This window comes from Pseudomonas sp. Irchel s3b6, from assembly GCF_900187415.1.
GTDB lineage: Bacteria > Pseudomonadota > Gammaproteobacteria > Pseudomonadales > Pseudomonadaceae > Aquipseudomonas.
The window spans coordinates 1-107,760 of sequence record NZ_FYDM01000005.1; the positions used below are offsets into that span (position 1 = coordinate 1).

The window sequence follows — 107,760 nt, forward strand, 5'->3', positions numbered from 1 at the left end:
CCCTTGCCTCTGGCTAACACTTCCCCTTGCCGGGTGTGTAGAGGACTTGCACCTCCAAGTCACCAGCGTGGCCACCATAGCCAAACTGGTTGCGCTTACGCGCAACGCGCCATGCCTGGCGCACGCAATAAAAAACCCGCTGACGAATCAGCGGGTTTCTCATTTCAGCGGCCAGGACGATCAGAAATCCTCCAACCGCCACACCTCATACGCCGGTGTCTCGTAGGGATGGCTCTGTTTCAAAGCCATCACCACCGAGCGAATCAACTCATCGGCCACGACAAGCTCGACCTTCCATTCCTCAACCTGCTCGACCTGTCCGGCCTCGCCAATGAACGGCTGACTGCCATCCAACGGACGAAACTGACCCAAGCCGAGCACCTGCCACGCACAGTGGTCATAGTCACCGATTCGGCCGCCACCGGCGGCGAATACGGCACTTTTGACCTGCTCCACATGACTGGCCGGAACAAAAAAGGAAAGCTTGTACACAGCGCTTAGTTAACCCACACGCGAGCATTACGGAACATACGCATCCACGGTGCATCTTCGTTCCACTCTTCCGAGCGCCACGAGTTCTGCACGGCGCGGAACACTCGCTCCGGGTGCGGCATCATGATGGTCACGCGACCGTCACGGCTGGTGAGGCCGGTGATCCCGCGCGGCGAGCCGTTCGGGTTGGCCGGGTAGCTTTCGGTGACCTTGCCGTGGTTGTCGACGAAACGCATCGCCACGCAACCCGACAGATCGGCTTGCAGCAGTGCTTCTTCGCTTTCGAACTCGGCATGGCCTTCACCGTGGGCAATGGCGATTGGCATGCGCGAACCGGCCATGCCTTGCAGGAAGATCGAGTTCGACTCCTGCACCTGAACCATGGCCACGCGGGCTTCGAACTGCTCGGAACGGTTACGCACGAAGTGCGGCCAGAACTCGCTGCCCGGGATCAGTTCGTGCAGGTTGGACATCATCTGGCAACCGTTGCACACGCCGAGGGTGAAGCTGTCGTTACGCTCGAAGAAACCCTGGAACGCATCACGGGCACGGCTGTTGAACAGCGCCGACTTGGCCCAGCCTTCACCGGCACCGAGAACGTCGCCGTAGGAGAAACCACCACACGCCACCAGGCCCTTGAACTCGTTCAGATCGACACGGCCGGCCAGAATGTCGCTCATGTGCACGTCGATCGCGTTGAAACCGGCGCGGTCGAACGCGGCCGCCATTTCCACCTGACCATTGACGCCCTGCTCACGCAGCACGGCAACCTGTGGGCGAATGCCTTTCTTGATGTAAGGCGCGGCGATGTCCTGGTTGACGTCGTAGCTCAGCTTGACGCTCAGGCCCGGGTTTTCTTCTTCCAGCAGGACGTCGAACTCTTGATCGGCGCAGTCGGCGTTATCACGCAGGCGCTGGATCTGGTAGCTGGTCTCAGCCCATTGGCGCTGCAGCAGGCGACGCTGGCCTTCGAACACGGTGTCGCCGTTGAAGGTGATGCTGATCTCGCCGTTGTTCATCGGCTGACCGATCACCGACACGCAGTCGCCCAGGCCCGCAGCGCTGAATTGCGCGAGGATGTCCGGAGTGGAGTCCTGGCGAACCTGGATCACTGCACCCAGTTCTTCGTTGAACAGGATCGAAGCGATGTCGGCCGATGTTTCCGCCAGACCGTCGAGGTTCAGGCTCAGGCCGCAGTGGCCGGCGAAGGCCATCTCCACGGCGCTGGTCAACAGACCGCCGTCGGAACGGTCGTGGTAAGCCAGTAGGTGGCCGTCGGCGTTGAGGCCCTGGATCACCGCGAAGAAGGCTTTCAGGTCTTCGGCGTCATCGACGTCCGGAGCCTGGCTACCGAGCTTGCCGTGAACCTGTGCCAGGATCGAAGCACCCATGCGGTTCTGGCCACGACCCAGGTCGATCAGGATCAGGTCGGTGGTGCCCTTGTCCATGCGCAGTTGCGGGGTCAGGGTCTGGCGAATGTCCGTCACTGGCGCGAAACCGGTCACGATCAGCGACATCGGCGACGTCACGGTCTTGTCCACGCCTTCGTCGTTCCAGCGAGTGGCCATGGACATCGAGTCCTTGCCCACCGGAATGGTGATGCCCAGCTCAGGGCACAGTTCCATGCCGACCGCTTTGACGGTGTCGTACAGACGCGCGTCTTCGCCCGGGTGGCCGGCAGCCGACATCCAGTTCGCCGACAGCTTGATGTCGGAGAGCTTGCCGATGCGCGAGGCTGCAATGTTGGTCAGGGTTTCACCGATGGCCATGCGACCCGACGCCGGAGCGTCCAGCAGCGCCAGCGGAGTACGCTCGCCCATGGCCATGGCTTCACCGGTGTAGACGTCGAAGCTGGTGGCGGTGACGGCAACGTCGGCCACCGGAACCTGCCACGGGCCGACCATCTGGTCACGGGCCACGAGGCCGGTGATGGTGCGGTCGCCAATGGTGATCAGGAAGCTCTTGCTGGCCACGGCCGGGTGATGCAGCACGCGCTCGACACAGTCGGCGATGTTCAGGGTCGACGGATCGAAGTCGTCGCCCAGTTCGTTTTCACGAACCACCGAACGGTGCATGCGCGGGGCTTTGCCCAGCAGCACTTCGAGCGGCATGTCCACCGGGCTGTTGCCGAAGTGGCTGTCGGTGACCGTCAGTTGCGGCTCGGCAGTGGCTTCGCCGACCACGGCGAATGGGCAACGCTCACGCTCGCAGATCGCCTTGAAGCGCTCGAAGTCGGCAGGGCCGACCGCCAGAACGTAGCGTTCCTGGGATTCGTTACTCCAGATCTCGTGCGGGGCCATGCCCGGCTCGTCGTTTGGAATGTTGCGCAGTTCGAAACGGCCACCACGGTCGCCGTCGTTAACCAGTTCCGGGAAGGCGTTGGACAGGCCGCCGGCACCCACGTCGTGAATGAAACTGATCGGGTTGTGTTCACCCAACTGCCAGCAACGGTCGATGACTTCCTGGCAACGGCGTTCCATTTCCGGGTTCTCACGCTGTACCGAAGCGAAGTCCAGGTCAGCCGAGCTGGTGCCGGTGGCCATGGAGGAAGCTGCGCCGCCACCCAGGCCGATGAGCATCGCCGGGCCGCCCAGCACGATCAGCTTGGAACCAACGAGAATTTCGCCTTTCTTGACGTGCCCTTCACGGATGTTGCCCATACCGCCGGCCAGCATGATCGGCTTGTGGTAACCGCGAACTTCATCACCGTGCGGAGTGGTGATGGATTGTTCGAAGGTACGGAAGTAGCCGGTCAACGCCGGACGGCCGAATTCGTTGTTGAATGCAGCGCCGCCCAATGGGCCTTCGATCATGATGTCCAGCGCGGTGACGATGCGCTCGGGCTTGCCGTACGGCACTTCCCACGGCTGTTCGAAGCCCGGGATCTGCAGGTTGGACACGGTGAAACCGGTCAGGCCAGCCTTCGGCTTGGCACCGCGACCGGTGGCGCCTTCGTCGCGAATCTCGCCACCGGAACCGGTGGACGCGCCGGGGAACGGAGCAATCGCGGTCGGGTGGTTGTGGGTTTCGACTTTCATCAGGATGTGCACCGGTTCCTGCACCGCGCCGTACTGGCGGGTTTCAGGATCCGGGAAGAAACGCCCGGCAACGCTGCCGACGATGACCGAAGCATTGTCCTTATAAGCCGACAGAACGCCTTCGCTGTGCATCACGTAGGTGTTCTTGATCATGCCGAACAGGCTTTTTTCCTGGCTCTCGCCGTCGATGTCCCAACTGGCGTTGAAGATCTTGTGACGGCAATGCTCGGAGTTCGCCTGGGCAAACATCATCAGTTCGATGTCGTGCGGGTTGCGCTTCAAGCCGATGAAAGCGTTGACCAGATAGTCAATCTCGTCTTCAGCCAGGGCCAGGCCCAGTTCGACGTTGGCGGTTTCCAGCGCGGCGCGACCGCCACCCAGTACGTCGATCGCCGTCAACGGCTTGGGTTCGGCGTGACTGAACAGGCCGGCAGCCTGCTCCAGGTTTTCCAGGACAATCTGGGTCATGCGGTCGTGCAGTGCATCAGCAACAAGCTGGGCCTGTACGTCGGTGAACTCACCGGTGACGTAGAAAGCGATGCCGCGCTCCAGGCGCTGGATTTTCCCCAGGCCACAGTTGCGGGCAATGTCGCTGGCCTTGCTCGACCATGGCGAGATGGTGCCGAAACGTGGCAACACCAGGAACAGGCGACCGGTCGGCTCTTGTACTGGAACGCTGGGGCCGTACTTCAGAAGGCGCGCAAGCACCTGCTGTTCGTCGCCGGTCAGGACGCCGGTAACTTCGGCGAAGTGAGCGAATTCAGCATACAGGCCACTGACAGCCGGGACCTTCTGGCTCAGTTGCTCAAGGAGTTTGCTGTGGCGAAAGGCAGAAAGGGCAGGAGCGCCGCGCAGGATCAACATCTTCGGGACAGCCTCGGGAAGGGGTGTGCTTTGAGGCCGTGCATTCTAGCCTAAACCGTCCGCGACAGCACCCGAAACGCTACGCCCGATATCGTCCGAACGTCGGCCAGGGGTTTGAGGCCTATAACCAATGCTCATCAGCTCAAGTTCAAAGGGTTATTTCAGCCCCCCTGATAAGCCCTCAATGCCCGTTCTTGAGGGCTTTGCTCGAGTTTCCGGGCCTCTAGCAGACAAGCCCTGTGCTGTCGAGATATGGCGGCCGTGGTCCTTTGCGTATACTGCGCAGATGTTTTCCCCAATGGTCTTACGTCCGCGATACGCCAAATGGCTCATCGCAACCGGACTCTTCCTGATGCTCGGCGGCTGTGTTGATAAACCCAACACCCTGGAGCGCGTAAAGGAGGATGGTGTGCTGCGCGTGGTGACGCGTAACAGCCCGGCCACCTACTTCCAGGATCGCAACGGTGAAACCGGCTTCGAATACGAGCTGGTGAAGCGCTTCGCCGACGATCTGGGGGTTGAGCTGAAGATCGAAACCGCCGACAACCTTGACGATCTGTTTGATCAGGTGGGCAAGCCTAACGGCCCGGTACTCGCTGCTGCCGGTCTGGTCAGCAGCGAGAAACGCAAGGCACAGGTCAGGTTTTCCCACTCGTATCTGGAAGTCACCCCACAGATCATCTACCGCAACGGCCAGTCACGCCCTACTAATCCGGCGGATCTGGTGGGCAAGAAGATCATGGCGCTCAAGGGCAGCACCCACGCCGAGCAATTGGCAGCGCTGAAACAGAAAAACCCCAGAATTGAATACGAAGAGTCTGACGCCGTTGAGGTCGTAGACCTACTGCGCATGGTGGACGACGGTCAGATCGATCTGACACTGGTCGATTCCAACGAAGTGGCCATGAACCAGGTGTACTTCCCTAACGTCCGGGTGGCGTTCGACCTGGGCGACGCCAGCAACCAGAGCTGGGCCGTGGCCGCCGGCGACGACAACAGCCTGCTCAACGAGATCAACACCTACCTCGACAAGGTGCAGAAAAACGGCACCCTGCAACGCCTCAAGGATCGCTATTACGGGCATGTCGACGTACTCGGCTATATGGGTGCCACCACCTTCGCCCAGCACCTGCAACAACGGCTGCCCAAGTACGAACAGCACTTCAAGATGTACGCCAAGAAAGAGAAAGTCGACTGGCGCCTGCTGGCGGCGATCGGTTATCAGGAATCGCTGTGGCAACCGACCGTCACCTCCAAGACCGGGGTGCGCGGCCTGATGATGCTGACCCAGAACACCGCGCAGGCCATGGGCGTGTCCAATCGCCTGGACGCCAGGCAAAGCATCATGGGCGGCGCCAAGTACCTAGCCTATATGAAAGATCAACTGGACGACTCGATCAAGGAGCCGGACCGCACCTGGTTTGCCCTGGCCGCGTACAACGTGGGCAGCGGCCACCTGGATGACGCACGCAAGCTGGCGGCCAAGGAAGGGTTGAACCCCAACAAGTGGCTGGACGTGAAAAAGATCCTGCCGCGCCTGTCGCAGAAGCAGTGGTACAGCAAGACGCGGTATGGCTACGCCCGTGGCGGCGAGCCGGTGCATTTCGTGGCGAACATCCGCCGCTACTACGACATCCTGACGTGGGTCACACAGCCGCAGCTAGAGGGTGACCAGATTGCCGAAGGCAACCTGCATGTACCGGGCATCGACAAGACCAAGCCGCCGCAAGACAACTCGCCGCTTTGACACTGATCGATCCCACGCTCCCGCGTCACTAGTGTCCGGTAAACATGTGTCATAGCTGAAGGCTGCCTTGGGCAGCCTTCAGCTTTTCTCGCTCCTGCCTTCGTCGGTCTTTGAATTCTTGGGTAGCAGGCCGTTCATGCAGGACATGAGCGATGCGAACCGTCAGTTCAAATAACGAGCCGGGAAACCCTGAGCGGCGCTGGAAAAGGTGCAACAGCAGGTAGCTGATCAAGGCACTGTAGATCTGTAGGCGCACGGCGTTTTCGGAGAAGGCATAGAAGCGTTTGAGTTTCAGATGTTGCTTGATCCACTTGAAAAACAGCTCGATTTTCCAACGATCTTTGTACAAATCAGCGATTTCTTCAGCGGTTCTCGCGAAGTCGTTGGTCACCAGGATCAGCGGCGTTGCATGCCCCTCGCGTGCAACCACGACACGCCTTACCGGCTCTTCCCAGTAGTCATTCAGACGTTTGCCGCCTAGGTGCTTTTTGCCGAACCGTATGACTTCATCGGTCATGACCACGCTGTGCTCAGCCACATTTGAGTGCTCGTGCAGCACCTTGATATTGGCGTTTTTCTTCAACCGGGTAACGAACAGAGCCCCCTTGGTTTGCAACTGGTGCCACCAGTTGTAATCGCAGTAGCCCTTGTCAAAGACGTAGGTCATGCCGGCCTGAATCGGCATGTCCAACGCGTCACTCAGGTCGTTGACGTTGGCGTGAGTAATGTTCACGTAGACCGGGGCCAACTGCGCCAGATCCAGCCCTACATGCACTTTAAGGCCTTGTGTAATGCGGGTTTTCGTTGCGGCAGTCCAGCCATCGAAGTGAGGCCCGCGCAAGGTAATGGACGTGGAGTCAATTAGGCTGACCATGGCGCCGACTGCCTTGCGCTGCTGGCGACTGACGCCGCGTAACAGGAGTTCGCAGAGGTCCTGGAACGGCCGGTAGTCACGCTTGTTCAAGGCATCCGACAGTGTCGAACGGGCAATGGGACCGGCCTGCAGATGGTAGCTATGCGCAGCCAGAGTCTCGGAGAAAGTTGCCAGAGACCGCAGGCTCAAGGCTTGAGTCAGATGACCGCTGATCAATGTCACCAACAATTGCCAGGACGTACAGCGTTTGACGTAACGATCAGCCTGATGCGTTTCGGTGGATTGCTGGAAGAACAGGCGCGGGATCGCACTGAGTAGTTGGGCTAAACGGGTGCTGGAAAACATGAGTCAAAATCGAGTCTGAAAGATCCGATTATGACCGAAGGCCGCCAAGAGCAAGGGGGAGCAAGCTCCCCCTTCGGTTTTTACCGGACACTAGTGACGCTCCCGCGTGGGAACGATCTACCTCAGGCTTTTGCCGCGGCTGCCAGAATCAACGCTTTCATTTCCGATACCGCCGACTTGAACCCGACGAACAGGGCATGCGCCACCAGCGCGTGGCCGATGTTCAGCTCATTGATGCCCTTGATGGCGGCGACCGCTTCAACGTTGTGATAATGCAAGCCGTGGCCAGCATTGACGATCAGGCCCTGAGCCAGGCCGCAGGCCACACCGTCGGCGACGCGCTGCAACTCTTCAGCAACTTCGGTGGGCGTCTGCGCATCGGCGTAGCGACCGGTATGCAACTCGATGGCCGGGGCGCCGACGCGTTTCGACGCCTCGATCTGGCGCTCATCGGCGTCAATGAACAGCGACACTTCACAGCCGATTTTCGCCAGGCGGTCCACCGCCGCCTTGATCCGGGCTTCCTGCCCTGCGACATCCAGGCCGCCTTCGGTGGTCAGCTCCTGACGGGTTTCCGGGACCAGACAAATGTGCGCCGGACGAATGTGCTCGGCGAACGCCATCATTTCCTCGGTGACGCCCATTTCGAAGTTCATGCGGGTTTGCAGCACGTCCTTGAGCAGCAGCACGTCGCGCTCCTGGATGTGCCGGCGATCTTCGCGCAAATGCACGGTGATGCCGTCAGCCCCCGCCTCTTCCGCATCCAGCGCCGCCTTCACGGGATCAGGGTAGCGGGTGCCCCGGGCCTGACGCAGGGTGGCAACGTGGTCGATGTTCACGCCAAGAAGAATGCGGGTGCTGGTGGTCACGGAAGCGCTCCAGAAGAAGAGAAAGTTCGGTGCACAGCATACACGGGGATACTGGGTCTGTTGACGCCAGGTGAAGGCCAGCCGGCAACAACCGCCCCTACGGCTTGCGAAACAGCTCGCGACTGACCAGCGGCCGACCGCCCAGATGGACGGCCAGTGCCTGGCGCATCAGGCGCTTGGCGGCAGGCAATGCGCCCGGCGCACTCCAGTCAGCCTCAGCCATAGCCAACAATTCGGCGCCGTTGAACAGACCGGGCTGCAGCAGGTAGACCCGCTCAAGCCCGGCATCCACCTTCAGACGGTACATACCATCGGCTTCGATGGGAGCCTGGTGAATATCCCTGTTCAGCACAAAGCCGTACCCTAGGTCATCCAGCAACCGCCATTCGAATGAACGCAGCAAGGGCTCCAGCGGACGCCCTTCGGCGAGGGCCAGCAAGGTCGCCGCGTAGTGATCGAATACCGCGGGATGGGGATCTTCGGAGGGTAGCAGGCGGATCAGCAGCTCGTTGAGGTACAGGCCACTGAACAGTGCCTCGCCATTGAGCCAGGTGGAAACGCCTGCGCTTTCCATGCGGCCAACGTTCTTCAGCTCGCCCCGCCCCCGGAATTCGACCTCCAGGGGCACGAACGGTCGCGCCAGGGTCCCCGCCTTGCCCCGCGCACTGCGCAACACCGCCCGCAGCCGGCCTTGCGGCGTGAGGAAGTCCACCAGCGCGCTGCTTTCACGATAGGCTCGAGAGTGCAGGACGTAGGCGGTTTGGCTAGGGGGTGGGGTTGAGGACATGGGTGTCTCGCTGAACTGTAGGAGCGAGCTTGCTCGCGATGGTGGATAACGATAACGCGGGCCTTCTGAATGAACGCGGCGCTCTCAAGTCCATCACAAGCAATCGAGCGTCGACCGGACGCTCCTACAGGGGGTCTTGCGATGTTTTACAGGTCGCCATAACCCAGCGAACGCAGGGCGCGCTCATCGTCGGACCAGCCGCCCTTCACCTTGACCCACAGGTTGAGCATGATCTTGGAGTCAAACAGCAGCTCCATGTCCTTGCGCGCTTCGGTGCCGATGCGCTTGATGCGCTCGCCCTTGTCGCCAATGATGATTTTCTTCTGGCCGTCACGCTCAACGAGGATCAAGGCATGGATATGCAGGGTTTTGCCCTGCTGCTTGAACTCTTCGATTTCCACGGTGATCTGGTACGGCAGCTCGGCGCCCATCTGGCGCATGATTTTCTCGCGCACCAGTTCGGCGGCAAGGAAACGACTGCTGCGGTCGGTGATCTGGTCTTCCGGGAAGAAGTGATCGTTTTCCGGCAAGTGCCCGGAAATGACCCGCTCCAGCGCATCGAGGTTATGCCCGTGCTGGGCCGAAATCGGGATGATCTGTGCATTCGGCAGCTGTTCCTGCAACCAGCTCAGGTGCGGCATCAACTCGGCTTTGTCTTCGATGCGGTCGGTCTTGTTCAGCGCCACGATCAAGGGACCGGTCACGTACTGGACACGCTCGAGGACCATCTGGTCTTCTTCGGTCCACTTGGTGCGATCCACCACGAAGATCACCACGTCGACGTCTTTCAACGCCGCCGAAGCGGTCTTGTTCATGTAGCGGTTCAGGGCCTTTTCGCCGCCTTTGTGCATACCGGGGGTGTCGACGTAGATCGCCTGGACGGCGCCTTCGGTCTTGATCCCGAGCATGTTGTGGCGGGTGGTTTGCGGCTTGCGCGAGGTGATGGCCAGCTTCTGGCCCAGAATGTGGTTCAGCAGCGTGGACTTGCCCACGTTCGGGCGGCCGACGATGGCGACATAGCCACAGCGAGTTGCAGTTGAATCAGTCATGGCCATTCTCCACGCCCAGGGCTATCAGTGCTGCGGCGGCCGCTACCTGTTCGGCAATACGACGACTCACACCCTGACCTCGGCTTTTTTCATTCAGTAAGGTGATTTCACATTCGACGAAGAACGTCCGGCAATGCGGCTCACCCTGGATATCCACCACTTCGTAACGCGGCAGCTCACAGGCACGCGACTGCAAGAACTCTTGCAGGCGGGTCTTTGGATCTTTGTTGGTGTCGACCAGTGTCAGGCTCTCGAACTCGGACGTCAGCCAGGCCAGCACGCGTTCGCGCGCCATATCCATGCCGGCGTCCAGGTAGATCGCACCGATCAGCGCCTCAAGGGCATCGGCGAGGATCGATTCGCGGCGGAAACCACCGCTCTTCAACTCGCCGGAACCCAGGCGCAGGTACTCGCCCAGGTCGAAACCGCGCGCCAGCACCGCCAGCGTCTCACCCTTCACCAGGCGCGCGCGCAAACGCGACAACTGGCCTTCACGGGCCAACGGGAAGCGGTCGAACAGCGCCTCACCGGCGACGAAATTGAGGATGGCGTCGCCGAGAAATTCCAGGCGTTCGTTGTTACGCCCGGCAAAGCTGCGGTGAGTGAGGGCCAGGATCATCAGTTCCTGATCCTTGAAGGTATAACCGAGCTGACGCTCGAGACGACTTAAAGAGACGCTCACGGTTTACCCACGCTGAGTTCGTGGTCGACTTCCTTCAAAGCGTAGCTGCGAAGGCCTGGGACAATTAACGCTGTGTTCAAAAATTACATCCTGAGTATCGTTGTCAGCACGCTGGCGGCGACGTTCTGTCGGTGCCAGAAATGCATTCGGCGCTGTGTTCAACAGCGCCGTGTGTGATTACTTGATCAGGCCAACCCGCGAAAAATTCGGCAGATGACCGAGTTTGGGTTCCGGCCAGCTCATCCAGACCGCGAAAGCCTTGCCGACGATGTTCTGGTCGGGAACCATGCCCAGCAGGTTCTTGGGAATGCTCGGATCATCCCAGTAGCGACTGTCGTTGGAGTTGTCGCGGTTGTCGCCCATCATGAAGTAGTGCCCGGCAGGCACGGTCCAGGAACGATCAGGCGTTGCACGGTAGCGGCTCATTTCCTTGCGGATCATGTGCTCGGCGACGCCCAGTTTTTCCTTGTAGAGCTCGGCACTGCCCAGCGTACCTGGCTCGGAGCCGACCAGTTGCTCGGCGATCGACTGGCCATTGACGAACAGGCGCTTGTCGGCGGTGTAGCGAATCTGGTCGCCCGGAAGGCCCACTACACGCTTGATGTAGTTGACGTTAGGGTCGCTTGGATAGCGAAACACCATCACATCCCCGCGCTGTGGCTCGCCGACTTCGATGACTTTCTTGTCGAGTACCGGCAAGCGGATCCCGTAAGAAAACTTGTTCACCAGAATGAAGTCACCCACATCCAGGGTCGGTTTCATCGAACCGGACGGAATCTGGAACGGCTCGACCAGAAACGAACGCAGCACCAGCACGATGAACAGCACCGGGAAGAACGATTTGCCGTATTCAACCAGCAAAGGTTCTTTGTTCAGCTTCTCGACCACCACCATGTCGGGTTGGCTGACACTGCCCTGATAAGAGGCAATGGCAGAACGCCGACGCGGTGCCAGAAACACCAGATCGAGCAACGCCAACAGACCGCAGACGAAGACAGCGATGACCAGCAACAGCGGGAAATTTAGTGACATAGGACCTAACTATCCAACCTGAGCACAGCAAGGAAGGCTTCTTGTGGAATTTCCACGTTACCGACCTGCTTCATGCGTTTTTTACCGGCCTTTTGCTTTTCCAACAGCTTGCGCTTACGGCTGACGTCGCCGCCGTAGCATTTGGCCAATACGTTCTTTCTGAGTGCCTTGACGGTTGTCCGCGCCACAATCTGCCCGCCAATGGCGGCCTGGATGGCAACGTCGAACATCTGCCGCGGAATCAGCTCTTTCATCTTCTCGGTCAACGCACGACCTTTGTAGTGCGCATTGTCGCGGTGCACGATCAACGCCAGGGCGTCGACTTTCTCACCGTTGATCAGTACATCCAGCTTCACCAGATTAGCTGATTGGTAACGATCGAAGTGATAGTCCAGCGAAGCATAGCCACGGCTGGTGGATTTCAGGCGATCGAAGAAGTCCAGGACCACTTCGTTCATCGGCAAATCGTAGGTCACCTGGACCTGGGAGCCGAGGAACAGCATGTCGTGCTGGACGCCACGCTTCTCGATGCACAGGGTAATGACGTTGCCCAGGTGCTCTTGCGGTACAAGAATGTTGGCCCGAACGATCGGTTCGCGCATGTCTTCGATGGCCGACAGGTCAGGCAACTTGGACGGGTTATCGACGTAGATCGTCTCACCGCTCTTGAGCAGCAGTTCGAAGATTACTGTCGGCGCGGTGGTGATCAGGTCCAGGTCGTACTCGCGCTCCAGGCGCTCCTGGATGATTTCCATGTGCAGCATGCCGAGGAACCCGCAACGGAAGCCGAAGCCCAGCGCGTCGGAGCTTTCCGGGGTGTATTGCAGCGATGAGTCGTTCAGGGTGAGCTTTTGCAGCGCTTCGCGGAAATCTTCGAAGTCGTCGGAGCTGACCGGGAACAGGCCGGCGTAAACCTGCGGCTGAATGCGCTTGAAGCCTGGCAGCACGTCGACGTCTGGCGTCGAGCTCAAGGTCAGGGTGTCACCCACCGGCGCACCGTGAATGTCCTTGATGCCGGCGATGATGAAGCCTACTTCACCGGCCTTCAGGTCAACGGTGGCGGTGTGTTTCGGGTTGAATACGCCGACGCTGTCCACCAGGTGGATCTTGCCGGTGGACTTCACCAGGATCTTGTCGCCCTTTTTCACGCGGCCGTGGCGCACGCGAACCAGAGACACGACGCCCAGGTAGTTGTCGAACCAGGAGTCGATGATCAACGCCTGCAGCGGATCTTCGATGTTGCCGGTCGGCGCAGGAATAGTCGTTACCAGGCGTTCCAGCACTTCATCGACGCCCAGACCGGTCTTGGCACTGCAAGTCACCGCGTCAGTGGCATCGATGCCGATGATTTTCTCGATTTCTTCCTTCACGCGGTCTGGATCGGCCTGTGGCAGGTCGATCTTGTTCAGTACCGGCATCACTTCCAGGCCCTGCTCGATGGCGGTGTAGCAGTTGGCTACGGACTGGGCCTCGACACCTTGACCGGCGTCGACCACCAGCAGCGCACCCTCACAGGCCGCCAGGGAGCGGCTGACTTCATAGGTGAAGTCGACGTGGCCCGGGGTATCAATGAAGTTCAACTGGTAGGTAACGCCGTCACGCGCCGTGTAATACAGGGTGACGCTGTGGGCCTTGATGGTGATCCCGCGTTCACGCTCAAGGTCCATGGAGTCCAGTACCTGGGCTTCCATTTCGCGCTCGGCCAGGCCGCCGCACATCTGGATGAAGCGATCGGCCAGCGTCGACTTGCCATGGTCAATGTGGGCGATGATGGAGAAATTGCGGATATGACTCAAATCACTCACGGATCAACACTCAAAAAGGCTGCAGGCATAGCCCGCCGAAAAATAGCCGGGAATTGTACCTGATACACGACGCAAGCGTCACGCTTGCAGGTCAATGGCGTCGAATGCAAAAACGCCCCGCTCTTGCGAGCGGGGCGTCTAATAGGCTCAGCAAAGACTGAAAATACTGCGTTCAACCCGCTCGGCGCAGCAGCCAGAAGCCTGCCAGCGCGCAGACTCCGGCCGGCAACAGCACCGCAAACAGCGGCGGAAAACCGAACACCAGGCTCGAGGGTCCCAGCAAATCCTGGACGATACGGAAGGTAAAGCCCACCAGCACCCCGGTGAACACCCGCTGCCCCAGAGTCACCGAACGCAGTGGACCGAAGATGAAGGAAATCGCCATCAACACCAGTGCCGCGGTGACCAGCGGTTGCAACACCTTGACCCAAAATGCCAGCCAGTAACGACCGTTGTTCAGCCCCTGCTCCGCCAGGTAGTGGATGTAACCCCACAAACCGGTGATCGACAGAGAGTCCGGCGCCATCACTACAGTACTGAGCAATTGCGGGCTCAGGGTCACATTCCAGCGCTCCGACGGCGTATTCACCACTTCACTGCGCTTGTCGTGGAACAACGTGGTGGTGACTTCGCTCAGCATCCAGTGATCGGTGTCGAACTCGGCACGCCTGGCGAAGCTCGACGACAGCAGATGCCGTTCGTTGTCGAAACGATAGCGGGTCACCCCATATAACAGGCCGTTAGGCTGCACGGCGTTGACATGAATGAACTCGTCGCCCTGACGGTGCCACAAGCCGTGCTTGGCACTTTGCGAATTGCCACTGCCCTGAGCCAGCGAACGATTGGCCTGAGCAATGGTTTCCGTCGCCGGCGCCACGTACTCACCAATCAGCAGGCCGGCCACCATCAGGACCAGCATCGGCTTCATCACGGCCCAGACGATCCGCCCGATCGACACGCCCGCCGCACGCATGATGGTCAGTTCACTGTTGCTGGCCAGACCTCCAAGCCCGATCAGGCAACCGATCAGCGCCGCCATCGGCAACATGTCGTACAGGCGACGTGGCGCCGTCAGCAGCACATAGCTCAGGACATCCATCACGGTGTAGGTGTCGCTGGCATCACCCATTTCATCGATGAACGCGAACAGCGTCGCCAGCCCGAGAATAATCCCCAGTACCGCCAGGATCGCCAGGAACACACTGCTACCAATGTAGCGATCGAGCTTAACCACGAGCCACCTCCAACGTGCTGCGGCGACTCGCCATTTTCAAGCGCAACGGTTCCCAGTACAGCAAGCCCAGGCCAATGGCCAGGAAGATCCCGTGAACCCACCACAGGCCCAACGCGGGCGGCAGGTTGCCTTTTTCCAGGGCGCCGCGCGCGGCAATCAGGATAGTCAGGTAGGCCATGTAGAGAAGAATCGCCGGCAGCAGCTTGAGGAAACGGCCCTGGCGCGGATTGACCCGCGACAACGGCACCGCCATCAGGGTCACGATGAAGACCAGCAACGGCAACGACAGGCGCCATTGCAATTCGGCATAGGAGCGCACGTCATCGTTGCCCATCAGCGTGCGGGTGCTGATTGCATCACGATCGGTCACTTCGTCACTGACATCAGGCTTTGGCAGCAGCATGCCATGGGTGTCGTACTTGATGACCCGGTAATCGGCCTGCCCCGGGCTACCGTCGTAGCGATAACCGTTTTCCAGGATCAGATAGCGATTGCCGTCCGGCATGATTTCCTGACGACCGCTTTCAGCTACCAGGACCGAGATACCGCGGTCCTTTTTGTCGGAGGAGAGATTCTTTTGCGACATGAATACCCCCGACAGATTGATACGGTCGTCCGACAGCTTCTCGGTGTAGGTCACCCGAGTACCATCGCGCAGGGCCTGGAAACGGCCTGGCTCCAACGTATCGAATTCGGTCAGCGCGTCCTGGGAGTTCAGCAGCAATTGAAACTGATTGGCACCTTGCGGGGCCAGGCTCAGGCTCAGCCACGCCACCAGCAAGGCAACCAGCGTGGCCGGAAACAAGGTATAGGCAAACAGCCGCTGCTGGCTCATGCCAGTGGCCGAGAGCACGGTCATCTCGCTTTCCAGGTAGAGACGGCCGTAGGCCAGCAGAATCCCCAGGAACAGCCCCAGCGGCAGGATCAGCTGCAGGAACCCCGGCAGGCGAAAGCCCATGATCAGGAACAGCGAACCCGGATCCAGAAGCCCCGCGGCAGCCTGGGCAAGGTATTTGATGAAGCGTCCGCTCATGATGATGACCAACAGCACGGCGCTGACAGCGCTCAGGGTCACCAGGACTTCGCGGGACAGATAACGGAAGACGATCAAACCAGACACTCCAGGGTTGTCAGGCTAAGGCGGCCAAACAAGCAAACAGCGGCCAGCAAGGCTGAGCCACTCGAAAAGATGCCGCATTATCCTGTGATTGGTCGCGCCTGTCACTTCGCACGCTCAAGCAGGCATGCAATGCATTAAAGATCAGCTTGGCGAGGGTTGTCTGGCTCGGGCGCGAGGTTCAAACTGCGGCCTTTGTCGCAGGCTGTACCAGCGTCTTTCCAAATAGAAAGGCAAACGTGTGCGCACGCCGTGCGACACGCTGCCATTTGACCATTTATTCAGGGACCCGGACATGGAACTGGTTGTAAAAAGCGTTAGCCCAGAAACGTTGAAAACCGCCACTCTGGTGGTCGCCGTCGGCGAAGACCGCAAACTCGGCAACGTTGCCAAGCAGATCGACGACCTCACTGGCGGCGCCATCAGCGCCATTCTCAAGCGTGGCGACCTGGCCGGCAAAGTAGGCCAGAGCCTGTTGCTGCACAGCCTGCCGAATCTCAAGGCCGAACGCGTGCTGCTGGTGGGCGTGGGCAAGGATGCCGAACTGGGTGACCGACCGTTCCGCAAAATCATCGCCGGCGTGCTGAACACCCTCAAGGGCCTGGGCGGCAGCGAAGCCGCACTGGCACTGGACGAAGTGGTCGTCAAAGGTCGTGACAGCTACGGCAAGACCCGTTTGCTGGCCGAAACCCTGGTAGACGGCGAGTACAGCTTCGAGCAGTTCAAGAGCCAGAAGACCGACCCCCGCCCCCTGAAAAAAATCACCCTGCTGACCATCAAGGCCGCCCAGGCCGAAGTGGAACGCGCCGTGACCCACGCCACCGCGATTGCCCATGGCATGTCCTTCACCCGCGACCTGGGTAACCTGCCACCGAACATCTGCCACCCGAGCTTCCTCGCCGAACAGGCCAAGGGCCTGGGCAAGGCATTCAAAGGCCTGAAAGTCGAGATTCTTGACGAGAAGAAAATCAAGGAACTGGGCATGGGCTCGTTCTACGCCGTTGGCCAGGGCAGCGCCCAGCCACCGCGCCTGATCGTCATGCAGTACAACGGCGGCAAGAAATCCGAGAAGCCGTACGCACTGGTCGGCAAGGGTATCACCTTCGACACCGGCGGCATCAGCCTCAAGCCCGGTGCCGGCATGGACGAAATGAAATACGACATGGGCGGTGCAGCCAGCGTGTTCGGCACCCTGCGCGCCGTGCTTGAACTGAAACTGCCGATCAACCTGGTGTGCATCCTGGCCTGCGCCGAGAACATGCCGAGCGGCAACGCCTCGCGCCCAGGCGATATCGTCACGACCATGAGCGGCCAGACCGTGGAAATCCTCAACACCGACGCCGAAGGCCGCCTGGTGCTGTGCGACGCCCTGACCTACGCCGAGCGCTTCAAGCCACAGGCCGTGATCGACATCGCCACCCTGACGGGCGCGTGCGTCGTTGCCCTGGGCTCCCACACCTCGGGCCTGCTGGGCAACAATGACGAACTGATCGGCCAACTGCTGAGCGCCGGCCAGGCCGCCGACGACCGCGCCTGGCAATTGCCGCTGTTCGACGAGTATCAGGAACAGCTGGACAGCCCGTTCGCCGACATCGCCAACATTGGTGGCCCGAAAGCCGGCACCATCACGGCCGCGTGCTTCCTCTCGCGCTTCACCAAGAACCTGAACTGGGCGCACCTGGACATCGCGGGCACTGCCTGGACCAGCGGCGGCAAGGACAAGGGCGCCACCGGCCGCCCGGTTCCGTTGCTGACCCAGTACCTGCTGGACCGCGCCAAAGCCTGAAACCGATGACCTTGCGCGGCGTCGCTCATGGGTGACGCCGCTCAAGGCTCAGGAACCTCAATGACCAAAGTCGACTTCTATATCCTGCCCAGTGCCGATCCGTCTGCACGACTGGATTTTGCCTGCAAACTCACCGACAAGGCCTGGCGCATGGGCCACCGCATCTACCTGCACTGCAGCGATGCCGCTCAGCGCGACGATCTCGATGCACGGCTGTGGGCCTTCAAAGGCGAAAGCTTCGTACCCCACGGCCACGCCGAAAGCGAACCGGACGGTTTGATTGTGCTGGGCGTGGGAGACGATCCAGGGCAGCACCAGGACCTGCTGGTCAACCTTGACCTCAAGGTCCCCTCCTTTGCCCAGCGCTTTGCCCGTGTGGCGGAAGTGGTGGTAGAAGACCCGACTATTCGTCAGGCCGCGCGGGAGAGTTTCCGCTTCTACCGCGAACAGGGCTATCCTCTGCAAGATCACCGTCTACAGCGACTCTGAGTACACGATGGACACTCCAAATCCACTGCAAAAGTCTGCGCACCTGCTGGATGACCTCGAGTCGATCCGCCAGCTGCTCGGCGATGACAACCTGCAACCGCCCCTGCTGACCGAAACCGTCACACCGGAAGGTGATGAAGGCCAGATTCCCTTGCTGTTCGATCAGATCAGCGGCAAACAGCCTGCTGCCGCGATCGAGCAACCTGCCCCTGCCCCTGCGCCGGTGGCCGCCCCCGCTCCAGCGACGACAGCCCGGCAAGCGGCCGACATCATGCTGCACCTGGACAGCGAACTGCGCGCCGCCGCGCAATTGATCATGCAAGACGTCATTGATGACTTTGCCCCGCACATCGAGACAGAAATCAAACGTCGCCTCGATGCGCGAATGGAACGGCTGTTGAGCCAGTACGAATAATCTCTATCTCCTGTGCGAGCGAGCAGGCTCGCTCACACAGGAGATCAGCGCTGTCATTGATCAAGCCCCCTGTCCTTGCCTGCTCGCCCTTCGCCCCATGCCCCGCTATACTTGCCGGCTTTTCCTGAATAAATGCCAATAGGGTCCCGCCGCGCATGGATAAGACCTACCAGCCGCACGCCATTGAAACTTCCTGGTACAACACCTGGGAGTCCGAGAACTACTTCGCCCCGCAAGGCGCGGGCGACTCCTACACCATCATGATCCCGCCACCGAACGTCACTGGCAGCCTGCATATGGGCCATGGCTTCAACAACGCGATCATGGACGCCCTGATCCGTTTCCGCCGCATGCAGGGTCGCAACACCCTGTGGCAGCCGGGCACCGACCACGCCGGTATCGCCACGCAAATGCTGGTGGAACGCCAGCTCGAAGCCAAGGGCCAGAACCGCCACGACCTGGGCCGTGAGAAATTCCTCGAGAAAGTCTGGGAATGGAAAGACGAGTCCGGCGGCAACATCAGCCGTCAGATCCGCCGCCTCGGCTCGTCCGTGGACTGGAGCCGCGAGCGCTTCACCATGGACGACGGCCTGTCGGAAGCGGTTAAAGAAGCGTTCGTGCGCCTGCACGAAGACGGCCTGATCTACCGCGGCAAGCGCCTGGTCAACTGGGACACCAAGCTGCACACGGCGATTTCCGACCTCGAAGTGGAAAACCACGACGAGAAAGGCTCCCTGTGGAACCTGAAGTACCCGCTGGCCGACGGCGCCAGGACTGCTGAAGGCAACGACTTCCTGATCGTCGCGACCACCCGTCCGGAAACCATGCTCGGCGACTCCGCCGTGGCCGTTAACCCGAACGATGAGCGCTACAAAGCCCTGATCGGCAAGTTTGTCGAGCTGCCATTGGTTGGCCGCCGCATCCCGATCATCGCCGACGATTACTGCGATCCTGAATTCGGCACCGGCTGCGTAAAAATCACCCCGGCCCACGATTTCAACGACTACGAAGTCGGCAAGCGCCACAACCTGCCGCTGCTGAACATCTTCGACAAGAACGCCGCCGTGCTGTCGGCCTGCCAGGTGTTCAACCTCGACGGGACCCTGAACGACACCATCGACGGCAAGATCCCGGCTGAATACGCTGGTCTCGACCGCTTCGAAGCGCGCAAGCAAATCGTCGCTGCGTTCGAAGGCGCTGGCCTGCTGGTCAGTGTCGACGATCACGCCCTGAAGGTACCGAAAGGCGACCGTTCCGGCACCATCATCGAACCGTGGTTGACCGACCAATGGTACGTGTCCACCAAGCCATTGGCGGAGCCTGCCATTGCTGCCGTTGAAGACGGCCGCATTCAGTTCGTACCGAAACAGTACGAGAACATGTACTTCTCGTGGATGCGTGACATCCAGGACTGGTGCATCAGCCGTCAGCTGTGGTGGGGCCACCGGATTCCGGCCTGGTACGACGAGTCGGGCAAGGTCTATGTCGGCCGCGACGAAGCCGAAGTGCGTGCCAAGCACAACCTGGGCGCCGACGTTGCGCTGCAGCAGGACAACGACGTACTCGACACCTGGTTCAGCTCGGGCCTGTGGACCTTCTCCACCCTCGGCTGGCCGCAGCAGACTGAGTTCCTGAAGAAGTTCCACTCCACCGACGTCCTGGTGACCGGCTTCGACATCATTTTCTTCTGGGTTGCCCGGATGATCATGCTCACCATGCACCTGGTGAAAAACGAAGACGGCACGCCGCAGGTTCCGTTCAAGACCGTGTATGTGCATGGCCTGGTGCGGGATGGCCTGGGCCAGAAAATGTCCAAGTCCAAGGGCAACGTCCTTGACCCGCTGGACATCATCGACGGTATCGAACTGGAAGCCCTGGTGCAGAAACGCACCTCCGGCATGATGCAGCCGAAACTGGCGAAGAAGATCGAGAAGCAGACCCGCGACGAGTTCGCCGATGGCATCGCCAGCTACGGCACCGACGCCTTGCGCTTCACGTTCTGCTCGCTGGCGTCCACCGGTCGCGACATCAAGTTCGACATGGGCCGCGTCGAAGGCTATCGCAACTTCTGCAACAAGATCTGGAACGCCGCGCGTTACGTGCTGGACAAGGGCGAAGACTGCGGCCAGAACGGCGAAGCCTACGAGCTGTCGCTGGCCGATCGCTGGATCATTTCCCAGCTGCAGCGCACCGAAGCCGAAGTGACCCGCCAACTCGACCAGTTCCGTTTCGACCTGGCCGCACAAGCCTTGTACGAGTTCATCTGGAACCAGTATTGCGACTGGTACCTGGAGCTGTCCAAGCCTGTGCTGTGGGACGAAAACGCACCGATCGAACGTCAGCGCGGCACCCGTCGCACCCTGGTTCGCGTACTGGAAGTGGCCCTGCGCCTGGCTCACCCGTTCATGCCGTTCATCACCGAAGAGATCTGGCAGCGCCTGGCGCCGCTGGCCGGCATCGAAGGCAAGACCATCATGCTGCAGCCTTGGCCGGTGGCCGTTGAAGCACGCATCGATCAAGCCGCCGAAGACGACATCGAATGGCTCAAGGGCCTGATGCTCGGCACGCGCAACATCCGTGGCGAGATGAACATTGGCCCGGGCAAGCCACTGCCACTGTTCCTGAAGAACGTATCCGCCGAAGACCAGCGTCGCCTCACCGAGAACGAAGCCTTGCTCAAGAAGCTGGCCCGCCTCGAGTCGATCACCGTCCTGGCGGCCGGCGAAGAAGCACCGCTGTCCGCCACCGCCCTGGTCGGCGAGATGGAAGTGCTGGTGCCAATGGCTGGCCTGATCGACAAGGGTGCGGAACTTGCGCGCCTGGACAAGGAAATCCAGCGCCTGCAAGGTGAAGTGCAGCGCGTTGGCGGCAAGCTGTCCAATGCCGGCTTCGTGGACAAGGCCCCGGCCGAAGTCATCGAGAAGGAACGCGCCAAACTGGCCGAAGCCGAACAGGCTCTGGGCAAGCTGGCCGAGCAGCATGCGCGGATTGCCAGTCTGTAACGGCAACACGCAATAAAAAAGGGAGGCCTGCGAAGGCCTCCCTTTTTCATGCCCGGTACACTCTCCCCAGCACTACAAGTCCCCTGTGGGAGCGGGCTTGCCCGCGAAACGATTTCACATTCAACATTGATGCTGCCTGGCACTTCGCCTTCGTCGGAACGCCGCCCGGACCAAGCCCGCTGCCACCGTCGAGCATCGTGTTCTTTGCAATTGGGTTCACAACGGCTGAATGTGGGACAATGCCCGCCACTTTTAGCCATACCCGAATCGATCACACCAATGAACGCCCCCCGCTCCCCCAAACCTGCGCGCAAGAAGCCTGAGTCCGCGACCCCGGCCAAAGCCGTGGCGCCCCGCGAAAAGGCCAGCCTGCATCCGCGCAACCGCCACCAGGGCCGTTACGATTTCCCGGCGCTGATCAAGAGCACGCCGGAACTGGCGAAGTGCGTGATCATCAACCCCTACGGCAAAGAGAGCATCGATTTCGCCAGCCCTGATGCCGTACGGGTGTTCAACCGGGCGCTGCTCAAGTCGTTCTATGGCATTGCCCACTGGGACATTCCGGCGGACTACCTGTGCCCGCCGGTACCAGGACGCGCCGACTACGTGCACTTCCTGGCCGACCTGCTGGCCAGCGGCAATGACGGCGTGATCCCTCGCGGTGCGGCGGTACGGGTACTGGACATCGGCATGGGCGCCAACTGCGTCTATCCACTGATCGGCTACAGCGATTACCGCTGGCAGTTTCTGGGCTCGGAAATCGATTCGACCGCCATCGCAGCCGCCAAGGCCATTGTGCAGTCCAACGGCCTGAACAAATCGATCCAGTTGCGCCAGCAGACCAACCCCAAGCAGATCCTCCTGGGCCTGCTTGAGAGCGCCGAGCGCTTTGACCTGACCATGTGCAACCCTCCGTTCCATGCCTCCCTGGACGAAGCGACACGGGGCAGCACCCGGAAATGGCGAGCATTGGGCAAGGCCGACCCAAAACGCAAACTGCCGGTACTGAACTTCGGTGGCCAGGCAGCAGAGCTGTGGTGTGAGGGTGGCGAAGCACGCTTCGTGACACAACTGATCAGCGAAAGCGCTCAAGTTGCCCAGCAGGTACTGTGGTTCAGCACACTGGTGTCCAAAGCCTCGAACCTGCCAGCCATTCAAACCGCACTGAAAAAAGCCGGCGCGCTGCAAAGCCAGGTCGTGGAGATGTCCCAAGGGCAGAAGCAAAGCCGCTTCGTTGCCTGGACATTCCAGAGCAAGGTGCAGCAACAGGCCTGGCGTCAGGCGCGGTGGGTCAAGGCCTCAGCGGAGTAAATAGACGTGTTGCGGCGATTTACCTTGCGTAAATCGTTGTAATGGACACAAAAAAGCCGTGCCAGGATCGCTCCGCAGCACGGCTTTCTTTTATGCGTCTTACTTGTTAACAGCGTCGGTCAGGCCTTTAGCCACAACCAGCTTGATAACTTTCTTGGCAGCGATTTCGATGGCAGCGCCGGTCGAAGGGTTGCGGCCGGTACGGGCAGGACGCTCGGTCACTTTCAGCTTACCGATACCTGGCAGGGTGATTTCGCCGCCGTTTTCCAGTTGATCAGCAACGATTTGGCCCAGTTGGTCCAGTGCGTTACGCGCGGTGGTTTTTGGCGCGTCGATAGCTTCAGCGATATCGGCGATCAGTTGGTCTTTAGTAAGAGCCATGTAGTGTTCCTTCCCTATCAAATTCATATGGATTGCAGAGTGCAGTGTCAGCCATCGAGCCCGATCTTCTGGATCTGGCACCCTCGGCTACAACACCGACGGTTCGGGGTTATAGATGCCGAAATAAGGGTTTGGTTCGACCTGACAAATGCTGAATGCACGCTTAACGCAGTGACTTCGCGTAAGACGGGGCAAAACTAGCACAGAGACGGGGAAATATCCGCCTCTACCTACCCATTTGGTCAGCTTTATTGCTCTAAATCGGGAAAAAACCGCATAAGCCCGGCCCGACTGGCCTCAACGGCCGTTCAAGCACCGCCAAAACCGGCAGGTGCGGTACACTGGGCACTTTTTCGGGGGAGCACGCCCTCCTCCATTCATTGAGCCGAGAAGCCCATGCCGATCCGTCATTGCATCGTCCACCTGATCGACAAAAAACCCGACGGCACCCCTGCAGTTCTCCACGCCCGCGACTCGGAACTGGCAGAGTCCACCGCCATCGAGAACATGCTCGCCGACCTCAACGAGAGCTACAACGCCAAACAGGGCAAGGCCTGGGGATTTTTCCACGCCGAATCCGGTGCGCACCCGTTCAGCGGCTGGCTGAAGGAATACCTCGAGGGCGGCAAGGACTTCACCGCGTTCAGCCGCATTGCAGTGGAACACCTGCAGAAGCTGATGGAAGAGTCCAACCTGTCGACCGGCGGCCACGTGCTGTTCGCCCACTACCAGCAAGGCATGACCGACTACCTGGCTATCGCCCTGCTGCACCACAGCGAAGGCGTGGCCGTGACCGACCAGCTCGACGTGACCCCGTCCCGTCACCTGGACCTGGGCCAGTTGCACCTGGCGGCGCGAATCAATGTCTCCGAGTGGCAGAACAACAAGCAGTCCAGGCAGTACATCTCGTTCATCAAGGGCAAGAACGGGAAAAAGGTGTCGGAGTATTTCCGCGACTTCATCGGCTGCCAGGAAGGCGTCGACGGCCCGGGCGAGACCCGTACCCTGCTCAAGGCCTTCAGTGACTTCGTCGAAAGCGAAGACCTGCCCGAAGACGACGCCCGCGAGAAGACCAAGACCCTGGTCGACTACGCCAGCAGCCAGGCCAAGCTCGGCGAGCCGATGGGCCTGGAGGAACTGTCCGGACTGATCGACGAAGAACGTCCGAAAGCCTTCTACGATCACATCCGCAACAAGGACTACGGCCTGTCGCCCGAGATTCCGGCAGACAAGCGTACCCTGAACCAGTTCCGCCGCTTCACCGGCCGCGCCGAAGGCCTGTCCATCAGTTTCGAAGCGCACCTGCTGGGCTCGAAGATCGAATACGACGAAGAGGCCGGCACCCTGATCATCAAGGGCCTGCCGACCTCCCTGACCGACCAGCTCAAGCGTCGCAACTGATGCTCGCAGGCGTCCTGAAGAAGTTCCTGCTGATCTTGCTGGTGGTAGTGACCTACCAGAACTGGGGCAAGATCGAGCGGGTATTCAACCCCTCGCAAGGGGTGTCCGCGCAGATCCAGGCCAATGCCAGGGTCACGCTCTATGCCACCGAGTGGTGCGGCTACTGCAAGCTGATCCGGCGCTTTCTCGACCAGAAAGGTATCCCCTACAAGGAATTCGATATCGAGAAAGACGCTGATGCGCGCAAGGCCTATGAAGCATTGGGCGGCCGGGGCATTCCGATCATCGATGTGAACGGGACGCTGATTCGCGGGTATGACCCGAATGCGATTCTGGCAGCACTGAAGTAACTGTGGGAGACTCTATATTTGAGGGGAAGCTCCAATAACTGAGTTTGGGTGGTATTCGCTCTGGCTTTTCATCAGGGCGAACTTCAGGCCACCCTTAGGTACTTAGCACTACCCTCTTTAACACCTTTTGCTCCTCACCAACGGAAAGGGCGAAGCCATGACAGCTCCACCCTCTTATCCATCTTAATCATGACACCTGCCGCACGGCCTTAACCGCCCCAATCAGGCGCCACCCAAGTGTAACTGTCAAACATATCAAAAAATGATATTCCCCGCCGTATCAACTGACGAAAACATTACACAGACAATATGAAAGACCCCTTTATGTGCAAACTGCTCGATGCTCTGTGCGCCATAAAATCAAACTGAATAATCGCCCTTCTTTCCGAAGTGCGGAAAAACCCGGTAACACTGCCTGTCTGGCCTTCCCAATTACTGCCAAGCATTCGATAACTGGCTGTGACATTGTCGCCAAGAGGAACATCCACGCCCCAAAAATCTGGCGTATTTTGAAACGAAACATAGACACCCGTTTCGTTGTTAATCGTACTCGTGTTACGCCCTATAAAAACTGCATAAGCGCCACCCTCCGAATCAAAATGAGCATACTTATAAGCAGGGACGACAACGGCACCTCCATCAACGGTATATTCAAATTTCCCAGTAGCATTTAGCAAACTTTTTTCTACATTCTGAATATCTAACATACTATCGCTCTCCACGTTTTGTTATCGGACGGTAAGCGCCCGTCACTTGAAAGTAAGAGATGTAATATTCAGCGTCAACTGCCAACACTGATAGTTGACATATCAAAATCTTTCCAAAACCAATAAGCTCTACGAATAAAATCCGTAGGGCTTATTAAATGCCAGAACAAAAAATCTCCATTCGTGATGGACGCCCTGCTTCAGAGGTCCTTAGGAATGGTCTGAAGTAGCCCGATATTTCCGACCATTTCTCCAGCTGCGATTTCAAAAACGGCGGTAGCTCAAAATGCGATCAACATCGTTGCTGAGTACGCACTTTTCGCCGCTGCGAGCACCTCGCAGCGGCCACTCCCTGCATTACAGACATACCTTAGGTGATAGATGTTGGTGGCTTCGATGGCGATGGCGCTGTTTGCCGGTAACGTGTGCAGCCATTGCTTGAGGGCTGGTTTATCGATTGACAGTTGATCGGTATCGGCTTGATAGACCACCACTTCGGCCTTGGCGACATCCACACCTACGACACAATGCGAGACACTCATTGCCATAAAGAAGGCTCCGGGTTAGGGTTTAAAGGCTTGTCGGGGCTTCACCGTTGCGCTGGCTTGCTTCTATCGTCGGTCATGGCCGATGCATTCCTTATCGGCGCTTTGGTAAAGGGGTGGAGCGAAGTCTCCCACAGTCTGTACTGGCTAGAGTCAGATGCTGGCTTTTAGTCCCACCACCCCTACAAGTCTAAACATACAAGCGGACTTGGTCCGGGCGGCGTTCCGACGAAAGCGGTCTGTCAGCCACCATCAAAGTTGAATGTTTTTCCCCCTTCGCGAGCAAGCGGAGCGCCGCCCGGCCCGCTCCCACATGTGTCCCTCAGCAGGCTTCGATGCGGAAACCCAAGCGCGGGAAGTGCACGTGCACCAAGCCAGCCCGCTCGTCTTTGCGGCGTAGAATCAACTCCTCGCTGCCGGCAAACAGCAACTGGCCTTCAACCGGATCAACCCCATAGTCCGTGGCGGCAATCACCACCTGCTGACCCGCCTTGAAGCCGTTTGGCTCAACGAACAGTTCATCCGGCAAGGCCGCCGGTTGTGAATCCCGTGCCACCTGCAGCGCCTCTTCGGCCGTCATCTCGCTGAACGCGCCATGTCCGAAGCCCTGCACCCGACCCAGCCAGGCCGACACCGCCGGATAGCCATCGACCAGCGGCGATGTCACTGGCGTGCCCTTGAGGAACCACAGCGGGTGAGCCATGGCGAAGTCGGCAATCGAAGGCTCGCCAAACAGGTAATCCCCCTCCTCGCGCTGCAACTGCTGCTCAAGACGCGCCATGATCGTCGGCCACTGATGCTTGGCCTGCTCGGCCGACAAGCGAGTGGCACTGCCGCCGCTGAACAACCCGGCACGGTCGGCAACAAACGCCTTGACCGCGTGCGGTGGCAACTTGCCGAAGCGCACCGCGATCGATTCCGGCTGGAGCACCAGGCTCACCGCATGCTGGAACACCACCGAGTCAGCCCAGGCCGCGAAGCTGGCGGTGATCATTTCCCGGCCTTCCGGGAAGAACGCCGGCAGGGCCTTTTCCTGCTCAAGACGCCGCGCAATCAGGGCCGTATCGCAATAGATATCCGCGCCGACCTGCAATACCGGGGTCCTGCGATAACCGCCAGTCAGCGCGGTGAGGTCAGGTTTTGGCATCACTGGCGAAATGTTGACCGAGCGCCAGGACAGGCCCTTGAAGCCCAGCAACAGGCGTACCTTTTCCGCGAATGGGGAAGCCGGGTAATGATGAAGAATCAACTCGGACATGCTGGTTCCGCCGCTTGTGTGAGGAATTGGCAGCTTAACGCGCAATCGGATAGCAGCCTACCCATCCGCCTGATGGACGCTTATCAGTCAGATTGATAAGCCGGCAGCGGCGCTCGCCACCAGGCATTCCTTGGCGCTTTTCCTGAGTTTCTTGATCAGGCGTTCCTGACGCAGCGCTTCGCTTTTGTCGCGGCAGACTTCGGTATAGACCAACTCCACCGCCGGGCTTGAGAGAAAAAACCGTGCGCCCTTGCCGCTCTGGTGCTTGGCGAAACGCTTGACCGGATCATCGCTGATGCCGCAGTACAACGAACCATTGGCCGCGCGAACAAGGTAGACGAACCAGGGTTTGCCGAGCGTAATTGCAGGCTCTTCAGAAAGGGGGGAGGTATCGCTCAGGGTGCTCACGTGACGCTCAAGACTTAAAAAGAAGACAAGGCTGCGATCTTATCAGCGACCGACCTGGAACGCCTTCAAACCCTTCAAGGCCTGGGCCCGAACGGCGTTGCGCACCAGTGGCGTCCAGCCCAGCACCAGCCCTTTGAAGCCCAGCGCCTGACGCGACCAGCGCCACAGGTCGAACTGGTCGTGATGCTCGCAGATCTTGCCGTCACGGAACACAAAACGCGCCTGGATATCGTTGACCACCGTGTTGCCGGTCTGGCTGAACAGGTACGTGGCCACCCAGTGAGCATTGCCCGTGCGTTCGTCGGCACGCACGCTGTCGAAGGTCAGGGAGAAGTCCTTGGCGCGGTTGGTGAGCATCCGCCACATGTCGCCGGCATCGCGCCCGCGCAACTCGCCAAAGGCCGGATCACTGAACACCACATCCTCGGTGTAGCAGGCGCTCATGGCCTCGGCATCCAGCCGCTGGAAGGCTTGATAGAACGCCGTGATCAAGGCGCGGTTGGCGTCACTCATGGACAGACTCCGGACAATCGAAAGGTACCTGGACGATAGTCTGCAAACGTCGGGAAAACTACCGGTATTCGCCAGGCAAATACCGGTAGTGTGTCGATCTCATAGCCTTTCGCTTTCAACCTGCACGTACAGCGAGCGACCTGCACCTAGCCCGGCGATGATCGCGCCGAGGCCTATGACCCCGAAAATCCAGCCCACCGCGGTCCAGCCACCCGTCCAGTCATGCACGATACCGACCGCAAACGGCCCCATGGAGGCCAGGGTGTAACCGAAACCCTGGGCCATGCTCGACAGGTTGGCCGCCACATGGGCATCACGCGAACGCAGCACAATCAAGGTCAGGGCCAGGGCGAACGTAGCGCCCTGCCCCAGTCCCAACAGAATCGCCCAGCCCCACAAGCCTTCGATCGGTGCATACAGACAACCAAACAAGCCGCCCAGGGTCATCAACATCACCACCACAATCGCCAGGCGCTGATCCTTGCCACGCGTGGCCAGCCAGGGAGCTGCCAGTGAACTGGCCAACTGCACGATCACCGAACCGGACAGCACCAGCCCGGCCTGGGTGGGCGTCAGGCCACGGCCGATCAGGATCGACGGCAACCAGCCGAACACGATGTAGGCCAGCGACGATTGCAGACCCATGTACAGGGTCACTTGCCAGGCCAGTGGATCGCGCAGCAAGCCGCGCACTCGATACGCCACGTTGTGTGCGCCCTGTCGGCTGCCGACTTGCGGCAGCCAGAAGACCACCGCGACCAGCGCCGGGATCATCCAGAAGCCAAGACCCAGCGCCCAGCGGTCGCCGAAATGCTCGCTCAAGGGCACCGTCGCACCGGCGGCCATGGCGGCGCCCAGGCACAGGGCCATGGTGTACACGCCAGTCATGGTGCCGGCGTGCCTGGCGAAATCGCGCTTGACGATGCCCGGCAACAACACGCCGATCACGCCAATGCTGGCACCCGCCAGAATGCTGCCGGCAAACAGGCCGATCTCACCGAAGGAACTGCGCAGGATAATCCCCCCCGCCAGGGTCAGCAGAATCCCCAGGACCACCCGTTCGGCACCAAAACGCCGTGCCAGCACCGGCGCCAGCGGGGCAAACAGGCCCAGGCACAGGACCGGTAAGGTGGTGAGCAAACCGGCCTGGGCCGCCGACAACCCGAGGTTCTTCGACACATCGCTGAGCAATGGCGCCATGCTCGACAGCGCCGGACGCAGGTTCAGCGCCACCAGCACCAGCCCCAGCAACAACAGCCACGGGCGACGCAACACCGGATGGCTTTGCTGGACCTGTTCGTCATCGGCCTCGGCATCGATCAGCAGCTCTTCGAGCTCCGTCGAACGTTTGGCCTGGGCCGTGCTGTTGGGGGTCGCCTGCTGGCTGGACATAGGGCTCTCGGTCTCACGGTTCATTGATCAACTGCCGGCAAATGGCTTTGGCCCGCTGCGGGTCGCGCTGCTCGACGGCATCGAGCAAATCGATATGCAGATCGAACACGGCTTGACGCCTGGGGGTGATGCTCAGGGTCTCGCGCAGTTGCGCGCCGACGATGCTGGAGAAATAGCGATACAGCTCGCTGAGGGTCGGGTTGTGTGCGGCGTCCACCAGAAGGCGGTGGAACACCATGTCGCACGCGATGTAGCTGTCCAGATCACCATGGTAGTGACCGCCACTGGTACCCAGCGCTGCACGCAGTGCAATCAGGTCCTCATCGGTACGGCGCAACGCCGCCAGGCCTATGGCCTCGACTTCCAGAATGTGCCGGGTCTCCCGCGCCTGCTCATGGGAGCAGCGGGACAAGGCTTTCATCGTATCGAGTGGGTCGACCACCGCCCGCAGGTAACTGCCGTCGCCCTGGCGGATTTCGATCAGCCCGGAAAACGCCAACACGCGCATGGCTTCACGCACGGTGTTACGGCTGATGCCCAACTCACTCGCCAGCTCCGGCTCCGTGGGCAGGCGCTGGCCGACGGTCCAGGTGCCGGTGTTGATACGCAGGCGCAGCTGTTCAAGGGCCTGATCGACCAGGGAGCGCTTAATCAGTGGGGAGGTGTCTGTCATGAAATTCGCCCTTTCATCCAATCATAGGATGAATTTTCTGACATGTTAGTCAGGTTAATCCACCAGAGCAACGGGTTACCGGGAGATGATCAAAAATCGAGGACAAAAATAAACCCGGAACACTGTCCGGGTTTATTTCATTACCAAGCCTGGATCAATGCAGGATCTGGCTCAGGAACAGCTTGGTGCGCTCGTTCTGCGGATTGTCGAAGAAGTCGTTCGGCGCAGCCTGCTCGACGATTTCGCCCTTGTCCATGAAGATCACGCGGTTGGCCACGGTGCGGGCAAAGCCCATCTCGTGGGTCACGCAGAGCATGGTCATGCCGTCTTCAGCCAGGCCGATCATGGTATCGAGCACTTCCTTCACCATCTCGGGGTCGAGTGCCGAAGTCGGTTCGTCGAACAGCATGATTTTCGGCTTCATGCACAGGGCACGGGCAATCGCCACACGCTGTTGCTGACCGCCGGACAGTTGCCCCGGGTACTTGTGCGCCTGCTCTGGAATGCGTACGCGCTCCAGGTAATGCATGGCAATTTCCTCGGCCTTGCGCTTGGGCAATTTGCGCACCCACATCGGCGCCAGGGTGCAGTTCTGCAAAATGGTCAGGTGCGGGAACAGGTTGAAGTGCTGGAACACCATGCCGACTTCACGGCGAATCGCTTCGATCTGCTTGAGGTCGTTGGTCAGTTCCACGCCATCCACCACGATGCGGCCCTGCTGGTGTTCTTCCAGGCGATTGAGGCAACGGATGGTCGTGGACTTGCCGGAACCCGACGGCCCGCACAGCACGATACGCTCGCCCTGCTTGACGTTGAGGTTGATGTCTTTCAACACGTGGAACTGGCCGTACCACTTGTTGACGCCCTGCATCTGAATAATGCCTTCAGGGCTCACAGGCTGTTTGATCGCTTCACTCATAAACTACGCTCCTAACGCTTGTGGCCTGTGTCCAGCTTGCGTTCCAAATGCATGGAATAGCGGGACATACCAAAACAGAAAATCCAGAACACCAGGGCCGCGAACACGTAGCCTTCAGTGGCCATGCCCAGCCATTTCGGGTCGGCGGCGGCTTGTTTGACGCTGTTGAGCAAGTCGAACAGGCCGATGATGATCACCAGGCTCGTGTCCTTGAACAGCGCAATGAAGGTATTGACGATGCCGGGAATCACCAGCTTCAGGGCTTGCGGCAGAATCACCAGGCCCATGCTGCGCCAGTAACCCAGGCCCATCGCCGCGGCAGCTTCGTACTGCCCCTTGGGGATCGCTTGCAGGCCGCCCCGCACCACCTCGGCGACGTAGGCCGACTGGAACAGGATGACCCCGATCAAGGCCCGCAGCAGCTTGTCGAAGTTCATGCCTTCGGGCAGGAACAACGGCAGCATCACCGACGACATGAACAGCACCGTGATCAATGGCACGCCGCGCCAGAACTCGATGAAGGTCACGCAGACCACACGAATCGCCGGCATGTTCGAGCGCCGCCCCAACGCCAGCACAATCCCCAGCGGCAAGGCGCCGGCAATCCCGACCGTGGCGATCACCAGGGTCAGCATCAGGCCACCCCATTGGCTAGTCGCCACGGTGGTGATGCCGAAGATGCCGCCATGCAGCAGGAAGTAGGCCATGATCGGGTACAGCACCAGGAAGCCCAGGCCGTACACCGCCTTGTGGTGAAAGCGCGAGATAAACAGCGGCGCCACGCCGAGTACCGCCAGCCACACGGTCAGGTCAACGCGCCAGCGCAGATCCGTCGGGTAGTAGCCGTACATGAACTGACCAAAGCGCTGCTGGATGAACACCCAGCAGGCGCCCTCCTTTGTGCAGTCGGCCTGGCTGGTGCCAACCCAGTTGGCGTCCAGGACCGCCCACTGCAGGATCGGCGGGACCACCAGGTAAATCAGGTAGAACGCCAGCAGGGTCAGCAGGGTGTTGAGCCAACTGGAGAACATGTGCTCGCGCATCCACGCCACCACACCGATACTGCGGTTAGGGGCTGGCATGTCAGGTTTGAAAATATGAATGCTCATGCGCGTTTCCTCACCGCTCGATCAGCGCAATGCGCTTGTTGTACCAGTTCATCAGCAGGGAAATGCTGATACTGATCGCCAGGTACACGCTCATGGTGATGGCAATGACTTCGATCGCCTGCCCGGTCTGGTTCAGCACCGTGCCAGCAAACAACGAAACCATTTCCGGATAACCGATACCGGCGGCCAGCGAGGAGTTCTTCGCCAGGTTCAGGTATTGGCTGGTCAGCGGTGGAATGATCACTCGCAGGGCTTGCGGGATGATCACCTTGCGCAGGGTCGGACCGTTGCGCAGCCCCAGCGAGCGGGCCGCTTCGGTCTGCCCGTGACTGACCGACTTGATCCCGGAGCGCACGATCTCGGCGATGAACGCCGCGGTGTACACCGTCAGGGCCAGCGTCAGCGCCAGCAGTTCAGGAATCAGTACCCAGCCACCGACAAAGTTGAAACCCTTGAGCTCAGGCATTTCCCAATGCAGCGGTGCGCCGAAGATCAGCACGCACAGTGCAGGGATCACCAGGAACATCGCCAGCCCCACCCAGAATTTGTGGAACGGGACGCCGGTGGCTTCGAAACGCTTGTTGGCCCAGCGGCACATCAGCACGATGGCGACAATGGCCACGACGATGCTCGCCATGAATGCCCAGAAGCCGTCCGCTGCCAGCGCTGCCGGCATGTTAAGGCCGCGGCTGCTGACAAAGAAGGTGTCACCGAAGTTGTGGCTGTTGCGTGGCCCTGGCATGGTCAGGAACACCGCGAAGTACCAGAACAGGATCTGCAGCAGCGGCGGAATGTTACGGAAGACTTCCACGTAAACAGTAGCCAGCTTGGCGATGATCCAGTTCGACGACAACCGTGCCACACCGACGATGAATCCGAGGATCGTCGCCAGAATCACGCCGATAAAGGTCACCAACAGGGTGTTGAGCAGGCCGATGACAAACACCCGGGCATAGCTGTCCGATTCGGTGTAGTCGATCAGGTGTTGAGCGATGCCGAATCCGGCACTGCGCTCCAGAAAGCTGAAACCGGAGGTAATACCCCGATGTTCCAGGTTGGTTTGAGTGTTATCGAACAGAAACCAGCCCAGCGAGACCACCGCGGCAATCGTGATGATCTGAAATACCCAGGCACGCACTCGTGGATCGCTGAGGCTGAGCCTCTGCTTTGGTGCGCCGATTGAATTTTGCATGAAGTGCCCCGCAAATAATGGAACAGAACATCACCCGGCGGTTGGCCCACCGGGTGATAGATCCATTAGCGCACTGGTGGTGCGTATTGAATGCCGCCGTTGTTCCACAGAGCGTTCAGCCCGCGGTCGATTTCCAGCGGAGTGCTCTTGCCGAGGTTCCTCTCGAACACTTCGCCATAGTTGCCGACTTGCTTGACGATCTGGACGACCCAGTCTTTTTTCACTTTCAGGTCTTTGCCGTATTCACCGTCGGTACCCAGCAGACGGGCAACGTCCGGGTTCTTGGTGGCCTTGGCTTCGGCTTCGACGTTCTTCGACGTGATGCCTGCTTCTTCAGCGTTGAGCATGGCGTAGCCAGTCCAGCGCACGATGGCCAGCCACTCGTCGTCGCCGTTACGCACGACCGGGCCCAGCGGCTCCTTGGAAATGGTTTCCGGCAGAACCACGTAGTCCGCAGGCTTTGCCAGCTTGCTGCGCTGGGCGAACAGCTGGGACTTGTCGGAGGTCAGTACGTCGCAACGGCCGGACTCCAGCGACTTGGCGCTTTCATCGGAGGTGTCGAAAGTGATCGGGGTGTATTTCAGACCGTTGCCGCGGAAGTAGTCGGAAACGTTCAGCTCGGTGGTGGTACCGGCCTGGATGCAGATGGTCGCGCCGTCCAGCTCTTTGGCGCTCTTGACGCCCAGCTTGTTGTTTACCAGGAAGCCGATGCCGTCGTAGTAAGTGATGAAGCCAGGAAACTTGAGGCCCATGCCCGAGTCACGGGAGCTGGTCATGGTGGTGTTGCGCGACAGGATGTCAATTTCGCCCGACTGCAGCGCGGTGAAGCGCTCTTTGGCGTTCAACTGACTGAACTTGACCTTGGTCGCATCGCCGAAGACGGCAGCGGCCACAGCACGGCAGTAGTCGGCATCGATACCGACGATCTTGCCGGTGGAGTCCGGAACCGAGAAGCCCGGCAGACCGTCACTCACACCGCACTGTACGAAACCTTTTTTCTGGACCGCATCCAGGGTTGCGCCCGCCTGGGCAAACCCACTGACGCCGAGTACTGCGGCCGCAGTCACGACTGCCAGGGTGGATTTCAACATCTTCATTCAAACCTCCAGTTTTGCTCTTGTTGTGTCGGAGCTTGAGTCCTGCCGCACCCTTTTGAGGCGCTGTTGACCCGTGTTGGCTTTTTATAGGGTCAAGCGGCGTCAGACCTTAGCTATGAGTCTAGTAGGAGAAAATCCACATAATGGAAAACTCACTTCTCACCAATCGGCCGAACGGGCTGTAGCCCTTTCTTGTCTGCCAAGCCCGTAGCGGCCTATGGCGAACGTCCATCACCGGACTTTTGCACTCCCGCAGCTGACAGTAGCCTGATAGTGTTACCGCCAGGCGCAGGATTGCTTGCACGGGCTCTTTCATAGCAAGCGCCGTACCACACCGGCCGCTTAAGCGGTTCAGTGACAGGTCAAGAGCAAAACTTGCAACCTTGCGACATCTTCTTAACTGATCGACATGCCGTGCACTTTGAGCTCGCACTCAAAGGGAGCGAGCGCACAACAATGGAGCAACCATGACCGAGCCCTTGATTCTTCACCCCGCCAAGCCCGAAGACGCTTGTGTCATCTGGCTTCACGGCCTGGGCGCCGACCGCTATGACTTCCTGCCAGTGGCCGAAGCGTTACAGGAAATACTGCAGACAACCCGCTTCGTGCTGCCCCAGGCGCCGACCCGCGCCGTGACCATCAACGGTGGTTACGAGATGCCGAGCTGGTACGACATATTGGCCATGAGTCCGGCGCGGGCAATCAACCGTGAACAACTGGATGAATCGGCACAGCGGGTCATCGATTTGATCGAAGAGCAGCGCGCCAGCGGAATAGACGCCTCGCGGATTTTCCTGGCCGGCTTTTCCCAGGGTGGCGCGGTGGTCTTGCACAGCACGTTCCTCAAATGGCAGGGACCGCTCGGTGGCGTACTTGCCCTCTCCACCTATGCGCCAACCTTCAGCGACGAGCTGGAACTTTCCGCCAGCCAACAGCGGATTCCGGTGCTGTGCCTGCATGGCCAGTACGACGATGTCGTGCAGAACGCCATGGGCCGCACGGCCTACGAGCACCTGAAGGCCCGTGGTGTCACCGTGGCATGGCAGGAATACCCAATGGGTCACGAAGTGTTACCCGAAGAAATTCGCGATATTGGCGTCTGGCTCAGCGAACGTTTGCGCTAGCACACAAACTTCGTGTAGCAGTATGACCAACACACTACGCCGCGCCCGATTCTTGCATTACACTGGCCGGCGTACATTCCTTAACCAATTGATGAGATGACCGTGCTCAAAGCACTCAAGAAAATGTTCGGTAAAAGCGAGGCTGAGCAGCTCGCGCCCAGCTCCAGCGCACCTTCCCCGACCACCAGCAGCCGTACCGACGGTCATCAGCCTGGCCGTGCCGCTGCCGTTGCGGCTCCCAAACACGAGCAGGTGACCCCGCCTGCCAGCGAAGCGGTCGCGCAAAAACCGCTCAGCGAGCTGGTAAAACCTGCCAAGCCACGTCGCGAACGTGCCGCCAAGCCGCCGGTCGTCGCCTGGAAACTCGAGGACTTCGTCGTCGAGCCCCAGGAAGGCAAAACCCGCTTCCACGATTTCAAACTGGCCCCGGAACTGATGCACGCCATCCAGGACCTGGGGTTCCCGTACTGCACGCCGATCCAGGCACAAGTACTGGGCTTTACCCTGGCCGGCAAGGACGCGATCGGTCGCGCCCAGACCGGTACTGGCAAAACCGCCGCGTTCCTGATTTCGATCATCACCCAACTGCTGCAGACCCCGCCGCCGAAAGAGCGCTACATGGGCGAGCCGCGGGCGCTGATCATCGCCCCCACCCGTGAGCTGGTGGTGCAGATCGCCAAGGACGCGGAAAACCTGACCAAGTACACCGGCCTCAACGTGATGACCTTCGTCGGCGGCATGGACTTCGACAAGCAGCTCAAGCACCTCGAAGCCCGCCACTGTGACATCCTCGTGGCCACGCCAGGCCGCCTGCTGGACTTCAACCAGCGCGGCGACGTGCACCTGGACATGGTGGAAGTGATGGTGCTGGACGAAGCCGACCGGATGCTCGACATGGGTTTCATCCCGCAAGTGCGTCAGATCATTCGCCAGACCCCACCGAAAAGCGAACGCCAGACCCTGCTGTTCTCCGCGACCTTCACCGAAGACGTGATGAACCTGGCCAAGCAATGGACCACTGATCCGTCCATCGTCGAAATCGAATCCGAGAACGTGGCCAGCGAAAACGTCGAGCAGCACATCTACGCCGTGGCCGGTGCCGACAAGTACAAGCTGCTCTACAACCTGGTCAACGACAACGGTTGGGAGCGGGTCATGGTCTTCGCCAACCGCAAGGATGAAGTTCGACGCATCGAAGAACGCCTGGTGCGCGACGGTGTCAACGCCGCCCAACTGTCGGGCGACGTTCCGCAGCACAAGCGCATCAAGACCCTAGAAGGCTTCCGCGAAGGCAAGATCCGCGTACTGGTGGCCACCGATGTCGCCGGTCGCGGGATTCACATCGACGGCATCAGCCACGTGATCAACTTCACCCTGCCCGAAGTGCCGGACGATTATGTGCACCGCATCGGCCGTACCGGTCGTGCAGGCGCCGATGGTGTGTCCATCAGCTTTGCCGGTGAAGACGACTCCTACCAACTACCGTCCATCGAGACGCTGCTGGGCCGCAAGATCAGTTGCGAAACCCCGCCGACCCATCTGCTACGCCCCGTAGAGCGCAAGCGCCCGTAGGTCGAGTAGCAACCAGAGAAGCGCAGCCGGCAACGGACTGCGCTTTTTTTACGCCTGGATATTGCCAATCGGAACAATAAGTCCACAATGGACAAATTAGTTTACTTGCAACGCCATGGAGCCTCCGCATGTCCAGCCTCCCTTTTGTGATCGCCAAACCCCAGGCCCGCGAACTGCTTGATCGCGTCGACGTGCCACAGATCCTGCGCAAGCTGTTCCGTGACCTGGCCGCCGGCCAGGCCGTGCAACCGGCTCAGCAGCTGGTGGAGTTCCCGCAAGGCGCGGGTGACTTCATCAACTACCTCGGGGTGTTGGCCGAAGACGGTGTGTACGGGGTGAAAACCTCGCCCTACATTGTGCGAAAGGACGGCGGGTCTCTGGTCACGGCCTGGACGCTGTTGATGTCGATGCAGACCGGCCAGCCCTTGATGCTGTGTGATGCCGGCGAGTTGACCACGGCTCGCACCGCCGCCACCACGGCCGTGGCCATTGACACCCTGGCCCGGCCAAACGCGGCACACCTGGCAATCATTGGCAGCGGCCCGGTAGCGCAAGCGCACCTGCACTACGTGAAGCACCTGCGCGAGTGGCAAAGCATCAGTCTTCATTCGCCCAGCCTGGCGAACTGCAGTTCCGAGACACAGGCTCAATGGATGGCCATCGACCCGCGCCTGCAAATAGAACGCAGCCTTGAAGCGGCGATCCAGGACGCCGACGTGATCATGCTCTGCACCTCATCCGCAGGTCCCGTGATCGATCCACGGAACCTGAGCAAGCCGGCGCTGATCACCTCCATCAGCACCAACGCCGTGCGGGCTCACGAAGTGCCGCCACACTCCCTGGGTAACATGCAGGTCTATTGCGACTATCGCCTGACCACACCGGGTTCGGCCGGCGAAATGCTGATCGCCAGCGAACAGCATGGCTGGAACAAGTCCTCCATCATCGGCGACCTGGCTGAACTGCTGAGCGAACAGGCGCCACGCCCGACCTATGATCGCCCTGTATTTTTCCGCTCCATCGGGCTGGGCCTGGAAGACATCGCGCTGGCCAACGCCATTTACCAATTACTGAGCTGACACCTCTCCCTTTGTAGGAGCGAGCGTGCTCGCGAAAAACCTGAGAGCACCGTCGGGTATCAGGTTTTCTGCGTTATCGTTCACGACCATCGCGAGCAAGCTCGCTCCCGCAGGGCACCTCCACACTTTCGGTATTTGCGCCTTTCAGGAGACGTTCATGACCCAGGCAGACTTCATCATCATCGGCGGTGGTATCGCCGGTGCTTCCACCGGTTTCTGGCTGTCGCAACACGCTCGGGTGATCGTGCTGGAACGTGAATCCCACCCGGCCTACCACTCCACCGGGCGTTCGGCAGCGTTGTACACCGCAGCCTACGGCACGCCACAAGTGCGGGCGCTGACCCAGGCCAGCCGGGATTTCTTCGACACACCGCCAGCCGGCTTCTGCGAACACCCGCTGCTGACCCCGCGCGGCGAGATGACCGTCGACTTCACCGGCGATCCGGACGAGTTGAACAACCAGTACCTGAGCGCCAAGGCCACGGTGCCGCAGATGCAATTGCTCAGCGCCGACGAAGCCTGTGCGCGCCTGCCGATCCTGCGTCGAGAAAAGGTCTTTGGTGCGATCTACGATCCGACCGCGACCGACATCGACACCGATGCCCTGCACCAAGGCTACCTGCGCGGCATCCGCCGCAATCAGGGCGAAGTACACACCGACTGTGAAGTGCTGGGCCTGTCCCGGGATGCCGACGACCTGTGGCAGGTGAGCACCACCCACCAGACCTTCAGTGCACCGGTCATCATCAATGCCGCCGGCGCCTGGGCCGACCGGCTCGGCGAAATGGCCGGCGCCAAACCCCTGGGGCTGGTCCCCAAGCGCCGCGCCGCGTTCATCTTCGCCGGTCCCGACGGCGTGGACATCCACAATTGGCCGATGCTGGTCAGCCTCGACGAGTCCTTCTACATGAAGCCGGACGCCGGGATGTTCCTCGGCTCGCCCGCCAATGCCGACCCGGTCGAACCCCATGACGTGCAGCCGGAAGAGCTGGACATCGCCATGGGCATCTACCAGATCGAAGAAGCCACTACCCTGACAATTCGCCGCCCCACCCGCACCTGGGCAGGCCTGCGCAGTTTTGTCGGCGATGGCGACCTGATCAGCGGCTTCGACCCCCAGGTGCCCGGGCTGTTCTGGGTAGCAGCCCAAGGAGGTTATGGCATCCAGACCTCGCCGGCCATGGGCCAGGCCAGTGCCGCGCTGGTTCGCGGTGAGGCCTTGCCGGAACACCTGCGCCGCTTTGGCCTGAGCGCCGAGATGCTGTCCCCTTCCCGCCTCGGCTGACCCCGCCTTGGGGTGACGTCCGATCCCGATTGCGGCAAACTTCCAGCGCCCCTGGCTCAAGGGGTGCTGATTGCCTGGAGCAACACCGATGAACCCACCTCTTCAAGATCCTGCCCTGGATAATTTCCGGGCGGTCGCCGACGCCATTGCCACGCTGTTTTTCCCCCATGCCGAGGTGGTGCTGCACGACCTGCGCACGCAGAAAATCGACTACATCGCCAACAACCTGTCCAAACGCGAAGTCGGCGGCGATGCCGCGCTGGAAGACATGCTCAGCGGTGACGTCAGCGAGCGCAACATTGGCCCTTATGAAAAGCTCAATTGGGATGGTCAGAAGATCCGCAGCCTGAGCAGCGTGCTACGCGACAGCGAAGGCCAGCCGATGGCGGTGTTGTGCATCAACCTGAATATTTCGCTGCTTGAAAACGCCAAGGCGGCGCTGGACCTGTTTCTGTCGCCGAGCAAGCTGATTCCGCAACCCGATGCGCTGTTTCGCGATGACTGGCAGGAACGGATCAACACCTTCCTGCATAGCTGGCTGCGGGAGCGGCAACTGGGCCTGAACGTGCTGACCCGCGAGCATAAGCGCGAGCTGGTGCTGGCACTGCACGCCGAAGGCGCTTTCAAGGGCAAGAGCGCCTCCAACTATGTGGCCAATGTACTGAACATGGGCCGGGCGACGGTGTACAAGCATTTGAAGGAATTGAAGGGCTGACATCTGCCGTTGTGGCGAGGGAGCACGCTCCCTCGCCACAGGTCATCAATCGCCGTAGATGTCCGACTTGAAGTAATGCTCGGAAATCTTCTGGTATTGGCCATCGGCCCGAATCGCATCAATGGCGCTGTTGAGCTGGGTGACCAACTCGGTGTTGCCCTTGCGCACCGCAATCCCTGCCCCCTCGCCCACGTACTTCGGATCCTTGAGCTCCGGGCCGACGAAGGCGTAACCCTTGCCGCGCGGCATCGACAGGAAGTCGCTCAGTGGAATGGTATCGGCGAAAATGGCATCCAGCCGCCCGGCCGCCAGGTCCATGTAGATCTCTTCATTGTTGCTGTAACGCGCCACCTTGATGCCCTTGGGCTCGAAGACTTCAGAGGCATAGCGGTCGGTCGTGGTCGCCCGTTGCACACCAATGGTCTTGCCTTTGAGGCTGGCATACTGGTCATCCACCACGGCCCCCTCCTTCATCACCAGCCGCGAGGAAGTGAAGTAGTACTTGTGGCTGAAGTCCACCGACTTCTTGCGGTCTTCGTTAATGGTCATGGACGACAGCGCGGCGTCGATTTTCTTCACTTTGAGGGAAGGAATCAAACCATCGAACTCACCCTCGACCCACTCGCACTTGACCTTCATCTGCGCGCACAGCGCATTGCCGATGTCATAGTCAAAACCGGTGATTTTTCCATCCGAGGTCTTGGAGGCAAATGGCGGATACGCCGCTTCAATACCCAGACGCAGGGTTTTCTCGGCGGCGAAAAGGCTGGTAGACGCCAGCAGACTGAGGGCCAGACCACTGATGAGGGGGAATTTCTTCATATTCGTTTTCTCGCGAGTTGTTGTTGGTTTGGCAAGAGTGAAGAATGAGAAACAGGGAACGCCTTTTTTTGTACTTATAATTCCATACTGGACTTTTATGTATTTTACGTCAATCAGGCGAACAGGGGTATTTCGCCCATTGGTCGAGTGAGTGAATTGAGGGGGTTGGAGATCGTGGTGATCGTTCCCACGCGTTGCGTGGAAAGGCATCCAGTGACGCTCTGCGTCACATCGAGGGCTGGAGCGCAGAACGTTCCGGGTGGCGCTCCCACGCGGGAGCGTGGAAATAATCAGCGCTGAACACTACTTCCAGCGATCCGCCGCCGCATGATCACTGTCACGCCCCTGCACCCAACGCGGCCCGTCGCTGGTGTTTTCTTTCTTCCAGAACGGCGCGCGGGTTTTCAGGTAGTCCATGACAAAGGCACAAGCCTCGAATGCCGCCTCACGGTGGGCGCTGGCCGCACCAACGAAGACAATCGGTTCGCCTGGTTCCAGCGCACCGATGCGATGCAGTACTTCAAGTTTGAGCAGCGGCCAGCGCTGCTCTGCCTCCAGGGCAATCTTGCCGAGCGCCTTTTCGGTCATGCCCGGATAGTGTTCCAGGAACATCCCGGCCACATCGAGACCGTCATTGAAGTCGCGCACGTAGCCGACAAAACTGACCACCGCGCCGACGCCGACATTCGCCGCATGCATCGCATTGACTTCAGCACCGGGGTCGAACGCCGTGGGCTGCACGCGAATCGCCATGGCTCAGCCTCCCGTCACGGTGGGGAAAAACGCCACTTCATCACCGTCGCTCACTGGCTCGTCGAGCTGGCACAGGTCTTCATTGCGGGCACACATCAGGTTCTGTTCGCTCAGCACCTGGGCACCGTCGCGTTGCGCCAAGAGCACGCGCACATCATCGACCGTGGCGAAATCGCCTTCGACCTTCACCGAGTCCACGCCCAGCGCCTCGCGGTAACGGGCAAAAAACTTCACCGTCAGTTTCATTGCCCGGCCACCTGGTAATGCCCGCTCTTGCCGCCGAGCTTTTCCAGCAAGCGCACGGTTTCGATGACCATGCCACGGTCCACGGCCTTGCACATGTCATAGATCGTCAGCGCGGCGACGCTGGCGGCGGTCAGCGCTTCCATTTCCACCCCGGTCTGCCCCGCCAGCTTGCAGCGAGCGGTAATCCGCACGGCATCGACCCCTTCGGCACTGAGCTCGACCTTGACGCCCGTCAGCATCAGCGGATGGCACAACGGAATCAACTCGGAGGTTTTCTTCGCGGCCTGAATCCCGGCAATGCGCGCCACGGCGAACACATCGCCCTTGGGGTGACCGCCGCTGACAATCATTTGCAGGGTTTCAGGGAGCATACGCACAAGCGCTTCGGCCGTGGCTTCACGGGACGTCACGGCTTTTTCAGTGACGTCGACCATATTGGCGCGACCTTGGGAATCGAGATGAGTCAGCACGGGATTACTCCTGATCAGGAGCGTCGATTGTAAACCCGCGGGTCAATTTTTCGCACGCCTGATTACGCTGTAGGAACGAGCTTGCTCGCGATGGTGGTCAACGATGACGCGTAAACCTGATTTACCCCGGCGCCCTCAGGTTTCTCGCGAGCAAGCTCGCTCCTACAGGGGATATGGGTGTCGGGTATAAAAAAACCGGGCGGCTTTGCGGCCGCCCGGTTCTGATTGACGGTTACAGATGCGATTCGGCGTATTCGGCCAGAATCGAACGTGGCACCCCTTGCAGGGTGATGTGTACACCGTTGGGGAAATCCTTGAAGCGTTCAGTCAGGTAGGTCAGTCCGGAGCTGGTCGCGGACAGGTAAGGGGTGTCGATCTGCGCCAGGTTGCCCAGGCACACCACTTTGGAACCGGCGCCGGCACGGGTGATGATGGTTTTCATCTGGTGCGGGGTGAGGTTCTGGCATTCATCGATCAGGATCAGGCTTTGCTGGAAGCTGCGACCGCGGATGTAGTTGAGGGATTTGAACTGCAACGGCACTTTGCTGAGGATGTAGTCGACGCTGCCATGGGTGCTTTCATCATCCATGTGCAAGGCTTCGAGGTTGTCGGTAATGGCGCCCAGCCAAGGTTCCATTTTTTCCGCTTCGGTGCCGGGCAGGAAACCGATCTCCTGGTCCAGGCCCTGCACGCTACGGGTGGCGATGATGCGCCGGTAGCGCTTGCTGACCATGGTCTGCTCGATGGCAGCAGCCAGCGCCAGGATGGTTTTACCGGAACCGGCCGCACCCGACAGGTTGACCAGGTGGATATCCGGGTCGAGCAAGGCATACAGCGCCAGGCTCTGATAGATATCACGTGGCTTCAGGCCCCAGGCTTCCTGGTGCAACAGCGGTTCCTGGTGCAGGTCCAGAATCAGCAGCTTGTCTTCCTCTATTTCCTTGATCCAGCCGACAAACCCCTGCTCATCGATGATGAACTCGTTGATATGCACCGCCGGCAGGTTGTCGATCAACTGCACCTGATGCCAGGTGCGGCCATGGTCCTGACGAGTTTCGACCTTGCTCACACGGTCCCAGAACGAGCCGGTCATGTTGTGATAGCCGTTAGGCAGCAGCGACACGTCGTCGACCAACTGGTCAGTGCTGTAGTCCTCGGCCGCAATCCCGCAGGCACGGGCCTTGAGGCGCATGTTGATATCTTTGGTGACCAGCACCACAGGCAACTTCGGATCGCGTGTATGCAGGTCGATCAACTGGTTGATGATGATGTTGTCGTTCAGGTGCTCGGGCAGAATGATGGTCGGCTCGGCACGCTTGCTCATCAGAATTGACAGCAAACCCTTCGGCCCGCTCTTGCCCCGCTGAATCGGCACTCCCTGTTCGACATCCTCGGGTGAGGCATCGCCCAGGGTCTTGTCGATCAACCGGATAGCCTGACGGCATTCGGCCGCAACGCTGTGATGCCCGCTCTTGAGCTTGTCCAGCTCCTCAAGGACGGTCATCGGTATGGCAACGTGGTGTTCTTCGAAGTTCAGGAGCGCGTTTGGGTCGTGAATCAATACGTTGGTATCGAGTACATAAAGGATTGGCTGGTTGGAAGAAGAGCTACGTCCGTGATCATCCATACTCGGTCACCTTTGTGGGAGCCAGTCGACGCAATACCATGACAGTGCTGCGCCTCGAAGTGGCCACCGAATTCACCCGTGGGGGCTTCAGGTGAATTGCACACAAGCGGGTCTTGGAAGACGCCACCTGTGTTGCAGGTTTCGGCGGTCTGTCTTCGTAATACTCCAAAACCCGTGACAGAAAAAAGTACTTTGACGCTTTTTTGAAGTTTATTTTTCAGAGCGATAAAAAGCGCTTGGCGCATTGCCCCAGCACCGTTAAAGTCGAAAGTCCGCCTGCCTCGAAATCCCTCCTGAAATCACCCCAAACCCCGTATTTCCGGGGCCTGCGTTTTTTTCAGCGGAACGTATCCTGACAATCCTCCCAGCCGATCCCGCTTTGCGCCGTGTGCGCCAACAGCCAGGGCATCGCCGTTTTGACCCCATCCTGTTTTGCGTTGAAATTGATCACCCCATGGCGCCACAACAGCATCAGCGTCAGCACCCGCTGTGCGCTCTGTTCACCGGTCAACTGACGATTGCTGTCCGCAGGATCAATGTCCCAAAGCGCCACCTGCAACCCCTGGCCCCTGAAGAAACCGGCCGCATCAGCGCGGCGCTGGCCGGTGGGCGGACGGAACAGCGGTACGAAGTTCTCTGGCAGCTTGTTCTTCACCAGCTCGACGCTGCGCGTCACCGAGTACTGCCAGTCCTGCCAGTGACTGTGGGAACGGAACTCCCAGCCCTGCACGCCGATGCACTGCGTTGAATAGAGCGCTTGCAACTCGCCCACCGAGTGTTGCGCCAGACGGTTCTGGATATCACTGCCCAGCACAAAGAAGGTACCGCTCAGCTTCGCCTTGCGCAGGTACTCGGTCAGCCATGGCGTGTGATCCGGTGCGAGGTTGGCGCCGCTGTCGAAACTCAGTGCAAAGAGCCGGTCGTTGAGACCATCGCCATTGCGCTCGTGGTCGCCAAACAACGCTACTTCGCTGCCAACCTGTGGCAGCAGCGCGGCCTTGCGCAACTGCTCGTCCAGGTAGCGCTCATGAAACTGCCGGCTCGGGTCGACCCAACGGGTGTAATAGGAGTCCGGGCCCAGCTCGAACTTGGCGGCCTGCTGACGCAGGGTATCCCGGTCCTCCACCAGGAAGCAGAAAGAAGCATCCTGATCGCAGCTCTGCTGGGCGAAGTTGTAATTGACGAGCAGGCGCTGCCACATCCGCTCGCGCAGGGTGTTGATGGCATCGAGGTTGATCATGCGCAGCCCCAGGCGCTGCTTTAATGCGGCTTCGTCCAGCGATTCACTGGCCAGCAGCGCGCGGGCAAATGTGAGGATCTCCGCCCGTGAGGCAACATCGAACAGGGTCGGGCTGGTCAGTGGTTCTGGCCAGGTACTGCGATCCAGCGAGGCCGGTTCGTTGGGCGCGGCAAACGCTCCGGCAGCCGACAGCCAGGCAACAAACAGTAAAGCGATGCGCAAAGGGATGTCTCCGTTACAAAACCCGCGCGGCACTATAGCCGATCCCGCTTACGGGATCGCGGCACACCGCCGATCACCTATGACCCCGATAGCTGGAGTCAAGCAGGACAACCCCCTAGAATCGCCGCACGATTAAAGGAGACGACTTCATGCTGATGGTGATTTCCCCCGCCAAAACTCTCGATTACGAAACACCGCCGGCCACCCAGCGCTTCACTCAGCCGCAATACCTGGACCACTCTCAGGAACTGATCCAGCAATTGCGCGAGCTGACACCGGCGCACATCAGCGAGCTGATGCACGTTTCCGACAAGATCGGTGGCCTCAATGCTGCCCGTTTCGGCAGCTGGACCCCGGCCTTTACCCCGGAAAACGCCAAGCAGGCATTGCTGGCGTTCAAGGGCGACGTGTACACCGGCATGAATGCCCAGACCTTCAGCGAAGCCGACTTCGACTATGCCCAGCAGCACCTGCGCATGCTCTCGGGCCTCTACGGCCTGCTGCGCCCGCTGGACCTGATGCAGCCGTATCGGCTGGAGATGGGCACCAAGCTGGCCAACGCCCGTGGCAAGGATTTGTACGCCTTCTGGGGCACGCTCATCAGTGAGTGGCTTAATGAAGCGCTGGCCGAGCAAGGTGACGATGTACTACTGAACCTGGCCTCCAACGAGTATTTCTCGGCGGTCAAACGCAGCGCCCTGAACGCCCGGATCATCAACACCGAGTTCAAGGACCTGAAGAACGGCCAGTACAAGATCATCAGTTTCTACGCGAAAAAAGCCCGCGGCATGATGAGCCGCTTCGTGATCCAGGAACGCATCGACGACCCCGCAGCACTCAAGCAATTTGACGCACAGGGGTACCGTTACAGCGCCGAACAATCGAAACCAGACAATCTGGTGTTCCTGCGCGATCACGCCCCCGAGTAACCCCTCCTCCTGGCGCACGGCATTGAGAGATGCACGTGCGCCTGCAACCTGCCCGATTCTGCCCCGGCACCTGCCAAATCGTCATTTTCATGACGCCAAAAACACAGCGCACCTGTTCGCTAACTTTAATTTCACTCGACAACGGTGATTTTTTTCACTAGTGGCACGTGTTTTTTTTACCGGTAGTGGCATAAAACTATCCCGGCCAATTAACTCCCCGCCAATAAAGGGCGAAATGGTAAGTGCTATCAATATGAGGGCAGTGCCATCTTTTGCAATATTTCAAGAAATTTCAGATTTCAGGATGAACGGCCATGAACTATCTGAAAATGCACCGCTCATACCATCGGTAACGATTCTCGCAGCGCTTGTACGAGATAACTTACGAACAGTGCTAACCCTATAACCAAGTTGCTACACACAACTTGCGCATCGGGGCCACTGAATCGGGATAACAGTGAACCGCAGGAGAGAACCTAACCTCACTATCCCCATTAAGGCCAAGGCTTTGCCCCTGAAAGCGTGCTCACTCGAGCACCAAAGTGCTTGATATTGCTGGCATTGTGCCGACATTCAAGTGCCACCATTCTGCTGCACCACGACGTCCCGAGGACGCCGGGCTGCATATCAGGGCAAGCCAACATAATCCGGCCAAGTTACGCACAACTTGAGTGCACTTATTTAGACACTCGAAATTGAGTATGCCAGCACACGGCGTTGTGGCGCCTGCTCACCTAACTTCCGAGTGCTCTTTGACCGCTGAACACTATTAACTTCGGCCATTTAATGGCGTGATATATACAGAGGTAAATGCGATGCGCATCAGCATATTTGGTTTGGGTTACGTCGGCGCAGTATGTGCCGGTTGCCTGTCTGCACGGGGCCACGACGTGGTTGGCGTTGATGTCGCCAAAGACAAGATCGACATGATCAACGCCGGTCGTTCACCGATCGTTGAACCGGGACTGGGTGAACTTCTGGCACAAGGTATCCAGACCGGTCGCCTGCGTGGCACGACCAACTTCGCCGAGGCGATCCGTGACACTGACCTGTCGATGATCTGCGTCGGCACACCGAGCAAGAAAAACGGCGATCTGGAACTGAACTACATCGAGGCCGTGTGCCGTGAGATCGGTTTTGTCCTGCGCGACAAGACCACCCGCCACACCATCGTCGTGCGCAGCACCGTGCTGCCGGGCACCGTGGCCAACGTGGTCATCCCGATTCTCGAAGACTGCTCCGGCAAGAAGGCCGGTGTTGATTTCGGCGTAGCCGTGAACCCTGAGTTCCTGCGCGAAAGCACCGCCATCGCCGACTACGACCAGCCACCCATGACCGTCATCGGCGAATTCGACAAAGCGTCCGGCGACGTCCTGCAATCGCTGTACGAAGAGCTCGATGCGCCGATTATCCGCAAGGACATCGCCGTGGCCGAGATGATCAAGTACACCTGCAACGTCTGGCACGCCGCCAAGGTGACCTTCGCCAACGAGATCGGCAACATCGCCAAGGCCGTCGGTGTCGATGGTCGTGAAGTGATGGACGTGGTCTGCCAGGACAAGACCCTCAATCTGTCCCAGTACTACATGCGCCCAGGCTTTGCCTTCGGCGGCTCCTGCCTGCCCAAGGACGTGCGCGCCCTGACTTACCGCGCCGGCACCCTGGACGTAGAAGCACCGCTGCTCAACTCGCTGATGCGCAGTAACGAGTCCCAGGTGCAGAACGCCTTCGACATCGTCAAGAGCCACGACAAACGCAAAGTCGCCCTGCTCGGCCTGAGCTTCAAGGCCGGCACCGACGACCTGCGCGAAAGCCCGCTGGTCGACCTGGCGGAAATGCTGATCGGCAAGGGCTATGACCTGAGCATCTACGACAGCAACGTCGAATACGCCCGCGTTCACGGTGCGAACAAGGACTACATCGAGTCGAAGATCCCTCACGTCTCGTCCCTGCTCAACGCCGACTTCGACTCGGTGATCGACAACAGCGACGTGATCATCCTGGGCAACCGCGACGAGAAGTTCCGCGCCCTGGCCGAGACCGCGCCGGACGGCAAGCAGGTCATCGACCTGGTTGGCTTCATGTCCAAGGCCACCAGCGCGAGTGGCCGGACTGAAGGCATCTGTTGGTAAGAGCAGCTTCAAGCTTCAAGCGGCAAGTTCAAAGCTCCTCACTCGAGCCTTGTGGCTTGCCGCTTGGGGCCCCTCCACTCCGACGGATGTTGATTATGCACAGGCTAAAGCACGGCCTACTTCAGGCCGCCGGTTGGCTGTTGTTTTTATGTTTGCTGATGGGGCTCGCCCTCGCGCTGCCCGCGTCCACGTTCGACTCCGAATCGAAGGACTTCATTTTCCTGATTGGCGCCGTGGGTATCTGGCGCTACTCGATGGGTGCCACGCACTTTGTGCGCGGCATGCTGTTCCTGTACGTGGTCTACCCGCACCTGCGGCGCAAAGTGCGCAAGCTGGGCAAGGCGGCGGACCCGTCCCATGTGTTTTTGATGGTCACCAGTTTCCGTATCGATGCGCTGACCACCGCGCAGGTCTACAGCTCGGTGATCCGCGAAGCGATCGACTGCGAGTTGCCGACCACCGTGGTCTGCTCCATCGTCGAAATGTCCGATGAACTGCTGGTCAAAAGCCTGTGGAACCGGATGAATCCGCCTGCCCGGGTCAAGCTCGACTTCGTGCGCATTCCCGGCACCGGCAAGCGCGACGGCCTGGCCTACGGTTTCCGCGCCATCTCCCGCCACCTGCCGGATGACCGCGCCGTGGTCGCCGTGATCGATGGTGACACCGTGCTCGGCGAAGGCACGGTGCGCAAGACCGTGCCGTGGTTCCAGCTGTTCGGCAACGTCGGCGGCCTGACCACCAACGAGTTCTGCGAAGTGCGCGGCGGCTACATCATGAGCGAATGGCACAAGCTGCGTTTCGCCCAGCGTCACATCAACATGTGCTCGATGGCCCTGTCCAAGCGCGTGTTGACCATGACCGGGCGCATGTCGGTGTTCCGTGCCACCGTGGTCACCAACCCGGAATTCATCGCCGACGTGGAAAGCGACTCGCTGCAACACTGGCGCCTGGGTCGTTTCAAGTTCCTCACCGGCGACGACAAGTCGAGCTGGTTCAGCCTGATGCGCCTGGGCTACGACACCTTCTACGTGCCCGACGCCGCGATCAACACCGTCGAGCATCCGCCGGAAAAGAGCTTCATCAAGGCCAGCCGCAAGCTGATGTTCCGCTGGTACGGCAACAACCTGCGGCAGAACTCCCGGGCCCTCGGCCTTGGGGTGAAACGCCTCGGTGCGTTCACCTCGGTGGTGCTGTTCGATCAGCGCGTGTCGATGTGGACCTCCCTGCTCGGCCTGACCGTGGCGCTGATCGCCAGCTTCAAGTACGGCACCGCGTTCATTCTGGTGTACCTGCTGTGGATCGGCATCACCCGCCTGATCCTGACCCTGCTGCTGTCCTGCTCCGGCCACCGGATCGGCCCGGCCTACCCGGCGATTCTCTATTACAACCAGATCGTCGGCGCGCTGGTGAAGATCTACGTGTTCTTCCGCCTCGACCAACAGTCCTGGACTCGCCAGCCCACTTCCCTGACCCGTGATCTCGCCAGCTTTCAACGTTGGTTCAACACCTGGTCGTCTCGGACCATGACCTTCTCCGCCGGCAGTATTTTCGTCGCCGTGCTGCTGATGATGGTCTGAACCGCCTTGCCTGAATTAACTAGGAAATCGCCCCTATGAATACCGCCGTGAACGTCAACGTAGTGCATGAATCCGAAGCCCAGCGCCAGCACGCCCGGGTCAAAATCCCGGCCAGGCTGCGCTTCTTCGGCCCGGACCGTACGCCTGTGGAGACACGCCTGATCGACCTGTCCGCCGGTGGCCTGAGCTTCAACGCCGGGCAGATAGTGTTCAAGGTCGGTGAAGTGAAAAAGGCCCGACTGCAATTCCTGATCGACAACCTCGGCCTGGCGATGGACGTCGAATTGCAGGTCCGCTCGTACGATCGCCAGAGCGGTCGCACCGGCTGCCAGTTCCAGAACCTGGAACCGCAGGACATCTCCACCCTGCGTCACCTGATCACCTCGCACCTGTCCGGTGACATCGTGACCATGGGTGACGTACTGGCGACCCTGCAACGGGACAACTTCACCAAGGCGCGCAAGCTCAAGGACGGCGGCAGTGGCATGAGCGCACTCGGGCGTTTGCGCGCGGTGACGTTCAGTGCCGGGATCTTCGTCGTGGGCCTGGCAGCCTTCGGGTTCATTCTCAAGTCGGTGTATGGCATGTACTTCGTCAGCCATGCCCAGGCCGGGCTGGTGAATGTGCCGGGCATGAACGTGACCATGCCCCGCGACGGCACGGTGCAGAGCCTGATCCAGACCGATGGCGTCGCCGCCAAGGGCGCGCCGCTGGCGACGTTCAGCACCAGCATGCTCGACGTACTCAAGGGCCATCTGGATCAGGACCAGCTGCAGCCGGCCAAGGTTGAAGAGCTGTTCGGCAAGCAAATGACCGGCACCCTCACCTCGCCCTGCGACTGCACCGTGGCCCGGCAGATGGTTGCCGACGGTCAGTACGCCAGCAAGGGTGACGTGATCTTCCAGTTGGTGCCGCGTAACAGCGAGGCCAATGTCGAGGCCCGCTTCTCCTATCGCCAGTTCGCCGACGTGCGCCCCGGCACCTCCGTGAACTTCCAGGTGGCCGGCGACGACAGCCTGCGCACCGGCAAGATCATCAGCAGCACCAGCCTCAACGGCGCCGACCTGTCGTCCGACATTCGCGTGCAGATCAAGCCGGATGAGCCACTGAACAGCACCTTCGCCGGCCGCCCGGTGGAAGTCAGCAGCGACCGCGGCCCATCGGTGAACTGGCTGATCGACAAAGCCATGGCCGCCGGTCTTTAAGCAGAGGACATGCCTGTGACTAGCCCTATCAGAACCTTGCCGGTGCCGTTGACCCTGGCCATGGCAATCGCCCTGGCTGGCTGTGCCGGCCTGCCCGACCAGCGCCTGGCCAATGAAGCCCTGAAACGCGGTGACACGGCGCTGGCGCAGCAGAACTACAAACAACTGGCGGACCTGGGGTACAGCGAAGCCCAGGTTGGCCTGGCCGACCTGCAAGTGGAAAGCCGTGACCCGGCCCAGATCACGGCGGCCGAAGCCACCTACCGCGCGGCCGCCGACATCTCGCCACGGGCCCAGGCCCGCCTGGGGCGCCTGCTGGTGGCCAAGCCGGGGTCGACCGACGCCGAGCGCCATGAGGCCGAAGGCCTGTTGAAAAAGGCCTTCGCCAATGGCGAAGGCAACACCCTGATCCCGCTGGCCATGCTGTACCTGCAATATCCCCACAGCTTCCCCGAAGTCAACGCTCAGCAACAGATCAGTCAGTGGCGCACCGCCGGTTACCCGGAAGCCGGTCTGGCCCAGGTGCTGCTGTATCGCACACAGGGCACGTACGACCAACACCTGGACGACGTCGAGCGCATCTGCAAAGCCGCACTCACCACCACCGACATCTGCTACGTCGAGTTGGCCACGGTCTATCAGAAACGTGCCCAGCCCGAGCAACAGGCAGAACTGCTCAAGCAACTGCACGCCGCGTTTGCCCGTGGCGCCGTGTCCGCTCAACGCATGGACAGCGTCGCCCGGGTCCTGAGCGATGCCAGCCTCGGCAAGCCGGACGAAAAAACCGCGCAAGCCATGCTGGAGCAGATTGCTCCAGGCTACCCGGCATCCTGGGTCAGCCTGGCACAGTTGCTCTACGACTTCCCCGAACTGGGTGACGTCGACACGCTGATGCACTACCTGGACAACGGCCGCGCCGCTGATCAGCCGCGGGCCGAATTGCTGTTGGGCAAGCTCTACTACGAAGGCAAATGGGTACCGGCCGACGCCAAGGTCGCCGAAGCGCATTTCCAGAAAGCCGTGGGCAAGGAAGTCGCCGCCGACTACTACCTGGGGCAGATCTACCGCCGAGGCTACCTGGGCCAGGTCTATCCGCAAAAAGCCCTGGACCACTTGCTGACGGCTGCGCGCAACGGCCAGAACAGCGCCGACTTCGCCATTGCCCAGTTGTTCTCCCAAGGCAAGGGCACCCGGCCCGACCCGCTCAATGCCTATGTCTTCAGCCAACTGGCCAAGGCCCAGAACACCCCGCAAGCCAACGAACTGGCAAACACACTCGAAGCCCAACTGCCCCCTGCGCAACTGGCCGAGGCCCAACGCCTGTTGCGACAAGAACAGGCCATGCGTGGCGCCTTGAGCCACAACCCAATGGCCGCGCAGGCCCTGCAAGCAGAAGACGGCGAGGAATCCCTATGAAGTTGAACCCCTTTGTGAAAGCCGGCATCGGCCTGAGCTTTGCCCTATTGTGGTCGTGCCCGACACTGGCCGCGATGACTGACACCAAGAACTTCGGCCTGGACGTGAAGATCACCGGCCAATCCGAGGACGACCGCGACCTGGGCACGCTGCCTGGCGGCGACGTCAACGGCGTGGGCCTGGACGTGCGTCCGTGGGTCTACGGCGAAAGCGGCAACTGGAGTGCCTTCGCCATGGGCCAGGCCGTGACCTCCACCGACATCATCGAGACCGACACCCTGCAGCAGTCCGACACTGAGGGCACCCAGGGCAGCAACGACGATGGCCGCGAGAGCAAAAAGAACTACCTGGCGATGCGTGAGTTCTGGGTCGGCTACGGCGGCCTGACCCCCTACCCCGGCGAGGTCCTCAAGTTCGGTCGCCAGCGTCTGCGCAACGACGACGGCCAATGGCGCGACACCAACATCGAAGCGCTGAACTGGACCTTCGACACCACCCTGTTGAAAGCCAACGTCGGCGTTGCCGAACGTTTCAGCGAATACCGTACCGACCTGACCGAGCTGGCACCCGAGGACAAGGATCGCCTGCACCTGTACGGCGATATCGCGACCCAATGGACACCGGGGCAATGGGTCGGCCTGCGTGCCCACCATACCCACGACGACGGCAAGCTGGACTACCCGACACCCGGCGAAGTGCCTGATGCCAGCGACAAGAAACAGAACGGCGACCTGAGCTGGGTCGGCCTGGAAGCCAACAGCGACGCCTATAACTGGCGCAACACCAACACAGTCAACTACTGGGCGAGCATCACCGGCATGACCGGCGATCGTGACACCGTCAACCCGCTCAATGCCGATGGCGGCCAGCCGGTCGATGCCAAGCGCAGCGGCGACGTCGACGGCTGGGCCACGGACCTGGGGGTGCGTCTGCGCCTTGATCCGCAATGGCAAGTCGGTGCGGCCTACGCCCGCGCCAGCAGCGATTACGAACAGAACGGCCTGCAAAGCAACCGCTCCAACTACACCGGCACGCGCTCACGGGTTCACCGTTTTGGCGAAGCGTTCCGCGGCGAGATGAACAACATGCAGAGCGCCACCCTGTTCGGCTCCTGGATGCTCCAGGACGACTACGACGCCAGCCTGGTCTACCACAAGTTCTGGCGTGTCGACGGCAACAAGCCGGTCGGCAGCAACGGCATCAATGCCGTGGAAAACAACTACGACGACGTCACCGGCGCCCTGCTGTCCAGCACCTCGCTGCCACTGGAAGACGGCAATAAAGACCTCGGCCAGGAAGTCGACCTGGTGGTCACCAAGTACTTCAAGCACGGCTTGCTGCCAGCGAACCTGAGCCAGTCGATCGATGAACCGGCAGCACTGGTGCGCGTTCGCGGCGGCGTGTTCAAACCGGGCGACGCCTATGGCAACCAGGTCGATTCGTACATGCACCGCGCATTCGTCGACGTGATCTGGCACTTCTGATGCAAGCCGCCAAGGGAGTGCCCCGGATGAACATCCCAGCGACCAACCGTTCGCTCGGCCTGTTGGCTGCTGCGTTGCTGCTGGCCAGTAACGCAGCGCTTGCCAGCGTCGAACCTGCCGCGCCTGCCCAGAAAGGCAAACCGGTGACCGTGGCCAAGGAACTGCAGCAGGCCAAGACCTACACCGTCAGCAGCGCACCGACCGCGCCACTGGAACTGGCGGCGCCGACCTTGCCCGACCTGTCCGGCTACACCGCGCAAGCGGTCGAGGCGAAGATCGTGCGCAGCAAGGCCGGCAAGGTCAGCGTGCGGCGGATGATGCAGGAAGACGCGCTGAAGGACTTCATCGGCGGCGATAACAAGATGGCCGAATGGGTGGTGCGTCAACACGGCATCCCCCAGGCGATCTTTATCGACGACGGCTACCTGAACCTCAAGGACCTGGCCAAGACACTGCCCAAGCAGTACTTCAGCGAAACGGCACCGGGCGTGTTCCTGGCCAGGTTGCCGATCGTGGTCGGGGCCAAGGGCATCCTCGACATCGACCAGCAGACCCAGGAGTTGCGCCTGTCCGAAGAGGCCGGTTCGTTCCTGGTCAACGACGGCCAGCTGTTCGTGCGCGACACGAAAATCACCGGCTGGCGCGAGAAGGAAAACGGCCCGGCGAGCTTCCGCTCGCCCAAGGAGTTCCGCCCGTTCCTGCTGGCCTGGGGTGGCACCCAGACGTACATCGTCAACAGCAAGATGGCCAGCTTCGGCTACGCCAACAGTAAGTCCTACGGGGTGAGTATTTCCCAGTACACGCCCAACATGGCCAGGGTGCTCAAGCGCCCGGAACCGACCGGCTGGATCATCGGTTCCGAGTTCTCGGACATGTGGTACGGCTTCTACTGCTATGAGACCCGGGACTTCGTGGTCAAGGGCAACACCTACCGCGACAACATCGTCTACGGCATCGACCCCCACGACCGCTCCCATGGCCTGATCATCGCGGACAACACCGTCCATGGCACGAAGAAGAAGCACGGCATCATCATTTCCCGTGAAGTGAATGACAGCTTCATCTTCAACAACCGCAGCTACGACAACAAGTTGTCAGGGCTGGTGATCGACCGTAACAGCGTCAACAACCTGATCGCCTACAACGAGATCTACCGCAACCACACCGACGGCATCACCCTCTACGAGAGTGCCGACAACCTGCTGTGGGGCAACAAGGTGATCAGCAACCAGCGCCACGGCATTCGTATTCGTAACAGCGTGAACATTCGTCTCTACGAAAATGTCGCCATGGCCAACGGCCTGACCGGCGTCTACGGCCACATCAAGGACCTGAGCGACACCGACCGTGACATCAAGCTCGACCCGTTCGATGCCCAGGTGTCGCTGATCGTGGTCGGCGGTGAACTGGCGGCCAACGGCAGCGGACCGATGTCCATCGACTCGCCGTTGAGCGTCGAGCTGTACCGGGTGTCGATGCTTGCCCCGACCAAATCCAGTGGCATCAGCTTCTCGGGGATCCTGGGCGAACGCCAGGACGAAATCCTCGACCTGTTGGTGCGCCAGCAAAAAGCCGTGCTGATCGACCCCGTCGAACGCCAGACCGACATGCGCGACTGAGGATGACATTCATGAAGCCACATCTGATCAAACTGTTCAGCCTCACCGGCCTGACCGCGGCCATGTTCACTGCCAGCCTTGCGGCCAGCGCGGACGAAGGCAAGGCACCGGCCTTTACCGCCGAGCCGTGCTGCAACCTGTGCCCCGAGGCCCACGACGCGAAAAACTACACCACCCGCTATCAGCAAAACTTCACCACCCTGGTGCAGGCGCAAGGCGACTGGTTGTTCCGTACCCGGGAAGACCTGCGCACCGAATTCACTACCACGGCCGAAGGCTACCGCCGCCTCAAGCAACTGCACGATGCGTTCAAGAGCAAAGGCATTGAACTGGTGGTGGTCTACCAGCCGACCCGTGGCCTGGTGAACCGCAACAAACTCAACCCCGAGGAAAAGGCCGCGTTCGATTACGACAAGGCGCTGAAAAACTACCAGACCATGCTCGGGCGTTTTGCCGAGATGGGCTACGTGGTGCCGGACCTCTCGCCACTGGCCAACGAATCACTGCCCGAGACCCTGCCCGCCCACGATTTCTACTTCCGTGGCGACCAGCACTGGACCCCGTACGGCGCCCAACGCACGGCAAAAATCGTCGCTGAGAAGGTTAAGCAACTGCCAGGGTTCGCCGATATTCCCAAGCGTGAGTTCGAAACCAAAAAGACCGGACGCATGGGCAAGACCGGCACCCTGCACAACATGGCCGGGCAACTGTGCGGCACCAGTTATGCCATCCAGTACATGGACCAGTTCACCACCGAGCCCAAGGGCGAGGCGGCGGACGGCGACCTGTTCAGCGATGCCGGCAACCCGCAGATCACCCTGGTTGGCACCAGCCACAGCGGCAAGAACTACAACTTCTCCGGGTTCCTGGAAGAGGCCATCGGCGCCGACATTCTCAACGTCGCCTTCCCCGGCGGCGGCCTGGAAGGCTCGATGCTGCAGTACCTGGGCAGCGACGAGTTCCAGAAGACCCCACCGAAAATCCTCATCTGGGAGTTCTCACCGTTGTATCGCCTGGACCAGGAAACCATCTACCGCCAGATGATGGCGCTGCTCGATAACGGGTGCGAAGGCAAGGACGCGCTGATGAGCAGCAGCACCACGCTCAAGCCCGGCAAGAACGAGTTGATGGTCAACCGCCAGAACATGGACCTGCGCAACAGCAGCCACCAGGTCGATATTCGTTTCGCCGACCCGTCGGTGAAAACCCTGCAAGCCACCCTCTGGTACATGAACGGTCGCCACGAGGACATCAAGATCGACAAACCGGAAACCGCCGACACCGACGGTCGCTTCGCCTTTGAATTGCGCACCGATGAAGACTGGGCCTCGCAGAACCTGCTGGCCCTTGAAGTCCAGGGCCCGGAAGCGGGCGCCGCGGGGCAAAAAATCGAAGCGAAAATCTGCAAACGCAACGTATTCCCGAGCGCTGGGCAACGTACCGCCCAGCTTGGGCAATGAGGTCTGCCATGCACACTGCGACGCTGAAACACCTGTTGGCACCAACGCTCCTGAGCCTGGCGATGTTCGCCGGGGTCACCCAGGCAGCCGAGGCACTGAGTCCACCCCAGGGCTATTTTGCGCCTGTGGATAAATTCAAGACCGGCAACAGTGGCGAAGGCTGCGACGCAATACCGACGCCGTACACCGGTGCCCTGCAATTTCGCAGCAAGTACGAAGGCTCGGACAAGGCCCGTTCGACCCTGAACCGGGAATCGGAAAAAGCCTTTCGCGACGCCACCGCCGACATCACCGCAATCGAGCGCGGTACCAGCAAGCAGGTGATGCAGTTCATGCGTGATGGTCGCCCGGAACAGCTCGACTGCACCCTCAGTTGGTTGACGGCCTGGGCCAAGGCCGATGCGTTGATGTCCAAGGACTTCAACCACACCGGCAAGTCGATGCGCAAATGGGCGCTGGGCAGCATGGCCTCGGCCTACATCCGCCTGAAGTTCTCCAACTCCCGTCCACTGGCGGCTCACCCGCAAGAGGCACAGTTGATCGAAGCCTGGTTCAGCAAGATGGCCGACCAGGTGGTCAGCGACTGGGACAACCTGCCGCTGGATAAAACCAACAACCATTCGTACTGGGCTGCCTGGTCAGTGATGGCGACCTCGGTCGCCACCAACCGCCGCGACCTGTTCGACTGGGCGGTCAAGGAGTTCAAGGTCGGCGCCAACCAGGTCGACGCCCAGAGTTTCTTGCCCAACGAACTCAAGCGCCAGCAACGGGCGTTGGCCTATCACAACTACGCCCTGCCGCCGCTGGCGATGATCGCCAGCTTCGCCCAGGTCAACGGTGTCGACCTGCGCCAGGAAAACAACGCTGCGCTCAAGCGTCTGGGTGAGCGGGTGCTGACCGGGGCGAAAGACCCTGAAGCCTTCGAGAGAAAGAACGGCAAGGAGCAGGACATGACCGACCTGAAAGTCGACTCGAAGTTCGCCTGGCTCGAACCGTACTGCTCGCTCTACACCTGCACGCCGGATGTGCTGAAACGCAAACGGCAGATGCAACCGTTCAAGACCTTCCGCCTGGGTGGCGACCTGACCAGGGTCTATGACCCGACCAACGAAAAGACCAACAAAGGCCACTCCCTGTAGGAGCGAGCTTGCTCGCGAAGGACGCACAGGCACCGCGTTTTTCAAGGTGCCCCGCGTCATCGTTGACGACCTTCGCGAGCAAGCTCGCTCCTACCCAGGTTGGCAGTGAATGTAATACCGCCCTCCACGGTTATTCGTGGGGGGTTTGGGGGGGCCATTGGCCCTTGACTGTGAGTTCAACAAGGAGAGACCGGGATGGTGTTTTCATCCAACGTGTTCCTGTTTTTGTTCTTGCCGATCTTTCTCGGCATGTACTACTTGAGCGGGCAACGCTATCGCAACCTGCTGCTATTGATCGCCAGCTATGTGTTCTATGCCTGGTGGCGCGTGGACTTCCTGGCATTGTTCGCCGCCGTCACGCTGTGGAACTACTGGATCGGCCTGAAAGTCGGCGCCGCCGGCGTCAGGACCAAGCCGGCGCAGCGCTGGCTGCTGCTGGGCGTGGCCGTCGACCTGTGCATCCTGGGCTACTTCAAGTACGCCAACTTCGGCGTCGACAGCATCAACGCCATGATGACCTCGGTGGGACTTGAGCCGTTCATCCTGACCCATGTGCTGTTGCCGATCGGGATCTCGTTCTACATCTTCGAGTCCATCAGCTACATCATCGACGTCTACCGTGGCGACACGCCGGCGACCCGCAACCTGATCGACTTCGCGGCGTTCGTGGCGATCTTCCCGCACCTGATCGCCGGTCCCGTGTTGCGCTTTCGCGACCTGGCCGACCAGTTCAACCACCGCACCCACACCCTCGACAAATTCTCCGAGGGCTGCACACGGTTCATGCAGGGCTTCATCAAGAAGGTGTTCATCGCCGACACCCTGGCGGTGGTCGCCGACCATTGCTTCGCCCTGCAAAACCCGACCACGGGGGATGCCTGGCTCGGTGCGCTGGCCTACACCGCACAGCTGTACTTCGACTTCTCCGGCTACAGCGACATGGCCATCGGCCTGGGGCTGATGATGGGTTTCCGCTTCATGGAAAACTTCAAGCAGCCCTACATCAGCCAGTCGATCACCGAGTTCTGGCGGCGCTGGCACATCAGCCTGTCCACCTGGCTGCGGGACTACCTGTACATCACCCTGGGCGGTAACCGCAAAGGCACGTTGATCACTTACCGCAACCTGTTCCTGACCATGTTGCTCGGTGGCCTGTGGCACGGCGCCAACATCACTTACATCGTCTGGGGCGCGTGGCACGGCATGTGGCTGGCGATTGAAAAAGCCATCGGCCTCAACACCTCGCCACGCAGCTTCAATCCGGTGCGCTGGGCCCTGACCTTCCTGCTGGTGGTGATGGGCTGGGTGATCTTCCGCGCCGAGAACCTGCACGTCGCCGGTCGCATGTACGGCGCGATGTTCAGCTTCAGCGACTGGTCGCTCTCGGAGCTCAATCAGGCCAGCCTCACCGGCCTGCAAGTCGCGACCCTGATCGTGGCTTACGTGACGCTCGCGTTCTTCGGCCTGCGCGACTTCTACAGCAACCAGCCACCGGTCAAGACCAAGCCTGCGGTGAACGTCGATGCCGATGGCCCGGCCGCCGCCCAACCGGGCCTGATCAAAGCCGTGCCTGGGGATAACCCGGCAAGCATCCACGCGCCTGGCTACACCGTCGGCGTCGAAGCCCAGGTGCAACCCGCCTACTGGACGGCTGACGGGTCGCGTTACGTGATGCGCGCACTGGTGCTGCTGCTGTTCATTGCTTCGATTCTCAAACTCTCGGCGCAAAGCTTCTCGCCGTTCCTTTACTTCCAGTTCTGAGGGATCTGACCATGACCCGCTCATTACGTCTGTTCTACATCGCCCTGTTCCTGGTGACCCTGATGGTCCTGGGCCTGTGGTCGATGCGCAGCTTCTTCGGCTTCAACACCAACCCCGACGCCACCGTGCTCAACGGTCGCTGGGCCAAGGCCGTGGAAACCCATTACGACGACCAGTTCCCGATCAAGCGCCTGGGCACCAACCTGTGGGCGGCCCTGGACTTCAAGCTGTTCAACGAAGGTCGTCCGGGCGTGGTGCTCGGTCGCGACCAGTGGCTGTACAGCGATGAAGAGTTCCACCCGATCGTCAACGAAGAGCTGAACCTGCAAGGCAACTACGCACTGGTCGAAGGCGTGCGCCAGACCCTCAAGGCCAGCGGCGTGCAGCTGGTGATGGCGGTGGTTCCGGCCAAGGCGCGCTTGTACCCGGAACACCTGGCCGAGGTTAGACCGGCCAGCATCCACGCCGATCTCTACAAGGACTTCCACAACCGCCTGGCCGCCGACCGGATCCTCGCTCCCGACCTGCTGGGGCCGTTCAAGCAAGCCAAACAGGACGGTCAGCAAGTATTCCTGCGTACCGACACCCACTGGACCCCGGAGGGCGCACAAATCGCCGCCGAGCAATTGGCCAGGACCATTGCCGACAAGACGCCGCTCAGTGGCCCGCCACAGCGCTTCGTCACCGAGACCACGGAAAACGTCAGCCACAAGGGCGACCTGCGCCTGTTCCTGCCGCTGGACCCGCTGTTCGAAAATCTGATGCCGGCCACCGAGGCCTTGCAAAAGCGCCGCACCCTGGCGGTTGAAGATCCATCCGTCGGTGATGACGCGCTGTTTGCCGACGCCGAAGTACCGGTCGCACTGATCGGTACCAGCTACAGCGCCAACCCCGACTGGAACTTTGTCGGTGCGCTCAAGCAGGCGCTGCACAGCGATGTGGTCAATTACGCCGAAGACGGTCACGGCCCGATTCTGCCGATGCTCAGCTACCTGAAAAGCGACGCCTTCAAGAACAGCCCGCCGCAAGTGCTGATCTGGGAGTTCCCTGAACGATATCTGCCGGTGAACAACGAAATCGGCGACGCCGACCCACAGTGGGTCGCCGCGCTCAAACAAGCCGGTGCACGCCAACAAAACGTAGCCATCAACAGCAAATCCGAGACGCCCGACCGGGCGCAAAACTGAAAGAGAGGTACACCATGACTTTCACTACAACTCCTCGCCGTCTCGCTAAAACCCTGGCACTCATCGCGGGCATGAGTGCCCTGTCGATGCAGGCCTTCGCCGCCGGTGATGCCGCGCTCTACGGCCCGACCGCGCCGAAAGGCTCGAGCTTCGTGCGCATCTACAACGCCAGCAACGCCGAAGTCAGCGCCACGGTCGGCAGCACCAGCCTGAGCGACGTCGCGCCTTTGGCCAGCAGCGACTTCAGCTTCATGCCCGGTGGCGACTACAACGCCAAGGTCGGCAGCCAGACCCTGCCGGTGAAACTGGCGGCCGATCACTATTACACCCTGGTCAACAACGCCAGCGGCCAACCCCAACTGATCGAAGAACCACCGTTCAAGAACAAGCAGAAATCCCTGGTGCGGGTGCAGAACCTCAGTGACAAGGCCCTGACCCTGAAGACCGCCGACGGCAAGACCGAAGTGGTCAAGAGCGTTGCCGCCAAGGGCCGTGGCGAACGTGAAATCAACCCGGTGAAAGTCAGCCTGGCGCTGTATGACGGCGACCAGAAGGTCGGCGACGTGAAACCCGTTGCGCTGGAGCGCGGTGAAGCGGCAGTGCTGTACGTCACCGGAAGCGGCAGCAGCCTGTCGCCAGTGTGGGTGAAACGCCCGGTGTCGACGCGCTGATCGCGCGAGCTATTAGCCACAAGCCACAAGCAGCAAGTGAAGAGCTTTTAACTTGCCGCTTGAAGCTTGCAGCTTCCAACTGCACTTATTAGGAGTAACACCATGATTCCAGTGATCTTGTCCGGTGGTAGCGGCTCACGTCTTTGGCCGCTTTCGCGCAAACAATTCCCCAAGCAGTTCCTGGCCCTGACCGGTGAACACACCCTGTTCCAGCAGACCCTGGAGCGCCTGGTGTTCGAGGGCATGGACACCCCGATCGTGGTCTGCAACAAGGACCACCGCTTCATCGTCAACGAGCAACTGGGCAACCGTAATCTGCAAGCCCAGCGCATCCTCATGGAACCCTTCGGGCGCAACACCGCGCCGGCGGTAGCGCTGACGGCGATGATGCTGGTCAATGAAGGTCGTGACGAACTGATGCTGGTGCTGCCGGCCGACCACGTGCTGGAAGACCAGAAAGCCCTGCAGCGTGCCCTGGCCCTGGCCACCGTCGCTGCCGAGCGCGGCGAGATGGTGTTGTTCGGTGTACCGGCGACCAAACCGGAAACCGGCTACGGCTACATCAAGTCCACCAACGACGCGCTGCTGCCCGAAGGCGTCAGCCGGGTCTCGCACTTCGTCGAAAAACCCGACGTCAAGCGCGCCACCGAGTTCGTCCAGGCCGGCGGCTATTTCTGGAACAGCGGCATGTTCCTGTTCCGTGCCAGTCGTTTCCTCGAAGAACTGAAAAAGCACGATCCGGATATCTACGACACCTGCCTGCTGACCCTTGAGCGCAGCCATCAGGATGCCGACTCGGTCACGTTCGACGAAGCCACCTTCGCCTGCTGCCCGGACAACTCCATCGACTACGCGGTGATGGAAAAGACCCAGCGTGCCTGCGTGGTGCCACTGACCGCCGGCTGGAGCGATGTGGGTTGCTGGTCATCGTTGTGGGACGTGCATGAGAAAGACGCCAACGGCAACGTCTGCAAGGGCGATGTGGTGATCCAGGACAGCCGCAACTGCATGATCCATGGCAACGGCAAGCTGGTGTCGGTGATTGGCCTTGAGAACATCGTGGTGGTCGAAACCAAGGACGCCATGATGATCGCCCACAAGGACAAGGTCCAAGGCGTCAAGCAGATGGTCAACACCCTCAATGAACAGGGCCGCAGCGAAACCCTGAACCATTGCGAAGTCTACCGTCCGTGGGGTTCCTACGATTCGGTGGACATGGGCGGCCGATTCCAGGTCAAGCGCATCTCGGTCAAGCCGGGGGCCTGCCTGTCATTGCAAATGCACCACCACCGCGCCGAACACTGGATCGTGGTCAGTGGCACCGCGGAAGTGACCTGCGACGAAAACGTGTTCCTGCTCACCGAAAACCAGTCGACCTACATCCCGATCGCCTCGGTCCACCGTCTGCGCAACCCGGGCAAGATCCCGCTCGAGATCATCGAAGTGCAATCGGGGAGCTATTTGGGCGAGGACGATATCGAACGGTTCGAGGATATCTATGGTCGCTCGACGCCGATTGAGCGGGGGGTGTCGATAAAGACCATCGCCCAGTGATGGATCGCTGAAACAAGAAGCCCCCGTCCAACCGACTGCGTCCCCTATCCGCAGTGGGTTGGGCGAGGGTTTTCTTTGTCGCACGTCCACTAAGCACTTGTATAAACGCTATGCCGCATGGCTAACGTCCAGCATGCCAAGCAGCTTCCCTATAACTGTTTTTTGTCAGGTCACCGATTTTTTGAGCGCCCAATGAAGGGGGATCAAAACATCGGTGACTACTTCACCCCCCTAACTCCCGGGGCGAGTATAAGTCCGAGTCAATAGCACGGGTTTGGGCTTCGTCCATCGGATCATCTTTTGTGGAACGTCCTTATAGGTAACCCTCGCTCTTGTCTTGAAGTGCTTTTCACCCTCCGGCCTTGACGAATCGCCCTTTAAAGCTATGTACTCGGCTTCGTCAATATTTCTTGCCTCATAAACCTCAAGAATCCTTGATGGTCGAACATGTGACTTAACAACTACTTCCTGAGATCCCTTGGCAAAATTCAAAGCCTTGGCCGCTTGTTTTTCAGTCAGTGACTCCTTTGTCTTAGCTCTATGAGCAGCCAACATATCCTGCCTCCCCGACTCGGTCGTCAAATCAAACGTGGTGGCCGAAGTATCTAAAATTGAAAATTTCACAACCCGTAAACCTTCCTCGGCGGCCCATGCTCCTGCGACCTTTAACGACCGTGATGCAGAGATCCATGGGGACTTTTTTCGGCTTCTCGATCCATGGGCAACATGAGTGTACGCAGTAATTGTTTTATCGTGACCCGCTGGCGGCTCAAGCCCCTTAACCTCTGGCGCCGGCTCATTTGCCCTTAACGTTCGGTAAAGAATATCCGGATCTTCACTTTCTGACTCACCCTCTGACTCTATATGTTTGTTTCTGACCCTGGGCGATCCCCCTGACACTTTGGTAAAAAGCCCTGCCCTACTTTCGGTTTTGAACTTCTTGGGCCCCGAGGGGCCCTCGGAGTCCGAGGAGTCCGAGGAGTCCGAGGAGTCCGAGGAGTCCGAGGAGTCCGAGGAGTCATGCTTACCTTTTCTTTTGGGCGCAAGACCTTCATGGTCGATCAGATTTATAGGGTTGTTTCTGACCATCCGGTAGTAATTCAAGCCATCGATATCTCCAGCAGGGTCTGCACTCCCCCAGCGTTGTAACCATGGCACGTAATACCTGAACCCATAGTAATACAGCCCCGTCGCATCCCTCTCCTTGCCCGAGTAACGCAACGTGCGATAACTCTCCTCGCTTGAGTCTCCCTGGTCACTGAACGCCGTACTGCCATAGGGATGATAAATTTCCCGGCTGATGATCTTGGCCTCGCTGTCCAACTCCAGTGCACAAGAACCCAGGTGATCAGCCAGGCTGTAGCGATAGGGGTCATTACCAAGATGCTTGGGCACCCGCGTTTCCCAGTGCAACACTTGCACCGTCGCACCGCCGGCCTGGGCCGTGATGACATGCAGAACCTCACCCTCGATATTGCGCACTTCAAGTCCCGGCAAGTAGCGGGTTTCACTGATGACTGTGCGTGCACTGGTTTGCGTCGAGCGCACCTTGCGTTGGCGCATGCCGTCAGCGCCGTAGATGTAACGCTCGGTATCGTTGAGTTCCGATGCCCGCTCTACTGGACTCACATGATGGAGTTGATTGCGCGTATCCCAACTCAGTATTCGACCCGGCTCCAAGGCCTGCAAGTTACCGTTGTCGTCAAATCCCGCGGCTATTTCCGCTTCGGTCGGCGGGAGACCATTGCGCTCAGGCAGACAGCGGTTGCTGTGTTTCGCGGCGGTAAGCCGTCGCCCATGTTGCTGCGGCCCGTGGTGGATCAGTTCCAGCAAGTTGCCACCGGCATCGTAACGATAGATTTGGCGGTAGTTGGCCACGGCCTGGGGGTCTTCGATGGATGAGGGGCCCTTGTTGGCACTCCCCGCTTCCCAACCCGTCGCCTCGATCAGTTGGTAAAGACTGTCATAGCCGTAGCGGTTGATCGGCTCGATTCGCTGATTCGCAAAGTACCGAACCGGCAGGGCCTTGTCCTCAATGCTCAGGATATTACCCACTGGGTCATAACCGTAGTTCAAATCCTGCAAGGGCTCACCGTTGGCCCGCTTGGCATGCAGACGAACCAATCGACCATCCTTCGTGCAGTAATCCCACTGGCTGATCACACCGTTGCCAGCGGCTTGCCGCTCGATCTGACCTTGTGCGTTGTAGTCCATGCCACTGACCAGCCGCTGGGCTTGCGGCGCATGGTTGAGGTGCAGCCAGGCGTCGCGCAGTTGGCCGTCAACGGTCTGGTTGAAACGCTGACGATTGCCTTGGGCATCGGTCTGCTCCAGCAACTCACCCAGCGGATTGAAGTGAAAAGCGCTGTGAGCGCCCGCACCTGGCTCAAGCAAGGCATCGCGCTCATTGACGGGCAAAGGCCAGTCGGGCGAGTCCAGCGCTTGCAGGAAGTGCTGTTGCTGATCAAGCAAAGCACCCGTTAAACCGAACTCACTGAAATGACACGTCCCGGCCGGATCATCGTGACGGATCAATTGGCCGCACTGGTTGTGGTCGGCAAAGGCCTGACTGCCCACGCCGTAAACCATACGTTCTGTACAAAAGGCCTCGCCAACGGCCGCTTGCTCAAACACCGCCAAAGGCCGCAATTGATCGTCATACTCCCAGCTGCGCCGCGAGCCCCGACCGTCCCAACTTTGCATCGGCGCACCGGCCTCGCCCAACAGATTGACCCGCCAACCGGCATCGACGCTGCGGGTACACAATTCAACACCGGACAACCCGTGGAGGGTGCTCAGATTGGCCGGGGCCGAAGTATCCTGAAACAGCCGTGGATCCCACTGCGCAATCGCCCGACCCGCAGGGTCGAAGACTGTGCGGTTGACCCGCGCCTGGGTGATGAGTTCGCCGGCATCCTGCCGCCAGTAGGCAATCTGACGCACCGGCAAACCACGGCTGTCGATGACCGCCAGCTGTGGGGTATGTGAATGAATGTCCGTATTCAATGGAGTGTCCTCATAGTTCGCCGTTGCGCGGGTGGCGGCTCAAACAAATCGTTCTCATCGAAGGCGATGTTGTACCAGGTGCGGTATTGCTGTTCCCGGCGTAACGGTTTTAGTTGCGGCGGGTCGCCTTGCAACATTTTTTTCGCCAGCACCGTCTCGGCCGGGCGGCCTGCCGCGTCATAAAACTGCTGGTCGTGAAAAGCGTGCTGGCGCATCGACCGATCATTGATGTAGCGCGGTTGGTCGGCGAAGTACGGCCGATAGATCCGCACCCTCTCGCCCTTGTTGTTGTACTCGACCGGCTCACTGACCCGCCAGCGGCGCGGCACCTCTGCTTCCTCCGGTGTACCGTCGGGCTTGAGGATCAATTCACCGTTTTCATCGACCCGCCAGGACTTGCCCGGTTCGACTTCCTGCTTGGTTTGCAGCGCCCGGCCGAAACCGTCCAGACACGCGATGCTCACCCGGACTTGCATCTGTGCATCGCCGGGGTAGCGGTCGGCCAACAGGCCGACGGAGTACACCGGCTCACGGTGCGCAGCGTCAATCTGCGCTTTGAGGATCTGCTCGTTCGCGTCGGGGTTTTCCAAACCTTCAAGGTGTTGCCGGGCCCGGTGACAGAGATGCCCGCTGGGCAGTACAAAACCTTCGGCTCTGGCCCAGCTCCGCCACTCAGGTGACGGCGGTGACGTCCGGGAAACCCGGCCCATCCAGCAGAAGGTGTCCCAAAAACCGGCGCTGGCGAAATGGCCGATGGCTTTTTTCGGATCGGCAATGGCGATAGCAGGATCGCGATCTGAAGGGGGTACGTAGGTCTCCAGAGGATCGAAACCCACGGGCACTCCCAGTTCGGTACCGTGAAAACTGGTGACCAGCGGCTCACCGAACGCACTGTAACGGGCTTCCTGAATATTCCTATTGGCATCCTCGATGGCCGCCGGCAGGAAGGAGCGGTAATCGATGCCAAGGCTGCGGGTGGTACAACCGTCCGGCAATGTGACGGCTCTGATGACGCACCAGTAGTCGTCGTAGGTGACCTGGGTAACGCCGTGGCTTTGAGTCTCCCGGTACATCTGGACGTTATAAAAGCCGTCCAGTTTATGGTAAGTGGGGAAGCCCTTGCGCACGGACCACAAATAGTTTTTCGCGTCCTCCGGGTCAGTGATCGGTTCCTTTTTCCCCTCGGGCAAGAACAGTTCCATGATGTGGTAACCGACTTCGGGCGATTCGAGTTTTTCTTTCAGGTTGAAGGGCATATTGCCTTGCTCGTCCTTGAGCTTGTCGTAAGCGCTCAGGGCGACCTCATCCAATTCCGCCGTTTCCACATAGGCGGATAACCCTTCGAAGGTCGCGTTTCCCGGTGCCAGGGTTTGACCGCTGACAGGGTCCGCGTAGTGTTGCAAAGACAAGCCGGTCAGCACCGATTGTTTCGCCCATTCGCCATCGTCCTGGCTCTGTTCAAGGAAGTGTTCATGGTTGATCGTGTCGGGACGCAACGCCGTCTTTTCCAGTACCAGTGCATTGCTGCGCTGTTGATAAGGCAGGCCGAGACGCCAGGCGCGGGGATCCGGCAGGTGGATATGCCGCGCCTTGGTCTGCGTCAGGTACCAACACTGTTGAGCCGAATCATGGGCGTCTTTCCACCAGGTCTTGTGATACTCGTCACTGAAGGGCGGTGTATCGTCGACGGTTTTGCGGCGGGCGTAGTACACAGTGACCCCATGGACGACGCTGCCATATTCATCCCACTCAAGGTTGAGGCTGTGCTGACATAACGGATCGTCCGGGATCTGCGGTTCATAGTGGTAACTGATTGACTCCAGGTCCATGGGCTGAAGTACCGCGTAAGGCTGATGCTTGCCTTTGGGGCGCAGCACCCTTACCAGATAGCGGTTCTCTTGTACGACATAGGGAACGGCGGTGGTCGGATCGTCGTCCGCCGCGTAGACCTCCGAGCGCACGACCCTGCCGCTCAGGCTGCGAGCAATTTCACGCACCGTTTCTTCGTCAGGAAGGGTGAGCGGTTGCGCCGCGCGGTCGTTGAAGTGGTAGTTCTGCAGCAGGGTGAACTTCAGGTCAACGGCCAACGGATCGCGGTTGTAATACCCCTCCCTCGACACGTCGATGGCCTCGCCCGTATGGAACCAGGTCTTGCTCAGGATCGGCGCGGTGAAACCGGCGCTTGCGCGTTCGGCAAGCGTGGCTTCGGTGTCGGTCTGCATCAGCAGGCGAAAGCCTCGAAATTCTCGTTCGAAGCGGTCGTAATAACCACCACGGTAAGTAAAACCCTGGGCCAGTCGGTTGCCCGTGATTTCATCGAGCTGGGTTTGCTGGCTCACCAGGTGCATGGCAAACGGCAGATGGGAGACCGGGTTTTCGACCCCGGCAAGGTGCTGCTCCTGCTTCTCGTCCAGCCACTCCTGCGCCGAGCTGCGGTAGCTCACGCCGCTGCTGGCGCCCATGTTGTTGCAGGTTCCGTTGACCAGATAGGGCTTGGCCTTGACGAAATCATAGCGCCAGTGTCGTGGCTCCATGTGCGGCACCGTCACAATCAGGCTGGAGCAGCCCAACCCTTGCAAGTCAGCGGTGCTGACCTGGCAGAGTGAGTCGTAGCGCACACCGTCGGGCCAAGGCTGTATTTCAACAGGTGCCGGTTTATAGCCGTTACCGGCATGGTTCATGAAAACCCGAAAGTGATCGGGCTCCAGATAGATCAGATCGGCCGCGCCCGAGCCGTCGAGATCAGCCAGCAGCACCTGTGAAGCATTGAATTCGGCATAAGTAAACGGCAAGGCACACAGCACGAAGCCTTTGCCAAAACGCCCATGGCCCAAGTTCGGCCAACATTTGACTTCGTTGTGACGGATGCGCACGAGATGCTGCTGGCCGCTGCCGAGCACATCGGCGAAGGCCACCAGTTCGGTCGGCGTGTTGCTCAGCAGCGGCAGGTCATCGTCATCCTCCTCGACGGTTTTATCCCGGCGAGGCACATCGATGCCGTCGGCAAACCCTGCCTCGCGACGGTTGGCGTACAGGCGTACGCTGCGGGTGCCGATCAGCGCCATGTCGCTCAGGCCGTCACCCACCAGGTCGGCCATGCGCGCCATGGGGTGGAAGAACTCGCTGGGGAAAGCATCGAAGGTCACGAAACTGGACCAGTTGCGGTCCGGATCGAGGGTGAAAAAACCGCTCATCCCCGGTCGGGCGACCACCCAGTCCAGCTTGCCATCGCCGGTCAGATCGGTGAGCGACTGGTGGATCGGCTTGCTACTGTCGGCCACCGGAATGTGCTCCAGCCGTTTCCAGTTGCTGTAATCGACTCCGTCGCCACCCTCCGCGCTACGCAACGGCTCCCGGTAGTACCAGGCCTTGTCATAGCGACACAGCACCCCTGGCAGGCCTTCGCCGTACAGGTCAACCAGTTGATAACGCTGCCCGTCGTTGAGCCTGGGCATGTCCGGGAGCGGCGTGAACCCCTGATGCCGCGGGTCGAGATCGAAAGCGTTGTAGCTGAACTCCATCGGCGGTCGGCTTTCGACCTGGCCCAGGCTGTCATAGGCCTGGACGTGCGCGGCCGTCAGGTGGTTGTAGCCCAACGGACTAGGTCGGTGCTCCAGCAACAGACGCTGGACCAGCACCGGTGCGGCCCCCAACTCTTTGGGGAAGTGATGAAACATCAGCACTTGCCGACACAGGCGCCGAGTGCCCAGTTCGAACCCGTAGCTGTAGTTCCAGAACGGGTCGCTGCGCTCAGGCCATGTTTGCGTTCCATCAAAGGTGGGCGCGGTCTCAAGCTGCGTACTGCGCTCGCCATAATCGAACACCAGATGAAAGTGCCATTGTTCCTGTTTCCAGCTGTCGGCGTCCCAGGCGTACAGGTGCGGATGGGCCTTTTCATTGCCGTAACACACGCGCTTGAGATAGCGCTGCGCGCGGAAGTCGCGAAACTGCGGCGGCGCGGGGGCGTCCACTTCCGGCTTGTACTCGTAGACAATGTGCTCGCCTCGGGTGTTGAGGCTTTCGTCGATCATCCAGACGCCGACATGCTCCAGGCGAGTCGGGTCGGCCCGGCGCGAATCTTCGGTTTTGCCGTAGAGGTGCAGGCTGCCATCGGCCCCGTGAATCAGCCAAAACCCCGCGGTGTCGGTTGTGGTGGACCAATGCTCGATCAGCGCAAACTCGCCCTCGACCCGCGGCCAGTGGCGCACCACCTTGTGCTCGCTTCCCAGTGGCCTGCCGTTGTAGGTGGTTTCGGTTCGGGAAATCAGCGAGCCATCTTTAGTGCGCTCGGGCATCCACACGTCACCGCCAGGTCCCACCACCTGGTCGCTGCCGTCATAGGTTGGCACCCCCTTGGTGGTGCGCAGGGTGATGGCATTGGCCGTCATCCGCCAGCCGATTCCGAACGGGCTGTTGCCCACATCGCTGCTGTAGCCCAGCCCCAGTGCCGGGGCAAAGCCGCGGCCGGGGGAAATCGGCAAGGGCAACTCCAGCGATGCCGCACCGTTGGTGCCCACCGCGCCCCACCCCTTGCCGATGCTTTGGATGGCGCCGCCGCCTTTGGGCAGGGAGGGGGGATTGACTTGCATCAAAGGTTGCTGTTGTTCATTCATAGCGAACCGCCCTCACGTCTGGCCGTATAACTCACATGCACGATGATGTCGGTGAGGGAGTTGAGCATGGCCTCCTGGGCTTCAGGATTGGGGAAGGTCAGGCTCCAGCGTGATATGGCACCGGTGTATTCGAACGGCAGGTAACGTTCATCCTGGAAGTTGAGCTGAAACTGGCCGTTGTCATCGACGCCGTGAGAGAGCGCAATCTGCTGGCTCGCTCTCAGATTTTCTTTGACTGCTTGGCCGGCGGTGGACGACATTTCAACCTTGCTGTAGCTCTGACTCAGGACCGCGCAGATATCTTGATAGGGACCGACGGTGACAGGCAGCGTCACGCTGATGGTTTTGATTCGTCGCAGGTAGTGATTCTGACCCTTGTAATCGTCGTCGAACATTTGTTGCGTCAGCTCAAATTGGCAGCTGCCATTGTTCTTCAGATCGTCTTGAATACCCGCCCAGTCTTTGTTGGTTTTTGAACCTGGATCCTTGGCCAACAGCGACTTGAGCGACACGGTTTTGCGAATTTCCAGATCGCGCTTATTGTTTTTCAAATACTCACGGTGCATCTGCAACAGGCTCATTTTCAGTTCTTCCCCGGCACCAAGGCCGCGGTAGCTGCTGTTCCACGCCCCGGGACGGATAAAGGTCTGAGTGAAATCGCCCATTTCGTACTGCCAGCAGGCTTCGGCCGCCTGGCATAGCGATTGAGCGGTGTTGTAGGCGCTGTAGTAGAAACTGGCGAACTTGCTGTTGAGCCAGTCATAGGTCTGGGATTTGCTGAAGCGGTTGCTGCTCAGCAGGAAGTCATGGGTGGCCTTGGCCTGCTCCAAGGCGGTTTGCGCCTGGCGCAATTGCAGTTGGGTGGCTTTGTGTTGCTCATCGAAGACGGCAAGTTGTGCCTTGATTTGCTCGGCTTCAAGTTTTGCCTGGTCTCGGGCATGGGTCCATTCCTGAGCGCGGCGGCGTAGACTTTCGACACGATCCATGACCTGAGCATCGGTGTAAAACGCTGTCGACGTCGCATGAAGCCCGGCCATGACGGAATAGGCGGGGCCTTCAAGGCGTTGCCCCCCCACTGAAAAGCCTACGATGTTCGGTGCGGTTTTTACGTTTTCGGCGACCATTTGCACCAGGGAGGCCCCGGTTTGGGCCAAGCCCCCCAGATAGACAGCGGCCCCCGCTGCGACTTCCCAGCCGCTCACACCATCGTTCACCAACATCTCATAGTGATCGACCCGTCCGGCAATGACGGCTTGGCTGGCCAGCAGGGCATCCCTATTTTTGTTGTCGATCTCCATCGCCTGTCTTTGTATGTCCACAGCCACCTTCGCAAGATTCCAGGCCTGCTGCTGTTGCAACTCCAGGTACTGCGCCTGCTCTTTGCGTTCGATCAACGACAACAGGGTCGAGCCGAACTGGATCACGCTGTCCACCGCATTCTGCGCAAGGGCGAACATGAAGTTGAAGCGATAATGGGGAATCTGCGGGCTCAGCAAGCGGCTGAGGGCGGCACCGGACAAGCCTTGGCCCCAGGCCGCGAGCAGCGCGCGAGGGTCCAGCGGTGCGGCGAACAAGGGCAGGTTCAAGGCGTTGCCCGCTATGTCGAGATGATGCCGCAGGTTGTACAGGCGGCTTTCGGCCCGTTCCCAGCGCTGAATCAGTTCGGGGTTGAAGGGACGCCGCAAATGGGGGTTATCGACGCCCGGCAAGGACGGATCCTCGGCGTAGGGCCGAATACACAATAGCGGTGCGTCCTCCGAGGCCGGGGCCTTGCCAATGCACAGCGGAGGCTGTTGCCGACGGTCCTGTTGCGCCGCGATCAACTGCTGCTCGAACGCGCGCAGATCCTTATTTTTCGCGGTGCTCAGCTCGCCCAGGCTGATCGGCGTCCAGTCGTCGACTTGCCGGACATCCGGGCGCCTGCCCAGCAGATCCAGAATATGCACGTAACGCAGCTTGGCCTCTGCCAGCCCATCCGGCGTCAATTCCCGATAGGCCTGGTCAGCCTGGTTGCCCTCGATATCGATATAGAGCCCATACAAGGCCTTGCGAAAGTGCACCGGGAAACTGAGAGCAATCTGGTGCGGGTCGTCCGGATGCAACATGGCCTGACTGGGGTCTGCCGGGCCGGGCCAGACGGGCTCTTCCAGCGGCACGGCCTGCCAGTAGCCGGGATGTCCCGGGGCGCTGCTTTGGCGTGAGGGGTCGAAGACATACGACAACCAGTGCTTGGCTTCGTCGTACTGCTGCTCTTCGTTCAAGCGGTGAGCCACCAGCCAGGGCAGGTACAGGAACAGTTCGAGAAAATACAGGGAGTAGGCGCCCGAGAAATCCATGGGCTGCGCGCCGAGGCCGTTGGGAATGGGCGGTTCTTTCATCTGCTGGGAGTCCCAGCTCAGCAGCGATTCCATGCCGGATTCGGCACGATTGATCAATTGCCTGGCAAAAACGGTATTCATGCGGATCGGTGCCCGTAATGCCATTGCAGTGGAGCATCCCTCGCTCAGTTCGATGCTTGAACCCGTAAAGTCAATGAACTGGGCTTTGCCCAGTGACGGGCTATCTCCCAGGGCTGGATCGTCCACCCTGTCGATGCTAGGGGCAATTTGCGGCGTCCCTGCAAGTGCCTCGCCCCAGCCAACGGTCAGCGCTTTCAGGGCGCCGCCCTTGAGCGTCCAACCTGTAAAAATGTGCCTCTCATAGACCAACACGCCATAAATAAGCGGGATTTTGACGTCTTTGGGGTCAACGGGCCACGTCACCGGCCAACCATCGGGCTGGTGAGTGGTCTGGTCGATCGAGAATGAAGTTAAAAGCATTGAATCCTTGGGTAAACTGGTAACGATGCCTGTTTGAGACAACGGGCGCATACCTTCGAGTTTTGCAGGCTCCGTATCGTTCTGGACGTCCGATGGATGCAGTACAACTAACTGGTAGCCGTAATTACCGCCGATAGTGCGATCAAGGCGGGGACTAATTGGCAACTCATTTGTGCCATTAGCAGACCGCCAGAATGTTGTAAAAATCACGGGAGAATGAGCCGTACCACCCGCAAGAATCGCATAGAGAATTTTTCTATTTGATAGTTTCCCCTTCAGACTTGCGGACTCTCCCCTCATGGTTTTAGGCACTGAAAATTCAGTGGGCTTGCCATGGTCTGCAATCAAACTTCTGAGGATGTCCGGATAGCCTTTAAAGCAATACGCACCATTGTCCACATTCATGTAGTCGGTGCCGACAGGCTCTATCGTTGAGCCGTCAAGCAAATCGACCCAGTCATGGTGCTTATCCGTCTCACGGAATACCAGGGTCACCTTGAAAAGTTTCGTTGTATGCTCACGATCATAGATGGACAATTCCATGATATGGACGTCCGGAAAACCTTCATCCAACCTGACGGTCAGTTCGATATTCGAGCGTGTCCGGTTGTAAACGAGATCGACATCTTTTGTGCTCGTCTGAATCCGCGACTGCCAACGGCGGAAGTCCCAAGTGTCTTTCTCTTCGTTCGGCGTGTGGTGGGTAACGCTACCGAATACAGGTGTGGTGGTAGGAAGCCAGTATTGAAGCCGGCCAGCGTTCTTGTCGGTATTGGCGAAAATGTGGCCAATCAGTTGCACATGTCCCTTGCTCTTGTCTTCATCTTCTGGAGCGAGAGCCATCGTGCCTGCTGTAGGAGGGGGTACAACACCTTCGGCCGGAAACAGCGACGTCACATTGAAGTTCTTGTCGATTCGCACGGTTCTGAGAAAGTCGTATCCGTCTCTATTGCCAGTCTCATCCGGTTCATCTGATGTGTCGGCTTGGTAGTTGGAATACAACATCAACACCATCGACTCGGGTGATGTCGAGTGGTCGTAGACCGCGATGGTCTGGGTTTGCTCTTTAACGACCTCGGGCGTCTTCTTGATCAGTGCGTCAGTCTGGCAATAACTGTCGATGTAGACCCGTGGCGTGCTCCAACTGTCATCGTATTTCTTGTAGCTGGCGTATAAACGGAACCGCGGGTACACCTTGATGGTTGTGTCCGCTTTCCCATCGTCTGGGGATACGATCGCGTCCGAATCCTGGAACTCTACCTCGGCCCAGATCACGAACAAACGGTTGTTGAACCAGCACGGACGAATCGTATGCTCCAGGGCCTTTTCCGAAATCGGCACGTTGGCTTTTTTCCAGTCCGACCAGGCATTGGGCAAAGGCTTGTCGAACTTGGGCGCGATAATATCGGATCCTTTCGCAGGCGTTTTCACCGGGCGTTGAGACATATCCAGCGAGCGCCAGTAATAGGCGTTTTCGGCAGGTGATTTACCGATGAAGTAATACGTACTGTTGGCGAAGTCCTCTCCGTCGATGTAGCCGTTACAGACCTTCAGATTGGCGATTTCCTCGAAGCGTGCGAGGTAAGCCAACACCGCCGCCTGCACCGTATCCGGCTGGATCTGCGCCTGGTTGATGTCGTTTTCCAGCTGTTCGAAGCTGTCGGTCTTGGTCAGGCGCAGGGTCGGGTCCAGATAAATGTCCGGGAAGTAGTGCAACTGCTGGATCGCCGCCCAGATCGGGTAACGGTTCAGGCCGTCGCGCCAGGCTTTGGCCTGCGCGGGCGTGAGACTGTCGTCGTGGTAACCGGGCTCCATATTCAGCATCATGCTGTTGACCAGCTGCTGCAGGCTGGCAATGGCGCAGGCCACCGGGCTGGTGGGCACATTCTGGCTGACCAGCACGTCCAGCAACCAGAACTCATAGAGGTCGTCGGCGGTCTTGATCCGGTGGGTCAACTCCTGCTCAATCAGGTAGGCATCGTTGGGCACGGCTTCGTGCAAATACAGGGCGAGCATCGCATCGCGCAAAGACTCGTTGAGTGGAGCGTCGAAGGCAGTTGTCATGATCAGTCCTTAACCATTCACAGGTAATAAGTCAGCGCGAGGATGGGTGGCCATGGCCGAGTCACCGACCGTTTTCCAGGCATCCAGCGTGCTTTGGTCATTCAGTTCGGTGGCTTGCAACAGCGCCTTGGCAGAAAGTCCGCTGGCCCGGCAGGTCGCTTGGCAACGACGTATCCAGTCCACTTGCGCCATCGAACGGGCGCGCTTTTCGGGCAAGGTGTCGGTCAAGACCGCGATTTCTTCTTCAGGCCATTCCAGGAGCAGGGCCAAAGCACTATTGGCCGTCTCATTGGCGATCTGGCGCAGGGCCTTGTTTTTCAATTTCGACGTGATCGGGTTGGCGAGGCTGAAATAGCTCAACAGAGTGTCTTCCGATTGGCGCTGGTCGTGGAGCCAATGGCTGAAGCGCTCCAACAGGTAGAGCTCGGCAAGCGTGGGTTCGCTACTGCTTCCAGGGTATTGATCCCCCCCCAGCCACTGAGGGTTGATCAGGAACAGGCGCAATGCGCTGTTGCTCAAACGCAGGTTGATGACTATTTCGGCATGCTGCGATACACGCTGGAAATGCTCGATCAGCCCGTGGCTGACCTCCTCCTCGAGCGTCTCCACAAGAAGACTGTAGAACGAGGCACCCGCCCAGTGAATGACCGCGGCGGTAAGCTCGGGCGAGAGTTTGGCGGTTTCCTGAAACAGCACTTCGAACACTTGCGCTTGCGTGTCGTGGGCGCCGAGCAGCAACTCGACGAGCTTTTCTTCACACACGTCTTTCACCGGCGATGTGAGCTTGATCGGTTCGAGCAGTTTTTTTACCTCCTCCCTGATCCAGACAGGTGCCTCATCGACCCGTGTCAGCTCATCGTCGAGCCCCAGTAGCAGTCCGTTGCTGTCGATCAGTGCGCCTCTGAGGATCGCGAACCAAACAAGCTTGGTCGGGGTGCCTGGCATATCCGTTTCAGCCGGCAGGCCAAGGGCCGCCACCTGCTCCTCGGTCACCACACTACGTTTAGTGTCGTCATGCAATTTGCTCAGGCGCGTCAACAGGACATCAGACAGCGGTGGGTATTCATACGCAGCGATCGACGGCGCCCTATCAATGCCTGCGGCAGCTTTCAAGGGCACATTGGGCCCTAACCGCTGCTGCAATTGCGTGACGGTCTGCTGGCTCTCCTTGAGCCAGTCGACAGCCCAGTCCAGTTGCATCAGCACATCGAGGATGTCCGGAGTTCCAGCAGCTGTTCGGGGGCTTAACTGACCGCTGGCCAGCGCACGTTTGTAGCCCAGGCCACCGAGCAAGCCCGCCAGTGTCAGCAGGTCGGCGACCGAAAGACCGAAGAGTTGCGCGATCCGGGCCTGGCGGTAGATCGACGAGACGGTGGGCAGGTCACGCTTGAGTACTTTCACGTGTGTTACGGTCTGTCTGGCAATCAACAGCAAGGACTCTTCAGTCGGTTGCAGACCGAGTCCGGCACACAGTTGCAGCAGGGTTTTCTGCGTGGCGGGATCAGTGGCCGTCAAGTTGATCGGCGTTTGATCGAGAATCAGGGGCGTGTCGAACAGTTGTATTCGGTTGAACACCTGATCGAACAACGGCATCTCATCCTTGCCACTGGCATAGGGCGTGAGGTCGTGCATCAGCGCCGCGAACTCTTGCGCATCGATACCATGGCGCTGGTTCAGGTGGCGATAGACCCCCAACGCGCGCAAGGTGTTTTCATTGAGTTCCATGCCCAGGTTGGCTTCGCCCTCGGCGCGGATCGCACAGATGATCAGGGTGTCCAGTTTCGCAAAGGGAATGCCGGTCCAGCGCTGCAGGCGGACCATGCGTTGCAGCCGATCAAAGCGATCGAGCGAGGTTTTGGTCAGGTGCCAGTATTTTGTATCGCCCAGTTCGACCTGCTCCAGCCCCATGGAATTATCGAATTGATCACGGATGATCGACTCGGGAGTCGGTACTACCTGACTGTCGTACAGGTCCGACCCCGTACCGGTGCCGTTGACGTAACAGGCGCCGTAGTGGGACGCGTGGGGAAACGGCAACACCTTGCCGGTAACGCCCGGAACTGTCACACCGGCATGTTGCAGGTTTTTACTGGGACAGTTGGGCGACAATCGCACCGCGTACGTGCGTTGGCAGAGGAGCATTTCGACCTGTTCGGCGTGCAGGCCGGTGTGCTGCATGAAGTCGTTCAGGTCCGCCATGTGCCATAGCGGCGAGCCGTCTGATATTTCGACGCCGTAAGACCGTTTGAAGAAGGCCTTGTCCGTTGGCGTCAGGGTGTACTGCTCATCCAGGGTGAGGGTGAAGGTTTGTTTGGCCAGTCTCGACGTTGCGCTACCGACTCTGGTGGCGGTGATCAGATTGAATGTGGCGGTATAACCTTCTTCGGTGGGCTCGGGGAGCGCCGCATTGGCTTGGATGGACGAGGTAGTGGTCAACCCTGATGCAGGGTGCAACCCATTAAGCCGCCATTTGTGGGTGTTGGTAGGTGTAGCGGAGTTCAGTCTCAGAGTCACGGTTTCGGTCTTGGTTTGCCCCACCTTACGAAAGGTCACGGGCGCAAGGTTTGTCGTTGCACTTGCTGAGCCAGGAATATCTGCCGCGGGGTTAACAGTACCAATGTCTGCTTGCTGTAACGGCAGCAAAAAACAGGTTCCCAATGGCGCGTGAGGGCAGAGATAAGTACTGCCGGCGCTCTTCCAGCCTTTGATCAAATCATCTCGAGTCAAATAAAAGTTGCTGAAAACTGGCGGCTCGATCAGCAATGCCTGTTGCTGTGGACTCAACCCCGACAACAACCGTTGCGCTTGCAGCACCGGCTTTTGCACTTCGCCATAGTGGTTCGTCGCAGCCTGTTCGACCGGCAACAACAGACTCGCCCGGTAATTCAACTCCCCCAGCCTCGGCTTGTCCGCGGATAACCCTAACTGGCATTGATGGTGATAGAAGTTGTAGGGCAACTCGAACGGGTAGCGACGATCAGCCAGTACCTGATTAATGGCCTTCGGCTTGTCCGCCGGAACCCCATCCAGATAAGTGCGCACATTACGGCTCAGCACATCGTTGACGATTTCCAGCATCGGCCTGGGGGTGAAGGTGCTGTCGTGGTTGATCAGCAGATCCTTCAGGTCAGGGCGGCGTTTATCCAACAAGATGCGATTGGGATCAGAGCCCGTGGCTTCCAGTTGCTGGATAAACACCCGCAGCGCGCTGAGGTAGGCCACCGGTGAGTCGATGGCGGCAATCGCCCCGACCTTGCAGAACTCGTCCCAGTTTTCCTTGAACAGATTAGGAAAAGTCGGCCCCAACGACACAAGGGAGCGAACGCCATTACGCTGGGCCAATGGCTGGAATGTGCCGGATGAGGTTTTGTACTCGCGGTACAAACGCGCAATCTGCGCCGCGTACGCCATGGCATTGTCGTAGGCCAGGTCAGCGTTGGCATCGCTGTGCGTGCCGAGCTGCCGGGCAAAAGCGGGTTTGGGCAAGCGAATGATGTCAAAAACCGAGGTGAACCTCATTTTCTGCATGGCCGTATCGAAATCGACCCGACCTTTTTTCGGTGAAACGTCGCTCGGTACGAGCGCATTCATGAGTGAGTTGCTTTCGACTTCCATATCAATGGAGCTCCTGCCAAATAAAAGGGGGCCTCTTGCTGGAGTGCCCGTGCAGGATAAAGCTAGCGATAAAGCGGGGAGGTGTAACCTATCAAAAGTGACAGGTTAAAAGACTTTCATTAACACTAATTATTTCTATTTCTTTGCTTTTTTCAGGAGGGTCCGCAATGTCTCTGCGGATGCACTTGCGCCTTAAGCACCATGGTGTAACTACCGCCAGCGGTTACGATAAACAAGACGCTCAAGCGGAAATTTTCTGACGCAAGCAAGCGGCGCAAGGCATTTTAGTCAGCACACCTGTCGGAAAAATCGACGATTAACCGCACGCACTAACTGTCATATCTGATAGGTTTCCAACCGTTGAAAAAGAGGTTAAAAGTCGCTTTAGGACAAACCCGGGCGATGGCCCTGGGTAACATGGAGCGCGAATAACATGATTGACGACAATAACGACGAGTATTCCACGCTGCTTAATCCTGGACCTCGTATCAGCTTTCCTGGAGAAATTCCCACTACCGGTTTTCATGTCAATGCACAGACGCCGTCTGGAATCCAAGGTGCCAGCTCATGGAGGCTCCAGGTCTGGGGCAGCTCCGATCCTCACTACTGGCATGGCAGCGGTGATCGAATTAGTTTCTGGATTGCTCCAGGAGACATTAAACCTGGGCAATTTCGAATGAGATGTGACTATCGATTCCAGGGATTCTGGAGCAATTGGACTGAAACACCATGGCTTACTATGCCGTTGGCAAAGCCGACCATTTTGTCGCCCGCGAAAAATTCGGTGATCTGGAGCAAGCGTCCAGCGGTGTCGGGCACAGGGGTACCTGGGGCACAAGTCCAACTCTATCAGGCAGGTGTTGGCACAGTATTGCTTGGACAGGCGCCCGTGCAGAATAACGGCCACTGGCGCATCCCCGAGCTGCGGGTGGATCTGTGGATGGCCGATCCATTTAACTTCACTGCACGACAGAGTAAAGATAACCGTTGGTCCGACTGGGCCGACACGGTCCCTACCGCCGTGCTGTTCAAACCCGTTATAGGATCTATCTCGGTCAACGCGATGAAACCGACCATTAGCGGATCGGGGGGATTAGCCGACGCCAGACTTGAAATCTGGCTGTCAGGAGGCAGCGGCGGTGTTCAGTTGTCCACGGATGTGAAAAGGGATGGCACCTGGACGGTTACCTCCCCCACAGCGTGGCCCGTCAAAAAATACTTTATTACTGCAAAACAGATTGGGAAGACCAGCGGAAAATCGTCAGACTGGGCAACTGTTGAAACGTTTGAAGTGAAACCGCCCAAGCCGGCGATCTCTCCTCCCCCCAACCCGGCCACAGCAAAACAGGTACTGACCATAACCGGCGTTTATACCGGCACAGTCACTCTGAAGATGCTCAATAAGGCGGGCGCTAATGTAGCCGGCAACTTCAGCACCACCGGGACTACCCGTACCTTCTCCCCGACGGAGAACTGGGCGCCAGGCACCAACACGGTCAAGGTTGTGCAAACCGTGAACGGCGTGGCGTCCGACCCGAGCGAGCTGTGTACGTTTACCGCGAAACCGCCCAAGCCTTCGATCTCTCGACCACCCAATCTGGCCGGACCAAGACAGGGATTGATTATTACCGGCGTTATTACCGGCACGGTCACCCTGAGAGTACTCACTGAGGCGGACGCGAATGTAGCCGGCGACTTCAGCATCGGCGGAACTACCCGCGGCTTCACGCCGACGGCAAACTGGGTACCGGGCACCAACACAATCAAGGTTGTCCAGACCGTGGGCGGTGTGGCGTCCGATCCAAGCGAGTTGTGTACGTTTACCGCGAAACCACCGAAACCTGTGATCACTCCACCACCCAACCCGGCCGCAGCAAAACAGGTGTTGACCATTACCGGCGTTTCTTCCGGCACCGTCACCCTGAAGATGCTCAATGAGATGGGCGCTGATGTAGTCGGCAACTTCAGCACTGCGGGGACTACCCGCACCTTCACGCCGACTGCGAACTGGGCACCGCCCATCAACATGGTCAAGGTTGTGCAAACCGTGAACGGCGTGGCGTCCGATCCAAGCGAGTTATGCACATTTGTAGCATTACTGCCCAATCCGGTAATCGACAAACCTGCATACGAGGAGCTCACAGGCCCTACGCCGACCGCTACGGGTACCGGGCTCGTCGGAGCAACGGTGACATTAAAGGTCGGAGAGGATGAGGTGTTATCCACGGGCGTGCAGACCGACGGCAGCTGGACGGGGGTCACCACCCCCCTGCCCCCGGGGGTATGCAGAATGTATGCCGTTCAGACCCTGAACGGGCATTCATCCGGGGCGGACGCGGTGGTGCGCCACTTCAGGGTTCAACCGCCCAAGCCGGCGATCTCCTCTCCACCCAACCCGGCCACAGCGCAACAGGAACTGACCATCACGGGTGTTCATTCCGGCGCTGTCACCCTGGTGATGTTCAATAAGAACAGCTTCCAGATACCCGGCAACTTCAGCGGCACGGGGACTACCCGCACCTTCACCCCGACTGCAAACTGGGCGACAGGCACCAACACAGTCAAGGTTGTGCAATACGCAGGCGGCGTGCCGTCCGACCCAAGCGAGCTGTGTACGTTTGCGGTAAAACCACCCAAACCGGCGATCACCCCACCACCGAACCCGACCGCAGCAAATCAGATACTGACCATTACCGGCGTTTATTCTGGCACCGTCACCTTGGATATGTTCAATGAGGCGAGCGACAAGGTCCTTGGCACTTTCAGCGCCACCGGGACTACCCGCACCTTCACCCCGACTGAGGAATGGGCACCAGGCACCAACACGGTCAAGGTTGTGCAAACCGTAGGCGGAGTGGCGTCCGACCCAAGCGAGCTGTGTACGTTTGCGGTAAAACCACCCAAACCGGCGATCACCCCACCACCCAACCCGACCGCAGCAAATCAGATACTGACCATTACCGGCGTTTCTTCCGGCACCGTCACCCTGGAGATGTTCAATGCGGCGAGTGCCAAGATCCCCGGCACCTTCAGCACCACCGGGACTACCCGCACCTTCACCCCGACTGAGGAATGGGCACCAGGCACCAACACGGTCAAGGTTGTGCAAACCGTGAACGGCATGCCGTCCGACCCAAGCGTGCCGTGTACGTTTGCAGTGAAACCCGCGAAACCCGCGATCACTCAACCATCCCACCCGGCCGAACCAAACCAGGCACTGACCATTACCGGCGTCTCTTCCAGCACCGTCACCTTGGAAATGTTCAATGAGGCGGACACCAAGGTCCCCGGAAACTTCAGCGGCACCGGGACTACCCGCACCTTCACCCCTACAGAGGAATGGGCACCAGGCACCAACACGGTCAAGGTTGTGCAAACCGTGAACGGCGTGGCGTCCGATCCAAGCGAGGAATGCACCTTCACCGTCGAGCAAGAGGATAAACCCGAAGCGCCCCAATTCGAACGGCCGCAGGCCTATACCCGAACTTCGACGCGTCCGACTATCAGAGTGAAAGGTCTGCCCCTGGCGCAGATTACCGTACGGCTTGAGGATTCAGTCGAGACGTTGCATTCAGGTCCTGCGGATGCTGAGGGGATTCTGGAGTTCACCGTCGTGACGCCTTTGGCTCCCGGCTCGAATGACCTTGAGGTCAAACAGAAGAGTGGTGGACCCGAGTCCGACTGGAGTGGGGTCCATACGTTCATCGTAAAAGAACCGCCGAAAACACCCGTGATCATAACGCCAGAAAATCACGACGATATCTCACGAAGACCTTTGATCACAGGCAGTGGTGAAACTCGAGGTCAGATTCAGCTGCGCCATGAGGATGAGCCAGAGGAAGTGTTTGCCACCATCACGGGCGTGCAGAGGTGGCGCTGGGGCGCCACGGAGCGATGGAACCTTGGTACGTACAGCATTCAAGCCAGGCAGACGGAGGACGGTGACCATTCTGAATGGACGGAGCCCCGTACGTTTAACGTAGTCGATTCCCGTTACGGGGTCGGCGACGCCGGCCCGGTACTCGGCCAGCCCGTGGTGGGCACAGAGCAGAGCGTGCTGTTGCGGGTTCAGATCAGGTCGGGCGACACCGGTGAAGTGGCCGAAGGTGTGAAGGTTGAGTGGCGCATCAGAGGGGAGCAGGACGTCATTGCGACGACCGAAACCGACCCGCAGGGTTGGACCCGTTATCTCTATACGCCTGACACCGCTGGCAAACACGAAGTCCTGGCAGATATCACCAGCGCTAACCAGGGTGTCCTCATGACGCAGCTCTTCGAGGTGACCGCCTTGTCGCACGATACCTGGGGGCAGGAGGCTCAGCTTTATCTGGACGGTGAGCGGGTTGATTTGGCCAAGGGCGATCTCGTTCTGTTGAGCGGAAAACCCCATGAGCTGGAACTCAGGGTCAACAGGGACAGCCCGTTGATTGGCTCCAGTGTCACGCTGCATGACCTGTGGGGAGCGGCGGAATTGGACCTGAAGTGTGTTCCGGACTTGGGAGCGCCGCAGCCGGTAGAGGAAGGGAAAACCGTTCGTTGGTCGATTTTTTCCGAAGCGCAGGACAGTGGCTTTTTCGGATTGAATTTGACCAGCCCTGCACTGCCGGACTGGCAGTTGCCGGGACGGGTGGAGTCTGGAGACTTCGCTGAAGCCTTGGACCTTGATTTTGATACGTTCCCCAGGGTATTCGGAGGCGATCTGGCGTATCCCTGCCTCGGTGCGATGCATACCTTTACCGTGCGGCCTAAAAGCGACAGTCCATTGCTCGGCAAGCACGTAACACTGGAATTGACCCAGGAAGCCGCGGATCTCGGGGTCATTGTGAGCCCTGGGCCGGACGCTCCTCAAATGATGGGGGCAGAGGGAGTCAGTTGGACGCTGGATTGCGTCAGCAGCAGCAAAAATGGCGACTTTGCAGTGCGGTTAAAGGTACAGGAGTGGGACTTCAGCTCTTCAGAGCTGCCGATGTCTCTGGGGCATAACAAAGTGAAAATAACTGAAAAGTTTGGACCTCAGGAGTGGGGAGGATCGGCCAGTTACTGGCGGTATGGTATTCGTGCAACGTCCACCTTTACTGGGCGGCCAGCAGCGCGTGTACCGGTAACGGTCCTGTCTCTCCATACCCCTCCGATCGAAACTTTTACAGGAGGCGATGGTTGGTGTTACATCCAATATTACAAAGAAGACCCCAAGGATTTAAACATTCTAAACCGGTATGACGGAAGTACCGCCTGATAAGCGCTGCTGCTCTGAAACAATCAACGCCCTTTTCGCAAGAAAAGGGCGTTTTTTCATGGCCAATATCGATTGCGCGTGGGTAGGATGACCATTCCCTTCTCGAGGTTTCGCGTCATGTTCATCGGCGTCCTGCTGGTCATCACCTGGCTGGTCCTGTTACTGCGCTATCCGGCCAAGGCCTTGCCCGTCTCTCTGGCCGCTGCCATAGGATTGGGCGTAGTGGCAGCCTGGGTAATCTGGATGGACAACCGCGAGGTCAAGCAGTTGGCGCGTCTTGAGTTGCGCATTGCGTACGCGCCTGAACAGTGCCCGGAAGATCGTCCTCTGCAATTGAAAATGAACAACGGCAACGACGTGCCGCTGACCGAACTGCGCTGGCGGATCGCCGCCTATGCGCCGGGCGATACGGTCAATCTGGCCGATAACCAATACACCGCGCCACGCTACCGAGGCCCAGGCGAATTGCAGGCCGGCGCGAGCTGGGAAGACTGTTTACCGATGCCACCGCTGCGTCCCGGCTATCGCCCGCAAACCCTGGAGTTTCGCGCCGAGCGTTTGCAAGGTAGTTTCTCCGACTGATTTCCCCAATTCCTCTCGCTGCACAAGGACCGCGCCATGCCCGTTGCGTTGATTACCGGTTGTTCCAGCGGCATTGGCCGCGCCCTGGCCGATGCCTTCAAGGCGGCCGGTTTCGAGGTCTGGGCCAGTGCGCGCAAGACCGAGGACGTGGTGACACTGGCGGCGGCCGGCTTCACCGCCGTGCAACTGGACGTCAACGACGGTGCGGCTCTCGAACAGTTGAGCGAGCGCATCAACCAGCAGCATGGCGGCCTCGATGTGCTGATCAACAATGCCGGTTATGGCGCTATGGGGCCGTTGCTCGATGGTGGGGTGCCGGCCCTGCAACGCCAGTTCGAAACCAACGTATTCGCCGTGGTCGGCGTGACCCGGGCGCTGTTCCCGGTGCTGCGCCGCAGCAAAGGCCTGGTGGTGAACATCGGCAGTGTGTCCGGCGTGCTGGTGACGCCGTTCGCGGGCGCCTACTGCGCCTCCAAGGCCGCGGTGCATGCCTTGAGCGATGCCCTGCGCATGGAGTTGGCGCCGTTCGGCATTCGGGTGATGGAAGTTCAACCTGGCGCCATCGCGTCCAGCTTCGCCAGGAACGCCGGGCATGAAGCCGAACAGCTGATCAGCGAGCAATCGCCGTGGTGGCCGCTGCGCGAGGGCATCCGGGCCCGGGCCAGGGCGTCCCAGGACCACCCGACGCCGGCTGCCGAGTTCGCTGCCGGCCTGCTCAAGGCCGCGCAGCAGAACACACCGCCACGCTTGCTGCGTCTGGGCAATGGCAGCCGGGCACTGCCGCTGCTGGCGGGGTTGCTGCCCAAGGGCTTGCTGGAGTCGGGGTTGATGAAGCGCTTTGGCTTGCGCGAACAGCTCTGAGGCCGCGAAAGCGCCAGGTTGTTCAACCCGCCTGCCGACCCTTCATGAAATCAATGAACGCCCGCACCTTGAGTGGCAAATGCCGGGTATCCGGATATAACGCGTAGACCCCTTGCCGGGCGAAGTGATGATCAGGCAGCAACCGCGCCAGGCGGCCACCATCGAGGTCGTCCTGAATCAACCATTGCGGCAGGATGGCCACGCCTTGCCCGGACAGGGCGAACGCGCGCAAGGTGGCGGCGCTGTCGGTCACTATCGTGGTGTTATCGGGCCCCGGCAGGTACAGCCGCTCACTACCCGAGGCATCCGTCACGCTCAGCTCCGTCACCCGCGCATGCCCCAACATGGGGAGCCGCTCCAGGTCCGCCAGCGTCACGACTTCGGCATGCCGGGCAATCAGCGCCGGCGCTGCCACGGCGAAAATCTCGAAGGTCGAGAGCTGCACCGCACGCAGGTTGGAGTCGAGCATGCGCCCCAGGCGAATGGCCAAGTCAAAGCGCTCGGAGATCAGGTCGGCGTGTGTCGATGACGTGGACAGGTGAACATTCAGATCAGGGTGCAAGGCAGCAAATGCCTGCAACGCCGGAATCACCTTGGCCAAGGCGTATTCGACCGTGGTGGTCAGGCGCAGGGTGCCCTTGAGCTGAGTGTGCTCCGAGCGGGCCTCTTCAATGGCCAACTGCGCTTCATCAAGGGTGCGCAGGCAGCGCTGATAAAACCGCTCGCCGGCATCGGTCAACGCCAATTGTCGGGTGTTGCGCGTCAGCAAGGTGACACCCAGCTCAGACTCCAGGCGCTTGAGGTTGAAACTGACCACCGCACGGGTCTGGCCCAGCAAGTCTGCCGCAGCCGTCAACGATCCGGCTTCGACCACGGCCTTGAAGGTGTCGAAACGGTCCAGGCTGACCATAGTGTCTTGATCCCTTGTCAAAATATTTTTGACAAACTAACAGCCAGAACGACGTTTTTCCAACCCGCTGAACGCTCTACCCTGCGCCTCTGTCTGCCCGGAGGCTGCCATGGCCTATCGCTCGAAAATCACCCTTGTGTACCTGCTGGGCTTTGCCCTCGACCTGTTGAACATGTTCGCCAGCAACATCGCTCTTCCGAACATCGCCCTGGAGCTGCACGCCTCGGTCACGCAACTGGCGTGGATCAGTAACGCCTACATGCTCGGTTTGACCTTGATCATTCCACTGAGTGTGTGGCTGGCGGCTAGGGTCGGTGAGCGACGCTTGATCCTCGGTTCACTGATGGTGTTCGGCAGCGCTTCGTGGCTGGCGGCGCAGGCGGCTTCGATCGAGGCGCTGATCGGTTGGCGACTGCTGCAAGGACTCGGCGGCGGGCTACTGATCCCGGTGGGGCAAGCCCTGGCCTATCGACACTTTCCGGCCGCCGAGCGCAGTCACCTGACCGCCATGGTGATGCTGGTCGCCCTGTTGGTGCCGGCACTGTCGCCTGCGGCAGGCGGGCTGGTGGTGCAGACACTGTCCTGGCGCTGGATCTACTACGCCAACCTACCGCTGGCGTTACTGACGTTGGCGCTCGCGATCTTTTGGCTGAGAACCGACGAGCCATTGCCGCAACGCACTACGCTGGACGGTCTAGGTCTAGTGTTGGGCGCTGCGACCATCAGCCTGTTGCTGGTTGCCTTGAGCCTGTTGAGCGAAAGCGAACAGCGCATTGCGGGCCTGGGAGTGTTGGGACTCAGTACCGTGCTGGGATGGCTGTATGTACGTGATGGCTGGAGCAAACCAGCGCCACTCCTAGACCTGCAACTGCTCAAAGGCCAGTGGTTGCGTGTAGCGATGGTGGTCTACCTGTTTGTCCCTGGCGTATTCATTGGCACCAGCCTGATCGCTGTGCTGTATTTGCACGACCGTGGATTCAGCCCCGCAATGACCGGGGCGCTCATGCTGCCTTGGGCCGTGGCATCGGGACTTGCCATCACCCTGGGCAAGCGTGTGTTCCAGCGCCTGGGACCTAAACCTTTGCTGGTCGGCGGCATGGTGCTGCAAGGGTTGGGCATCGCCTTGCTAGCCCTGATCGAAGGCCCCGGGGGGGTGTTGCCGATCCTTGCCTATGCCCTGATGGGTCTGGGCGGCAGCCTGTGCAGCAGCACGGCGCAAACCCTGGCCTTTCTCGACACTCGCGCCTCGCATATGGGCCATGCCAGCGCCCTGTGGAACATCAATCGACAGCTGAGCTTCTGTCTCGGCGCAGCGTTCCTGAGTTCCGTGCTCAGCGTGCTTGGCCCCTTCTCGCCCACGGCCTTCGCCCTGTGCTTCCTGCTCGCCGCGGCCCTGACGCTGTTGCCCTTGCCAGCCGTCCTGCGTATGGACACGGCAGCCTTGCTGGCTCACCTTACCCCTCAACCTGCCAAGGAGAAAAACCCATGAAGGACTACCGCGAATACTTCAATGAAGTGGTCCAGACCCACGTCGATATCGAGCAATGGTTCAGCGGCACAGGCAATAGAGAGGTGCTGACACGCCTGTTGGCACGCTTTTCACCGCAGTTCTCGATGATCGTGCCCAATGGCAATGCCCTGGATGCCCCGGCCTTGAACCAGCTGTTCGATACACTCGGCAGCGCTCGCCCGGGCTTGCGCATCAGGCTGAGCGAGTTGCGCGGGGTCGACCAGCATGCGGGGGGCGCCACCGTCAGCTACCGCGAATTGCAAGAGGATGCCAGCGGCGTGCTGACCGATCGCCGGGCGACGGCGGTGATTGAGAAGGGGCCGTCAGGTGACATGCTGTGGCGGCATTTGCATGAGACCTGGTGCCAGGACTGAACATCCGCCGATCGCTCCCACGCTCTGCGTGGTAGCGACCGGCCCACGTTGCTCTGCGCCACAGGATGCATTCCTTGGCTGTGCGCGGGAACGATCGCGGGAACGATCAACTACTCTTGCCTGTTCTGTTTCACCACCACCGTACACGTAATCCCCGCTGCCAGCAGCACACCTTCCGGCACGTGATCGATGTGAATCCGCACCGGCACCCGTTGGGCCAGGCGCACCCAGTTGAAGGTCGGGTTGACGTCGGCGATCAGTTCGCGACTTTCTGGATTGTCACGGTCATAGATGCCACGGGAAATGCTCTCCACATGCCCCTTGAGCACTTCGCCGCTCATCAACTGCATGTCGGCCTGATCGCCCACCCGCACCCGGGGCAGTTTGGTTTCCTCGAAGAAGCCGTAGACCCAGAACGAATTCATGTCGACCACGGCCATTTTCGCGTCACCGATGCGCGCGTAGTCACCGCGATGGACGTTGAGGTTGGTGACATAACCGTCCACGGCCGCCAGCACCTGGGTGCGCTTGAGGTTCAGTTGCGCCGCTTCGAGTTGCGCCTGGGCGTGTTGGTAATCGGCCAGGGCCGAGTCGGCAATGTTGCTGGCGTCGTCACGGTTTTCCCGGGAGATCACCAGGTTGTCGAGATCGGCGCGGCGGTGTGCATTGACCTTGCGCATCTCCCAGGTGGCCTTGCGTGATGCCACCAGCGACTGCGCCTGTTTGACCGCGATCAGGTAGTGCTCGGGGTCGATCTGCATCAGCACATCGCCCTTTTTCACCTGTTGGTTGTCACGCACCGGCACATCGACCACTTCACCACTGACATCGGCGGCGACGTTGATGATGTCCGCGCGAACCCGCCCATCGCGGGTCCAGGGGGTGTTCATGTAATGCACCCAGAGGGTCCGGCCGATCCACATCGCAAGGGCCAGCACCAACAAGGTCGCGAGCAGACTGAAGAGTTTTTTCATCGAAACGGTCTCACTGGTAGACAGTCAGCGCCAGGGCGCCGAACAGGCAAATGAACAGGCTCAGGCGCAACAGGGCCGGGTGCCAGAAGAAGCGGTACAGATCGAACCCGGACAAAAACCGGTCCAGCGCCCAGGCCAGTGCGGCGGCGATGAAAAACATCAGGGTCATGGTCGGCATATACACGCCGTGGAAGGCGATTTCACGAGGCATGGTCAGGTCCTTGCGGGGCGGCCAGGGCCGCCAGCGGCGATTGCGGGTCGAGCAACGAAGTGCGGATGAAATGCAGGTAACTCTTCACCCGGCGCAGGGCCGAGGTATCGAAGTGGGGGGCGAACGGTTCGTCAGTGGCCTGCACCCGGCTGATGGCGTGGTCGACGGCAATCAATGCACGCTCCAGATTGCTGTGGCCCGGTTGCAGAAACAGCCGCACCAACGCCCGCCCCATGACGCGGATTGCCTGGCGCCAGGGCTGGGACTCGGCATACGCCGGGTGCACCGGCAGGATCGCCTGCTCCTTGCGCAACTCGATGATCGCGTGACCGACCTCCAGCACCACGAACATCCAGCGCAACAAGTGACGCTGGACCTGAGGTTGCCCGACGGCCAGGCCATACGCCTGGTGCAACAGGTCCCGGGTGCTGCTTTCAAACCCCGACGCCAGCCCCTTGAGCTTGCCGCTGATGGCATACACCACCTGAGCGCGCAGGTCCTGCTCCAGCCGTCGCCACAACCAGCGACTGTTGGGTGGCAGGATGATCGCCCCGGCCGCCGCGCACACCAGCATGCCCATGACCATGGCGATGTAGTCGTTGATGAAGGTGTAGGGGTTGTAGACCGTCGGGTTGTCAGGCACCGAACCAGTGCTGAAAAAGATCAGCAAGCCCAGGCCCACACCGGCGTATTGCGGCCGCGAAGAGAGGAACGAACCGAGTACGATCACCGGTGCCAACATCACGCAGAGCAATGGAAAACCGTCGATCCAGGGGAAGATGAAAAACATCTCGACGAAGCCGATCAGCGCACCGAGCAACGTCCCGCACGCCATCTGAAAGGCCATGCGCTTGGGGTTGGGTGTGGCGGCGGAGAGGCCGACCGTGGCAGCCGCGATCAAGGTCATGGTGGCGCCGCTCGGCCAGGCGGTAGCAACCCAGTAACTGCCCAGCACAATCAGAATGAACGAGGCACGAAGCCCCGACGCGGCCGAGGCCAGCCAGTTGGTTTTCGGGGTAAAGGGTTCGTCCCATTGCTCGCGTTCGTGGCTGTGATCGGCCAACGACGCATGGGTCTGTGCATAACTGTGCAACTCATCGACGAAGCGATAGAGCAATTCATACGCGGTGTGGAAATCCAGCAGATCGGCGTCGCTGGGCACACCTTCCTGAAAGCTGGCCCGCAGGCTACGCACTCGCGCCGGCAGGCCCTCCTTGTAGGCCGCCAGTTGGCTCGCCAGGCGCGCTGCATCGGCATGGGTCAGTGCCCGGCCGGAGAAGCCGTCGAGCAACTCGGCCAGGTCCTGCAACCCCGGCTTGATGGCAGCCACCACATGATCGGCGGCGCTGCCGCGCAGGCGCTCAAGCAACCGGTGCAACGCATTGAAGCGAGTGGTGATACCCATGAACTCGCTGTTCAGACGACTGAGCCGGCCGTTGCGTCGGCGCATGTGCGGGTCTTCGAATACGGTCACGCTGCGCAGGCCTTCCAGGCCCACGGCTTCGGCAATGAAGCCGACATTGCGGCTCTCGAAGGTCTCGCTCTGGCTACGCCCCCGCAGGCCATCGGTGACGAACAGGGCAAACACGCCGAAGCGTTGGTACAAGGCGTTGCGCATGGCGGCGCTGGCGGTTTGCGGGAGGATCGCGGCGCTGACCAGGGTGGCGCAGAGAATCCCCAGGGAGATTTCCAGCACCCGCCAGACGGCGGCCATGAACGCCCCGTCCGGGTGCGCCAATGCTGGCAAGCCGACCATCGCCGCCGTGTAGCCGGCCAGCACAAAGCCGTAGGCGCGAAAGTTGCGATAACGCGCGGCACCGGCCGAGCAGATCCCCACCCAGATCGCCAATGCACCGAGAAACAGCTCGGTGTTTTGCGCGAACAAGGCAATCAGCGCGACCATGACCGCGGACCCCGTCAGCGTGCCGAGGAAGCGGTAAAAACTCTTGGCGAACACCTGGCCGCTCTGCGGCTGCATGACGATGAACACGGTGATCATCGCCGTACGCGGTTGCGGCAACTCCAGGCGCATCGCCAACCAGAGGGTCAGGAAGGCCGCGATCAGCACCTTGAAGATATAGACCCAGGTCACGCCGTCACTGCGCGCCCATTCATAAAAACCACGGCGCCACTCAAGGGAATGCAGCCAGCGCAGCGGTGCAGGCAAGGAAGTCATGATGTCCTGTTCAGTGATCGAGGGCAGAGAGAATGGCCGGAGTGCTGGGTGCCTGGACTTCGCCATCGGCCGGCACATCGTGGCCGGCACCCAGCCCGCCTCCCAGCGCGGTGACCAGTTCGGCATGGGCACTCAAGCGTGCCGCCTGGACCTGTTGCTGCACCTGCTGCTGTTTGAACAACAGCGTCTGGGCGTTGAGCACGTTGAGGTAATCGGTAAGGCCACGCTGAAAAGCGACCATGGCGATGTCGTAGGTTTTCTGCGCAGCCGCCACCGACTTGGTCGCGAAGTCCTGCTGCTTGTCCATGGACTCACGGCGAATCAATTGGTCGGAGATGCTTTTGAGCGCATTGACCAGGGTCTGGTTGTAGTGGGCAACGGCCATGTCATAGCCCGCCGAGGCTTCGCCCAGTTGCGAGCGCAACCGGCCGCCATCGAAGATCGGCAAGGAGATGGCCGGCCCTACGTTGTAGTTGAGCTTCTTGCCGGTCAAGAACTCCAGCGCCCCGCCGCCGGTAGCCATGTAGCCAAGGCTGCCGACCAGATCGACATTGGGGTAGAAGCCAGCGTGCGCTACATCGATACCCCGCGCCTGGGCTGCCACCTGCCAGCGGCTGGCAACCACGTCAGGACGCTGGCCAAGCAATTGCGCCGGCAGGGCCGAGGGCAGCTTCAATGCCGTCGCCAGCGAAAGGCTTGGCCGTTGCAGGCGCGCGCCCTCCCCCGGCCCCTTGCCCGCGAGCGCGGCGAGCTGGTTGCGAGCCAGGGCGATTTCTTCGTCCAGGGCATCCAGTTGCCGATGGGTTTCCGGCAGCGGGGTTTGCGCCTGGCTGACTTCGAAATGGGTGCCGATGCCACCGTCCAGGCGCTTTTGCGCCAGGTCCAGAATCTGCTGTTGCTGGGCGAGGGTCGCAGCGACGATGTCGCGCTGGGCGTAATGCAGCGACAGTTGGATGTAGGCACGAACGACATTGTTCTGCAGTTCGAGTTGCGCCATGCGCGCCTGCGCGGCAGTCATGTGGGCCATGTCCACTGCGCGCTCGCTGGCATTGCTTTCCCGCCCCCACAGGTCCAGCGCATAACTGAAACCCAGCGCGGCGTTGTTGTCCCAGGTGGTGCTGTTGGCCAGCTCACCCGGACCGTAGAACTGATCGGTAGGCCAGTTGTGGCGCTTGAGGGTTGCGTCGCCATTGATCTGCAACGACTCGGCAGACTCGACCACCCCGGCCATGGCCCGGGCCTGACGCACGCGCGCCACCGCCATGGCGATGCTTGGGCTACCCTGTACGGCAAGCTCGACCCAGGCGTCGAGCTGAGGATCGCCATAGGCCCGCCACCACTGTGCGTGAGGCCAGTGAGCGTCCTTGGCCACACGTTGAATGGCCTCGTCGGTGGCCAATGTATTGGCATCGAGTGCCTTGCCCTGTGGGGCAATACCTCCGGTTCCGATGCAGCCGCTGATTGCTAACGATAAAGCCCAAACACTGAGAGTCTTCAACTCTCTGCTGATGCGACGCGGCACTGCTGCAAATTCCTGAGGAGGGGGAGATTTCCAATCGGCGCAATTCTAGGGGGGGCCCTGTGCGGCGATAAGCCGGGAATCCTGTGAATCTTTGTTACCGTTAACGAGATAATCCGTTGGCGGCCTCCTTAAGTCGCCTGTAAAAAAGCTGCAACTTCGTGTAACAATTTGCCATCGCCCCCGAGAGCTCCCCATGGACACTTTGCAAAACATGCGCGCCTTCAGCTGCGTCGCCGAAGCCGGTAGCTTTACTGCCGCCGCCGTGCAGCTTGATACCACGACAGCCAACGTCTCGCGCGCGGTCTCCAATCTGGAAGCCCACCTGCAAACCCGCTTGCTCAATCGCACGACCCGCCGCATCGCCCTGACCGAAGCCGGTAAACGCTACCTGCTGCGCTGCGAGCAGATCCTGGCCTATGTCGAGGAAGCCGAAGCCGAGGCCAGCGACGCCCATGCCCGCCCGGCCGGGCAACTGAAAGTGCACACCATGACCGGGATCGGTCAGCACTTTGTCATCGATGCGATCGCCCGCTATCGCAAGACCCATCCCGATGTCACGTTCGACCTGACCCTGGCCAACCGCGTCCCGGACTTGCTGGACGAGGGCTACGACGTCTCCATCGTGCTGGCCAGTGAACTGCCGGACTCCGGCTTCGTCTCGCAACGCCTGGGGATCACCTACAGCATCGTCTGTGCCTCGCCGGCCTATGTGAAAGCCAACGGCTGTGCACAGAAACCCAGCGACCTGCTGAACCATGCCTGCCTGCGCCTGGTCAGTCCGGTGATTCCGCTGGAGAAGTGGTTGTTCGACGGCCCTGAAGGCCAGGAGATGGTCACCATCAACAGCTCGCCCTTCCTGGTGAACTCGGCCGATGCCATGAAAACCGCAATCATCAGCGGCATGGGCGTCGGCGTGCTGCCGGTCTATGCCGCCATCGAAGGCCTGCGCAACGGCACTCTGGTGCGGGTCATGCCCAACTACCGCTCGCAAGAACTGAACCTCTACGCCATTTACCCTTCACGCCAGTACCTGGATGCGAAGATCAAGACCTGGGTCGAATACCTGCGCGGCTCGCTGCCGGAGATCCTGGCGGCCCACCAGTCGGAGCTGGCCGCCTATGAATTGAGTGGCAGCCTGGGTGGGGTTCGCGTCGCGAACTGAATGCGATCCAGTATGGCGAGGGGCATTCGCCAATGCCCAGCAGTGAAAGAGATGAGGTCGCACTTACTAGGAGCCGCCGGTCGACGCTCGAGTGCTCGCGATGAACTCAAGAGCAACGCGTTCAATCAGAAAACGCGCGTTATCGTTAACGTCCATCGCGAGCGCGCTCGCTCCTACGCGGGTCGGCGTTCACTTAACTGACTGGCATTAGGGCAAGCCCCCTCGCCACACATTCGGTGTTCAGCCTGATGAGCATCAGGTTGATGCCCTCGCACTCCCCCCGTTCAAGATGTTAGCTTGCTTGGCATTCTCCTCCGCCTGACGAGCTTTCCTGCGATGAAAAAGACCGTTCTTGCCTTCAGCCGTATCTCGCCCGATATGGTCGAGTTCCTGCAACACGACTTCAACGTGATCGTGCCCAACCCCAAGCAGGGCGACATCAGCGCACAGTTCAATGAAGCCTTGCCCCACGCCCACGGCTTGATCGGCGTCGGTCGCAAGCTCGGTCGTGCCCAACTGGAAAACGCCGGCCAACTGGAAGTGGTGTCCAGTGTGTCGGTCGGCTACGACAACTATGACCTGGCCTACTTCAACGAACGCGGGATCATGCTCACCAACACCCCGGACGTGCTGACCGAAAGCACCGCCGACCTGGCGTTCGCCCTGCTGATGAGCAGCGCCCGGCGTGTCGCCGAACTGGATGCCTGGACCAAGTCCGGACAATGGCAAGCCAGCGTCGGTGCCCCACTATTTGGGTGCGACGTGCACGGCAAGACCCTGGGCATTGTCGGCATGGGCAACATCGGTGCCGCCATTGCCAGGCGCGGTCGCCTGGGCTTCAACATGCCGATCCTGTACAGCGGCAACAGCCGTAAAAGCGCGCTTGAACACGAACTGGGCGCGCAGTTTCGCAGCCTTGACCAACTGCTGGCCGAAGCCGACTTCGTTTGCCTGGTGGTGCCACTGAGTGAAAAAACCAGACACCTGATCAGCCACCGCGAACTGGCGTTGATGAAATCCAGTGCCATCCTGGTGAACATCTCCCGTGGCCCGGTCGTCGATGAAACCGCACTGATCGAGGCCTTGCAAAACCATCGGATCCGCGGCGCGGGGCTGGATGTCTACGAGAAGGAGCCACTGGCCGAGTCGCCGTTGTTCCAGCTCAAGAACGCCGTGACCTTGCCCCATATCGGCTCGGCCACCCATGAAACCCGCGACGCCATGGCCAACCGCGCCTTGACCAACTTGCGCAGCGCGCTGTTGGGCGAGCGACCGCAGGACCTGGTCAACCCACAGGTGTGGAAGGGCTGAAACCTGGCGACGCATTCCACTGCCACGAAGTCTGGATGGGACTGGGCGCGTAGTTATCGAATATAGGTTTCCCGCACTGATATACCTGACATTGGACAACGATAACTGACCGCGTCCAGCCTCATGCCAATCGGGTAGTCACCGGCTTGACCTTTGTCCCGGGTTTACGGAACACCAACACGTTCCCCAGCATCACCAGTACCAGCCCTGCCAAAGCGGGGGCCGTCCACTGATAGCCCTCGACGAAGGCCGACACATTCAGCGCCACCACTGGAAACAGCACCGTACAATACGCCGCACGTTCCGGCCCCATGCGCCCGACCAGGGTCAGGTACGCCGTGAAGCCGATGACCGACCCAGGAATGACCAGGTACAACAACGAACCGATGTAACGGGCATTCCATTCCATATCGAAAGGGATGCCTTTGACCAGGCAATACATCGACAGCATCGCCGCGCCATAGGCCATCCCCCAGGCGTTGGTCGTCAGAGGCTTGAGACCAGCTTTCTGTTGCAGGCTCGACAGCAGGTTGCCGGCCGAAAAACACAGGGTACCCAGCAATGCCAGGCCAAGCCCCAGCAGGGTTTGCGGGCTGGCCGTGTGACCGACCACCTCAGGCCAGAACAGCAAGCCCAGCCCGCACAGGCCCAGCGCCCCGCCCATCAGGACATTACGGGCAATTTTCTGGCCGAAGAACAGCCGTGAATTCAATGCATTCCACAGCGTAGCCGTGGAAAACACAACGGCGACCAGGCCACTGGGAATCCACTGGCTGGCACTGAGAAAACACATGAAGTTAATGCAGAACAGGCACAAGCCCTGAGCCACGCAGATCAGGTGCCCACGCCGATTCATCACCTGCAGCTTGCGACTCAGCAGGAGCATCACGAACAACACCAGCGCCGCCAGGCCGAAGCGGTAGACAATGGACACTGCAATGGCCACCTCCCCCAATTGCAGTTTCAAGGCAATCCAGGTGGTGCCCCAGATCAGCACGGTCAGCAGGTAGAGCGAGAGGTTCATGACGGTAACTCCTGAAGATGGCCTTCAGTCTGTCGTCCTGGACCGCAGCGTGTTTGCATAAACTTGCGCTTTTGTTGGCGGATGGGCTGGCACGGCAAGGCCTTCGGAGTAGGATGCAGGCGTTGGAGAACCGATCATGCCCGCACTGGAAACCCTGCAAGTCTTTCAAGCCCTCAACCGCTCGCCCAATGCTCGTCTGGAGCACAGCGCCGAGCTCGGTGACGGCATGGCTGCAGCCCTGTGGAGCAATCATCATGACGCCCAGGACTATGAAGCGCCGGGACACCACACCCTCTCTTGCTACATTGCCGGCGGCACCGGGACCTTTCGCCGTGAACAACCCGGCATCAAGGGCGGCCCGGGCAAACTCTGCATACTGCCCGCCGAGCATCAATCGGCCTGGGTGATCAATGGTGAAATCCGCCTGGCACACCTGTACTTCAGTCCCGAACACTTCGCCCTCGGCTGCATCACCTTGCTCGACCGCGAACCTCGCGCGCTGCAACTGCAGGAAAGCACTTTCCTGGACGATGCACAGCAGGCCGGGCGCTTCCGCCAGTTGATTGCGTTGAACTGGAATGAGCCTGGCGAACGTCTACTGACCAGCAGCCTCGCCCACGAACTGCTCAGCCATACCCTGCTCAATCAAGTTGGCCTGCGCCAGGGCGTGCGCCTCAAGGGGGGATTGGCCGCGCACCAACGCCGGCAACTGGTCGAGTACATCGACAGCCAAGTGGCCGAGCCCATCAGCCTGGGTCAGTTAGCGGGGATGTGCGCACTGTCGGAATACCACTTCGCGCGAATGTTCCGCGAGAGCTTCGGCCTGCCGCCTCATCAATACCTGTTGGCCCGCCGCCTGGCCCATGCCCGGCAGCTGCTGCGCAGTACCCGGCAGCCGCTGGGCGAGATTGCACTGGCCTGTGGATTTGCCAGCGCCAGCCATTTCACCCACCGCTTTCGCCAGGCCATGCATGGAACACCTGGCGAGTACCGCCAGGCGTTCTTGCGCTGATCCGCTCCCGGAGCTCTGTTGCCTCATCTCGGGGCACCGCCTGCGATTCAGAGGGCGCGGTGATCATCAAGGGCAGGTTCAACTAAAACCGGGCGAACACGGCAACCGGGCTGGCCAGCACCCCCAGTCCTGCCATGAGCATGACCAGACGCGGGCGATAGGGCAGCAGCAACACCAGCCATAACCCGCTGAGCATCAGGACCGCGCACCACTCCACCAATCCCAGGCTCCAGCCAGCGGCGGCCACCGCCGCCCACAATGACAACGCCAGCAACGACCACCCCGCCAGTTGCAACAGCTGACGTACACGAAGCGGCGGTGTACGTCCGAGCAGGTCGCGGTGATGGCGATCCATCGACAGGCACAACGCGGTGAACCCGCCGTAGCACAAGAGCAAGGGCAGCAGCATTCAGTTCACCTCGTGTTCAAGCGTGGCCCGTCGTACGCGCGCGGTGCGGGTCGGGACAACGCCACTGGCCTGACCTGAGCGCCACATCCTCCAGGCGGCCCAGCTCAGAAACAATCCACTGCCCAGGCAGGTCAGGTCGAAGCCGGCCATGGCCCAGTCACCCTGGGCAATGGACACGCCCAGGTGCCGGGTAGTGGTCAGCGCGTTGAGCAACGGCAGGCCGGCGAACAGTAACGCCGCCAACGCCAATTGCTCGACCCAGGCCGCACGGCCCTGGCGCAACGCTACATGCAACACGCTCAATCCCCAGGCGATGAAGAAGCTGTTCACTTCCCACGTCGAGCGCTCGACAAAGCTCACCGGCAATAGACGGTTAGCCCAGAAGAACGCTGCCACGGCGATCAGCAGGCCAGCCATGCTGGCAATGTTCAGCACTTGCACCAGACGTAGCTCAAACGGCATCACACCGCTCTTGGCGTGTTTCAACTGACGCTTGCCCAGCCAGATCACCAGCCCGGTACCAATCATCGCGGTACCGGCCAGGCCGCAAATGAAGTACAGCCAGCGCAAGACCGGCCCGGCGAAGCGCCCCAGGTGCAGGCCGTAGAAACTGCCCATGAAGGCCATCGGCATCGACGGCTGCGCCTGCACCGTGAGTAACTGGCCGTTGACGCCATCGAACGACAGGCTGCTGCCAAAGTCATACACCACCCGGTCGTCACTGCTGCGCATGACACTCACCGAGGCCTTGAGGTCGTCGGGGTTGCTCACCGTCACTGCCGCGGCCTGCCCGCCGGACCAGTGCTTGCCGGCGCGCTCCACGAACAATGCCAAGGGCTGCAATTGACCGGGCTTGCCGACTGCCGACGGGGTGTCGGACTCCGGGAACAGTTCGTTGAAGTACGCGTCGCTATCGCCGTTGTAGGCAACCAGGATGCTCGCGGGTATCACCATCGACATGAAGATCACCAGGCTGCTGTACGTGATCATCAAGTGAAACGGCAACACCAGCACCCCCACCGCGTTGTGCCCATCGAGCCAGGAGCGCTGGCCCTTGCGCGGGCGGAAGGTGAAGAAGTCCTTGAAGATCTTCTTGTGAGTGATGATCCCGGTGATCAGCGCCACCAGCATCAGCATGGCTGCCGCCGTCGACAACCAACGACCCCACGGGTGCGGCATCTGCAATTGAAAGTGGAAGCGATAGAAGAAGTCCCCGCCGCGGGTATCCCTGGCCTGGACCCGTTCACCGGTCAGCGGATCGAGTTGGCGTTGCTCGCGATTGCCGCGTCGCCCTTCGTTGCCCGGCGCCTGCCAGAACACTGAAAGGCCTGGATCGCGGGCACTGGGCAGGCTGATCACCCAGCGTCCGGCACCCGCCGCGTGTTGTTGCAGGTAGTCCTGCGCCAACGTCAGGCTGGCCTCGGTGCTAACCGAGCGCACCGGCACTTCCGGCTGCATCCAGTGACTGATCTCATCCTTGAAGTACGACAAGGTACCCGTCAGAAAAATCGCAAACAGCAGCCAGCCAAAGACCAACCCGGTCCAGGTGTGCAACCAGGCCATGGCCTGACGAAAGCCTTCCTTCATGACTGACCCAGCCAGTAACCCAGGCCACTCACGGCCGCCAACACCAGGCTGGGGACCATCACACCGGACCATGCCTGCCAGGCGCTACGGCAGGCAAAGCACCAGAGCACCGCCACCAGGTAGACCAGAAACGAGGTCATCATGCCACTGAGGACGGCTTCGGCGCGGGGCATCGGGAGCCAGAGGCCCATGCAGATACTGGCCAGCGCCGCCAGGATGTATCCACCCAGCAGTGCTGCCAGCACCCGGGAAGTGACGGCCATACGATAGGAAATGGGGAGGCTTTTCATGTTTCGACCTTGAAACCTTGGGGAAACCTGCACGCGGTCCATGCCTGCACAGGGTCAACAGGGCCCAATGGTAATGATAGATATTCTCATATGCAAAAGTGGACTGATCAAAGAACAGTGCCAAGGCACGTCGGGCGGGGGGTTACGCCGTGGGTTCATCGAACACCAGCAAGGTATCAACAGACCCCAAAAACAAAACGGGCCTGCAATTGCAGGCCCGTTTTCATTGGGTTGTAGACGTGTTTCAGGCATCAGCCATTAAGCGCTGCCTGCTCGTTCTCAAGAAATTCTTCTTCAAGCAGTGCATCGGCGTGAGCACCAGACTGGATGGGTGTCACGGTGGCGCGTTTACCGCGCAATTTGCCGAACAGATGCTCCAGCGCATGTTCAAGCTTGGTGGCCGCCCCTTCGATGGCCAGTTCCAGGTTTTCGGCTTTATGAGTCACGGATACCGGTTGATGGCCTTTTGGCCGCGCTTCAAGCTGGCAGCGCATATCGTGTGGACCGGGTTTATCGCCGTTCTCGTCCCGCAGGTGAACCTCGACCCGTGTCAGGTCCTCTTCATATCGTTCGAGCGCGCTCTCTACGGTAGTACGTACCCACTCCTCCAGTCGGATGCTGCTTTGAATATGGTTATCGCTGTTGACTTGGATTTGCATAGTTCATCCCTTATTTCAGCTAGCTCGCGAGAGGTCCGGTGTAGCGTTGAAACCTGAGTGACCGTGACCTCTTACTTACAGAGTTGGGCAGACGGAGAAACAATTCAACCCCTAAAAAAAGATAAATATTCATACGCAAAAAAAGTCGGACAACCGGCAAAAGCGCTGTTAAGGTCGGGAGTTCGCTCGCCCTGCAACGCAGCCCAAAAACCTCATGGCTGCCCCTCGCCCAACGGGTGCATCCCGCGAAAGATTTCCGCCTCCTCCACCAGCCAGTCATGCACCGCGCGTACCCCCGGATGGCTCAGCGCCCCCGGTGCATACAACAGCACGTAGCGCTTGTAGTTGGGCACGGCGACGCCAAAGGGCACGATCAGCGTGCCTCGTTCCAGTTCGTCGTTGAGCAAGGTCCGCCGGGCGATGGCCACGCCCATGCCGGCAATCGCGGCCTCGATGGTCAGATGGTTGCGATTGAACGTATGGCCACGCCGTACGTCGGCACCGTCGAAGTCGATCGCATTCAGGTAGAACTCCCACTCAGCATATTCATAGCTGCCGCGCCAGGCGGTGATGTCGTGCAACAACGCAAAGTGCACCAGATCCGCTGGCCCGTGCAGCGGTGGCCGGCCACGCAACAAATTCGGCGCGCAGACCGGGAAAATCTGTTCATCGAGCAAGGTTGTGGATAACAACCCTGGGTAGCTACCGTCGTTCAGGTCGATCGCCAGGTCGAAGTCGCCTTCGTGCAGCGCCACGCTGCTGTCCTCGGCCACCAGGCGCAACTGGATATCCGGATAACGCTGCTGCAAGCGTGGCAGACGCGGGGTCAGCCATTTGCCCAGAAACGAAGGGATGGAGCGCAGGCGCAGAATGCCGCTAATCATGCCGGCGTCCAGCCGGCGCAATTCCGCGTCGATGCTGCCATAAGCCTCGTTGACGGTGATCGCCAGGCGCTGGCCCTCGGCACTCAACTCGACGCCCCGCGCGCGACGATGAAACAGGCGAAAACCCAGGCGCTCTTCCAGTTGGCGAATCTGCTGGCTCACGGCCCCGGGGGTGATGTGCAACTCTTCGGCGCAACGGGTGAACGACAAGTGTCGCGCCGCACAGGAAAACACATGCAGCCAGACGTAGGTCTGGGCATGAAATTGACGACTCATCGTTTAGTCCTACTAAAGCCTGTCTTAGGAAGTTTCGTTGGTCACTGATGACCGAGGTAGGCAGTATCGCCGACATTGCGCTTGTCCTACAAAAAATGGCAGCGATTCCTACTCCATTGCTTGTAAGGCTTTAGCATGGCTATCAGTGTTTTCGATCTCTTCAAAGTCGGTATCGGTCCGTCCAGCTCTCACACCGTCGGCCCGATGCGCGCCGCCGCCACCTTCGCCCAATCGTTGTTTGACCAAGGTCTGCTGGGGCAGGTCTGGCGCGTGGAAGTGCGCCTGTACGGCTCGCTTTCCGCCACTGGTGTCGGCCACGCCACCGACCGCGCTTGCGTCATGGGCCTGATGGGCGAATGGCCCGACAGCATCAACCCCACCAGCATCCCTTCGCGCATTGCCCAGGTGCGTGACCGCGGTGAACTGCTGCTGGCCGGGCGCCTGAGCATTGCCTTCGATTGGCAGCGCGATTTGCTGCTACTCGATGAAAGCCTGCCCTACCATCCCAACGCCATGGCGTTGACCGCCTTTGGCGAGTCCGGCCCCTTGTTCGAGCAAACCTACTATTCGGTGGGCGGCGGCTTTATCGTCGAAGCGGCCGAAGTCGACTCCGGCGTGCCGGCGGCCAACGACGTGGTATTGCCGTACGATTTCTCCAGCGCCGCTGAACTGTTAGCGCTGTGCAACCAACACGGCCTGCGGGTAGCCGAGTTGATGATGGCCAACGAACGGGCCTGGCGCAGCGACGCGCAAACTCGTCAGGGGCTGCTGCATATCTGGTCGGTGATGCGCGAGTGCGTCGAGCAAGGCCTGAGCCACGAAGGTGTACTGCCCGGTGGCCTGGACGTGCCACGTCGCGCGGCAAAACTGCACCGCAGCCTGCTGGAAATCGGCAAGCCGAACGTCATCAGCTCGACCCTCTCGGCGATGGAGTGGGTGAACCTGTTCGCCCTGGCGGTCAACGAAGAAAACGCCGCCGGCGGACGCATGGTCACCGCGCCTACCAACGGTGCGGCCGGGATCATCCCGGCGGTGTTGCACTACTACATGAAGTTCAACCCCGACGCCTCGGACGATGATGTGGTGGCGTTTTTCCTCGCCGCGGCCTCCGTGGGCATCCTGTGCAAGAAAAACGCTTCGATCTCCGGGGCCGAAGTCGGCTGCCAGGGCGAAGTCGGTTCCGCCTGCGCCATGGCGGCTGCCGGCCTGGCCGAAGTGCTGGGCGCCACCCCCGAACAGTTGGAAAACGCCGCCGAAATCGGCCTGGAACACAACCTCGGCCTGACCTGCGACCCGGTCGGCGGGCTGGTCCAGGTGCCGTGCATCGAGCGCAACGCGATTGCCGCGGTGAAGGCGATCAACGCCACCCAGATGGCCCTGCGCGGCGACGGCAAGCACTTCATTTCCCTGGACCGGGTCATCCGCACCATGCGCGATACCGGTGCCGACATGCACGATAAATACAAAGAGACTTCACGGGGCGGCCTGGCTGTCAGCTGGGTGGAATGCTGACGAGCATTCCCTGACCACCCTGGCAGGTCGCTTCAGGTGACCTGCCCCACGTGAGCCCGAGCAAGAATAATAACGAGGCAAAAACGATGACCGATATACGTACACCTGCTGCTGAAAATCCTGCTGTAGACGTCACCCGCGACACCGCAACAACCCGCCAAGGCTGGAGCAAGCACGACACCACCTGGATGCTTGGCCTGTACGGCACGGCCATCGGCGCGGGCACGCTGTTCCTGCCGATCAACGCCGGCGTCGGCGGCTTCTGGCCGTTGCTGGTGTTGGCGCTGCTGGCCTTCCCGATGACCTTCTTCGCCCACCGTGGCCTGACCCGCTTCGTGCTGTCGGGGCGTTCCGGCGACATCACTGAAGTGGTGGAAGAACACTTCGGCATCGGTGCCGGCAAGCTGATCACCTTGTTGTACTTCTTTGCGATCTTCCCGATCCTGCTGGTATACAGCGTGGCGCTGACCAACACCCTGGGCAGCTTCATGGAGCACCAACTGCACATGACCCCGCCACCGCGCGCGGTGCTGTCGCTGGCGTTGATTCTGGGGCTGATGGCCATCGTTCGTTGCGGCCAGGGCGTGATCGTCAAAGCCATGAGCGTGCTGGTGTATCCGTTTGTCGCCGCACTGCTGTTACTGGCAGTGAGCTTGATCCCGAACTGGAACGGTGCATTCTTTGCTTCGGCCGGCGACGGCATGCCCATGTCGGTGTTTCTCAAGACCCTGTGGCTGGCGATCCCGGTGATGGTGTTCTCGTTCAACCACTCGCCAATCATCTCGGCCTTCGCCGTCGATCAGAAACAGCGCTACGGTGCCCAGGCCGAACAAAAGAGCAGCGGTATTCTCGCGGTCGCCCACAGCATGATGGTGGTGACGGTGATGTTCTTCTGCTTCAGCTGCGTGCTGGCCCTGTCACCGGCAGATCTTGCGGCCGCCAAGGCACAGAACATCTCGATCCTGTCGTACCTGGCCAACCACTTCCAGACCCCGGTCATCGCCTATGCCGCGCCGTTGATCGCGCTGGTGGCGATCACCAAGTCCTTCCTGGGCCATTACATCGGCGCCAGCGAAGGCTTCCAGGGGCTGATCGTGAAAAGCCTGCGCAGCCGTGGCCGGGTGATGTCGGCCAGTTGGCTGAACCGCGCCACCGCGTTGTTCATGATCCTCAGTTGCTGGGCCGTCGCCACCTTCAACCCGAGCATCCTGGGCATGATCGAAACCCTCGGCGGGCCGGTGATCGCTTGCCTGCTGTTCCTGATGCCGATGTATGCCATTCGGCGCGTGCCATCTCTGCGCCAGTATTCGGGTCAACTCTCGAATGTGTTCGTGGTGCTGATCGGCCTGATCGCACTGTCTGCGATCATCTATTCCGTCATGCCCTGAAACGGACCGGAAACCAAAAAGGCGAGCCACTAGGCTCAATGCCAGTCAGTTAAGCGAGCGCCGACCTTTGTAGGAGCGAGCGTGCTCGCGATGGACGTTAACGATAGCGCGTGTTTTCTGATTAAGCGCGTTGCTCTTGAGTTCATCGCGAGCGAGCTCGCTCCTACACATTCGACCTCATCTCCCTAACTGATCGGTATTAGCCACTAGGCTCGCCTTTTTATTGCCGGTTCTGCGGCGCCCGGGAATGCTCGGCATGTCCTTTGCTTTGCCAAAGTTCGAGCGACATGGAAATCGCTCGAACTTTCGCGAACGGCTTGCCGATGGTCTGGAAAAGCGAACCAATCCTGATCTCGACCGGTCAATGACTGCACGATCCAATCAAGCGGTGACGCATCATGGATAACCCTTTCCAACTGATAACCGACACCTTTGCCCCGGACTATCAGGTCAACCTGAGCATTCAAGGGCTGGACGGCGGCATCATGCTAACCCTGTCCAACACCGGCCGAATCGTCGCCAAACGGATGATCAGCGCCGAACAACGCAATGACCCCAAGCGCCTCAAGCGCTTGGTGCAAAGCATTCAGTTCGGCATTGCCATCGAACAGGGCCATAGCGCCGTGGCGATCCTCGAAACCATGACCGATGGCGACAACCACCGGCTGCCGACATCGATACGCAAGGCCCCGCTGCCCGTGTCAGCCCGGCATTAAAGCTCGCCCTTCTCGACTTCCGGATGCTCACTGGAGCCCGCACCGATCTTGCGCTGCGGGTGTTCGATCTTCACCGAAGGGAACTGCGAAGAGGCATAACGCACCACCAGAATCGCAAACGCCAGCAACAGAATCCCACCGCACAGGTAGATGATGCCCAGGTCCGGCGGGTTGTGATGCGAGACGTTGGAGATCAGCAGGCGGGTCAAGGCGGTGATCGCCACGTAGATCAGAAAACGCACCGGCATGTGGTTGGTCTTGAAGTAAATCCCGACCATCGCCCCCAGTTCCAGGTAAATGAACAGCAGCAAGATGTCATCGATCTTGATGTGTCCCTCTTCGATCATGCCGAGAAACTCCATGACCGCCGCCCAGGCCGTCACCGCGCCGATGGCGAACAGCGCCAGGTAATGGAAGGTTTCAACGAACAGATTGCCCAGGGACTCGGCCAGTTCATGCACGTTCTGGCGAAGTCGCTCCGCCCAATTGATTTTCACGGTGGTTCTTCCTTAGGTCGGCTCGACCGGATGATGCGGGTTCGACGTGACGGTTGTTCTGCATGCAGAAAAAAGGCCAGCGGCTATGGAGTGAGATGAAAATGGATTACGACTGGACACTTCCGCATTGCATTTACCCACACCTTCGCGGGCAAATCCGCTCCCGCAAGGGACAGCATTGATCCTGGAAGACAAACCCGCAAACACGTCTACATTAAAAAGCCACTACCCAAAGCGCAGGGATTCGCTTATCCTTTAGCTGTATATAAATACAGTAGTCGTAAAAGACAACTAATGTGAAGGCATGTGAGGTGGTAAATGGCCGTCGAAGTGGTATACCGCAGCAGCCGAGATCTGGAGCGCTTGTTCATGGATAAAGCCGAAGCTG

General features: G+C 59.9%; 82 protein-coding genes and 1 pseudogene. 38 read left to right on the forward strand and 45 right to left on the reverse strand.

What is annotated here, in order from left to right:
* Window positions 1–180 precede the first annotated feature (180 nt).
* Together CKW07_RS10665 and purL are read right to left on the reverse strand one after the other, a co-directional pair.
* On the reverse strand, window positions 181–492 hold the full coding sequence (locus CKW07_RS10665) for a YqfO family protein (protein ID WP_095144867.1): 312 nt from the start codon (window positions 490–492) through the stop codon (window positions 181–183).
* A 5-nt stretch (window positions 493–497) separates the two neighbouring features.
* A complete protein-coding gene (purL, locus tag CKW07_RS10670; RefSeq protein WP_095144868.1) occupies window positions 498–4,394 on the reverse strand; it encodes a phosphoribosylformylglycinamidine synthase in 3,897 nt (1,298 codons plus the stop codon).
* Between the two features lie 286 nt (window positions 4,395–4,680).
* Here purL and mltF point away from each other — a divergent pair, with 286 nt between their 5' ends.
* Window positions 4,681–6,141 carry a membrane-bound lytic murein transglycosylase MltF gene (mltF, locus tag CKW07_RS10675; protein ID WP_095144869.1) on the forward strand — a complete coding sequence of 487 codons (1,461 nt, stop codon included), beginning with the start codon at window positions 4,681–4,683 and terminating at the stop codon, window positions 6,139–6,141.
* A gap of 49 nt (window positions 6,142–6,190) precedes the next feature.
* Here the strand turns inward: mltF and CKW07_RS10680 are convergent, their stop codons facing one another.
* From CKW07_RS10680 to lptF, 9 genes are all read right to left on the reverse strand, one after another.
* Window positions 6,191–7,360, reverse strand: a complete 1,170-nt coding sequence (locus tag CKW07_RS10680) for an IS4 family transposase (protein WP_095144870.1) — start codon at window positions 7,358–7,360, stop codon at window positions 6,191–6,193.
* Window positions 7,361–7,482: 122 nt separating this feature from the next.
* Window positions 7,483–8,229 carry a pyridoxine 5'-phosphate synthase gene (gene pdxJ / locus CKW07_RS10685; RefSeq protein WP_095144871.1) on the reverse strand — a complete coding sequence of 249 codons (747 nt, stop codon included), beginning with the start codon at window positions 8,227–8,229 and terminating at the stop codon, window positions 7,483–7,485.
* A gap of 97 nt (window positions 8,230–8,326) precedes the next feature.
* Window positions 8,327–9,016 (reverse strand): DNA repair protein RecO, encoded by a 690-nt coding sequence (gene recO / locus CKW07_RS10690; RefSeq protein WP_095144872.1) that lies wholly within the window; start codon window positions 9,014–9,016, stop codon window positions 8,327–8,329.
* A 146-nt stretch (window positions 9,017–9,162) separates the two neighbouring features.
* Complete coding sequence (era, locus tag CKW07_RS10695; RefSeq protein WP_095077626.1) at window positions 9,163–10,065, reverse strand: GTPase Era; 903 nt, start codon at window positions 10,063–10,065, stop codon at window positions 9,163–9,165.
* A complete protein-coding gene (gene rnc / locus CKW07_RS10700; protein ID WP_095077627.1) occupies window positions 10,058–10,747 on the reverse strand; it encodes a ribonuclease III in 690 nt (229 codons plus the stop codon). The genes era and rnc overlap by 8 nt, the downstream gene beginning before the upstream one ends.
* 177 nt (window positions 10,748–10,924) lie before the next feature.
* Window positions 10,925–11,779, reverse strand: coding sequence for a signal peptidase I (gene lepB, locus CKW07_RS10705; RefSeq protein ID WP_095077629.1), 855 nt, complete (start codon window positions 11,777–11,779; stop codon window positions 10,925–10,927).
* 5 nt (window positions 11,780–11,784) lie between these two features.
* Complete coding sequence (gene lepA, locus CKW07_RS10710; RefSeq protein ID WP_095144873.1) at window positions 11,785–13,584, reverse strand: translation elongation factor 4; 1,800 nt, start codon at window positions 13,582–13,584, stop codon at window positions 11,785–11,787.
* Between the two features lie 172 nt (window positions 13,585–13,756).
* On the reverse strand, window positions 13,757–14,818 hold the full coding sequence (lptG, locus tag CKW07_RS10715) for an LPS export ABC transporter permease LptG (RefSeq protein ID WP_095144874.1): 1,062 nt from the start codon (window positions 14,816–14,818) through the stop codon (window positions 13,757–13,759).
* The gene (gene lptF / locus CKW07_RS10720; RefSeq protein WP_095144875.1) at window positions 14,811–15,929 is read right to left on the reverse strand and encodes an LPS export ABC transporter permease LptF; all 1,119 of its coding nucleotides are present in this window, start codon (window positions 15,927–15,929) and stop codon (window positions 14,811–14,813) included. The genes lptG and lptF overlap by 8 nt, the downstream gene beginning before the upstream one ends.
* A gap of 301 nt (window positions 15,930–16,230) precedes the next feature.
* Here lptF and CKW07_RS10725 point away from each other — a divergent pair, with 301 nt between their 5' ends.
* From CKW07_RS10725 to rlmF, 5 genes are all read left to right on the forward strand, one after another.
* Window positions 16,231–17,721, forward strand: a complete 1,491-nt coding sequence (locus CKW07_RS10725; RefSeq protein ID WP_095144876.1) for a leucyl aminopeptidase — start codon at window positions 16,231–16,233, stop codon at window positions 17,719–17,721.
* Between the two features lie 60 nt (window positions 17,722–17,781).
* A complete protein-coding gene (locus tag CKW07_RS10730) occupies window positions 17,782–18,210 on the forward strand; it encodes a DNA polymerase III subunit chi (protein WP_095077638.1) in 429 nt (142 codons plus the stop codon).
* Window positions 18,211–18,217: 7 nt separating this feature from the next.
* Window positions 18,218–18,625, forward strand: a complete 408-nt coding sequence (locus tag CKW07_RS10735) for a DNA polymerase III subunit chi (protein WP_095144877.1) — start codon at window positions 18,218–18,220, stop codon at window positions 18,623–18,625.
* 155 nt (window positions 18,626–18,780) lie between these two features.
* A complete protein-coding gene (locus CKW07_RS10740) occupies window positions 18,781–21,627 on the forward strand; it encodes a valine--tRNA ligase (protein ID WP_095144878.1) in 2,847 nt (948 codons plus the stop codon).
* Window positions 21,628–21,906: 279 nt separating this feature from the next.
* Window positions 21,907–22,938, forward strand: a complete 1,032-nt coding sequence (gene rlmF, locus CKW07_RS10745; protein WP_095144879.1) for a 23S rRNA (adenine(1618)-N(6))-methyltransferase RlmF — start codon at window positions 21,907–21,909, stop codon at window positions 22,936–22,938.
* Between the two features lie 99 nt (window positions 22,939–23,037).
* Here the strand turns inward: rlmF and CKW07_RS10750 are convergent, their stop codons facing one another.
* Window positions 23,038–23,319 carry an HU family DNA-binding protein gene (locus CKW07_RS10750; protein ID WP_007905514.1) on the reverse strand — a complete coding sequence of 94 codons (282 nt, stop codon included), beginning with the start codon at window positions 23,317–23,319 and terminating at the stop codon, window positions 23,038–23,040.
* A 396-nt stretch (window positions 23,320–23,715) separates the two neighbouring features.
* On the opposite strand from CKW07_RS10750, the gene yejK reads away from it, so the two are divergent.
* Both yejK and CKW07_RS10760 read left to right on the forward strand, forming a co-directional pair.
* Window positions 23,716–24,720 carry a nucleoid-associated protein YejK gene (yejK, locus tag CKW07_RS10755; RefSeq protein ID WP_095077646.1) on the forward strand — a complete coding sequence of 335 codons (1,005 nt, stop codon included), beginning with the start codon at window positions 23,716–23,718 and terminating at the stop codon, window positions 24,718–24,720.
* The gene (locus CKW07_RS10760) at window positions 24,720–25,070 is read left to right on the forward strand and encodes a glutaredoxin domain-containing protein (RefSeq protein WP_095144880.1); all 351 of its coding nucleotides are present in this window, start codon (window positions 24,720–24,722) and stop codon (window positions 25,068–25,070) included. Before yejK ends, CKW07_RS10760 begins: the two co-directional genes overlap by 1 nt.
* Before the next feature lie 296 nt (window positions 25,071–25,366).
* On the opposite strand, the gene CKW07_RS10765 is transcribed toward CKW07_RS10760, so the two are convergent.
* The 11 genes from CKW07_RS10765 to CKW07_RS10815 form a co-directional block, all read right to left on the reverse strand.
* Window positions 25,367–25,777: a hypothetical protein gene (locus tag CKW07_RS10765; RefSeq protein WP_095144881.1), complete on the reverse strand. Its 411-nt coding sequence runs from the start codon at window positions 25,775–25,777 to the stop codon at window positions 25,367–25,369.
* Between the two features lie 281 nt (window positions 25,778–26,058).
* On the reverse strand, window positions 26,059–26,325 hold the full coding sequence (locus tag CKW07_RS10770; RefSeq protein WP_176465306.1) for a hypothetical protein: 267 nt from the start codon (window positions 26,323–26,325) through the stop codon (window positions 26,059–26,061).
* Between the two features lie 319 nt (window positions 26,326–26,644).
* Complete coding sequence (locus tag CKW07_RS10775; protein WP_095144882.1) at window positions 26,645–27,580, reverse strand: glutathione S-transferase family protein; 936 nt, start codon at window positions 27,578–27,580, stop codon at window positions 26,645–26,647.
* Between the two features lie 87 nt (window positions 27,581–27,667).
* Window positions 27,668–27,988 carry a GIY-YIG nuclease family protein gene (locus tag CKW07_RS10780; RefSeq protein WP_095144883.1) on the reverse strand — a complete coding sequence of 107 codons (321 nt, stop codon included), beginning with the start codon at window positions 27,986–27,988 and terminating at the stop codon, window positions 27,668–27,670.
* Between the two features lie 42 nt (window positions 27,989–28,030).
* Window positions 28,031–28,501, reverse strand: a complete 471-nt coding sequence (locus CKW07_RS10785) for a nuclear transport factor 2 family protein (protein ID WP_095144884.1) — start codon at window positions 28,499–28,501, stop codon at window positions 28,031–28,033.
* A gap of 99 nt (window positions 28,502–28,600) precedes the next feature.
* Entirely contained in the window at window positions 28,601–29,917 is a 1,317-nt protein-coding gene (locus CKW07_RS10790; RefSeq protein WP_095144885.1) for a CynX/NimT family MFS transporter, read from the reverse strand.
* Window positions 29,907–30,566, reverse strand: coding sequence for a FadR/GntR family transcriptional regulator (locus CKW07_RS10795; RefSeq protein ID WP_095144886.1), 660 nt, complete (start codon window positions 30,564–30,566; stop codon window positions 29,907–29,909). The genes CKW07_RS10790 and CKW07_RS10795 overlap by 11 nt, the downstream gene beginning before the upstream one ends.
* Window positions 30,567–30,720: 154 nt before the next feature.
* Complete coding sequence (locus CKW07_RS10800; RefSeq protein ID WP_095144887.1) at window positions 30,721–31,485, reverse strand: amino acid ABC transporter ATP-binding protein; 765 nt, start codon at window positions 31,483–31,485, stop codon at window positions 30,721–30,723.
* An 11-nt stretch (window positions 31,486–31,496) separates the two neighbouring features.
* Window positions 31,497–32,594, reverse strand: a complete 1,098-nt coding sequence (locus CKW07_RS10805) for an amino acid ABC transporter permease (RefSeq protein WP_095144888.1) — start codon at window positions 32,592–32,594, stop codon at window positions 31,497–31,499.
* Between the two features lie 10 nt (window positions 32,595–32,604).
* Window positions 32,605–33,786 (reverse strand): amino acid ABC transporter permease, encoded by a 1,182-nt coding sequence (locus CKW07_RS10810; protein ID WP_095144889.1) that lies wholly within the window; start codon window positions 33,784–33,786, stop codon window positions 32,605–32,607.
* Window positions 33,787–33,851: 65 nt separating this feature from the next.
* Window positions 33,852–34,883 carry an amino acid ABC transporter substrate-binding protein gene (locus tag CKW07_RS10815; protein WP_095144890.1) on the reverse strand — a complete coding sequence of 344 codons (1,032 nt, stop codon included), beginning with the start codon at window positions 34,881–34,883 and terminating at the stop codon, window positions 33,852–33,854.
* Between the two features lie 467 nt (window positions 34,884–35,350).
* Between CKW07_RS10815 and CKW07_RS10820 the strand changes: the two genes are divergently transcribed.
* The 5 genes from CKW07_RS10820 (at window position 35,351) to CKW07_RS10840 (ending at window position 40,658) form a co-directional block, all read left to right on the forward strand.
* Window positions 35,351–36,007 (forward strand): alpha/beta hydrolase, encoded by a 657-nt coding sequence (locus tag CKW07_RS10820; RefSeq protein WP_095144891.1) that lies wholly within the window; start codon window positions 35,351–35,353, stop codon window positions 36,005–36,007.
* A 96-nt stretch (window positions 36,008–36,103) separates the two neighbouring features.
* Window positions 36,104–37,579: an ATP-dependent RNA helicase RhlB gene (rhlB, locus tag CKW07_RS10825; protein ID WP_095144892.1), complete on the forward strand. Its 1,476-nt coding sequence runs from the start codon at window positions 36,104–36,106 to the stop codon at window positions 37,577–37,579.
* Window positions 37,580–37,707: 128 nt separating this feature from the next.
* Window positions 37,708–38,658: an ornithine cyclodeaminase family protein gene (locus CKW07_RS10830; protein ID WP_095144893.1), complete on the forward strand. Its 951-nt coding sequence runs from the start codon at window positions 37,708–37,710 to the stop codon at window positions 38,656–38,658.
* A gap of 157 nt (window positions 38,659–38,815) precedes the next feature.
* Entirely contained in the window at window positions 38,816–39,943 is a 1,128-nt protein-coding gene (locus CKW07_RS10835) for an FAD-binding oxidoreductase (protein ID WP_095144894.1), read from the forward strand.
* An 88-nt stretch (window positions 39,944–40,031) separates the two neighbouring features.
* Window positions 40,032–40,658, forward strand: a complete 627-nt coding sequence (locus tag CKW07_RS10840; protein WP_095144895.1) for a transcriptional regulator — start codon at window positions 40,032–40,034, stop codon at window positions 40,656–40,658.
* 45 nt (window positions 40,659–40,703) lie between these two features.
* Here CKW07_RS10840 and CKW07_RS10845 read toward each other — a convergent pair whose 3' ends face one another.
* The 6 genes from CKW07_RS10845 to CKW07_RS10870 form a co-directional block, all read right to left on the reverse strand.
* A complete protein-coding gene (locus CKW07_RS10845) occupies window positions 40,704–41,480 on the reverse strand; it encodes an ABC transporter substrate-binding protein (protein ID WP_095144896.1) in 777 nt (258 codons plus the stop codon).
* Between the two features lie 303 nt (window positions 41,481–41,783).
* Entirely contained in the window at window positions 41,784–42,233 is a 450-nt protein-coding gene (moaE, locus tag CKW07_RS10850; protein ID WP_095144897.1) for a molybdopterin synthase catalytic subunit MoaE, read from the reverse strand.
* A gap of 3 nt (window positions 42,234–42,236) precedes the next feature.
* Complete coding sequence (locus tag CKW07_RS10855; protein ID WP_095077670.1) at window positions 42,237–42,479, reverse strand: MoaD/ThiS family protein; 243 nt, start codon at window positions 42,477–42,479, stop codon at window positions 42,237–42,239.
* The gene (gene moaC, locus CKW07_RS10860; RefSeq protein ID WP_095144898.1) at window positions 42,476–42,949 is read right to left on the reverse strand and encodes a cyclic pyranopterin monophosphate synthase MoaC; all 474 of its coding nucleotides are present in this window, start codon (window positions 42,947–42,949) and stop codon (window positions 42,476–42,478) included. The genes CKW07_RS10855 and moaC overlap by 4 nt, the downstream gene beginning before the upstream one ends.
* Window positions 42,950–43,181: 232 nt before the next feature.
* Window positions 43,182–44,576 (reverse strand): PhoH family protein, encoded by a 1,395-nt coding sequence (locus CKW07_RS10865; protein WP_095144899.1) that lies wholly within the window; start codon window positions 44,574–44,576, stop codon window positions 43,182–43,184.
* Between the two features lie 337 nt (window positions 44,577–44,913).
* A complete protein-coding gene (locus CKW07_RS10870) occupies window positions 44,914–46,038 on the reverse strand; it encodes a polysaccharide deacetylase family protein (protein WP_095144900.1) in 1,125 nt (374 codons plus the stop codon).
* A gap of 149 nt (window positions 46,039–46,187) precedes the next feature.
* Between CKW07_RS10870 and yaaA the strand changes: the two genes are divergently transcribed.
* The 13 genes from yaaA to CKW07_RS10940 all read left to right on the forward strand — a co-directional run bounded on the left by yaaA (window position 46,188) and on the right by CKW07_RS10940 (window position 64,172).
* Window positions 46,188–46,967, forward strand: coding sequence for a peroxide stress protein YaaA (gene yaaA / locus CKW07_RS10875; RefSeq protein ID WP_095144901.1), 780 nt, complete (start codon window positions 46,188–46,190; stop codon window positions 46,965–46,967).
* 815 nt (window positions 46,968–47,782) lie between these two features.
* Window positions 47,783–49,099, forward strand: a complete 1,317-nt coding sequence (locus tag CKW07_RS10880; protein ID WP_095144902.1) for a nucleotide sugar dehydrogenase — start codon at window positions 47,783–47,785, stop codon at window positions 49,097–49,099.
* 95 nt (window positions 49,100–49,194) lie between these two features.
* A complete protein-coding gene (gene alg8, locus CKW07_RS10885; RefSeq protein ID WP_371850653.1) occupies window positions 49,195–50,676 on the forward strand; it encodes a mannuronan synthase in 1,482 nt (493 codons plus the stop codon).
* A gap of 35 nt (window positions 50,677–50,711) precedes the next feature.
* Window positions 50,712–51,881, forward strand: a complete 1,170-nt coding sequence (locus tag CKW07_RS10890; RefSeq protein ID WP_095144904.1) for an alginate biosynthesis protein Alg44 — start codon at window positions 50,712–50,714, stop codon at window positions 51,879–51,881.
* A gap of 9 nt (window positions 51,882–51,890) precedes the next feature.
* The gene (algK, locus tag CKW07_RS10895; RefSeq protein WP_095144905.1) at window positions 51,891–53,297 is read left to right on the forward strand and encodes an alginate biosynthesis TPR repeat lipoprotein AlgK; all 1,407 of its coding nucleotides are present in this window, start codon (window positions 51,891–51,893) and stop codon (window positions 53,295–53,297) included.
* Window positions 53,294–54,781, forward strand: coding sequence for an alginate export family protein (locus tag CKW07_RS10900; protein WP_095144906.1), 1,488 nt, complete (start codon window positions 53,294–53,296; stop codon window positions 54,779–54,781). Before algK ends, CKW07_RS10900 begins: the two co-directional genes overlap by 4 nt.
* Window positions 54,781–56,400 carry a mannuronan 5-epimerase AlgG gene (gene algG / locus CKW07_RS10905; RefSeq protein ID WP_095144907.1) on the forward strand — a complete coding sequence of 540 codons (1,620 nt, stop codon included), beginning with the start codon at window positions 54,781–54,783 and terminating at the stop codon, window positions 56,398–56,400. The genes CKW07_RS10900 and algG overlap by 1 nt, the downstream gene beginning before the upstream one ends.
* Window positions 56,401–56,411: 11 nt before the next feature.
* Window positions 56,412–57,860, forward strand: a complete 1,449-nt coding sequence (locus CKW07_RS10910; protein ID WP_095144908.1) for an alginate O-acetyltransferase — start codon at window positions 56,412–56,414, stop codon at window positions 57,858–57,860.
* An 8-nt stretch (window positions 57,861–57,868) separates the two neighbouring features.
* Window positions 57,869–58,999 (forward strand): mannuronate-specific alginate lyase, encoded by a 1,131-nt coding sequence (locus CKW07_RS10915; protein ID WP_095144909.1) that lies wholly within the window; start codon window positions 57,869–57,871, stop codon window positions 58,997–58,999.
* Between the two features lie 195 nt (window positions 59,000–59,194).
* Window positions 59,195–60,760 carry an MBOAT family protein gene (locus CKW07_RS10925; protein WP_095144910.1) on the forward strand — a complete coding sequence of 522 codons (1,566 nt, stop codon included), beginning with the start codon at window positions 59,195–59,197 and terminating at the stop codon, window positions 60,758–60,760.
* An 11-nt stretch (window positions 60,761–60,771) separates the two neighbouring features.
* Window positions 60,772–61,947 carry an alginate O-acetyltransferase gene (locus CKW07_RS10930; protein ID WP_095144911.1) on the forward strand — a complete coding sequence of 392 codons (1,176 nt, stop codon included), beginning with the start codon at window positions 60,772–60,774 and terminating at the stop codon, window positions 61,945–61,947.
* A 14-nt stretch (window positions 61,948–61,961) separates the two neighbouring features.
* Window positions 61,962–62,618: an alginate O-acetyltransferase AlgF gene (locus CKW07_RS10935; RefSeq protein WP_095144912.1), complete on the forward strand. Its 657-nt coding sequence runs from the start codon at window positions 61,962–61,964 to the stop codon at window positions 62,616–62,618.
* Between the two features lie 102 nt (window positions 62,619–62,720).
* The gene (locus CKW07_RS10940; protein ID WP_095144913.1) at window positions 62,721–64,172 is read left to right on the forward strand and encodes a mannose-1-phosphate guanylyltransferase/mannose-6-phosphate isomerase; all 1,452 of its coding nucleotides are present in this window, start codon (window positions 62,721–62,723) and stop codon (window positions 64,170–64,172) included.
* A gap of 231 nt (window positions 64,173–64,403) precedes the next feature.
* Here the strand turns inward: CKW07_RS10940 and CKW07_RS10945 are convergent, their stop codons facing one another.
* From CKW07_RS10945 to CKW07_RS10960, 4 genes are read right to left on the reverse strand one after another with little or no spacing between them, the layout of a single operon-like run.
* Window positions 64,404–67,178, reverse strand: coding sequence for an RHS repeat domain-containing protein (locus tag CKW07_RS10945; RefSeq protein WP_256577040.1), 2,775 nt, complete (start codon window positions 67,176–67,178; stop codon window positions 64,404–64,406).
* Complete coding sequence (locus CKW07_RS10950) at window positions 67,175–71,791, reverse strand: SpvB/TcaC N-terminal domain-containing protein (protein WP_095144914.1); 4,617 nt, start codon at window positions 71,789–71,791, stop codon at window positions 67,175–67,177. Before CKW07_RS10950 ends, CKW07_RS10945 begins: the two co-directional genes overlap by 4 nt.
* Window positions 71,788–76,674 (reverse strand): neuraminidase-like domain-containing protein, encoded by a 4,887-nt coding sequence (locus CKW07_RS10955; RefSeq protein WP_095144915.1) that lies wholly within the window; start codon window positions 76,672–76,674, stop codon window positions 71,788–71,790. Before CKW07_RS10955 ends, CKW07_RS10950 begins: the two co-directional genes overlap by 4 nt.
* Window positions 76,675–76,683: 9 nt before the next feature.
* A complete protein-coding gene (locus tag CKW07_RS10960; protein WP_256577041.1) occupies window positions 76,684–80,265 on the reverse strand; it encodes a Tc toxin subunit A in 3,582 nt (1,193 codons plus the stop codon).
* A gap of 457 nt (window positions 80,266–80,722) precedes the next feature.
* On the opposite strand from CKW07_RS10960, the gene CKW07_RS10965 reads away from it, so the two are divergent.
* The 3 genes from CKW07_RS10965 to CKW07_RS10975 all read left to right on the forward strand — a co-directional run bounded on the left by CKW07_RS10965 (window position 80,723) and on the right by CKW07_RS10975 (window position 86,968).
* Complete coding sequence (locus tag CKW07_RS10965; RefSeq protein WP_141234446.1) at window positions 80,723–85,525, forward strand: hypothetical protein; 4,803 nt, start codon at window positions 80,723–80,725, stop codon at window positions 85,523–85,525.
* Between the two features lie 117 nt (window positions 85,526–85,642).
* Window positions 85,643–86,107 carry a multidrug transporter gene (locus CKW07_RS10970; RefSeq protein ID WP_095144918.1) on the forward strand — a complete coding sequence of 155 codons (465 nt, stop codon included), beginning with the start codon at window positions 85,643–85,645 and terminating at the stop codon, window positions 86,105–86,107.
* Between the two features lie 36 nt (window positions 86,108–86,143).
* Window positions 86,144–86,968, forward strand: a complete 825-nt coding sequence (locus CKW07_RS10975) for an SDR family oxidoreductase (RefSeq protein WP_095144919.1) — start codon at window positions 86,144–86,146, stop codon at window positions 86,966–86,968.
* A gap of 22 nt (window positions 86,969–86,990) precedes the next feature.
* Here the strand turns inward: CKW07_RS10975 and CKW07_RS10980 are convergent, their stop codons facing one another.
* Window positions 86,991–87,878 (reverse strand): LysR family transcriptional regulator, encoded by an 888-nt coding sequence (locus CKW07_RS10980; protein WP_095144920.1) that lies wholly within the window; start codon window positions 87,876–87,878, stop codon window positions 86,991–86,993.
* Between the two features lie 109 nt (window positions 87,879–87,987).
* Between CKW07_RS10980 and CKW07_RS10985 the strand changes: the two genes are divergently transcribed.
* Together CKW07_RS10985 and CKW07_RS10990 are read left to right on the forward strand one after the other, a co-directional pair.
* The gene (locus CKW07_RS10985; protein ID WP_095144921.1) at window positions 87,988–89,367 is read left to right on the forward strand and encodes an MFS transporter; all 1,380 of its coding nucleotides are present in this window, start codon (window positions 87,988–87,990) and stop codon (window positions 89,365–89,367) included.
* Window positions 89,364–89,762, forward strand: coding sequence for a DUF4440 domain-containing protein (locus CKW07_RS10990; protein ID WP_095144922.1), 399 nt, complete (start codon window positions 89,364–89,366; stop codon window positions 89,760–89,762). The genes CKW07_RS10985 and CKW07_RS10990 overlap by 4 nt, the downstream gene beginning before the upstream one ends.
* Window positions 89,763–89,872: 110 nt before the next feature.
* Here the strand turns inward: CKW07_RS10990 and CKW07_RS10995 are convergent, their stop codons facing one another.
* The 4 genes from CKW07_RS10995 to CKW07_RS11010 are packed head-to-tail and all read right to left on the reverse strand — an operon-like array spanning window position 89,873 to window position 94,645.
* On the reverse strand, window positions 89,873–90,736 hold the full coding sequence (locus CKW07_RS10995) for an HlyD family secretion protein (protein WP_095144923.1): 864 nt from the start codon (window positions 90,734–90,736) through the stop codon (window positions 89,873–89,875).
* Window positions 90,737–90,746: 10 nt separating this feature from the next.
* Entirely contained in the window at window positions 90,747–90,947 is a 201-nt protein-coding gene (locus tag CKW07_RS11000; protein ID WP_095077709.1) for a DUF1656 domain-containing protein, read from the reverse strand.
* The gene (locus CKW07_RS11005; protein WP_095144924.1) at window positions 90,937–93,123 is read right to left on the reverse strand and encodes an FUSC family protein; all 2,187 of its coding nucleotides are present in this window, start codon (window positions 93,121–93,123) and stop codon (window positions 90,937–90,939) included. Before CKW07_RS11005 ends, CKW07_RS11000 begins: the two co-directional genes overlap by 11 nt.
* A 10-nt stretch (window positions 93,124–93,133) precedes the next feature.
* Window positions 93,134–94,645: an efflux transporter outer membrane subunit gene (locus tag CKW07_RS11010; RefSeq protein WP_095144925.1), complete on the reverse strand. Its 1,512-nt coding sequence runs from the start codon at window positions 94,643–94,645 to the stop codon at window positions 93,134–93,136.
* 193 nt (window positions 94,646–94,838) lie between these two features.
* Between CKW07_RS11010 and CKW07_RS11015 the strand changes: the two genes are divergently transcribed.
* Both CKW07_RS11015 and CKW07_RS11020 read left to right on the forward strand, forming a co-directional pair.
* Window positions 94,839–95,807: a LysR family transcriptional regulator gene (locus CKW07_RS11015; RefSeq protein ID WP_095144926.1), complete on the forward strand. Its 969-nt coding sequence runs from the start codon at window positions 94,839–94,841 to the stop codon at window positions 95,805–95,807.
* Between the two features lie 336 nt (window positions 95,808–96,143).
* Complete coding sequence (locus CKW07_RS11020; RefSeq protein ID WP_095144927.1) at window positions 96,144–97,118, forward strand: D-glycerate dehydrogenase; 975 nt, start codon at window positions 96,144–96,146, stop codon at window positions 97,116–97,118.
* Window positions 97,119–97,239: 121 nt separating this feature from the next.
* Here CKW07_RS11020 and CKW07_RS11025 read toward each other — a convergent pair whose 3' ends face one another.
* A complete protein-coding gene (locus CKW07_RS11025; protein WP_095144928.1) occupies window positions 97,240–98,142 on the reverse strand; it encodes a DMT family transporter in 903 nt (300 codons plus the stop codon).
* A gap of 136 nt (window positions 98,143–98,278) precedes the next feature.
* Here CKW07_RS11025 and CKW07_RS11030 point away from each other — a divergent pair, with 136 nt between their 5' ends.
* On the forward strand, window positions 98,279–99,154 hold the full coding sequence (locus CKW07_RS11030; protein ID WP_095144929.1) for a helix-turn-helix domain-containing protein: 876 nt from the start codon (window positions 98,279–98,281) through the stop codon (window positions 99,152–99,154).
* Window positions 99,155–99,236: 82 nt separating this feature from the next.
* Here CKW07_RS11030 and CKW07_RS11035 read toward each other — a convergent pair whose 3' ends face one another.
* From CKW07_RS11035 to CKW07_RS11055, 5 genes are all read right to left on the reverse strand, one after another.
* A complete protein-coding gene (locus CKW07_RS11035; protein ID WP_095144930.1) occupies window positions 99,237–99,563 on the reverse strand; it encodes a DUF3325 domain-containing protein in 327 nt (108 codons plus the stop codon).
* On the reverse strand, window positions 99,564–101,150 hold the full coding sequence (locus tag CKW07_RS11040) for a PepSY domain-containing protein (protein WP_095144931.1): 1,587 nt from the start codon (window positions 101,148–101,150) through the stop codon (window positions 99,564–99,566).
* Window positions 101,147–101,440 carry a DUF3649 domain-containing protein gene (locus tag CKW07_RS11045; RefSeq protein ID WP_095144932.1) on the reverse strand — a complete coding sequence of 98 codons (294 nt, stop codon included), beginning with the start codon at window positions 101,438–101,440 and terminating at the stop codon, window positions 101,147–101,149. Before CKW07_RS11045 ends, CKW07_RS11040 begins: the two co-directional genes overlap by 4 nt.
* A 251-nt stretch (window positions 101,441–101,691) precedes the next feature.
* Entirely contained in the window at window positions 101,692–102,099 is a 408-nt protein-coding gene (locus CKW07_RS11050; protein WP_095144933.1) for an HPF/RaiA family ribosome-associated protein, read from the reverse strand.
* Window positions 102,100–102,311: 212 nt separating this feature from the next.
* Window positions 102,312–103,259 (reverse strand): LysR substrate-binding domain-containing protein, encoded by a 948-nt coding sequence (locus tag CKW07_RS11055; protein WP_095144934.1) that lies wholly within the window; start codon window positions 103,257–103,259, stop codon window positions 102,312–102,314.
* A gap of 135 nt (window positions 103,260–103,394) precedes the next feature.
* On the opposite strand from CKW07_RS11055, the gene CKW07_RS11060 reads away from it, so the two are divergent.
* The 3 genes from CKW07_RS11060 (at window position 103,395) to CKW07_RS11070 (ending at window position 106,875) form a co-directional block, all read left to right on the forward strand.
* Complete coding sequence (locus CKW07_RS11060; protein WP_095144935.1) at window positions 103,395–104,771, forward strand: L-serine ammonia-lyase; 1,377 nt, start codon at window positions 103,395–103,397, stop codon at window positions 104,769–104,771.
* Between the two features lie 86 nt (window positions 104,772–104,857).
* Window positions 104,858–106,159: a serine/threonine transporter gene (locus tag CKW07_RS11065; RefSeq protein ID WP_095144936.1), complete on the forward strand. Its 1,302-nt coding sequence runs from the start codon at window positions 104,858–104,860 to the stop codon at window positions 106,157–106,159.
* Window positions 106,160–106,557: 398 nt separating this feature from the next.
* Window positions 106,558–106,875, forward strand: coding sequence for a DUF3509 domain-containing protein (locus CKW07_RS11070; RefSeq protein ID WP_095144937.1), 318 nt, complete (start codon window positions 106,558–106,560; stop codon window positions 106,873–106,875).
* Here CKW07_RS11070 and CKW07_RS11075 read toward each other — a convergent pair.
* The gene (locus tag CKW07_RS11075; protein ID WP_095144938.1) at window positions 106,872–107,372 is read right to left on the reverse strand and encodes a phosphate-starvation-inducible protein PsiE; all 501 of its coding nucleotides are present in this window, start codon (window positions 107,370–107,372) and stop codon (window positions 106,872–106,874) included. The two genes, CKW07_RS11070 and CKW07_RS11075, sit on opposite strands and share 4 nt — an antisense overlap.
* 318 nt (window positions 107,373–107,690) lie before the next feature.
* Here CKW07_RS11075 and CKW07_RS25710 point away from each other — a divergent pair.
* Window positions 107,691–107,760 (forward strand): annotated as a pseudogene (locus tag CKW07_RS25710) (hypothetical protein); the annotation flags it as partial.

What these genes read in the sequence shown, in the direction of transcription:
- purL (WP_095144868.1), bottom strand. Translation starts at nt 4,394, where the DNA reads ATGTTGATCCTGCGCGGCGCTCCTGCCCTTTCTGCCTTTCGCCACAGC.
- mltF (WP_095144869.1), top strand. Translation starts at nt 4,681, where the DNA reads ATGTTTTCCCCAATGGTCTTACGTCCGCGATACGCCAAATGGCTCATC.
- CKW07_RS10680 (WP_095144870.1), bottom strand. Translation starts at nt 7,360, where the DNA reads ATGTTTTCCAGCACCCGTTTAGCCCAACTACTCAGTGCGATCCCGCGC.
- recO (WP_095144872.1), bottom strand. Translation starts at nt 9,016, where the DNA reads ATGTCCTCAACCCCACCCCCTAGCCAAACCGCCTACGTCCTGCACTCT.
- era (WP_095077626.1), bottom strand. Translation starts at nt 10,065, where the DNA reads ATGACTGATTCAACTGCAACTCGCTGTGGCTATGTCGCCATCGTCGGC.
- lepB (WP_095077629.1), bottom strand. Translation starts at nt 11,779, where the DNA reads ATGTCACTAAATTTCCCGCTGTTGCTGGTCATCGCTGTCTTCGTCTGC.
- CKW07_RS10725 (WP_095144876.1), top strand. Translation starts at nt 16,231, where the DNA reads ATGGAACTGGTTGTAAAAAGCGTTAGCCCAGAAACGTTGAAAACCGCC.
- CKW07_RS10730 (WP_095077638.1), top strand. Translation starts at nt 17,782, where the DNA reads ATGACCAAAGTCGACTTCTATATCCTGCCCAGTGCCGATCCGTCTGCA.
- CKW07_RS10735 (WP_095144877.1), top strand. Translation starts at nt 18,218, where the DNA reads ATGGACACTCCAAATCCACTGCAAAAGTCTGCGCACCTGCTGGATGAC.
- CKW07_RS10740 (WP_095144878.1), top strand. Translation starts at nt 18,781, where the DNA reads ATGGATAAGACCTACCAGCCGCACGCCATTGAAACTTCCTGGTACAAC.
- rlmF (WP_095144879.1), top strand. Translation starts at nt 21,907, where the DNA reads ATGAACGCCCCCCGCTCCCCCAAACCTGCGCGCAAGAAGCCTGAGTCC.
- CKW07_RS10750 (WP_007905514.1), bottom strand. Translation starts at nt 23,319, where the DNA reads ATGGCTCTTACTAAAGACCAACTGATCGCCGATATCGCTGAAGCTATC.
- yejK (WP_095077646.1), top strand. Translation starts at nt 23,716, where the DNA reads ATGCCGATCCGTCATTGCATCGTCCACCTGATCGACAAAAAACCCGAC.
- CKW07_RS10760 (WP_095144880.1), top strand. Translation starts at nt 24,720, where the DNA reads ATGCTCGCAGGCGTCCTGAAGAAGTTCCTGCTGATCTTGCTGGTGGTA.
- CKW07_RS10765 (WP_095144881.1), bottom strand. Translation starts at nt 25,777, where the DNA reads ATGTTAGATATTCAGAATGTAGAAAAAAGTTTGCTAAATGCTACTGGG.
- CKW07_RS10770 (WP_176465306.1), bottom strand. Translation starts at nt 26,325, where the DNA reads ATGGCAATGAGTGTCTCGCATTGTGTCGTAGGTGTGGATGTCGCCAAG.
- CKW07_RS10775 (WP_095144882.1), bottom strand. Translation starts at nt 27,580, where the DNA reads ATGTCCGAGTTGATTCTTCATCATTACCCGGCTTCCCCATTCGCGGAA.
- CKW07_RS10785 (WP_095144884.1), bottom strand. Translation starts at nt 28,501, where the DNA reads ATGAGTGACGCCAACCGCGCCTTGATCACGGCGTTCTATCAAGCCTTC.
- CKW07_RS10790 (WP_095144885.1), bottom strand. Translation starts at nt 29,917, where the DNA reads ATGAACCGTGAGACCGAGAGCCCTATGTCCAGCCAGCAGGCGACCCCC.
- CKW07_RS10795 (WP_095144886.1), bottom strand. Translation starts at nt 30,566, where the DNA reads ATGACAGACACCTCCCCACTGATTAAGCGCTCCCTGGTCGATCAGGCC.
- CKW07_RS10800 (WP_095144887.1), bottom strand. Translation starts at nt 31,485, where the DNA reads ATGAGTGAAGCGATCAAACAGCCTGTGAGCCCTGAAGGCATTATTCAG.
- CKW07_RS10805 (WP_095144888.1), bottom strand. Translation starts at nt 32,594, where the DNA reads ATGAGCATTCATATTTTCAAACCTGACATGCCAGCCCCTAACCGCAGT.
- CKW07_RS10810 (WP_095144889.1), bottom strand. Translation starts at nt 33,786, where the DNA reads ATGCAAAATTCAATCGGCGCACCAAAGCAGAGGCTCAGCCTCAGCGAT.
- CKW07_RS10815 (WP_095144890.1), bottom strand. Translation starts at nt 34,883, where the DNA reads ATGAAGATGTTGAAATCCACCCTGGCAGTCGTGACTGCGGCCGCAGTA.
- CKW07_RS10820 (WP_095144891.1), top strand. Translation starts at nt 35,351, where the DNA reads ATGACCGAGCCCTTGATTCTTCACCCCGCCAAGCCCGAAGACGCTTGT.
- rhlB (WP_095144892.1), top strand. Translation starts at nt 36,104, where the DNA reads ATGACCGTGCTCAAAGCACTCAAGAAAATGTTCGGTAAAAGCGAGGCT.
- CKW07_RS10830 (WP_095144893.1), top strand. Translation starts at nt 37,708, where the DNA reads ATGTCCAGCCTCCCTTTTGTGATCGCCAAACCCCAGGCCCGCGAACTG.
- CKW07_RS10835 (WP_095144894.1), top strand. Translation starts at nt 38,816, where the DNA reads ATGACCCAGGCAGACTTCATCATCATCGGCGGTGGTATCGCCGGTGCT.
- CKW07_RS10840 (WP_095144895.1), top strand. Translation starts at nt 40,032, where the DNA reads ATGAACCCACCTCTTCAAGATCCTGCCCTGGATAATTTCCGGGCGGTC.
- CKW07_RS10845 (WP_095144896.1), bottom strand. Translation starts at nt 41,480, where the DNA reads ATGAAGAAATTCCCCCTCATCAGTGGTCTGGCCCTCAGTCTGCTGGCG.
- moaE (WP_095144897.1), bottom strand. Translation starts at nt 42,233, where the DNA reads ATGGCGATTCGCGTGCAGCCCACGGCGTTCGACCCCGGTGCTGAAGTC.
- CKW07_RS10855 (WP_095077670.1), bottom strand. Translation starts at nt 42,479, where the DNA reads ATGAAACTGACGGTGAAGTTTTTTGCCCGTTACCGCGAGGCGCTGGGC.
- CKW07_RS10865 (WP_095144899.1), bottom strand. Translation starts at nt 44,576, where the DNA reads ATGGATGATCACGGACGTAGCTCTTCTTCCAACCAGCCAATCCTTTAT.
- yaaA (WP_095144901.1), top strand. Translation starts at nt 46,188, where the DNA reads ATGCTGATGGTGATTTCCCCCGCCAAAACTCTCGATTACGAAACACCG.
- CKW07_RS10880 (WP_095144902.1), top strand. Translation starts at nt 47,783, where the DNA reads ATGCGCATCAGCATATTTGGTTTGGGTTACGTCGGCGCAGTATGTGCC.
- alg8 (WP_371850653.1), top strand. Translation starts at nt 49,195, where the DNA reads ATGCACAGGCTAAAGCACGGCCTACTTCAGGCCGCCGGTTGGCTGTTG.
- CKW07_RS10890 (WP_095144904.1), top strand. Translation starts at nt 50,712, where the DNA reads ATGAATACCGCCGTGAACGTCAACGTAGTGCATGAATCCGAAGCCCAG.
- algK (WP_095144905.1), top strand. Translation starts at nt 51,891, where the DNA reads ATGCCTGTGACTAGCCCTATCAGAACCTTGCCGGTGCCGTTGACCCTG.
- CKW07_RS10900 (WP_095144906.1), top strand. Translation starts at nt 53,294, where the DNA reads ATGAAGTTGAACCCCTTTGTGAAAGCCGGCATCGGCCTGAGCTTTGCC.
- algG (WP_095144907.1), top strand. Translation starts at nt 54,781, where the DNA reads ATGCAAGCCGCCAAGGGAGTGCCCCGGATGAACATCCCAGCGACCAAC.
- CKW07_RS10910 (WP_095144908.1), top strand. Translation starts at nt 56,412, where the DNA reads ATGAAGCCACATCTGATCAAACTGTTCAGCCTCACCGGCCTGACCGCG.
- CKW07_RS10915 (WP_095144909.1), top strand. Translation starts at nt 57,869, where the DNA reads ATGCACACTGCGACGCTGAAACACCTGTTGGCACCAACGCTCCTGAGC.
- CKW07_RS10925 (WP_095144910.1), top strand. Translation starts at nt 59,195, where the DNA reads ATGGTGTTTTCATCCAACGTGTTCCTGTTTTTGTTCTTGCCGATCTTT.
- CKW07_RS10930 (WP_095144911.1), top strand. Translation starts at nt 60,772, where the DNA reads ATGACCCGCTCATTACGTCTGTTCTACATCGCCCTGTTCCTGGTGACC.
- CKW07_RS10935 (WP_095144912.1), top strand. Translation starts at nt 61,962, where the DNA reads ATGACTTTCACTACAACTCCTCGCCGTCTCGCTAAAACCCTGGCACTC.
- CKW07_RS10940 (WP_095144913.1), top strand. Translation starts at nt 62,721, where the DNA reads ATGATTCCAGTGATCTTGTCCGGTGGTAGCGGCTCACGTCTTTGGCCG.
- CKW07_RS10950 (WP_095144914.1), bottom strand. Translation starts at nt 71,791, where the DNA reads ATGAATGAACAACAGCAACCTTTGATGCAAGTCAATCCCCCCTCCCTG.
- CKW07_RS10955 (WP_095144915.1), bottom strand. Translation starts at nt 76,674, where the DNA reads ATGACAACTGCCTTCGACGCTCCACTCAACGAGTCTTTGCGCGATGCG.
- CKW07_RS10960 (WP_256577041.1), bottom strand. Translation starts at nt 80,265, where the DNA reads ATGAATGCGCTCGTACCGAGCGACGTTTCACCGAAAAAAGGTCGGGTC.
- CKW07_RS10965 (WP_141234446.1), top strand. Translation starts at nt 80,723, where the DNA reads ATGATTGACGACAATAACGACGAGTATTCCACGCTGCTTAATCCTGGA.
- CKW07_RS10970 (WP_095144918.1), top strand. Translation starts at nt 85,643, where the DNA reads ATGTTCATCGGCGTCCTGCTGGTCATCACCTGGCTGGTCCTGTTACTG.
- CKW07_RS10975 (WP_095144919.1), top strand. Translation starts at nt 86,144, where the DNA reads ATGCCCGTTGCGTTGATTACCGGTTGTTCCAGCGGCATTGGCCGCGCC.
- CKW07_RS10980 (WP_095144920.1), bottom strand. Translation starts at nt 87,878, where the DNA reads ATGGTCAGCCTGGACCGTTTCGACACCTTCAAGGCCGTGGTCGAAGCC.
- CKW07_RS10985 (WP_095144921.1), top strand. Translation starts at nt 87,988, where the DNA reads ATGGCCTATCGCTCGAAAATCACCCTTGTGTACCTGCTGGGCTTTGCC.
- CKW07_RS10990 (WP_095144922.1), top strand. Translation starts at nt 89,364, where the DNA reads ATGAAGGACTACCGCGAATACTTCAATGAAGTGGTCCAGACCCACGTC.
- CKW07_RS10995 (WP_095144923.1), bottom strand. Translation starts at nt 90,736, where the DNA reads ATGAAAAAACTCTTCAGTCTGCTCGCGACCTTGTTGGTGCTGGCCCTT.
- CKW07_RS11000 (WP_095077709.1), bottom strand. Translation starts at nt 90,947, where the DNA reads ATGCCTCGTGAAATCGCCTTCCACGGCGTGTATATGCCGACCATGACC.
- CKW07_RS11005 (WP_095144924.1), bottom strand. Translation starts at nt 93,123, where the DNA reads ATGACTTCCTTGCCTGCACCGCTGCGCTGGCTGCATTCCCTTGAGTGG.
- CKW07_RS11015 (WP_095144926.1), top strand. Translation starts at nt 94,839, where the DNA reads ATGGACACTTTGCAAAACATGCGCGCCTTCAGCTGCGTCGCCGAAGCC.
- CKW07_RS11020 (WP_095144927.1), top strand. Translation starts at nt 96,144, where the DNA reads ATGAAAAAGACCGTTCTTGCCTTCAGCCGTATCTCGCCCGATATGGTC.
- CKW07_RS11025 (WP_095144928.1), bottom strand. Translation starts at nt 98,142, where the DNA reads ATGAACCTCTCGCTCTACCTGCTGACCGTGCTGATCTGGGGCACCACC.
- CKW07_RS11030 (WP_095144929.1), top strand. Translation starts at nt 98,279, where the DNA reads ATGCCCGCACTGGAAACCCTGCAAGTCTTTCAAGCCCTCAACCGCTCG.
- CKW07_RS11035 (WP_095144930.1), bottom strand. Translation starts at nt 99,563, where the DNA reads ATGCTGCTGCCCTTGCTCTTGTGCTACGGCGGGTTCACCGCGTTGTGC.
- CKW07_RS11040 (WP_095144931.1), bottom strand. Translation starts at nt 101,150, where the DNA reads ATGAAGGAAGGCTTTCGTCAGGCCATGGCCTGGTTGCACACCTGGACC.
- CKW07_RS11045 (WP_095144932.1), bottom strand. Translation starts at nt 101,440, where the DNA reads ATGAAAAGCCTCCCCATTTCCTATCGTATGGCCGTCACTTCCCGGGTG.
- CKW07_RS11050 (WP_095144933.1), bottom strand. Translation starts at nt 102,099, where the DNA reads ATGCAAATCCAAGTCAACAGCGATAACCATATTCAAAGCAGCATCCGA.
- CKW07_RS11055 (WP_095144934.1), bottom strand. Translation starts at nt 103,259, where the DNA reads ATGAGTCGTCAATTTCATGCCCAGACCTACGTCTGGCTGCATGTGTTT.
- CKW07_RS11060 (WP_095144935.1), top strand. Translation starts at nt 103,395, where the DNA reads ATGGCTATCAGTGTTTTCGATCTCTTCAAAGTCGGTATCGGTCCGTCC.
- CKW07_RS11065 (WP_095144936.1), top strand. Translation starts at nt 104,858, where the DNA reads ATGACCGATATACGTACACCTGCTGCTGAAAATCCTGCTGTAGACGTC.
- CKW07_RS11070 (WP_095144937.1), top strand. Translation starts at nt 106,558, where the DNA reads ATGGATAACCCTTTCCAACTGATAACCGACACCTTTGCCCCGGACTAT.